Here is a 113,692-nt window from a genome sequence, read left to right as displayed (position 1 = left end):
TCTCGCCGGGCCGCGTGCCCTGAGCGAGCACATCGTTCCGGCTGTCACCGCGGCGGCAGAGGCCGCCGGCCGGCCCGCGCCCCGGATCGTCGCGCTGGTGCACGGAGTGGTCACCGACGACGTCGACTCCGTACGCGAGAAGGCCACCGAACAGCTCTCCTTCTACGAACAGATCCCGTCCTACGCACGTGTCATCGAACTCTCCGGCGCCCTGCGGGCCTCCGACGTCGCGGTGATCGGTGACGAGAAGGCGGTCGCCGCCGAGGTGCGACGGTACCGGGATGCCGGGGCGACGGAGGTGGTGTTCTCGGGCACCGAGATCGCCGGGACCGCCGATCGGCGTCGTACCTGGGATCTCCTTGGAGCGCTGGCCGGTTGAGCGCCGACGGGTGATGGTATGGCGGGTCTTCGAACAAGCACGGGCGAAGGGCAGAACGGTGTTCCGGCTCATCCGCTTGCGCTCCCGGTCAAGGGGCTTCGGACAGGCGCTGGACCGTCCGCCGACGTGGCGCCTCGTCGTCCGGGACGTCCGGGGAAGGGAAGTGGAAGGGCACTCCGAGATGGTGGGCCAAGGCCTTCCCCGCCCTGTCCGCTGCGGTTCCCGGCGCAGGCCCGCCAGTGCGGCGGTAGACGGTCGCCAGATGCGCTTCCCCGGAGGGGTCGTCCATGACCGCTACCAGGAGCACGAACCAGTCGTGAACGGTGTCGCCGTCCCAGAGAGCCTCGACGGCGACCACCCGGCCCGGGTGGGCGACAGCACGGGCCGCGAGCGAGGGGACATCGAGCGGATCGGGCTGTGTGCGCCGCACGCGGTCGCCGAAGACCTCGTAGCGCGCGTGGACCACTTGTTCCGCCTCGCCCAGTCCCAGCCCCAGCGGTCGCAGCGCTTGCCATACGGCCTTGACCGCCATGAACGGGCGGTCGCGCAGCACGTTCTCGTCGACCTCCCGGCGGGTCCGATCCTCCAGGTAGGTCCACCACCCGCTCACCAGGCCACCAGGGATTGCGTGAAGTGCGTCATGGGCCGACCGTACCTCCAACGCGGAACGGCCCCGTCGGCCCGCGAGGGAGGCAGGGTGCTGCCGAATCTCGGGCTCTGGCACACATTCCGTGGTCGGGTATCAGTGGTGGGCAGAACCACCAGCGTTTTCTGCTCAGGTTTCTGCTCAGGCAGGCCGTCGGGCAAGGCGGTCACGCCGTCGCGGCACAGAACCGGTGAGCACCGCGCAGCGTGGTGCTCAGATTCCGCTGGGTCGCCTCGCTGTCGAGGCGTACGTCGAGGGCCCCGGGAAGCGCGCTGTCCGCCCGCAGGCCCGCGGGCAGCCGGGAGGCGTCGAGTCCGTCCCGCCGGGCGATGAGGATGCCGAGTGCGTGACGGCTCATGGCGTCGGAACCGGCGAGATGGTGGATGCCGGCCTTGTCGTGCGACGCCAGTTCCAGAAGGGCGGCGGCCAGGTCGACGACGTGTACCGGGCAGCGTATGTCGTCGGTGAACAGGACGCCGTCGCGCGTTCCGGCGGCGAGTTCGTGCACGGCGCGCTCATGTACGGAACGTCCATACCCGATGATCAGCGATGTGCGGGCAACGACCGCCTCCGGATTCACGAAGAGGACCCCGGTCTCCGCTACCGCCTTCGCCGCTCCGTATGGGGTTACGGGGTCGGGGAGGCACGATTCGTCGTAATGGACCCGGGCGCCGGAAAATACCGCGTCCGAGGAGACGTGGACCAGGCGAGCTCCGTACTTCGCTGCCGCCATCGCCAGCCGGACGGGGCCCTCCGCCGTGACCGCCCAGTCCGCCCCACCGCTCGATGCGTTGACGACAAGATGCGGGCCGACCTCAGCCATGACAGCGTCCACGCGTGCGGCATGCCGCAGATCAAGCTCATGCCACGCAACTTCGGAAGTGCCGCCGGGCCTGGTCGCGTAGGTGGCGGCCGTTGTGTGCCCAGCCGCTACCGCCTGCCGGATCAGCTCGGCCCCCAGGAAGCCGCTCCCGCCGATGATCAGAACTGTCATGGCGCGACATCGTAGGCGTGCCCCGGCCCGCAGCGGCACGGCACCACAGAAGTCAGACGGCCATACACCGGGCGCTGCCCGATCGGCGCTTCGGTGCTGCTTGCGGTGCGGTTGCGGCCGAACTCCCTCCCTCAACTCGCTTACGGATGAGCCCGGTACATTCGACAGTTCGGTGGTCGCCGCTGCCACCGCGGACCGCAGCTCGCCCGACGGAGGCGCGGAACAGGCCGACTACACCGTCACCGCCGAAGGCACGGACACCGCGTTCTGTGTCGAGGTCCACGCCATGAAACGCAGACTGGCCACGGGCTACGAATCCGTCGCCATCTCCGTCGGCGACGGCGCGTGCCTTGACGCAGACACCTGATGTCCGAGCCCGTTGCGAGGCGGTGTCCCGCGTGGTTCACCGGGCGTGCACGGGTGGTCAGCGTCCGTGGGGCGCGATCCAGCCGATGCAGACAGCCGGCGTACTGGCGGGACCGGAGGACCGTTGTACTGCTCACCGGCCGGTGCGATGCGTCCCTTCGACGAGCGACCGGCATCGAGCGCCCTCGCCGTGGTGTCGCACGGCGTGCCGCCGAGGCAGTCCGGGCGACACTGTTCGGGATCGAAGAGATGACCGATCACGAGCCGCCGCGGGCACACCTGGACGGCGGAAGTCACGTCTGGACGGCCACGAAGCGATCGCTCGATTCACCGTGGAGGCGCCCCGGAGGAAGCCTACGACCGTATACGAGCAGAAGCAGGTCCTGTGCGGCGCCGGACAGCGGCGTCCCGGCACCGAAGGACCAGTCGAGGTCGTCGGCGCGGAGTTCGATGCCTTGGAGGTCGGCTCCGAAGAACTTGAGGGTCCTGGCGTCGACGCTCTCCAGAAGGATACGCAGACGGTCTTCGGGAACCCGGCGGCCGAGGCCCAGCGCCACGGTGATGTCCAGGCCGTGGATCACGTCATGGCCCAGGGCCGCCGCGAATCCGCCGACCGGCGGCGTCCAGGGGTGATCCGCGTTGTCCCTGAGCAGTGCGGCAAGTTCACGCGTCGAATGAGTGGCCGCGTCCTTGTGCGCGCATCGATCGGTCATCCGGTGAAGGCTGCCTCGCGCTAGGACGAGTTCCCACGCCGTCCTGGGCAACGAGTACCGAAACCCCAGCGACATATGGGCCGCGACGTCCCGCACCCGCCAACCCGCGCACAGAGTCGGCGCGTCCCATTCCTCCTCCGACAGCCCGTCCAGCACGGCCGCCAACTCCTGGCGCTCAGCGGCAATCGCCGCTCTGATCTCCGCAGTCGGTCGCTGGTATGTCGCTCTCCTCATGGCATCAAGGGTCACGGCAGCCCTGCCACAAGTCCAAGAGTTTGCATGTCTCGCAGCTAGCATCACCAGTTATGGACATTCGGCAGCTGCGGTACTTCGTCACAGTGGTGGAGGAAGCAGGCTTCACCCGCGCCGCCGCCCGCCTGCATCTGGCACAGCCTGGGGTGAGCGCCCAGATCCGGCAACTCGAAAGGGAACTCGGCCAGCCGCTGCTGGACCGCTCCGCCCGGTCGGTGACCCCGACGGAAGTGGGTGAGGCCGTACTCCCGTACGCGCGGGCAGCGCTCACCGCGGTCGAGGCGATACGACAGACCGTGGACGAGTTCACGGGGCTGCTCCGCGGCCACGTCCGCGTCGGCCTCGTCTCGGGTGCCGGCGCGGCCGCCCACGAGTTCGACCTGGCCTCCGTCCTCGCCGGCTTCCACGATGACCACCCACAGGTGGAGATCGTCCTGACCGAGGACACGTCGCAGCGTATGCTCGCCGCCCTGAACCGCGGGCACCTGGACATCGCCGTCATCGGGCTGATGGACGAGGAACCCCCACCGGGCATCTCCCTCCAGGTCGTGGTGGACGAACCCCTGGTCGCCGCCGTTCCCGCGGACGATCCGGCCATCATGCACGAGGGACGCACGAGCATTCCGCTGGCCGAACTCCGGGATCGTCCACTGATCAGCCTGCCGCGCGGCACGGGCGTCCGAGGGGTACTCGACCGGGCATGCACGCAGGCCGGGTTCCAGCCTCGCATCGCCTTCGAGGCGGCTGCCCCACTGTTCCTTGCCGAGCTCGCCGCCCGCGGTCTCGGTGTAGCGGTGGTTCCGGCGCTCCGGTGCGACGCGGCGTCAGCCTTCGGACTACGGACGCTGGAGATCACCGAACCACGACTACGCGGCCGGATCGCCCTGGCCTGGCGGACGGACGGCCCTTCCGGCCCCGCTGCCGCGGCCTTCCTGGACCTGCTGCGTGCGACTCTCGCCCGAGACGACGACGCGGCTGCCGTCGGGGCGGCCGTGCCCCGGCAGGCCGGATCGAGCAGGCCGAACAACCGCCGGAGTCAGGGCGCACACGGGCAACGCCAGGAGAGACGGTAGCGGGAAGCGGCGCCCGCGCCCGGCAGGAGGATCGGGAATGCGGGCGAACTCGGCCAACGGCGCGGCGACTTCCTCGCCGTGGGCTCGGGCCGACTCCACATGCGGGCTGCTGACAGCGCAGCGGCGGGCGTGGGAGGGCCCGGGGAACGGACACGGCATCCTTTCAGATCGTGAAGCTTCGACACCTCCGTGGTCACAAGGGGTCGTGTCCACTTGCTTCCCGCGCTCACGCCCCACTGATCACCGTGAACCGGGGCAACCCGCCTGAGCTTCGGGGTCCCGCTAAAGTCTGTCTCGTAACCCCTGGCGGGCGCACGACGACAGCTGCGGCACCTCGCCCTGCTCCACCAGGGATCACGGGACAGCGCTTAGGCCGTGAATCGAATCTGCTGGTCGCCGGCACGACACCGTCGGCGGACGACCCAAAATCGCATGCGATCTGCGCCCAGTCATGCTGGGATCAATCGCTATGAATGATCATCTCCTCAATGAAGCCGACTTGATGGACAGGATGGAAAGGAACCTGGCGGAACACGCCTGTCACCTGCATCGGAGCATGACTGGTGCGGACGTCACAGAGGCGGGTGACCTCCTGGTCGCCGACAGCGGCCTGGACGACGACACTTTCAACATCGTTGCCGCGGCCCGCTTCACCGTCACCAACGCTACGGCACGTATCGCCGAGACCGCTCGGACGCTGGCCCGCACTGGCCGCCGTTTCTCCTGGTGGGTGGGGCCTGCCTCGACACCACTGGACCTCACCGCCCGCCTGACGGCGGCCGGTCTGTCGGCGTCCGAACGCGAGACGGCGATGTGGGCCGAGCTGGACGACACCCTGCCACTGCCCGTCGTCCAAGGACTGGACATCCAGAGGGTGGCCACGCCCGAACAGCTTGCCGACTACGCCATGGTTCTCGCCGCGAACTGGGACCCGCCTGCTGACACCGTCCGCCGCTTCTTCGCCCAGGCCGCCCCGCAGGCACTGGCAGCGCACTGCCCGGCCCGGTACCTGGTCGGCTACGTGGAGGGCCGTCCGGTCTGTTCGGCTGAAGTGTTTCATCATGCGGGGGTCGCCGGTATCTACAACATCTCCACCCTGGCCGCCCACCGCCGACGTGGCTACGGCGGTGCTGTCACGCTCGCGGCACTCCGCACGGCCCGCGACCGAGATCACCGCATCGCGGTCCTGCAGGCGTCAGCCGACGGCGAGCCCGTCTACCGCCGCCTGGGGTTCCGCTCCTGTGGCCAGTTCACCGAACACAGCATCAACCCCTGAACCGCCGGAACTCCACCGGCCCTCCGCCCGCCTTTCCTGACGGTGCCGGTCACAGCCATTCGTTGATGGCCGCTACGAGGACAGTGACCTCGTAGCGGACCGTGAGCCTGTCGTATCTCGCGGCCACAGCTCGGTGCCTTTTGTGGCGATTTATTCCGCACTCGACCGCATGCCGAGTCTTGTAGTCCTCGGCGTCGGACTTGGGCGGCCGGGCCACCACGCGAGCCGAGCTTCTTGCGGTTGCGGGTCTGGTCGGCCTTGTCCGGGATGGTGCAGCGGATGTCGCGTCGGCGCAGGTAGGCGCGGTTCTTTCGCGACGCATACTTTGTCGGCGCGGACCCGGCCGGGCCGGGTCCGCGGACGCCCCGAACCCAGGCGGGCGCCGCCCCCAGGGCCCGCACCGCTCCGGCACATCCCGCCACCGGACCCCGGTGCGGGTACGAAACCGTATGCCGTCGATCAGCTGTCGCCTGGCCCATATCGGCGGACGACCCGGCTTCCTGCCCCTGGGCAACACCGGGTCCAAGCAGGCCCACTGCGTACCCGTCAGATCTCCACACGCCGCCGGAACGAGGTCATCTCACCTCGAGATCCCTTCCGATACACGCCCTACATTAGGGGCTCGCCTGCCGTTCCACGATGCGGGCTCCCGGCGTCAGGAGCGGCTGAGTTCGTGGCCCATTCGGTGAGGGCGGTGAGGGCGTCCACCGGGTGTCCGGCACGGATGCGGATCCTTCGGTAGCGGTCGCCCTGCACCGGAAACCGCGGGGATCGGTCCCACCTGCGGGCGAAGCGCCAGATCCAGGTGCCGTGGTGAAGCCTTCGGGCCGAGGCGAACCCGTGGTCGCCGCGCAGCCGTACTTCCACGTTCAGCGGCTCGCGGAACGGAGTCAGCTCCGCCGTGTCGTGGCCGATGCGGAAGCTGATCTCGGCGTCCTTCCAGTCCAGCCGACCGACTTCCGCGATTCGCCCGCGCGCGATCCGGGCGCCTTCACGGAGGAACACGGGGTCATGGATGACCAGGGCGTCCGTCTCCAGGGTGAGCCGGGGTCTGGACAGCAGAGCCCTGACGGTCTGCACCTGAGCCGGAACGGTTGCGAAGGACGCCGCACCTGCTGCCACAGCCATCGAGGTGCCCAGCACATCGGGCTGCCCCATGACGGCGTCCCATCCGATGGCGAGGGCCGCCAACGGCAGGCCCAGCCCCCACGGAAGCACGGCGAACATGGCGAGTACGGCCCGCCATCGTGATCGCACAAGCGTGATGTCCATGACCGGTGATGCTAGGGCGTGTTTCGAAAGTAGCGTCGTCCGCCCGCAGGGCGGGCCAGGCGGCGTCTGGTGCGTGCGATCGCAAGGCGGAGGGTCGCCCCGATACTGGGCGTATCGGGGCGGGCCCGACAACGCAGCGAGCGTGCGTGCCAGACGCCGCCTGGCAGGCGGGACTTTCGAAGCACGCCCTAAGGGCTGTCCGTCAAATCCTGAAGCTCTGCAGATTTGGACAACCGGCCAGATCACCAAATCGCCGGGGCCCTGGCCGCTCGATACAGGCGTTCGCGCCCCGGCAATAGAAGACCGAGCCCGCAGGCTGGTCAGGAGAAAGGGCATCAGACCCGTGAAGCCACTGGGTCCGATGCCCTCAAAGGGTCACGGGAAGGAATCCCGGACCTATACCGCCGTGGGGATCAGTCCCCGGTGTTGGTAGCCCAGACCGGGCGCCTGTCCGCGTTGTAGACGACTACGTTGCCGTCGTCCTGGATGGCGAGGTAGGCACCCTTGCGCCAGGTGCCGGAGGCCCACAGCGGCCTGCCTCCGCGGTCGTAGAGGACGAAGTTCCCGTCTTCCTGCATGACCGCGTGGTCGCCGTTGGGATAGGCACCAGGGGCCTGCCACACCGGGCGGCCGTCCTTGTACAGGACGAAGTTCCCGTCCTGCTGCACCCGCAGGATGGCCCGGCCGTTGCCCGAGGTCCAGGCCTGGTTCTTCTGCAGCGTCGCCCTCGGGTAGATCAGCGTGTCGGACGTGGGGCGCGCACCGGAGACCTGGGTGTGGCGGGCGCCGGCCGGTGCGGACACCGAGGCCTGAGCGGTGCCCGCCAGCATTCCGCCGACCGCGAGTACCGCGGTCGCGACGGCAAGGGACGGGAAGGTACGGAGTTTCATCGATGTCCTTTACGGGATCGGGATGCCCTGCTTTCAGGGCCACGCCTTGAAAGCTGCCACAAATCCATCGAAGAAAACCCATTCCGAGAAATCAAGAATTAGTCAGGATTACTGAAATCCACATCAGCACGAGAAGAATCTCGTTTGACGGAAAACCATCTCCCGAACCCATGAAAATATCCACCACAAACGCAATGCGACTGCCGTACGAATCCCGGCACGCCACAGGTTCGCACCGGTGCGACGTCGGCCGATGCTCGAACGATGCGATCGGCAGCCAACCGGCGCGCTGCGCCGGCGCCGCTCCGGAACCCTCGCCATGACACATATCGGATTCGCCTCACAAGCCGAGCACAGTTTCGGTGGCCGCCGGTGCACGGACGTCGTGAGGACGTGCAGCGGACGACGAGCAGCCGTGCCACGCCTCGCCACCCGTGTCCGCCGCGGGTCAGTACGGCTCCGCTGCCGGCCACGCGCGTGGGTGAGGCGCATTCAGCGACTCCGGTGCGACCGGGGCGTGTTCGGCAGCCGCGTGGAGCCGTCCGTCGCGCAGGACGACGGCGCCGCTGCGAAGCATCGTGGTAGTCAGCTCGGCGGCGAGCGCCTGGGGCGTGCGACCCAGGAGCCGTGCCGCGTCGGTCAGCCAGGCCCGCGCGTGCAGGTAGGGCTCTACCTCGTCCACCGGGATGCCGCCGCGGATCATCAGGGCGGACGCGAAGATCCGCCGGGCTCCGTACCAAACCGCTCCCTCCGGGTCGTCCACGAGACGCCGGGCGCGGCGCAGGGCGGTGGCGAACGCCGCACCGGGATCCGCCGGGACGGGCCCGTGCGAGGGGAGCAGCACGCGCGGGGAGAGTTCGGCCATCCGCTTCAAGGAGGCGAGCGCTGTCGTGGCGGCGTCGAGACCGTCGAGGGCGAGGTTCACCCAGCCGACGTCGTAGTCCGACAGCGCGTCCCCGACCACCAGCAGGCGCTCCTCCGGTTGCCACAGCGCCAGATGTCCGGGAGTGTGCCCGGGAGTGCGGATGACCTCCCAGTCGGCTTCTCCGAGCCGGAGGATCTGTCCGTCGTCGAGCGGTACGTCGACCGTGTACGGGGCGACCGGCTGGTCAAGGTACTCGGCCGCGCAACAGCCCGGGTCCCTGCGGGAGATCGCCTCCGCCTCGGGTGCTCCGGCGGCGATGCCGGCGCCCCTCGCCTGGAGAAGGGCGTTGCCGCCGACGTGGTCGGAGTGCCAGTGCGTGTTCACGACCAGGTGGACGTCCCCGGCGTGCGCACGCGCCCAGTCGGCCGTCTCCTCTGCGTGGCCGACGAACCCGCTGTCGACCAGGGCCGGTTGGCGTCCTGGCAACAGAAGTGTGTTGGCGTCGGGGAACGGCCTCTGCCACCAGGTCACCCAGGACGGCAACGACGGCTGCGGGCTCACGGAGCGGCCCTGTTCACGCGAATGAGCGTCTGCTGCCCGTTGGCGACGAGTTTCCGCTGTCCGTCCTGGACTCCGAACACCTCCAGTTGACACACGGTCAGGGTGCGTCCGGACTTCAGGACGGTCCCGACGGCCTCTATGTGTTCGCCGACGGCGGGCGCCAGCAGGTTGATCTTGTACTCGACGGTGAGCACATCGGTGTTCTCGGGGAACAGCGTGAAGGCGGCGTAACCGCCGGCGCTGTCCGCGATGGCGCTGGTGGCACCGGCGTGGAAGTAGCCGTTCTGCTGGGTGACTTCGGGACGGCTCGGGAGCGTGATGTGCACACGTCCGGATCCGATGCGGGTCATCCGCGCACCGAGGTGCCCCATGAGCCCCTGGCGGTCGAAACTGGACCGGATCCGGTCCTGCACCTCGGGGCTCGCCTGTTCCTGCTGCGCCTGGTCTTCCACGTGCTCTCCTTCGACGGACATCACGGTCTGTGAACGCGGTGCGAGGGGCGCGGTCAACCGGCCGAGCGTTCCACCAGCACGGGCCCCACCGGTGACGATCATCATGGCACCGAAGGCCCGGGCGGCCGCCCGGGCCTTCAGGTCCGCGCTCGGAGCCGTCGGACGCGGTGCCGCCGGGAACGCATCGCTTCACCGCGTGACAGGTGGACGATCCGCCCCACGGCCCGGAGCCACCGGGGCCGAAAAGGACGGACCGCTCCGCCACCCCTCGACCGGCCGCGCCTGCGGCCGTCCGCCTTTCGCATCCACGGGTGCTGCCCATGTCGGTGCGCCCACCTATGACCAGCAGGTCGAGGGGTGCAGCGGCGTTATTGACGCAGTGGGCAGGGGTGAGCACCTTTGTTTCCCGACCCGGGACGGGGCGACGCGCCGCTGGTGACGCGTCACTTCCTCCCCGACCGCCTCACACGTCTCGGCGGCGCCGGCGCCCGGCCCCGATCCGAATGGCCGAGCGCCCAGCCGGGCAGGCCACGCGGAGAGCCGGGCGGGGGCGTCATCGCGCCTCAGCCCTCCGCGCACGTGGGCCCGCGCGGCGAGCTCGCAGACCGTACAGGGGAGCTCGCGGCAGCAGGAATCAGCCGATGGCCGCTCTCTCGCCCTCGGCAGTCGGTTCCTTGCCCGCGCGTCGCATCTGCCTAGTGCCGTGACCGGCGATGTTTGCCCCGTAAGGAGTGTCGTCCAGTGCGTGAGATCGCAAGGCGGCCGGAAGTCCTTGTAGCGAAGCTACCAGGACTTTTGGCCAACGCCGCGAGCGTGCGTGCTGGGCGGCACGACGGGGCAAAGCTTGCCGGTCACGGCACTAGTGCAGCCTCCAGTGGAACTTGCCGCCACCCACCCAACGGATCAGGCCCGGGTCGTCGAGGTCATGGACGGTGATGCCTGCGGCCGCAGCGGTGAGCAGCACGTCCGTCACCGATGTGGCCTCGCCGACGACCTCGCCATCGATCTCCACCAGGCGAAAGGGCGGATCGCCGGGCTGCACGCCGAGCACGACGATCCTGGGCGTCGAGATATAAGGGCTCCCACTTTCAGTCATGCATAGATCGGTTCCACGCCGTGGTCGGCGATAAGCCCGCCAGCAGGATGGGTGACGCGGCACCGCTCGGCCTCCCTGCGGCGACCCCGGCGCCGGCCGGGAGCGCCCTCCTGGGTGGGGTTGTCGACACGCTCGCCTGACTGCAGCAGCCCGGCGCGCGCAGCGAACCCGCCACCGCAAAGCTGTGGGCATACGCGCTCCCGCCGTCCTCTCAGCGAGAGAAGAAGAAGGTTTCCCTGTGCGTTTGTATCGAATAGCGCTGTGGGTCGCGACTCCTATGGCGGTTCCTCTGTTGGCCGCGCCCCCAGGGGCGGCGACGGCCGGTGGTGCAGGCAGAACAACGCCGGAGGGCCCGCTCGCCGTGTGGCGGGCCGGGACGTTTCCGGAGGGGGCGACTGGCGGTCCCTCCCGGCCGTTCCCGGCCCTCGGGGCGGCTTCCGTGGCGTTCCCCCGTGCGGCACCGCAGCCCGCCATCGTGTCGCGTACGCGGTGGCGGGCGGACGAGACCAAACGCGACCCCCATGCCCACTATGCGGAAGGGGTGAGGGCGGTCTTCATCCATCACACCGACACCCCCAACGACTACGACTGTGCGGACGTCCCGCGTACGTTGCGCAATCTCTATACGGGCCAGACCCGTGACCGGAGATGGGGAGACCTCGGCTACAACTTCCTCGTCGACAAGTGCGGCACCATCTACGAAGGTCGCGCCGGTGGTGCCGATCGACCCGTCATCGGCTCCCACACCCTCGGGTTCAACCAGGGCACGGCGGGAATCGCCGCGATCGGCACTTTCGGGCCGGGGACGCCGGTGCCGGCGGCCATGGAGCACGCGATCGCCGCCCTCGCCGCCTGGAAGCTCGGTTTGAGCGGCGTCGACCCCACCGGCAAGGTGCGGCTCACATCCACCAATGACGAGAGCCGCTACGCCAGGGGAACTTCAGCGGATTTCGACGCCATCTCAGGACATCGCGACGGCTTTGCCACCAACTGTCCCGGGGAAGCGCTGTTCGCGCGGCTCCCCGCGATCCGGGACATTGCCGCCGGCCTGCAGGGGAGGTCTCTTCGAGCGCGCTCGGGTACCGGCCTGCCCGCGAGCCTACGGAGCGTTCGTCACGACGGGCGCTGACGACCATCACGTCGTGGTGCGGGCCCGAGCGCGGGTCCGAGCCCTGCGCAGCGGCGTGAGAACCGAGGTCCGATTCACAGGAGACGGCGCAGCAGACGCGCGCGGGCCGCGCATTCACTCGGGTGGCGGACGATGACCTCGTACCCACGCCGTTCGTACGCACCGGTCTCCCGCATCCCATCGCATGCCTGCCGGGGAACAGAAAATCCGTGGGGGTGGGGACCGGTGCGTGAACGCCCTCGATGCGGCAGTAGCCGTCGACCACTCCTGCCGCGCTCAGCGCCGCGTGCAGTTCCCGGTGTTCCACGCTGACGCTACGCGCGGACGGGCGTGGGGCAGGAGTGCTCCAGCAACCACTCGACGTTCAGCCGCTGCCCATGGTCCGGATCGAGGAGGGCCGCGTCGAGCTTGATCTGCCGACCGTCTCCCGGCTGCTCGAACCACGGGGCCATACTGCCCGGCCACACCCGGGACGGCTTGGCCGCCTCATAGAAGCGGTAGTCGCAAGTGGCTTCCGCCTCAGGGGCTTTGAGGCTCTGCGGCGGCAGCGCATGCTGTGCGTACGAGTCACCGGCGCGCGCTGGGCAGCCGTCGTACTCAGAACCGAATCGGTCCGGACGCCGGCCCCGGCACAGCTTGGCCGGCTCCTTGTCGATCCGGCCGTTGACCTCACCGAAGCCGTCGTTGGTCGAGTACTTCCGGTTGCCGGAGTCGGCGCGCTTCCCGGTACTTCCTCAGGAACACCTGCGGAACTCCGCTCCGCCGACGGCTCGCGGCCTGCCCCATTCACAGCCCCGGCACGACCTGACGTGGATGAGAAGAAGGGACGGCGTCTGACTTCCGGACGCGCCCGCTCCCACCCGGGCCCGTCGCAGCCTCACGCATGCGCGGCACGTCGCGGCTCATGCCGCCGAAGTCGGCCGTGGATCACCCCCAGGTGATGGCCCGGTATTCGCCCGGCCTGGCGCCTGCGCCGGGGCGGTCAGGGGGGGGGCGAGCCCGCCGAAGCTGCGGTTCATCAGCACCGTTGTTGCAGGTCGGGGGCGGGCGGCGGGCGTTCGGAGTGTTGGCGTGACGCGGTTTCGGCGGGTGTCAAAGACGGACACGCTGGCGTCAGAGTGACCGGGAATCAGGAAGTCGCCCAGACAGACCAACGAATAATCAACTCACCGATTTTTGAGCCAAGTTGGAAATTAATAATATTATCCGGCAATAGCATTTGGCGTATGGGTTGTCCCCCAATAGGAGACCCACCCCCTTTCACCAATGCATCCGATATGACAGGTATGTGGACCGTCAGTACGTTCAATCACGGGTCGACTGATCAGTCGGCCTCTCTGAGACAGGAGAAGTGACATGGTTACCCGTTCCACCGTTGTTACCGCCGCGGTAGCGGCAGCGGCGGCCCTGGCCGCCACCGGCATCACCTACGCGTCGGCCGCCACCTCCGAGCCGGCCCAGGCCGCCCCCGTCGTCCAGCAGGCCGCCGCCCCCGTTTCGGCCCTCACCGGTGGCGACTCCGGCAAGGGCAACGAAGGCAAGGGCAACGAAGGCAGGGGCGAGGAGGGCAGGGGCGAGGGAGGCCGTGGCTTCGAGCGTCGTGGCCACGAGGAGGAGCGCTTCGAGGGCCGGATCCACATCAACGAGCGCACCTACTCCGACGAACGCGGTGGCTGCATCACCGTGGTCAGCGGCCTCGGCTCCAAGAGCCTCAACATCCGCAACGACAGCCGCCGGACCGTCGAGGTCTTCCGCGGGGCCACCTGCGACAACGGTGCCCCCATCGCCACCGTCGGACCTCACAGCTCCAGCGACGGCGTCTTCCCGGGCCGCGTCCGGGGCGGCGTCCACGTCCGCGACGGTGTCGTGGGCAGCTTCCGGGTGATCGACCACCGCCACGGGGGCAAGTGGTAACCGAGTCACTCGCCTGACACGGAACCCCGGCCCGCCGGAATCGGGCCGGGGTTCCCGCCCGGACTCCTCTCTTCGACCCCTCACACCTGACCAGCACCCGAGAGCCCATTCGCCCACCGCTCCGGACCGGACGGCAAGGCATTGCCTGCCAGGCGACATCAGCCGGGCCATACAGGGCCGGCGACCACGAGCCACCGGCTTTCGGCATTCGGCTTTCGGCATTCGGCCTTCGCCTTTCGGCAGGCCCCCTCGGCAGGGCCCGGCCATCGGGGCGGCACGACATGGCACCGGCGCGGCAGACGCCGTCCACGTCCCGGCCGCCCCGGAATCCGGTCACCTCACGACCGGTCACCCCGCGGGCCCTCCCGAGCCGGAGCGCGAACTCGTACCTCGGCACACCCTGTTGACATCCGACGGTCCACGCCCCGGAAGTCCCATCCCGCAAGCAAGCAAGGCCTGTTCATCCCTGCCTGCGGGAGGGCCGCCGCCGATGCGCCCGCCCATGAAACGGTGGAGTGGCCCGACCAGGCGAACAGGGCGGCCGAGAGAAGGTGTGGATGCTGCACCTTCAGGCCCGACCCGCTCCCCGCTCGTTGCCACCTCGCCACGGGCGACCCGGAGCCGACCACCACACCATCCGGGCCGCGGCGTTGCATCCTGACCGAAAGCCCACCGAGCCGGTGCCGGATCCGGCCGGCCTCCCGGAGTCGGCCGCTCTGTGACCGGGCGGACGGACCCCACTCGACCGAGGAACCGGTCACCCCGGAGGTACGCCGTGGTCCGTCGGCGTCGGGAAGATCGACCACCGTAGGGCTGCCGGACCCCCGTCCGCTCCCGCTCCGGCATCGCCAAGCCTTCCAACGCCACTTCGGTGACCGGATTCGTCGCCGGTCGCTGTGATTCGGTTGCTGTGCGGCAGTGGCCCGGTCCGCGGGAGAAATGCCATGCGTGCGGCCCGTCCCCGCTGTCAGGCTGTGCCGGTGAACCGTGAACAGATTTCCGGGCTTGCCCATGCCGACCACCCCATCAAGTCCCCACTCGATGACGACTCCGTGAGGCAACTGCTGGCACACGGCGTCCCGCACGGCGACGCGCGCGTACTCGACCTGGGCTGCGGCAGCGGGGAATGGCTGCTGCGCGCCATGACCACGCACCCGAACCTGACCGCCGAGGGCGTCGACGTCTCCGAGGACGCCCTTCGACAGGCCCACGATTCCGCCGTCCGCCTCGGCGTCCGGGCCCGCCTCACGCTGCATCATCAGGAGGCGGCCGACTTCCGTTCGGCGCACTCGTACGACCTGGTGACCAGCGTAGGGGCCACCCATGCGTTCGGCGGCCTGCTGCCCACCCTCGCGGCCGCTCGCAAGCACCTGGCTCCGGGGGGACGCGTCCTGATCGGTGACGGTTTTTGGGAGCATGAGCCCACACCGGAAGCCGTCGAGATGCTCGGGGACTTCACCGACCTCGCGACCACCGTGGACCGCGTCGTCGCCGACGGGTGGACTCCCGTCCACGGGCATGTCAGCACGCGCCGTGAGCTCGACGACTACGAGTGGGCCTGCTGGGGGTCGCTCGCCTCCTGGGCCCTGGACCATCCGGCCGACCCGGACAGCGCGCAGGTACTGGAGACCGCCTCGGCCCGCCGCACCGAATGGTTGCGCGTCTACCGGAACACATGGGGCTTCGTCAGCCTGGTCCTGCGTCGGACCTCCGACTGATCCTGGACGAGTACGACGGGTCGGCCGCGCTCGAAAGAGACTCGGGCGCGGCTGAAAAGGACACGGCCGGCACGGTCGACCAGCAGTCCCTCGGGCGAGGGGTGGCCACCGCGACGCGCACACCGCACCCGCCGAGAGGCGACGGCACGCAGCGATGTGAGGCGGCTCGGGGAATGGTCCCGTCGATCGGCGCCCGACCGTGGGCGCTGTCGGACGGTTGGCGGACCCGCCCCGCCCCCTCCCCGTCAGCCGGTCGGGGCGAAGCACTCCGCGACACGGCCACGGAAGCGACCTCCCCGGCGGCGTGCGTCCCATCGGGCCGGAGGACGGTACCGGCACCCCTTCCGGGGCACCGGTACCCTCTCGTCGGTCAGCCGATGTTCACGTCGACGCAGGCGTAGAAGGCATTGGCGGTGTCGGCGATGTTCCAGACAGCGAGGACCTTCTGCTTGCCCGTCAGGCCGCCGAAGTTCACCTGGTGGGTGACGGTGGCACCGGGCTGTGCGCCGTTGTCGTTGAACTCGGCGACCTTCCGGCCGCCTGCGTAGTACTGCCACGTGCTCGTGGCGTGCCGGGCGGTCAGGACCCATTGGAAGGACGTGGTCCCGCTCACCGGGGTGACCTTCCATCCCTTGGAGTCGTTGTCGAGTTCGGCGAACCGGCTGTTGCCTCCGCTGCAGCTGGTGAGCCCCTTGGGGCCTTCCACGCTCTGCGGCTCGTACTTGATGTCACCGCAGCTCACGGTCCCGGCGGCACACTGGGCCTGGCGGCTCGGAGGTGACGAGATGTATCCGTGGGCATCGGCGGAACCGGCCGGAAGGCTCAGGGCCAGTACAGGTGCGAGCAAGGCACCGATGGCTGCGGCTGTCTTCCTTTTCGCGTGCATGCTTCTCCTTCACATGAGGCGTCGCTGCGCACGGTCGGGCTGTGGGGGCCCGACCGGTGGCAGGCCGGCCTCTCCGGTGTGGGGCCAAGAGGCGCGAAGGGCTCGGCAAGGTCCACCACCGCGTACGCCGTGAAGCAGCAGGTGCACGGAAGGCGGCCTTGCGCTTGGACCAGACCATAACCACCGACGCGCACACGTCAAGGGCGTCGGCTTGGCGGGCACCGACGGCGACAGCGACTTCCGGACAGCGCACATCGGGCTCACGCCCTAGGGTCGGGACCGACACCGAGATCAGGAATCACAGGAGAGACCATGACGGAACGTCCCCCGGTCCCGCCGTTCACACGTGAGTCTGCCGTCGAGAAGGTCCGGCTGGCGGAGGACGGCTGGAACTCCCGGACGCCGGAGAAGGTGGCACTCGCCTACACCGAGGACTCCCGGTGGAGAAATCGCGCGGAGTGGGTCACCGGACGCGAGGAGATCGTCGCGTTCCTCGCCCGGAAGTGGGCCAGAGAGCTCGACTACCGGCTCATCAAGGAACTCTGGGCGTTCGAGGGCAACCGGATCGCGGTGCGGTTCGCGTACGAATGGCATGACGACTCGGGCAACTGGTACCGCTCGTACGGCAATGAGAACTGGGAGTTCGACGCGAGCGGGCTCATGAGCGTACGGCATGCCTCCATCAACGACGTACCGATCCGGGAAGCCGACCGGAAGTACCACTGGCCACTGGGCCGCCGACCGGACGGTCATCCCGGGCTGGGCGACCTCGGCCTCTGACCGGCCGGAAGGGACGGTCGACCCGGAAGATCGATCCGCCCCGACCGACGGGCCGGCGAGCCGTCGGCCCCCGCACCTTCTCGCCCCTCGCACGCAACGGCTGCCGGAGCCCCACATGGGCCGCACGTGCACGGCTACGGGCTTCGCCGCGCTCGCCGATCCGTCCTGATCCAGGCGGAACGCCCTGGCTCAGTGGCGCATCACGCTCCCGTCACACCGTCGGTGCGCTCGCGCAGAAGATCGGCGTGGCCGATGTGGCGCGCGTACTCCCCGATCATGTGGACGTGGACCAGGCGGAGCGAGTACACCTCGTCGGCGTGGGTGAAGGTGTCGTCCAACGAGGCGTCGGCGACGATCGCGTCCGCCAGCCGGCATTCCTCGACGAGACGCGCGTAGTCCTCGGCGGCGCGTGCCGGGTCCAGGTCCTCGAAGTCCGCGTCCTTGCCCTTCTCCGGGTCGTACATCGGATCGAGCGCCTGACCGGCGAACCGCTGCCGGAACCAGACGCGTTCGACCTTCGCCATGTGGCGGATCAGGCCGAGGAGCGTGAGGTTGGACGGGGGTACCGCCTGTTCGGCCAGCTGTTCCCCGGTCAGGCCGGCGCATTTGTGCAAGAGGCTGCTGCGGAACCACGCAAGGTAGCCCGTGAGCATCTCCCGCTCACCCGCCACGAGTGAACCGGGTGTGCGCTCTACATCAGGTGCTGTCCATGTCATCCCATGATCTTGCCCGGCGCGCGTCGGATCGGGCCAGGCATTTCACATGTCGCCGACCGACTCCGCCGGCCGGGGGCATCACGGATGTGGTGATATCGACGGCCGGTTCGGTGAGCGGGCACGCACGCCGGTCCGCGCGGACGTACATCACCCCCCCGCGGACCGGCGTGCGCCGGTTCAGTCGCTCCCGACCGTCGTGCCGCTCCCGTCCGGCCCTTCGGCGTCGACGGACACGAGGAGGTTTCTGCGCAATGCCGCCACCAGTTCCTCGTCGACACCGAGGAGTTCGGCGGCATAGTCGTGGACGGAGCCGTGGGTCGCGGCGAGATCGGCCAGGAAGAGCCGCATGACATCGGCGGGAGCCCTGCCGAAGCCGGGCCAGCCCGGTTCCTGGCCGGCGTGGTCCGCCCGCCAGTCGGCCAGGAGCCGTTCGGTGGCGAGCTCGGTGAGGGTGAAGTCGGCGACGATGTCGTCCTCGGACACTCCGAGCAGGGACAGAACGAGCGCGGCGAGCAGCCCGGTGCGGTCCTTGCCCGACGCGCAGTGGAAGACGGCGGGCGCGCTGTCCTCTGTGGCGATCACATCCAGGGCGCGGCGGAGCTCGGCGACTCCGTCGGCGGCCACCTCCGCGTACCGATCGGCGAGGAAACGTCCGGTCTCCACCTCCGGCCCCAGGGCCGCCTGGTCGTAGGGCCGGTGCTCGATGCTGAGGTGGTGGTATCGCAGTCCCGGTGCGTCGGGTACGCGCCCCTTGGCGGCGATCTCCCAGTCGTAGCGCAGATCGATGACCGTGCGGACGCCGAGGCCGAGGAAGCGGTCCCAGTCCTCGTCGCGGAGCTTGCCCAGCGAGTCGGAACGGTAGAGCCGCCCCCAGCGGACCTGACGGCCGCCGTCCGCCCGATACCCGCCCATGTCACGGAAGTTGTGCAGTCGCTCGAAGGCTATGTGTCTGTTCACCTTGCAGAACCTACGCCGACGACGACCTGCGCGTCGGTGTGGTGCGGATGATCCGCCGTGCAATTCCACAGGGGTGACGATGCCCGGTCGTGCCTGGCTCGCCGCGCCGGGCGGGCGGTGTGCACCTGCTTCGGCGGGGCCGAGTCGAGAATGCAGACGTGTCTACTCCTGTTCTCCCCGCCACTGGGCGCGACCCGTGGAGCGAATGGGCTCTGCTGCTTCTGTCGGCCGCTTCCGGGGCCGCGGACGCGTTCGTCTTCATCTGTGTCGGCCAGGTCTTCGCCGGGGTGATGACCGGGAACCTGGTGCTGCTGGGCGCTTCTGCCGCCGGTGTCGGGGAGCACGGGGTGGCCCTGCGGGTGATCACCGCGCTCGTCGCCTACGGCATCGGCGTCGCGTGCGGTGCGTGGATGAGCGAGCGATGGCGGTGGCCTCTGCCGTGGATGCTGCTGATCGAGGTGGCACTGCTCACCGCGGGAGCGGTGCTGTGGTGGCTGGGCCTGATCGCCTCCGTAGGGGACCTGCTGGGGCTGCTGGTGCTCATCTCCGTGGCCATGGGCATTCAGGGCCGTATCCGGGCCACGCCCACCAACTACTTCACCGGCACGCTCACGTCCTTCGTCGGTCGCCTGGCGCTGCGATCGTGGGACCGGGAGGACCGCTGGGTGGCCGGCCGGCTGACCGCGGTCGTGGCGGGTGCGGCCGTGACCGCCCTGGCGGTACGGCTCTGGCCGGGCGCCGCGGCCACGGTGGCCGTGCTGCCGGCGGCGGGCGCGTTACTGATCGAGGCGGTGCCCAGGAAGCTCCCGCGAGGCTGACCGCTGTCCGGGCCGGTCCTTCCCTGCGTGGTCACTTGGGCACGTTCCGCGACGCAGTTCCGCACGAGGGCTGCGGTCTCCACCCCCGGCAGCGCTGTCGATTCCGAGTACATGGTTCGAGACCAGCCCATCGGCGTGAGGCCCGGCGTGCTCCGACCACCGTTCATGGGACAAAAGAATGCCCCGGCCGGATCGGGGGAATCCAGCCGGGGCGGTTCGGGTGTGGGCGCGATACGCGACATCCACATATAGGTGAACGATAAACCATCGCATCGCGTTCCCAGGACCTCGCACCCAGCACTGTGACGCAGAGCACGGAATCACTGTGATGCAGAGCGTGGAATCACCACTTCAGGGTGGCGCGGCTCAGCCTGCCGCGGGCGTCCGGCCGCCGTAACGACGGGTGAATCGTTCGATACGGCCGGCCGTGTCCAGCACCTGCTTGGTCCCGGTGCAGAACGGGTGACTCGCCGACGAGGTCTCCACGTCGACGACGGGATAGCTCAGGCCGTCCTCCCACGTCACCCGCGCATCCGAGCTCACGGGCACGGTCGAGCGGAACAGAAAGGCCGCCCCCGCGGCGCGGTCACGGAAGACCACCGGACGGGAGACGGGGTGGATACGGGGCTTCATGGGCGTTCCTTTCCTGGTGTCGCGAGCGGGCCGGACGAGCCGGTGGTCAGCGTTCCTCACGGAAGAGGACGTGCCGCCCCACGGCGGGATCGAACTTGCGCAGGACCAGCCGGTCAGGATTGTTACGGCGACTCTTGCGCGTCGCATAGCTCTGCCCTGTTCCGGCCGTCGACCGGAGTGTCACCACGGGGCGGGCCTCACTGCGGGCCATGTACGCCTCCAGACTCTTGCTCGACCCCGATTCCCCCGATGAGAATGGGTGTCGTTTTCGTTCTGGTGTCGTAACGCGAGAGGGGCGGGCCGCATTCCCTTCCCGCCGGTGCCGACCGAAGACCACACCTCGCGCGTACCTCACGGCGGCGTGGCCCATGCGACCGTCGGGCAGCTCGCACGGATCGGCGCCGGAACAACCCGCGGAGCGTTCGAGGGCGACCCGGCCGGGATCCGCACCCGAGCCCACCGCGCCCGCGCCGCCGCCTACCGACGCATCCGGGCCGGATGTCGCGATCACCACCCCCGAGGGGGCTCCTTCGCATATACCTCCGCCTCGGCCGAACGCGCCCTTCAAGGACTGCGCGCGCGGGCGCGCGACCATCCGCGCGCGCCGGGCTAATTGCATCAACACCCTCCTACAGCAAGGCTGTTCGAAGGATCGAAGGCCCCGCACCGCCTGTGGCATATGCCAGAAGCAACACCGTATCGAGTGTTGCCAAATCCCTTACGAGCCCCCGCGGCCTGTGCCACAGTCGTCTACGGTCCACCTTTCAGACCTGGTCGCGCCGCGCCTGTATCGGAGTACGAGATGCCGTCCCATCTGTCCGCGGACCGCCCCGCCCCCCAGCCGCCCGAGCGACATGCCGTCGACGCGTTGATCAGCCGGACCCGTCGGCTGCGTGGCGACGTGGACGCCGTGCGGCGGGACACGGTCCTGATCGACGAGGAAGACGCGCAGATGCGCTGGCAGCGTGCGCTCTGCGATCTGGCGGTCCATCACCTCGACGATCTCGGCACGCATCTGGGGCAGCTCAGGGAAGGCCTTCCACCGGAACAGCCCGCAGACCCTCCGGCACTCGACACCTCGGACGAGACCCTCGACCGGTCGGAGCGCGGTTCCCTCATCGGCAGGGTGGGGAGCGCCGAGTGGAATCTGCTGACCGACGAGGTCACCTGGTCCGAGGAGCTGTTCCAGATCTTCGGCAGGTCCCCGAAGACGGGGCCGCTCTCGCTGGACGAGCTCCCCTCCCTGCTCCTTCCCGAGGACCAGCCCCTGCTCACCGCCATGGTGACGGACTGCCTGGTCGACGGAAGGCCGATAGACGGTGAATTCCGCATCCTGCGGACCGACGGCCGGATGCGCACGCTCCACATGATGGGTGAGCCCGTCCTCGACGCGGACGGCTGCACAGCCTCCATGTGGGCGGTCCTGCGCGATGTCAGCGATCTGAGGCGCAACCAGCAAGCAGTACGCACGAACCACGACTCGCTACGACGTCGACAGCAAAGGGCACAGACCGAGCACCGGATGGCGGTCGAACTGCAGGAAGCCGTGCTGCCGCCGTGGCGGGACTCGCTGCGGCTCCCTTCGCAGGGGGTGGGCGCGCTGGATGTCGCGGCCCACTACCTCCCTTCCCGGTCGAGCTCGCTGATCGGCGGAGACTGGTACGACGCGCTGGAACTGCCGGACGGCCGGACCGTCCTCACGGTCGGTGATCTGACCGGCCACGGCATCCGGGCCACCTCGGCCATGGCGATGGTGCTGGGTGCGCTGCGCGGGATGGCTGTGGCCGGCATCGAGCCGGGGGCCCTGATGGGACATCTCAATCAGTTACTGGAATCCTCCGTCCAGCCCGCTCTCGGCAGCGCGGTGTGCTGCCGTTTCGAGCCGTCCACCGGCGTCCTGACCTGGGCGCAGGCGGGGCACCCCGCACCGTTGCTGTTCCGCGACGGAAAGGGGCGCCCCCTGCTGCCACCGGACGGGGTCCTGCTCGGCGCGACCTCCGGTGTCGCGTACGAGCAGGACGAAGTGCACCTGCTGCCCGGTGACGTGCTGGTCCTGCACACCGACGGACTGAGCCGCCACAGCGACCGGGGTGGGTGCCCGGACGCCCTGCTCGCACTCGCCCCCCGCTTCGCACAGGCCCGTACGGCACGGGAGTGCGTACGGTCGGTCGTCACGGAGTTCGGTGGCACCGAGCGCCTGGACGACGCGTGTGTGCTGATCGCCCGCATCGGCGCCTAGGGAACAGCCGCACCTGAGCGAGGACAGCGGGCACACGGAACACCCGACACGGCACGGTCCGCGGGAGACGAGCCACGGGTTCCGAACTCGACGATGCGACGGCCGGACTGTGATCGGTCGATCAGTCGGTGGTCGGACGTGATCAGTGCCCCCTCATCGCGGGGCCCGCAGGTTCAGATCTCCGACGAGCGCCTGGGCTGCTTGATGATGGAGCTCTGCGGCAGGGAGAGCTTGATCTCCTCGCGCAGGTCCGCGATCTTGGCGTAGCCCGCGTACTGGCCCGTCAGCCGGTACATCTCGCGCAGCCGGTCCCAGGTGCGGTGCGAGGAGGTCTCCCCCATCGACACCAGGGCGAGCCGCGCATAGCGGTCGGCCTGCTCGGGATCGTCTGCGATGAAGCATGCCGAGGCGAGTGAGATGTAGTCGAAGATCTTGGAGCGCTGTCGTCCGTTGGCCCGGAGCTCCAGAGCCTGCTTGGCATGGCGCTGGGCCACGATCGCCGCCGACGGGTCGTGTTCGGCGAGCGTACGGAACGCCAGGGCCTGCATGCCGTGCAGATCCGCCTCGTCGAACAGCTGCATCCAACTGGGCGGCGGCACATCGCTCTTGTCCGATACGAAGAGCTCCTCGGCCTTGCCCAGTGTGCGGCGCATCGCCTGGCCGCGGCCCATGGACGCCTGCGCCCAGGCCTCGATGGTGTGCAGCATCGCCTGAGTGCGTGGCAGAACCATGTCACCGGAACCGGACTTGGCGAGCTTCATCAGGTCCAGGGCGTCGTCGGGGCGGCCCAGGTGGACCATCTGCCGGGCCGCCCTGGAGAGTGCCTCACCCGCTCGCGGACGGTCGCCGCCCTCGCGCGCCGCGTGTGCGGCGATGACGAAGTACTTCTGGGCGGTGGGTTCGAGGCCGATGTCGTGGGACATCCATCCCGCGAGCACCGCGAGGTTGGCAGCGACGCCCCAGAGGCGGCGCTGAAGGTGGTCGGGGTGACGGTAGGCGAGCATGCCGCCCACCTCGTTGAGCTGGCCCACCACGGCCTTGCGCTGGAGTCCGCCGCCCCGGGACGCGTCCCAGGCGCGGAACACCTCGACAGACCGTTCGAGCGCCTCGATCTCCTCCGACCCGATGGGCGCGGCCTCGTACCGGTCGAAGCCGGCGGGATCCGCGTGCAACGGGTCGTTGGTCCGTGGGGCATCGGCCGCCAGCACAGGGTCGGTGTGCAGCCAGTCGTGCATGGGGCCGGTGATGGTCGATCCTGCGGCGAGCGCGGCGCCCGCGCTCACCAAGCCGCGTCGGTTGAGCATGAGGTCCATTCCCGTGAATTCGGTGAGGACCGCTGCCGTCCGCTCGGGCGCCCACGGCAGTCCGTCGGGATTGTGCTGCGTCCCGACCTCTCGCCGTTTCCCCACTCGCCCGCGTCGGCCGAACCCGAGGTCCTCGATGGTCACGACACGACCGAGCCGCTCGGTGAACAGGGCAGCCAGCACCTTGGGCACAGGATCGCGGGGGGACTCCCCCATGTCGATCCAACGCCTCACCCGCGAGGTGTCGGTGGCCAGTTGCGGGTGGCCCATGGCCGCCGCCTGCCGGTTCACCATTCTCGCGAGTTCGCCCTTGGACCAGCCGGCAAGGCCGAACAGGTCGGACAGGCGGGTGTTGGGTTCTCCGGTCACGTCAAGCCCCCAGGTTCTCGGCTGTGTCGACAGTAACCCCTGTCAGATGCGTTGCGAATATTCGCCAGGGTTCGCCAGGGTCCGCCAGATGGTCTGCCACCCGCGCGCCGGTGTCAGGTAGGAAAGCGCCACCCCGCCCGGCAGCCCTAGGTACTCCCCAGGGTGCCGAACGGCCGCCGGCCGGGGCGGTGCACGCAACTTGTCGGCGTGCGAAGGGATCTGTCTCCCCCATGTACACAGCATCGTCCTCCGTGACCGCCCCGCCCCGGCCGCTTCGTCCCCTGGGGGCCGGCGGCGGACCGTACCTCGCTCCGCATGCCGCTCCCCCGGCACCCGGCACGGTTCGGCCGCGACGGCCGGCGGGGCTGGGCGGCCCGTCGCTCAGCGGCCGGCTGGACCTTTCCGGTCCGCAGGGCGCTCAGCTGAGGATGGTGATCGCCTCGGTGCACCGCATCTGTCCGGAGTTCAACCCGGTGCAGGTGCTGCGCCGCAGCGGCCGTTCGGTGCTCCTCGTCGGGTCCACCGGACGCACGACCGCGGTCGCCAAGTGTTTACTGGACCACTCGCCCGCGTGGTCGGAACGGTTCCAGCACGAAATAGCTGCATATCGGGCGTTCGTCCGACACCGCCCGCCGGTGCGGGTGCCCCGGCTCATCGCGGCCGACCCGGAGAACTGCACCCTGGTGATCGAGCGCATGCCCGGCCGGGTGGCGGCGCTGACCCGGCATCCGTCGGAGGCTCCGCCCCGTGCCGATGTACGGGCCGCGCTCGGTGCGATCAGTCGGATCAACGACTGGCGGCCGGCTCCGGGTCTCTTCGACGCACCGCTGGACTACGCCTCGCGGATCGCCCGCTATCACGAGCTGGGGCTGTTCACCGACCGCGATCTGGGCGACCTGCAGAAGCTGCTGCACGGTCTGGCCCATGCAGGCGGCCGTCAGGGCATGGGGCAGTTCTGCCATGGTGACGCGTTGCTCTCCAACATCCTGCTGTCGCCCACGGGTCCGGTGCTGGTGGACTGGGAGCACGCGGGCTGGTACCTGCCGGGCTACGACCTCGCGACCCTCTGGGCCGTCCTGGGTGACGCACCGGCGGCGCGGCGGCAGATCAGTCAGCTGGCACAGGTCAAGGGGCCTGCGGCGCGGGACGCGTTCCTGGTGAACCTGATGCTGGTGCTGACGCGGGAGATCCGCACGTACGAGACGGCTGTCCAGCGGGCGATGCGGGAACAGGTACCCGCGGGCGCCGGTCAGGACCGGCCGGGTGGCCTCTCGTCGAGCGAGGAGCAGCGGCTGCTGCTGCGCCGTCTGCACGACGACTGCGCGATGGCCCGCCGGGCCGTACGAGCCGCGGTCGGCACTCGCTGACCCTGCCGGAGGGGACACGCGCTACGGGTCCGGTGCCGACACACCGGCCCCGTAGCGCGTCGATGTGGTGTCAGGGACTCTTGAAGTCGACCGCGTCCACGTCGAACGCGTTGTTCTGCGGCGACGTGAAGACGAGATACAGCTTGTGTGTGCCCTTCAGTTCCTGGACGGGCACGGCCGGGGTCTCCTGATAGTTGTCCCATCCTCCGGTGTTGGGGACGGGGGTGGTGGCGAGCAGAGGACCGTCGGGGGCGTCCGCGCGCAGTTCGATCGCGCCCACCCCGTACGGCGAGGACAGCCGATAGCCGACCGAGCCGATGCCTTCGACGCTCATCGGGTCGAAGGCGACCCAGTCGCCGTTCGAGACGTCTCCGATCCGTTTGCCGTTCTCGGCGCCTTCCTGGGCGACGATCCGGGTACCGGACTGGGCGTCGTAGTACTCCGCCTGCTTGTGTTTCGGCTGGAGCACGGAGCGCCCGTAGCCGGTCAGGGCGGAGACGCCGTCGCCGCCCTTGTCGGTGTACTTGGCGTTGAGTACGTAGGTCAGGTCCGCGCCTTCGGGATGGCCGCCCAGATCACCGGTGTCGACGGTGCCCTCGCAGCCGGGGATGTCGGTGGTGGGATGCTCGTGATCGTCGTGTCCCAGTGCCGGGTTGACGGTGACCTTGGAGCAGTCGACCGGTCCGTCCTCCGGGTCGGTGACCGTGACCTTGTACGGGATCTTGTCGCCGAACTCGATGAGCTTGCCGTTGACCGGGAAGTCGATGGTCACCTCGGGTGCGGTGTTCCCGGCGGTGACGGGGATGTTGGCGTAGCCGGACTTGCCGGTGGAGTCGGTGACCTTCAGCTGCGCGGTGAAGTCGCCCTTGACCGTGTAGGTGTGGGTCGGGTTCGCTTCGGTGGAGTCGTACGTACCGTCGCCGTCGAAGTCCCAGGCATAGCTGAGCGTGTCGCCGTCGGGGTCGTTGCTGCCGTCGCTGGAGAAGTCGACCTTCAGCGGGACGGGGCCGTCGGTGGCGGACGCGGCGGCCTTGGCGACCGGTGCGCGTTGTCCTTGGGCGTAGTCGATGCGGTAGAGCCCGGAGTCGTTGTTGCCGCCGCCGAAGGAGCTGCCCCATTCGAGGACGTAGAGCGATCCGTCGGGGCCGAACGTCATGTCCATCGGCTTGTTGAACTTCTGGGAGGAGAGGAAGTCGTTGATCTTGAGGAGCTTCTCGTTCTTGTCGAAACGGATCTCCTTGACGAAGTCGCGCGACCACTCGTAGAAGAAGCTCGCTCCCTCGAAGTACGCGGGGAACTTCGTGGTGGACGGGTTCTTCTTGTCGTAGTGGTAGACAGGACCGCTCATCGGGGCCGAGCCACCGCTGCCGACCTCGGGGAACTCCTCGGACGCGCCGTATCCGTACCAGATCTCCGGCTGCTGGATCGGCGGAAGTGCGGTCAGCCCGGTGTTGTTCGGCGAGGGATTGACGGGATTGGCGCAGTCGAACTTGGGGCCGACTTCCTTGGTGTCCGGGTTGTAGGGGGCGTACGCCTGGTTGTTGCCGTGGCAGAACGGCCAGCCGAAGTTGCCCGCCTTCTTGATGACGTTGTACTCGACCAGCCCCTCGGGGCCCCGGTCGGTGGTGGGCAGCCCGCGGTCGGGGCCGTAGTCGGAGGCGTGGACGTAGCCCGTCTTGGGGTCGACGGTGAAGCGGAACGGGTTGCGGAAGCCCATCGCGTAGATCTCGGGGCGGGTCCTGGCGGTTCCGGGGGCGAACAGGTTGCCCTTGGGAATGGTGTAGCCGCCGGAGTCCTTCGGCTTGATGCGCAGGATCTTGCCGCGCAGGTCGTTGGTGTTGCCCGCGGTACGGGCGGCGTCCAGCATCTGCTTGCCCTCGCGCCAGTCGAGCGGTGCGTAACCCTGCCAGTTCGGGTCGAGGTTGGGCGGGGTGTCGTCGCCGACTCCGAGGTAGAGCGTGCGGTCGGGACCGAACTCGACGGCGCCGCCGGTGTGTCCCGGTTCCGGGAAGGTGCGGTCGCGGTAGGCGGGGACGTCGAGCAGCTTCTTCTCGCCGGCCTTTTCGAGGGTGTTGCCCTTGACCGTGAAGCGGGAGAGCCGGTTGACGTCCTCGGTCGCGCCCGCGGGGGCGTAGTAGAGGTAGATCCAGTGGTTCTTCTTGAAGTCGGGGTCGAGTTCCATGCCGACGAGCCCGTCCTCACCGCCGGTGTAGACGTCGAGCTTGCCCGCGGTGGTGGTGGCGTGGGTCGCGGGGTCGTAGATGTTCACCTCGCCGCTGCGCTGGATGTAGAAGACCCGGCCGTCCTCGGCGACGTCGAGTTCCATCGGGTCGGCGGTGTTGTCGTCGAGGGTGACCTTCTCGTAGCCGCTCCAGACGGTGCCGCCGCAGTCGCCGGGCTTGTTGCCGGCGGCCCACTTGACACCGCCGACGACATGGGCGCGGAAGGCGGCTTCACTGTACGAGGGGGTGTCGTGGCCCATGGCAGTCGCCCAGACCCTGCCGCCCTCGGTGTTGCGGCACCAGGAGATGGGGTGGTCCGCGCCCATGGCGGAACCGCCGGGGTTGTAGGTGGTTTCGTCGGCGGTGACCAGCACGTGGACATCGCCGCGGGGATTCCTGTCGAAGTTGTACCACTCCTCCGGCCGCTCCCAGCGCTCCGGGAGTCCCGCGGTGGAGGGGTGGACGCGGTCGGCGACCTTGGCGGTGCCCTGGAGGACTCCGGGCGAGTGTGCGGGCATGTGGACGCCGCCGTTGATGGCCTCGTCCCACCAGGGGAAGGTGTCCTCGATGCCCATGTCGAGGGTGTTGTGGATGGCGACGACGCCACCGCCGTCGCGCACGTATGCCTGCATCGCTTCGCGCTGGGCTTCGGTGTCCCAGACCATGCCGGAGTTCTGCAGCATGACGATGACGTCGAAGTCCTTGAGCTCGGCTTCGTCGAAGACGGCGGGGTCGGCGGTCTCGACGACTGCGAAGTTGTTGGCGGCCGCCTCCTCCTTGAACATCTGGACACCTGCGGGGATGGAGGCGTGCACATAGCCGACGGCTCGGGTGAACAGCAGGGCCCGGAAGGCGGGCGCCTTTCCGGTGGTGGCCGCGGTCGCGGGCAGCGCGGTCAGTGCGAGCAGCAGTGCGCTCACCAACGCGATGAACGTACTCCGCATGTCACGAGCATGACAGTACCGTCGTTGACGGTTCACGAGCGGTTCCTCTCTGCGGGTCGTGGCCGAGTGGGGTCGGGGGGGTGGTTTGCAGGAGGGTGCTGAGGGGCTCGGACGGCCGGGCCCCTCAGCACCCTCCAAGTGCGCGGTGCAGGAACGCCAGGCCGTCGGTGGCGAGGGCGTCCTGGGTGGCGGCGAGCGGTCGCCAGACCGAGGCGGCAACCGCGATGGCGTCGTTGTGCGCGGTGAACGACTCGATGCAGAGCGGGCCCCGGTAGCCGCTCGTGGTGAGCGCGGCGAGGAATCCGGTCCAGTCGAGGGAGTCGGCACCGGGGGTGCCGCGGTCGTTGGCGCACACCTGGACGTGGAGGATGCGGCCCGCGGCACGCTGTACGGCGTCGGGCAGCGAGCGTTCCTCGATGTTCTGGTGGTACACGTCGAGCGCGAGGCCGATGGTGTCCTCGGGCAGCCCGGCCAGCGCTTCGAGCGCCTGGTCGACGGTGTTGAGCAGACTCGTCTCGTACCGGTTGAGGGGCTCCACGGCGATGCGCACCCCGGCGGCGTGTGCGTGATCGACGACCGGAGCGAGGTTCTGGCGCAACTCCTCGTACGCCGCCACGCGTTCGCCACGGTCCATGCGCCAGGCGCGACCGACCGCCGCGTACACGGGCCCCGCGACGGTGGGGGCGTTCAGGGCCTGGGCGGCGTCGACACAGCGATGCAGATAGTCCTGGGTGATCCGGACGGTTCGGGGATCGGTGCGGATGAGATTGCGGCCGGGCGGCATCACGGCGATCACCGCGGCAGGGGTGAGCCCGGACGCCTTGAGGAGCTTGGAGACGGAATCGGGCGCCCAGTCCCGTTCGTTCTCCAGCGGGATCTCGACGCAGTCGAATCCCCATGCGGACAGGCGGGGCAGAACATCACCGAGTGCCTCGTACGTCACCGGCGAGTGCCAGATCCACGGATTGGCGCCGAGCGGGAACGCGTGCGCGCTCATTTCCTGCCTCCCCACTTCTCCGGGAACCCGGGCAGGTTCTCGCAGCCGCACATCGCGTAGTGCAGCGGCGGCATGCCGGGCTTGAAGTACTGATCGAGGGTGTCCTGGGTGACGGTGGGCTGCGGAAGCTTCCATTCCTTGGGAACCTGCTCCCCCCTCAGGATCCTCAACGCCGCGATGACGGGGGTACGCCATTGGAAGGTGGGGTACGACGGGGCGATCGCGGTGAGCTTCTTCTCCTTCCATACTTGGAGGAAGTCCTGCTGGTCCTCGCCGGTGATGGGCGGTACGTCCTTGCCGGCGTCCTCGAAGGCCTCGACGGCCGCGACGGAGGTCGCGCCGGAGTCCATCCATACGCCGTCGATGTCACCGTTACGGGTGATCGCATCGGTCACGATCGCCTTGGTCCTGGCCGGATCGCCGTCGGTGAACTTCACATCCACCACGTCGAGTCCGCTCCTGTCGAACGCGACCTTCGCGGCCGACCAGCGGGTCTCCAGCACGTCGACGCCGGGAGAGATGCGCAGGGCGAGGATCTTCCCCTTGGGCTTCACCTTCCCGACGAGGAAGTCGGCGGCGACCGCCCCGTATCCGTAGCCGCCGATGGGGTTGATGAAGGTGACGGCGCAGTCGGTCTCGACGCCCCGGTCGAAGACGATCACAGGCACCTTTCCGCAGGCCTTCTCGACGGCGGGGGTGAGCGTGGCCGTGGTGTTCGGGGAGACGATGAGTGCGTCGCAGCCCTGCCCGGTGAGCTCCTGGATGTCGGAGATCTGCTTGTCGTCCTTGCCCTGGGCGTCGAGCACGGTGAAGTCGGTGATCTCCTTGTGGAGTCCGGCCTCCGCCCGCATGTTCTTCAGGCCGACCTGGCGCCAAGGGTTGAAGACTCCGGCGTTGGACAGACAGAGGTGGATCCCGCCGGAACCGCTCTTCCTGTATCGCGTGGTGTCGACCAGCCGCGGCTGGAGCATCTGCTCCCACGGCTTTCCGGCCGGGCCCCGCGGGGTCTCCTTGGCGAGGGCCAGTTGGCGGTCGTACTCGGCGCGGTCGAAGAACTTCGACTGCTTTCCGGTACCCGGGGCGCCCGCTGGGCCGCTCGCCGCTTCGGCCGGGGCGTCGGGCGGTGCGTCGCTCGTGCAGCCGGCGAGCAGGGCCGCGCCGAGCAGGGCGGCGAGGGGCACGAAGGCGTGTCGGATCTTTCGCGTACTCATGAGGTTTTCGCTCCTGGGGGCTCGGTGCCGCGACGGCGCGACCGGGACCAGTCGGCCGCGCCGAGGGCGACGGCGGCGATGACGATGACGCCTTGCACGGTCGATTCCAGGGCGCCCGACACGCCCTGGAGGTTGAGCAGGGTGAACAGCGCCTGGAGCGAGAAGGCTCCGGCCATCGCCGCGACGACGGACCCGCGTCCGCCGCCGAGCACCACGCCGCCCAGCACGACGGCGGTGATCGCCTCGAACTCGTAACCCCGCCCGGCCTGTGCCGATACCCCGGAGAAGCCGCCGACGAGTACGGCGGCGAGTGCGGCCGCGACGCCGGAGAGGATGAAGGCGATGGTGCGGGCGCGCGCGACCCGGACCCCGGCCAGGGCCGCGGCGCGTTCGCTGTCACCGGTGGCGAGGAGGGTACGGCCGAAGTCGGAACGCATCAGCCGGACGGCGAGGAGACCCGCGACGACGCAGACGAGGACGGCCCAGGGCAGCCAGCCGAAGGCCGTGCCGCGCCCGAGCCTGCGAAAGGCCGTGGGCAGCGCGCCGTGCGGGGAACCGCCGGTCCAGAAGAAGACCGCGCCTTCGAGGATCAGCATCATGCCCAGGGTGGTGATGAACGACGGCACGCGCAGCAGGGTGGTGATCAGTCCGCTGACGAGACCGGCGAGGGCTCCGGCGAGCAGCAGCACCGCGGTGACGAGCAGCCAGGGCGCGCCCGGGAACGAACCGTACAGTTCGGCGGCGACGACCACCCCGGCCGTGACGATCGCTCCGACCGACAGGTCGAACTCCCCGCAGATGATGACCAGGTACTGGCCCGCGGCGAGGATGACGAGGGGCGCGGCGCGCTTGATGAAGGCGAGGAAGCGGTCGGGTTCGTAGAAGCCGGGGTCGGTGAGGGCCAGCGCGGCCAGGAGTACGGCGAGCAGGACGTAGACGGGTGTGCCGGTGGTGAGGGCACGCAGGACGCGACGGGCGGCGGGTTCCTGTGCTGCGGTCATGCGGTCCTCTCCCGCGGGGTGCGGCGGCCTCGCGCGTAGAGGGCGACGGCCGCGATGATGACGACGCCGCGGACGACGTTCTTGAAGAACGGGTCGACGGCGAGCTGGTTGAAGACGCTGTCGAGCACGGCGAGGACGAGGACCCCGCCCAGGGTGCCCGCCACCCCGCCGCGGCCCCCGGCGAGCGCGGTGCCGCCGAGGACGACGGCGGCGATGGACTCCAGGTCGTAGCGGGCCTCCGTACCGGCCCAGGGGGCCCCGGCGCCGAGTCGTGCGGCAAGGAAGAGGGCGGCGGCTCCGACACAGAGGGAGCACAGGACGTGGGCGACGACGACGGTGCGCCGGGTGCGGACTCCGGACAGCCGGGAGGCGTGCTCGTCGCCACCGGTCGCGTACATGTGGTGGCCGAGCCGGGTTCGACGGGTGATCAGCCAAAGGGCGGCGGCGACGGCGAGAAGCAGGAACAGGGAGACGGGAACCGGTCCGATCCGGTCGTAGCCGAGGTGCTGGAAGGAGGCGGGGACCTTGCCGGCGGGGCCGGTGTAGTTGTCCTCGATCCAGCCGCGCAGGATGAAGGCGGTGCCGAGGGTCGCGATGAACGCGTTCACCTTGAGTCCGGTGACGATCAGTCCGTTGGCGAGTCCTACGGCGGTGCTGAGCGCCAGGACGGCGAGGACCGCCACGAGGACACCGTCGCTCTGCATCGTCTCCGCTGCGACGAGGGTGCCCAGGCTGATGAGGTAGGCGACGGACAGGTCGAGCGATCCGGTGAGGATGACGGCGGACTGGCCGACCGCGACGAGTCCGAGGGCGACGCAGTTCTGCAGGATCGTCACCACGTTGGTGACGGTCAGGAAGTCTCCGCCTCGGGCCGCGACCGCGATCCAGCCGAGGAGGGTGACGGCGAGGGCTGCGAGCCAGACCCCGGCCACCGGACCGACCGGGCGCGGCCGGGCTGTTCGCCCCGGGCGGCTGCGGGGCCCGGCGGTCGGGGCGGGCCGAAGCGCGGTCATGCGACCCCCTCCCGTGGAAGGTCGCCGCCGGTGGCGAGGTGCATGACGGCTTCCTCCGTGGCGCCGGCGGGAAGTTCGCCCGCGAGACGTCCTTGCGACATGACGAGGATCCGGTCGCTCATACCGATCAGTTCCGGCAGCTCGGAGGAGATGATCAGTACGGCGAGGCCCTCGCGTGCCAGTTCCCGTACGAGGGTGTGGACGGCTGCCTTGGCGCCGACGTCGACGCCGCGGGTCGGTTCGTCGAAGAGCAGCACCCGGGGGCGGGCGGCGAGCCATTTGGCGATGACGACCTTCTGCTGGTTGCCGCCGGACAGGTACTGGACCTGTCGGTCCTCGCCGTGGGTCGGCAGGCGTACGCGTTCCAGCAGCGCAGTCACCTCACGGCTCGCGGGCGGTCGGCCGCGGGCGGGCACCGCCCGGGTCACGAGCAGCGCGTTGTCGGTCACGGACTGGCGCAGGGCGAGGCCCTCGGCCTTGCGGTCCTCGGTGACGAGGGCGATTCCGGCCCGGACGGCGTCCCGGGGGCGGACCGGGCGCAGTGGTCGTCCGTCGACGGTCATGGTGCCCGTGGTGAAGGGGTCCACGCCGAAGAGGGCACGGGCGAGGGTGGTGCGGCCCGAGCCCTGGAGACCGGCGACGCCGACGACCTCGCCGGCCCGCAGGCTCAGTTCGATGCCGGAGAGCCGGGCGTTGCCGCCACCGCTGACGGTGAGCCTCTCCGCGCCCGCCTCGCCCGGTCGGGCCCTGGGCGGGTAGTAGGTGCCGAGCTCCCTTCCGACCATGGCGCGTACGACCGTGTCCGCGTCGGTGTCGCGCGTGGTGAATGTGGCGACGCGGCGGCCGTCCTTGAGGACCGTGATGCGCCGCGAGAGTTCGAAGACTTCGCGGAGCCGGTGCGAGATGTAGAGGATGCCGATCCCACGATCGGTCAGGCGGAGTATGAGCGCGCCGAGTTGCTCGACCTCGTGGTCGGCGAGGGCGGCGGTGGGTTCGTCCATCACCAGGATCCGGACGTCGGATGCGAGAGCCTTGACGATCTCCACGGTCTGCATGCGTGCGACCGACAGCTCATGGACGGGGGTCCGGGGGGTGATGCCGGTCCGGTCCAGTTCCGCGAGAAGTTCGGCGGTGCGCCGTTCCATGGCGCGCCGGTCGACGAGTCCGTACCGGGTCGGTTCACGGCCGAGGAAAACGTTCTCGGCGACGGTGCGGTGCGGGAGCAGCGCGAACTCCTGGTGGATGATGCCGATTCCGGCGGCCTGGGCCTGTGCCGGATGGCTGAAGGAGTATGCGGTTCCGTCGATGGTGAGGGTTCCCTCGTCGGGTAAGTGCTCGCCCGCGAGGATCTTCATCAGGGTCGACTTCCCCGCGCCGTTCTCCCCCACCAGGGCATGCACTTCTCCGGCTTCGAGGTCGAGCCCCACGTCGTGGAGCACACGCACTCCGAGGAAGCTCTTGGACACACCGTGCATCGTCAGCATCGAATGACTCCTCGCTCAGCGGTCTGCAGAGCAGAGTCGTGACGCATCTTATGACTGTCAAGGGCTCAAGCGCCTTTGTTTTCAACCGACTTGGCACGGACTTATGCCGATGACCGAACTCCGGACGCCTTGTGAGCAGCAGAAGTCGTCCTTAGGGTGACTGTCATGTCTTCGCCGTCGGATCGCACGTCCGCTGCCTCCTCGCACTCACCGGGCGAGGTACTCGCGTTGATCAGTTCAGGGACGGTGGCGACCCGTGCCGACATCGCCCGGATCACCGGGATGGCCCGTTCGACGGTCTCCCAACGGGTGGACGCGTTGATCGCGCACGGCCTCGTGGACGAGGACGCCGACGGCGGGTCCACCGGCGGTCGCCCGCCGCGCCGGCTGGCGCTGCGCACCCGTGAGCACGCGGTGGCCGGGGTGGATCTGGGGGCCTCGCACTGCAGGGTGGCGCTGATGGACATCGGTGGCGCGACCCTGGCGGTCCAGGAGGAGCCGATGTCGATCGGTGACGGCCCGGACTCCGTACTGCGGCGCGTGGAGCGAACGGTGCGCACTCTGCTCGAGGAGACGCACCGGGAGCCGGGAACGCTGCGGTCCATCGGTGTCGGAGTGCCGGGGCCGGTGGAGTTCTCCACCGGGCGTCCTGTCGATCCGCCGATCATGCCGGGCTGGCACCAGTACCCGATCCCGGAGTTCTTCGCCGCCCGCTTCGGGGTGCGGGCGCTCGTCGACAACGATGTGAACGTGATGGCGCTGGCCGAGCAGCGCCGTGCCTTCCCGGACTGCCGCTACCTGTTGTACATCAAGGTCGGTACGGGAATCGGCTGCGGGATCGTCGCCGGCGGCGAGCTGCACCGGGGTGCGCAGGGATGTGCCGGCGACATCGGCCACATCCGTGTCGCGGACCTCGACGATCCTTGCCGGTGCGGCAATTCGGGCTGTCTGGAGGCTGTCGCGGGCGGTGCGTCGCTGGCGGCGAAACTGGTCGGCCTGGGGCTCGACGCGACATCGGGCAGCGATGTGGTGCGACTGGTGCGGTCCGGGAACCGGGATGCCGTACGGATGGTGCGGGAGGCGGGGAGAGCGGTCGGCGAGGTCCTCGCCGGACTGGTGAACTTCTTCAACCCGGACACGGTGGTGATGGGGGGCGCACTGGCCGCCGTGCACGATCAACTGCTCGCCGGCGTACGGGAGGCGGTCTACCGGCGCTCGCACCCGCTGGCCACGCAGCTGCTGCGCATCGAGCCGAGCCGTACGGGTGAGAACGCGGCGGCGGTGGGGGCGGGGATCCTCGCGATCGAGCACGCGCTCTCTCCCGCGCAGGTGAACCGCCAGGTCGCGGGGTGACCTCTCGTGTCCTCTTCGTGAACGGATGCCGTTCACGAAGAGGACACGACTCATACGGTCACGCTGCCGGACCGCCCGAGCGGCCTCAGTGCGCGCGTGCGATGTCCACGTCGGAGGCCTTCACGAAGGCGACCCGGTGGCCGATCTGCACAGTCACGTACTTCTCCTTGCCGCGGAAGTACGAGTGGTCGAGCGGGTAGGAGGCATCGATCGTCGGGGCGTAGAAGAAGCCCGTGGGTGCCTCACCGCCACCGGGGTAGGACTGGCCCGCCTTGATGGTGTACTGCAGCGGCGAGCCCACCCGTCGGTCCGTGAAGTCCGCGGGGTACTCGGACCTCTCCGGGTACGCCACCCCGTACACCGGCACCTCGGTACGGCCGGCCTTCGGCTTGACCACGTAGCCGGAGGTGGGCGTGGTGGTCCGGGTGTGCGCCGGGGTCTGGAACCAGGCCTTCTGGCCGTACCACCAGATCGCCGTCCAGCCCGGGGCGTGGTCCGCGACGACGGCCTGTTGGGTTGCGCTGATCTTGCTGCCCCAGTCGGCGGCGCAGTTCGTGCCCGGTGAGCCGTCGGTGTGCAGGCCGGGGTCGGAGAAGAGCGGTGCGTCGGTGGACGGCGCGGTGTGCAGCGGGACGGCGCTGGAGCCCTGGACCGGCAGGTCCACACCCTTCTCGCAGTCCCGGAAGGCCTGCTTGTTCTTCTTGAAGTCAGGGCTGACGGTGATGAGTTCGCTGCTCTTCGGGGCGCTCGGGACGGTGGGCTTGCCGAGCAGCGTCATGAAGTGGTTCCAGTCCCAGTACGTGCCCGGGTCCCAGTGCATGTTCTTGGTGCCGGATGCGCTGGTGGGCGGTACACCGTCGTGGCCGATGATGTGCTGGCGGTCGAGCGGGATGTCGTACTTGGCCGCGAGATAGCGCACCAGCTTGGCGGTCGAACGGTACATCTCCGGGGTGTACCACTTGGCGCCCTCGACGGCGACACCCTCCTGCTCGATGCCGATGGAATGGCTGTTGACGTACCAGTTCCCCGCCTGCCAGGCGACGTCCTTGCCCTTGACCATCTGGGTGACGTGGCCGTCGCCCGAGCGCACCACGTAGTGGGCGGAGGTCTGCTTCAGCGGGTTCTGGAAGATCTTCAGGGTGGTGTCGAAGTCTTCCTCGGTGTCGTGCAGCACGATGAATCTGATCTTGTTGGTGTGCGGCCGGTCCGAGGTGTCGTAGTTCCCGTACGTCTCCTTGTCGGTGGGGTCGCCAGTCTGCTGGTAGGCAGCCGGTACCCAGTCGCATGAGAGGCCGCGTGGGCATTCCGGCCGCACCCCGTCCGCACCGGCCTGCGCCGCGGGACTGAGCAGCGCCATGCTCAGGGCACCGACCGTGGTCAACGCGAGTGCGAGTCCGGTCCTCTGCTTGGACGTCATGACAACCCTTCTTGGAGCCGTGCGTGATGGAGCCGTGCGTGATCCGATCTCACTGTTCCGCTGTGCGCGCACACTCTCCGACCTGAGATGACAGCACGTCAAGGGGCCAGTGAGGGAAGTGGATCGAGCCAGTGGCATAGACCACTGGCGGGGCGCCTGACCTGCGGTCGGAAAGAAGACGGGCACACGCTGACGACCGCACGACCCGGGGTGCACAGGACCGGCGACCGGTCGCAGAGTCTCGCTCACCGGCCACGAACGAGCGCACTGTTTATGCGACTAATCCCGGATGTGCGTGCCCCGAACGGACGAAGGGTAGTGCTCGCGCGGACACCACCGGTCCGTGCGGCGTTCGCCGTGCGGAGATCTCGGAAAGGCCGGACGCACATGGCTCAGCCCTTCACCCTGCCGGACTTCTACGTTCCGTATCCGGCACGGCTCAACACCCATGTCGAGGAGGCGCGAGCGCATACCAAGAAGTGGGCACGCGCCATAGGGATGCTGGAGGGTTCGGGAATCTGGGAGGAGAGGGACCTCGACTCCCACGACTACGCGCTGCTGTGCGCGTACACCCACCCCGACTGCTCGTCCGAGGCACTCTCGCTGGTCACCGACTGGTACGTGTGGGTCTTCTTCTTCGACGACCATTTCCTGGAGCTCTTCAAGCGCACCCGCGACCGTGAGGGCGGCAAGCGGTATCTGGAGCGATTGCCTGCGTTCATGCCGATGGACCGCGATGCTCCGATGCCGGAGCCCACGAATCCGGTCGAGGCGGGACTGGCCGACCTGTGGGCACGGACGGTGCCGGGCATGTCCGACGCCTGGCGGGTCCGGTTCGCCGAGGCGACGAAGAACCTGCTCGACGAGTCGCTGTGGGAGCTCGCCAACATCGACGAGGGGCGTATCGCCAACCCCGTCGAGTACATCGAGATGCGCCGCAAGGTGGGCGGCGCCCCGTGGTCGGCGGGACTCGTGGAATACGCGGCGGGCGCGGAGGTGCCCGAGTCGGTGGCCGGCGAACGCCCGCTACGGGTGTTGCGGGACGCCTTCTCCGACGGCGTGCATCTGCGCAACGACCTCTTCTCGTACCAGCGGGAGGTCGAGGACGAGGGGGAGAACAGCAATGGCGTGCTGGTCCTTGAGCACTTTCTCGGCTGCTCCACCCAGGAGGCAGCCGAGGCGGTGAACGATCTGCTGACGTCACGGCTCCAGCAGTTCGAGAACACCGCGCTCACCGAACTCGGCCCGCTCTGCGCGCAGAAAGGGCTCGACCCGGCGGACACCGCGGCGGTTCTGGCGTACGTCAAGGGGCTGCAGGACTGGCAGTCGGGCGGCCATGAGTGGCACATGCGCTCAAGCCGCTACATGAACGAGGGCGGGGCCGGTCGGGCCGCGTCCGGCTTCGGTATGGCCGCGGCGTCGATCCGGTTCACTCCCCGCTCGGAAAGGGCCCGGCTGCGCAGCCACAGCCATGTGCCCCATCAGCGTGTCGGCCCGTCCCTGCTGCCCGGTTTCGAGCTGCCGTTCGGCACGACACTCAGCCCGCATCTGGACGGGGCGCGGGTACGGATCGTCGACTGGGCGCGTCGCACGGGAATCCTGGAGGCGCAGCCGGGCGTGCCCGGATCGCACATCTGGGACGAGGAGCGGCTCGTCGCGACCGATCTGCCGTTGTGCGCGGCAGGTCTGCACCCGGACGCGACGCCGGAGGAGCTGGATCTGTCCTCCCAGTGGCTGACCTGGGGAACGTACGGGGACGACTGGTTCCCGGTCGTGCACGGGCGGCCCGGCGATCCGGCCGGCGCCCGGCTCGCCATCGAGCGTCTGTCACTGTTCATGCCCCTGGACGGGGCCGCGACGCCCGAGCCGGTCAACGCGCTGGAGCGGGGGCTCGCCGATCTGTGGGCGCGCACCTGCGCGCCGATGGACGCGAGCGGCCGCCGGGCGTTCCGGAAAGCGGTCGAGGACATGACCGCGAGCTGGGTGTGGGAGCTGGCCAACCAGGCGCAGAACCGCATCCCGGACCCGGTGGACTACATCGAGATGCGACGCATGACCTTCGGCTCCGACCTCACGATGAGTCTGTGCCGACTGGGCCATGGCAGGAAGGTGCCGGACGAGATCCACCACAGCGGTCCGCTGCGCTCGCTGGAGAACGCGGCAGCGGACTACGCGTGCTTGATGAACGACCTGTTCTCGTACCAGAAGGAGATCGAGTACGACGGTGAGGTGCACAACGGTGTCCTGGTCGTGCAGAACTTCTTCGGCGTGGACTATCCGACCGGGGTGGCGATCGTGCACGACCTGATGAGGTCGCGGTTGCGTCAGTTCCTGCATGTCGCGGAGCGGGAACTCCCTTTGCTGTACGACGACTTCGGGCTCGACGCGGAAGCGAGGGAGATCCTGGCCGGGTACGTTCGAGAGCTCAAGCACTGGATCGCGGGGATCCTGATCTGGCACCGGGGCTGCCGGCGCTACCGCGAGCAGGATCTGCGGCGGGGCGCCGGCGCCCCGTGGCGACTCGGGGGTCCCACGGGGCTCGGTGTGTCGGCGGCGCGGGTGACCGCGCTGTTCGCTCAGCCCTCGGCCTCCAGCGTGTAGCGCCCGCCCGCACGCGCCTTGAAGACCTTCTCGCCGCTCGCGAACAGCGTGCTGCGGACGGTCGCTTCGCGGCTGCGGCTCGCCGTGATCACCACACGGCGGGCCTGTCCCGCGGCCCATTCGATGTCGACGGTGAAGCCGCCCCGGGCGCGCAGTCCGCGCACCGATCCGTCCGGCCAGCTCGCCGGGAGCGCGGGGAGGATCTCGATGACATCGTGCTGGCTCTGCAGCAGCATCTCGGCGATGCCGGAGGTGGCGCCGAAATTGCCGTCGATCTGGAACGGCGGGTGGGTGTCCCAGAGGTTGGGCAGGGTGGAGTTCTTCAGCTGTTCCGCGAGCATCTTGTGGGCGTGGTCGCCGTCGCGCAGCCGCGCCCAGAAGTTGATCTTCCATGCCTTGGACCAGCCGGTGCCGCCGTCGCCGCGCGCACGGAGGGAGACCTTCGCCGCTTCGGCCCAGTTGGTGCCGGGTTCGATCTGGCGGCCGGGGTGGAGGCCGAAGAGGTGCGAGACATGGCGGTGGGTGTCGGCCGGATCGTCCCGGTCGGTCTTCCATTCCTGGAGCTGGCCCCAGGCCCCGATCCGCAGTCCGGGGTCGAGCCGGTCGAGGGCCGCTTCCAGGCGGCCGCGGAAGGCGGGGGCATCGCCGAGGATCCGGGCGGCCTCCAGGGTGTTGGTGAGGAGGTCGTGGACGATCTGCTGGGACATCGCCGCACCTGCGGTGAAGTCTCCGTGCTCCGGAGAGTAGCTGGGGGTCACGACGAGCAGTCCGTCGCGCGGGTCGGTGCGCAGATTGGCCAGCCAGAACTCGGCGGCCTCCTTCATGGCCGGGTAGGCGGTGGAGCGCAGGTAGTCGGAGGAACCGCTGAACCGGTAGTGCTCGTACATCTGTTGGGTGAGCCAGGCGGCGGCCTCCGGGAACCAGAAGGCGGTGGACCAGTCATGGACGCCGGTGAAGCCGTACGGGTTGGTCTCGTTGTGCACGACCCAGCCGGCCGTCCCGAACATCTCCTTCGCCGTCTTCCGGCCCGGGGCGCGCATCGCTTCGATGTAGCGGTCGTACGGTGCGGTGGTCTCGGCGAGGTTGGTGACCTCGGCGAGCCAGTAGTTCATCTGCAGATTGATGTTGCTGTGGTAGTCGGCGGACCACGGCGGGGTGGTGGAGTTGTTCCAGACGCCCTGGAGGTTGGCGGGCAGCGATCCGGCCCGCGAGGAGGCGATCAGCAGATAGCGGCCGTACTGGAAGAACAGCGCCTCCAGGGCCCGGTCGGCGGGGCTCGTGCCGTCCGTGTACCGGGCGAGCAGCTGGTCGGTGGGCAGGTCGGGCAGTTCCTGGCCGATGTCGAGGGTGACCCGGTCGAAGAGGGCGCGATGGTCGCGCACATGGGCGTCGCGGATCTTCTCGTACGAGGTCCGGACGGCGGAGTCCACTGCGGCGGCGACCGCCCTGTGCGGGTCGTCGCCGCGGTAGGCCGGATAGCGGTCGGCGTAGTCGGTGGCCGCGGCGAGCACGAACCAGGCGCTGTCGGCTCCGGTGACGGTGAGGGTGCCGTCCGGGTCGGCGGTGACGGTACCACCGCTGGTCCGGACACGGACCTGGGCCTCGAAGCGCAGGCCGTTGTCCTTCAGCGCACCACGCACGGTGAGCCGGTCCTTGTCGGCGGTGGCGGTGTAGTCACTGCGCGGCGAGCTGTACCGCAGGGTGAACGACACCTGTCCCGGACGGTCTGCGCCGAGGCGCCCCGCGATGACCCGGCCCGGATGGGAGACGAAGAACTCCCTTGTGTGGGCGGCTCCTTGGTGTGCGTAGGTGACGGCGGCAAGAGCGCTCCGCAGATCGAGGGTGCGCCGGTAGGAGGTGTCGGGGGCGGCCGGGGCGTTGCGCAGATCCAGCCACAGGTCACCGAAGACCTGGTAGGCACCGTAGCCGCGGCGCGCCTGGCCGAGCTCGGCTGCGACGGCGTCCGGGTCGAGAGAGCCCTGACCGTCGAGGCGCTGCTGGACGCCGGTGAGGGCGTCGGGTCTGGGCGTGGTCCAGTTCCCGAAGTCGTAGCCCTCCGCGGAACCGGGGCCGCCGGTCCACAGCGTCTTCTCGTTGAAGGTGAGCCGCTCCGATGCGAGCGTCCCGTACACACTCGCGCCGAGAGCGCCACCGCCGATGGGCAGGGACTCACGCTCCCAGCCGGCGGCCGGGGCGTGGTACCGGAGCGTCGGTTCCACCGATGTCCTCGGGTGAGTGGAACTCTTCGCTCCCTTCGATTCATCGGAGGTACCGGCAGCCACTGCCGTTCCTGAGGCGGCGGGGATTCCCAGCGCCAGAACGCCGGTTGCGCCTATCACTGTCTTCACTGTGGTGCGTCGCGTCATCCCGGATGTCATGCCGCCGACGGTAAAGGTCCGACGATTGCTCCGGCAAGGCACATGACAAAGCGGCCTCATGGACAGAGGCCGCGAACACTTGGACAGATGGACGAGGTGGGTGTTCCGCAGCCGCCCGTCGGGCACGGGCGGCCAAGGCGAAGGGCGGAATCAGCCCTGCTGGAACAGTTCGGCCGGCAGGGGCTTCAGCAGGGTGTACAGATCGTCGGTGATCGGCCGGTCCCAGCTGGCGATGGTGACGAGCACCCCGTCGCTTCGGTCGAACTGTACGCAGGAGATCCGGCTCTCGGAGAGCTTGACGCGGCGGACGATCAAGAGGTTGTCGCCCTGCATCACGGGCATGTCCTCGGTACCGGTGACCTCGACCGGTTCGTCGTTCTCCAGCGCGAGCAGAAGCTGGGCGACCTCGAACGGAACCTGGCCCTCCTCGGTCTCGCGGGCGGGCGAACCCTCCGGGAGATTGCCGATGATCATCGCGGGGCCGCGGCCGCCGAACAGGTCGTAGCGCAGAAAGACGCCCTGACAGCTCCCGTCGGGGGCAGGCAGCAGGCCGGCGCCGAGGTTTCCGGGCCAGTCCCCCGGATCCATGGCCAGGACGTCGAAGTCGGGGCCCGCGGGTGTGGCGGCGCTACGGCGGCGGAGGAAGGACATGCAGACATGTTACGTGTCCGGGCTCACGTTGCGGAGCCGGGTCCGCGCAGGCCGGGGCACGGTCGGGGCCGTAGCCCGGCGCACCGGCCCCGAGGCCTCCGCGGCCCCGCCGTCAGCCGGTCTCCGCGGCCAGTGTCTTCAGCACCCCGACGGCCTCGTCGGCGCGGTCGTACGGAACGAACAGGTGATCGTGATGGAATCCGGCCACCACATTGCAGCTCAGCCCGGCATCGGTGAGTGCCAGGGACACGGCGGCGGTGAGCCCCACCGCGTCCAGCGCCGAGTGGACACGGAGCGTGATCCAACCCGCCACGTAGTCGTAACGCAGACCTGCCGAGACGGCTTGCTCCTCGGGCAGCACCAGGGTGAGCCCTTCGGGCTCGGTGACCGTGACGACCGGGTCGGCGCCCTCGGGCACCGTTTCGCGGGGCGTGGTGGTGAAGACATACCGGCCGGGGTTCAGCTCCGGCCGCATGCCGCTCAGCAGGGTTCGAAGATCGCGCTCGCCTGTCACGCCCACCACGCTACGTGGCGCGGTGACGCTCATGCCGGTGTGCGACGCGGGCGGGGCTGCCGCAGGACGGCCTGCACCGCTCCTGGAGGGATGGTTTCTCGTGAACAACGCACGCGGCGTGAAACGTGGCAGGCGCGCAGCACCACGCGGTCCGGTCCGGCGAGGAATCCGATGGCCGCGCGGGCGAGGCCGGCGGGCAGGGTGTTCCGTCCCGCGATTGCGCCGGTCGGGTGGTCACGGGCGACGGGATCGCGCTCCGGCGCCCGGTCCGGTCGTGGCACGGCCGGCGCCGCGCCGGCGCAGCGCCTCGTCGAGAGGAAGGAGCTGTGCGGCATCGGCGGGGATCGGCGCCGGGACCGAGTCGCTGCTCGGACGGCCGGGCAGCCTCTCACCGGCCTCACGGACGGCGACGCCGGGATGCGCGGGTCGTCGGCGCGCCTGCAGCGGGAGCCGGATCTCGTACCGTCGGGCCGGACGCTCTGCACGGCGCGTTTGCGGGGTGCGGAGTTCCGGCGGGGTGACAAGCGACGCAGGCACGCACGCCTCAACTCACCTGCCGAAAAACGATGGTTGGCTGTGCGAGCTGTTGTGGCACCGAAGCTCGCCGGGCGTCCGGCGCTCAGGTGAGGTCGAATTCGCCGTCGCGGGCGTTCACCACGAAGGCACGCCATTCGGCCGGGGTGAAGATCAGCGACGGGCTGCCGGGCCTGCCGGCGTTGCGCATCGCGATGAACCCCTCGACGAACGCGATCTGGACATCGCCCGCGCCCTGACTGCCCGACCGCCAGTCCGCGTTGCTCAGGTCCAGGTCCGGCTTGTCCCAGCCCGTAAAGGGCTGCTGGGTGGTGGTGCTCTCCGCCACGTCGGCTCCTCCCGCTCAATCGTCCCGGGCCGAAGCCTAGCCATCGTCGGTGGCCCGGAACAGGCCGCCGGGGAGGCTTCCTCCGGTCCGGGGCGGCCTGCGGTCAGCGGGTGGGGGGCTCGGCTCCGACCAGCCACATGGAGAAGAACTGCGCCCCGCCGCCGTAGGCGTGGCCGAGCGCCTTCCGTGCCCCCGCCACCTGGTGCTCGCCCGCCTGACCCCGTACCTGCAGCGCGGCCTCCGCGAAGCGGATCATGCCGGAGGCGCCGATGGGATTGGTGGAGAGCACCCCGCCCGACGGGTTCACCGGGAGGTCGCCGTCGAGCGCGGTGACACCGGACTCGGTGAGCTTCCAGCCCTCCCCCTCGGCGGCGAAGCCGAGGTTCTCCAGCCACATCGGCTCGTACCAGGAGAACGGCACGTACATCTCGACGGCGTCGATCTCCCGTCGCGGGTCGCTGATCCCGGCCTGCCGGTACACATCGGCGGCGCAGTCCTTGCCCGCCTGCGGCGAGACGAAGTCCTTGCCGGCGAAGAGCGTCGGTTCGCTGCGCATCGCGCCGCCGTGCACCCAGGCGGGCGGATACGGCGAACGATCCGCTCCGGCCCGGTCGGTGAGGATCATCGCGCAGGCCCCGTCGGAGGACGGGCACGTCTCCGAGTAGCGGATCGGGTCCCACAGCATCGGTGCGGACCGGATCTTCTCCAGGGTGATGTCCGGGTCGTGGATGTGCGCGTACGGATTCTTCAGCGCGTTGCGGCGGTCCTTGTAGGCGACGAGAGAGCCGACCGTGTCGGGCGCCCCGGTGCGGCGCATGTACGCCCGGACGTGCGGGGCGAAGAAGCCTCCCGCTCCCGCCAACAGCGGCTGCTGGAAGGGGATCGGCAGCGAGAGGCCCCACATGGCGTTGGACTCGGACTGTTTCTCGAAGGCGAGTGTGAGGACCGTGCGGTGCACCCGTGCGGAGATCAGGTTGGCGGCGACCAGTGCGGTGGAGCCGCCGACCGAGCCCGCGGTGTGCACCCGCAGCATCGGCTTGCCGACGGCGCCGAGCGCGTCGGCGAGGTACAGCTCCGGCATCATCAGGCCCTCGAAGAAGTCGGGGGCCTTGCCGATGACGACGGCGTCGATGTCCGCCCAGGTCAGCCCGGCGTCCTCCAAAGCGCGGACGGCGGCCTCACGGACGAGTCCTGCGATGGAGACGTCCCGGCGGGCCGACACATGCTTCGTCTGGCCGATGCCGACGACGGCCACGGGCTCCTTAGGCATGAGCGCTCTCCCCTTCGAGTACGGCGACCAGGTTCTGTTGCAGGCAGGGCCCGGAGGTGGCGTGGGCGAGTGCCCGGTCGGACTCGCCGCGGTGGATGCGGGCCGCCGCCTCGCCGAGGCGGATGAGTCCGGCGGCCATGACGGGGTTGGCGGCGAGCGCGCCGCCGGACGGGTTCACGGTGACGCCGTCGTCCAGTCGGAGCGCCTTGCGCAGCACCACTTCCTGGGAGGTGAAAGGCGCGTGCAGTTCAGCTGTGTCCACGGGCCGTTCGAACACCCCGGCCCGCTCGGCGGCGAGTCGGGTGGAGGGTGATTCGGTCAGTACGCGGACCCCGAGGCTGTGGGCCTCGATACGGTGGTCGATTCCGCGGATCCAGGCGGGGCGGGCGCACAGGGCCCGTGCGGTGTCACCGGCGGCGAGGACGACGGCTGCCGCGCCGTCGCGGACCGGTGGGCAGTCACGCGTCCGCAGCGGCTGCACGACGTACGCGTCGGCCGGGACCGGGCCTGCGATCCGGGCATGCGGATTGCCTGCGGCGGCGGCGCGGCTCCGGGCGGCGATCGCCGCGAGGGCGGCCTCGTCGGTGTCGCCCGCGTCGATCAGCGCCTGTGCCTGGAGCGCGGCGAGCGCAACGGAATCCGGCCAGAGCGGTCCGACGTAGTACGGGTCGAGCTGACGGGTGAGGACGTCGCGCACCTCACCGGGCGAGGACTTGCCGTAGGAGTAGACGAGCGCGGTGTCGGCCTCGCCCGTCCGGATCTTCACCCAGGCCTCGTACAGCGCCCACGCGCCGTCCATCTCCACATGGGACTCGGAGATCGGTGGGTAGGCGCCGACACCGTCGAGCGCCATGGTGAAGGAGAAGGCCCGCCCCGCGAGATAGTCGCTCGACCCGGAGCAGGTGAAACCGATGTCGCTCGCCCTGAGACCGGTCGCGTCCAGGACCTGGTGGAGGACAGGCATCAGCATCTCGACTTCGGAGAGTTCGTCGGTGCGCCTGAGATGGTCCGTCTGCGCGAAGGCGACGATCGCTACGTCTCGCATCTACAGCAGCTCCTTGTACGCGTCGTAGTCGGCGTCCGGCTCTCCGGTCGGCCGGTAGTGATCGGGGTGCCGCCCGCCCTCGGTCCAGACGGGTTCGACCCGCAGGCCCATGCGCACCTGGTCGTACGGGATACCGCCGATCCGTGCGTGCAGTGCGAGGTCGGCCCCGTCGAGGGCGATGTGCGCGTAGACGTAGGGCACTTCGATGTCGAGATTCCTGGCTTTGATGTTGACGATGCAGTACGTGGTCACGGTGCCGCGCGGGCCGACCTCGACCTGTTCCGTGGTGGCGACACCACAGGTGGGGCAGGCACCGCGGGGCGGAACGTACACCTTGGCGCAGGACGGGCAGCGCTCGCCGACGATGCGCCGCTCGGAGAGCGCGCTGATGTAGGCGCCCTGGGCACGGCCCGGTGTGTAGCGGTAGTCGAGACGGGCCGGGGTGACGATGCCGCGGACGGGATCGGTGAACTCCTCGCCGCGCGGTACGGGTTGGCCGGCCTCCCCGTCGTAGGGCTCGAAGCAGGCGATGTCCGTGATGGCACCGGTCCGTTCGGGCGCCCAGCGGATCTTCACCCGCATGCCGGTACGGACGGCTTCGGGGCCGGACGCGGCAAGGGCGTGCAGCAGGGCGCTGTCGGCCCCGTCGAGCCTGACGAGGACCCAGGCGAAGGGGGTGTCGAGGGGCTGACCGCGGCGCGGGGCCGGGTTCCAGGCCCAGGTGGTGACAGTGCCGGTATCGGAGACGTCGGTCAGCTCGCGGATCTCCTCAGCGGTGACGGGGTCGTACTCGACCGGTGGGACGAGGACCTTTCCCCCGCTGGTCCGGACGCCGAGGACGGTGCGTTCGCGCAGTCCGGTGAGAAAGGCGCTCTGGACGGGACCGAGGGATCGGGTGAAGGGGAATTCGAGCACCAGCGGTGCGCTGAGGATCTCGGGCACGGTTGCCTCCTTGGCTCAGGCGCGCCGGTAGACGGGCGGGCGCTTCTCGGCGAAGGCGCGGGCGCCTTCCTTGGCGTCGGCGGTGGCGAAGACCGGCCAGCCGCGCTTCAGTTCGGCGGCGAGTCCCTCGGACTCGGTCATCTCCGCGGTCTCGTACACGGACGCCTTGACGGCTTCGACGGCGAGCGGACCGCAGGCATTGATCCGCTCGGCGACCTCAAGGGCCTGCTCCAGCGCGGCGCCGTCGGGGACGACTCGTCCGATCAGCCCGATGGCGGCCGCCTCCTCGGCGCTGTACGGACGTCCGGTGAGGAGCATTTCGAGGGCGTGGGTCCGGGGGATCTGGCGCGGCAGCCGTACCGTCGACCCTCCGATGGGGAAGAGGGCGCGCCGGACCTCGAAGAGCCCGAAGGTGGCGCTCGCCCCGGCGATGCGGATGTCGGTGCCCTGCAGGATCTCGGTGCCGCCCGCCACGCAGTGGCCCTCGACGGCGGCGATGACCGGCTTGCGCGGTCGGTGGTGGCGCAGCATCGCCTTCCAGTGCAGATCGGGGTCGGCGGTCATCCGGTCGCGGTACTGCTCGCCCTCCATCCCCTTGCCTGCCAGGGCTTTGAGGTCCATGCCCGCGCAGAAGCAGCCGCCTGCGCCGGTGAGGACGACCGAGCGGACCGCGTCGTCCTCGTCGGCCGCCAGCCAGCCGTCGTACAGCCCGACCAGCATCGGCAGCGAGAGGGCGTTCTTCGCCTCCGGCCTGTTCAAGGTGAGCACCAGCGTGGCGCCCTCGCGCCGCACGGTGAGGTGTTCCGTACCACCCATTGCCTGCCTCCCGTCTCAAGACCTGGTGCCGTGACCGGCAATGTTTGCCCCGTGAGGAGTGCCGTCCAGTGCGTGCGATCGCAAGGCGGCCGGAAGTCCTGGTAGCTCCGCTACAAGGACTTTTGGCCAACGCCGCGAGCGTGCGTGCTGGACGGCGCGACGGAGCAAAGCTTGCCGGGAGGGGCACTAGAACAGGTTGCAGTAGGCGGGGGTCCAGTTCAATAGTTAGCTGACAGTCAGTCAGATTTCTTCGGTGGGCCCCTTCCCACTTGTGCCTCCCGGCGCTCTAATGACCGCCGAGCCAGTCAGCTTCCGGGGTCAGGAGGAACGGTGGAGTACAACCTTGCCGACCTGTTCGAGTCGGTCGTCGACGCGGTCCCGGAACGCGAGGCGCTCGTCTACCTCGACCATCCCGGTACGGGGGCGGAGCGCAGGCTGACGTACGCGGAGCTCGACGCGGCCGCCAACCGCCTCGCCCACCATCTGATCGAGGCGGGCGTCACGCCGGGCGAGCATCTGGGGCTTCATCTCTACAACGGAGTCGAGTACCTCCAGACGGTGCTGGCCTGCCTCAAGGCCCGCATCGTGCCGGTCAACGTCAACTACCGCTATGTAGAAGAGGAGTTGGTCTACCTCTACCGTGACGCGGATCTGGCGGCGCTGGTCTTCGACGCCGAGTTCGACGAAAGGGTCTCGGCCGCCGCACCCAAGGCTCCGACCCTCCGTCATCTGGTCCGCGTGGGGGCTCCGGTGGCGGGCGTCACCGGGCCGGACGCGGTGGCGTTCACGGACGCCGAGGCGTCGGGGAGCCCGGAGCGCGGCTTCCCACCACGCTCGGCGGACGACCAGTTCATCATCTACACCGGAGGCACCACAGGAATGCCCAAGGGTGTGATGTGGCGCCAGGAGGACCTCTTCTTCTCCGGCCTCGGCGGCGGCGCGCCGACCGGTGAGCCGGTGAAGTCCCCGCAGGAACTCGCCGAGCGGGTGGCCGCGGGCGGTGACGGGATCACCTTCTTCCCCACTCCCCCGCTGATGCACGGCACCTCGACGCTCACCGCGTTCATCGGATTCAACTTCGGACAACGAGTCGTGATCCACCGCAAGTTCGTCCCGGAAGAGGTGCTCCGCACGATCGAGAAGGAGAAGGTCACCAGCGTGTCCCTGGTGGGCGACGCGATGCTGCGGCCGTTGATCGACGCGCTGAAGGGCCCGCTGAAGGGCACCGACTGTTCGTCGATGTTCTCCATCTCCAGCTCGGGCGCGATCATGTCGGACTCGGTGCGTGCCGAGTTCCAGGCCTTGGTGCCAACGGTGATGCTGCTCAACAACTTCGGCTCGTCGGAGTCCGGGTTCAACGGCACGGCGACGGCCGACTCGGGGCCGCGGAACGGGTTTCGTCTCCAGGTCAACTCCCGTACGGAAGTGGTCGATCCGGTGACGTACGAGCCGGTCGCCCCGGGCGAGCAGGGGAGGATCGCCCAGCGCGGCCATGTGCCGCTCGGCTACTACAACGATCCACGCAAGACCGCGGAGACGTTCTTCCACCGGGGCGACGAGCGGTGGGTCCTGCTCGGCGACATGGCGACCGTCGACGCGGAGGGCATCGTCACGGTTCTCGGCCGGGGCTCGCAGTGCATCAACACAGGCGGCGAGAAGGTGTACCCCGAGGAGGTCGAGCAGGCGCTGAAGGCCCATCCCGATGTGTACGACGCGCTCGTCGCCGGCGTGCCCGACGAGCGGTGGGGGAACCACGTCGCGGCGGTGGTCCAGCTGCGGGAGGGGGCGGACGAGCCTTCGCTCGACGATGTCCAGGCGCACTGCCGGACCCGCCTGGCCGGCTACAAGATCCCTCGCAGGCTGGTGATCGCCCGGCAGATCCAACGCTCCCCGAGCGGCAAGGCCGACTACCGGTGGGCCCGCTCGGTCGTGGCGCCCCGGCGCGGGAACGAGGACTGAGGACCGGGCACGGGGCCACGAGCGGGGCCGCGGCCGGGTCGCGGACGGCGAGCCACCCGAACGGCGGCCGGCCCGGTTCATCCTGCGGCCGGCCACCCGAACGGCGGCCGGCCCGGTTCGTCCTGCGGCCGGCCGCTCGGTTCCGGCCCGGATCACCCGACTGCGCCGCCGCAGGTCCGAACCGGCCGCGGAGCACCGGGCGCCGGGCACCGGGCCCGGCGTGAGCCGTTCGGGCGCGTAGGGTCTCCAACCGCTCACCCTATGTGGCAACAGGGGGAAAACGCCCATAGCTTCGGTTCATGAGGAAACGACACTTCAAGAGCCTCGTCCCGGTCGTGGTCGCCTCGACCGCGGGACTCGGCGCGGCAATTCCGCCCGCCTCAGCCGCCAACGCCCACGTGGTGCGGCCCGGCCAGTCGATCCAGAAGGCGGTGGACGCCGCGAAGCCGGGTGACACCGTCGTCGTCCTGCCCGGCACGTACCGGGAGAGCGTCCTGATCACCAAGTCGGGCCTCACCCTGCGCGGCTCCGGCAACCACACCGTCATCCGGCCCGCCGCGAAGAGCGCACCGTCCGCAGGCGCGTGCGCGAAGACCGGCAGCGGTATCTGCGTCCTGGGCCGATCGGGCCGGACCGTCGACGGCGTGACCATCGATTCGCTCGCCCTCTCCGGATTCAAGAAGAACGGTGTCTGGGCCTCCTGGACGGACCGGCTGTCCGTCCGGCGGGTGACCTCCGAACACAATGGTGTCTGGGGCATCGCCCAGGAGCGCTCCACCCGCGGCGTGTTCACGGGCAACACCGCCCGCGCCAACGGCGACGCGGGCATCTTCGTCGCGAACACCGTCGACGAGGAGGGCGGTGCCACCGACACGCGCGGCACCGAGCTCCAGGACAACACGCTCACGAACAACCGCATCGGCTTCACCGCCAGGCGCGTCAGGAACCTGTCGGTCCACGACAACACCTTCACCGGCAACTGCAGCGGTGTGTTCGTCGTGGGCGACGAGGGCAGACCGCAGGCCGGAGCCATGACGATCCGGGCGAACCAGATCACCGGCAACAACAAGTTCTGCGTCGCCACCAAACGGCTGCCCGCCCTGCAGGGTTCCGGCGTCGTACTCACCGGGGCCGCGGACACCCAGGTCCGTTCGAACACCATCAGCAACAACGTGGGCGCCACGCCGCTCTCCGGCGGCATCGTGCTGTTCAAGAGCTTCGTGGGCACCAAGAACACCGGCAACACCGTCAGCGGCAACGTCGCGCTCGGGAACAAGCCGGCCGACCTGGCCAACAGGGACACCGGCAAGGGCAACACCTTCGTCGCCAACGTCTGCACGAAGTCCACACCGGCCGGGATGTGCTGACCGGCGCACCCCCGTACGAGGAGAAGCGAACCAGCATGACCACTGTGAGTCCCACCCCCGCACCCACTCCCACCTCGACCGCCGTCCACGCCGCCGTGCCGCACCCCGTCACACCGCCTCAGCCGGCCATGCAGTTGCGCGAGATCGTCTTCGGGGCGGCGCGCGCCGCCGCCGTGCGCGCCGCGGCCCGGCTGGGCGTCGCCGACGCGCTGGGCGAGACGCCCGCGTCCGCGCAGGAACTCGCGGCGCTGGTGAAGACCGAGCCGGTGCCGCTGCGCAGGCTGCTCCGCGCCCTGTCCTGCTACGGGATCTTCGCCGAGACCCCGGACGGCGACTTCGTCCACACCGAGATGTCCCGTCTGCTGCGCGAGGACGACCCGAACAGCCTGCGCTACATCTCGCTCTGGTGCACCGAGCCCTGGACCTGGGAGGTCTGGCCGCACCTCGACGACGCGGTGCGCACCGGCAGGAGCGTCTTCTCGGACGTGCACGGCAAGGGGTTCTTCGACTACCTCCATCAGGACGCCCATGAGTCGGCCCAGGTCTTCAACCGGGCCATGACCACCTCCAGCATGCAGTCCGCGCTGGACGTGGCCGAACTCCTGGACCTCACCGGGGTGTCCACGGTCGCCGACATCGGCGGCGGCCAGGGGCACGTACTGGCGAGCCTGCTGGAGAAGCACCCGTCGCTGCACGGCACCCTGATGGACCTGCCGGGTGTGGTGGCGCGCGCCGACGCCCGACTGCGGGACGAGGGGCCGCTCGTCGGCCGGACCCGCATCGTGGCCGGGGACTGCCGCGAGGCCATCCCGGTCGCGGCCGATCTCTACATCATCAAGAACATCCTGGAGTGGGACGACGACAGCACCCGCAGGACACTGCGCAATGTCGTCGCCGCGGCCCGCCCGGGGGCCAGGGTGGTCGTCATCGAGAACCTCGTCGACGACACCCCCTCGATGCGGTTCACCACCGCGATGGACCTGCTGCTGCTCCTCAATGTCGGCGGAGCGAAGCACACCAGGGAGAGTCTGGTCGGCCGGATCTCGGACGCCGGCCTGCTGATCGGCAGGGTCGTTCCGGTCAACCCCTACCTCCACGCCTTCGAATGCGTGGTCCCCGACTGATCGCCCCGTCCGGGTCGTCCATCCCCGGGAACGGCGGAAATCGCCCCGGGTCCGGCCTCTCGGCCGGACCCGGGGCGATTTCCGTCTCCTCAGGCGGTGATACCGCGCTCCCAGTGGTAGAACTCCTGGGCCATGGCGTCCTTGGGCCCGCGCCAGGTCTGCGGATCGTACGCGCTGACGTAGGCGGTGAGCTTCTCGCTGATGTCCTTGAACGCCGGATGCTCGGTCACCTTGGCGATCTCGGGGCCCGGCGGGCGCTCCGATTCGATCAGGTGCAGATAGACGTCACCGAACTGGAACAGCTTGCGCCTGGTGACGCCGACGAGGTGCGGCAGTTCACTGCTGTCGGACTCGGCGAACAGATCGGCGATGTCAGGTGCGGAACCCGGCGCCATCCGGGCGACGATCAGAGCGTGGTGCATCGTGGGATGCCTTTCTGGTTCCGGCCCGGCACCCGGACTGCCGGGTGCCGGGCCGTGAGGCGGACGGCGGGTCAGCTGGCCGAGACCGAGGCGGTACGGCGCTCCCGGGCGCGCTGTTCGATCTTGTCCCTGATGAGTTCCATCTGGACCTTGGAGTTGCGGTTGATGTTGTCGGTCATCCACGCGTCGTCGACGGGTGCGTCGGGCCGCATCGCGAAGTCCTGCGCCCAACGCATCTTCGTGCCGCCGGGGACCTCCGAGTACTCCCACCGGATGTCCATGTGCTGGAACGGGCCCGGCTCGACACGGCGGGCCCGGACCATGAGGCCGGCCCGGTCGACGGTCCGCTCGGAGACCCAGCTCCAGACCTTGTCGTTCTCGTCGGGGTGCATCGTCAGGCGGAACTTCGTCCTGTCGCCGTCCCGTTCGATCACCTCGACCGAGGCGTACTCGCTGAACAGCCGCGGCCAGTTCTCGAGATCGTTCGTCACGTCCCAGACAAGGTCCAGGGGGGCGGCGATGGTGATCTCGTTCTCGGTGTGTCCGGACACGTCAGGCTCCTTGCATGAGGGTGTTGTTGACGAGGTCGAGAAATTCCTGCGGGGTCTTGCAGCGGTCGGCGTCGGTCGGCAACGCCCGGCCGTGCCGGTTCTCCAGCACGCCCACGATGCCGAGGAGACCCAGCGAGTCGAGGCCGAACTCGTCGAAGGCGGACCCGGGGCGCTGCTCCATGTCATGCGGGTCCACGGTGAGTCCGGCGCCCTTCTTCATCAGGACGGCCAGTTCCGTATAGGTCAGTCGTTCGGTCATGAGGACTTCTCCTTCTCACGATTGGGTGTCGGTGGAGCGCCGCAGCACCATCGCCGCGTTCGAGCCCATGAGCCCGCGGCTGAGCACCAGCGCCGTTCGGAGTTCGGCCGGCCGCGCACTGCCGGTGACGACGTCGAGGTCGTGGCATACCTCGAACACGTTCGGCGTGGGCGGTATCAGCGCGTTCTCCATGGAGAGCACGGCGGCGGCCGTGTCCAGCACCGGCGCCCCGCAGTAGGCGCGCCCGATGCCGGCCTTGGGCGCCGTCACCGGTACCCGTCGGCCGTGCGCGCCCAGTGCGTCGGCGATCGCGAGTGCCTCGGCACGGTCGGCCGCCGGCACGCCGAGGGCGTCCGCGAAGACGACATCGATCTCGTCCGGCGCGCAGTCCGCCTCCCGCAGGGCGCCGGTGATCGCCTGGGCGAGCCCCTCCCGGGACTCCTCCCATCGGGACGCTCCGGTGAACGTGGCGGCGTGCCCCGCGAGTTCGGCCCGGACCCGTGCACCGCGTCGGCGCGCCGACTGCTCCTCCTCGACGACCAGCATGGCGCCGCCCTCGGCCGGTACGAAACCACAGGCGTCCGAGGTGAACGGCCGGTACGCGCGGGCGGGGTCGTCGCTGCGGCTCAGGTCCTCGTACCCGAGCTGACAGACGACCGAGTAGGGCGCCAGCGGTGCCTCGGCCGCGCCGACCACCACCGCTTCGGTGCCCCGCCGGATCGACCGGGCGGCATGCGCCAGCGCGTCCAGGCCGCCGGCCTCGTCGCTGGCCACGACCGCGCACGGTCCCTTGAAGCCGCCGCGGATCGAGATCTGGCCGGTGCTGGCGGCATAGAACCAGGCGATGGACTGATAGGGGCCCACGTAGCTGGGCCCCTGCCCCCACAGCCGCTGGAGCTCACGCTGCCCGAACTCACCGCCGCCGGACCCTGCCGCGGTCACCACGCCGACGTCGTACGGTGTCTTCTCGTAGTCGGCACGGCCCAGCCGGGCGTCGTCCAGGGCGATGTCCGCGGCGGCCATCGCGAAATGCGTGAACCGGTCGGTCTGGACGACGAACCGCTCCTCGATCTGCTCGACCGCCTCGAAGCCGCGCACCTCGCCCGCGACCCGCAGCGGCAGATGCTCGCACCCCTCGCGGGTGACCCGGTCGAGAGCGCTGACCCCTTCGTGCGTCCTCTTCCAGAAGGCCTCGGTGTTGATGCCGTTGGGAGCGACGACACCGATGCCGGTGACGACGGTGCGCCGGGCTTTTCGGGTTCTCATGGTGTCCTCCCACCTGTTCGTGTCAGGGCCACCGCGGACTGGAAGCCACCGAAGCCGCTGCCGACCGACAGGACGCTGCGCAGCTTCAGGGGGCGCGCCGTGCGCGGCACGTAGTCGAGGTCGCACTCCGGGTCCGGGTTCTCGTAGTTCGCCGTCGGCGGCACGGTCTGATGGACCAGCGCGAGTACACAGGCGGCGATCTCTATGGCCCCGATCGCCCCCAGCGAGTGACCGACCATGGACTTGATCGAACTCATCGGCACGTCGTGGGCGTGCGCACCCAGCGCCCGCTTCACGGCGGCCGTCTCGTGCCGGTCGTTCTGCTTGGTGCCCGAGCCGTGCGCGTTGACGTAGTCGATCTGCGAGCCGTCCATCCGGGCATGGTCGAGGGCCCGGTTGATCGCCTCGGCCATCTCCAGTCCTTCGGGGGTCAGCCCGGTCATGTGGTAGGCGTTGCCGAAGGTGGCGTAGCCCGAGATCTCGCAGTACACGGTCGCACCGCGGGCGCGCGCGTGCTCCAGTTCCTCCAGGACGAGCACCGCTCCGCCCTCGCCCATGACGAAGCCGTCGCGGCGGGCGTCGAACGGCCGGGAGGCGTGTTCCGGGTCGTCGTTGTTCGGTGAGGTGGCCTTGATCGCGTCGAAGCAGGCCACCGTGATCGGGGTGATGGGTGAGTCGGACGCCCCGGCGACGCAGACGTCGACGCGGCCTTCCTCGATGGAGTGGAAGGCGTAGCCGATCGCGTCGAGGCCGGAGGTGCAGCCCGTGGAGACGGTCTGCACCGGGCCGTGCGCGCCGACCTGTTCGGCCACCGCCGAGGCGAGGGAGCTGGGTGAGAAGGCCCGTTCCAGATGCGCGCCGGCCGGCCGGTGGTCGACGTCCCATCGGGCACCGCTGCCGCTGACGGCGACGTAGTCGTGCTCCAGCCGGGTGGTGCCGCCGACCGCGGTGCCCAGCGACACCCCCATCCGCCAGGGGTCCACCTTCTCCGGGTCGAGGCCCGCGTCGCCGAGGGCCTCCCTGGCGGCCACCATCGCGAACTGGATGTACCGGTCCGACCTGGCGATCTGGTCCGCTTCCAGTCCGTGCGCCGCCGGATCGAAGTCGCACTCGGCGGCGATGCGGGAACGGAAGCCGGCCGGGTCGAAGAGCGTGATGCCCCTGGTCGCGGTGCGTCCGTTGGCGAGGAGGTCCCAGAAGGCCGGTACGCCGATGCCGCCGGGGGCCACGACGCCCACGCCGGTGACCCCCACGCGGCGGGTCATGAGGCGGCCTCCGTTCGTTCCGGCGGCGCGACGCGCTCGGCGGACTCCGTGTGCTCCGTGTCGACGTGGCCGAGCTCGGGACGCGGGGCGAGCGGGCCGAGGTGGAAGACCATGCGTGCCTCGACGTCGCCGACGTTCCGGAACCGGTGGCGTACATGGGGAGGGATCAGCAGGCCCTGGTCGGGCCGCATCCGGTGCGGTTCACCGTCGAGATCCACCTCCAGGAGACCGTTCACGACGTACACGAATTCCTCGGAGTACGGGTGGTAGTGCTCGCCGATTCGGTCACCGGGCTGGACGATGGCCAGCCCCATGAAGCCGCTGGTGGCTCCCACCGCTGTCGGTGTGAGCATGGCGCGAAGGTCGCCCCCGCGCCTGCGGTTGGGCTGCGTCTCACTGAGATCCACGATGCGTGGCCGGTGCGTGGTCATGACTGCTTTCCTCCTGGCACATTGCGCGTTGTATTGACGGGTTGAGCGAGAACCCCCCAGGGCGGATGCGCGGTTCAGGAATCCATGGCCCGCCGATCGGTGATCAGGGTCATCTCGGACTGCGCGAGGAAGTGCGAGATCCCCTGGTCGTCCGCGGGCACGGCGTTCGCATCGCCGTCGAGGAGACGTCCGAGTCTGGCCACCTTGCCGGGGCCGTCGATGCCGGCCGCCTGAGCGGGCTGCGCGCCGATCGGCTCGACCGCTTCGAGGAGGCGGACCACGACGTCGTCGCGCTGGAAGATGGTGCTGCTGTCGATGATGCTCGCCGGGTCGTCGGCCGCCTCCTCGTCGTGGCCGGCGAGGAGCCGGGCGAGTGCCATGCCGCAGCCCTCCTTGGCCTGGTAGAAGAGCGCGTGACGGCTGACGTCCTCGGCCTTGTGGCGGCCCGCGGTCACGTGGTGGACCGTCGGGAGAGCCGCTCGGGTGAAGAACATCCGGGCGGAGTCCGGGTCGCTGAGGTCCCGGTCCTGCTCCAGATACGGGTTGATGGCCTCTTCGACGGCCCTGACCTCGGGCTGCCGGGCGACGTGACGGAGGGCCGCGAGAAGGTCGCCCTCCACCTCGACCGCCCGCACGACGCGGTTTCCGTGCATGAAGAGCGAAGTACGGCGCAAACGGGTGTCTTCGTCGACACGTGCGCTCGGGGACTCGTAGTCGGCCAGGATCTTCGCCACGATGTCCTCGGTGCCGGGCTTGACGGTGAAGGTGAGCGCGTGGCGCACCACCCCGTCGCCCAGTCGGGGTGACGCCTGCAGCCTGCCTTTGATCGCCTCCGGTGCCAGCTCGAACGCCTTCCCGGTCTCCCGCAGGACGCTGAAGCGCAGCGAACGGGTGTCACGCACGCAGCTGTGCAACGGCTGAACCGTCGCGACGTGCTCCTCGCTGTTCACCCAGGCGAGGAACGGGGGTGCGCTCTCCCATTCGCTGGTGATCAGCCATTGGGAGGGGTTCTCGATGGACTGGCACAGCTGGTCGCTGATGTGCCCGGGGACGGATGCCACCTGATTACGCAGGTGCTCATACGCCTCCAGGAACTGCTTCTGGGCTCCGTCGTACAGGTCCAGCAGCAGCACGACCCGCAGCCTGGAACCGTCGAAGGCGGACTGGGAGATCCGTTCCGAGAGGGTGGTGGTCATCTTTCGGTCTCCTTCGAGACGGTGTCGTGGACAGGCCGGATGGCGTGCCGTCAACCGTCGGTTGGCGAGTGGATGCGGAGCGGGGACTCTCCCGACGGATGCGAGCGGCCCGCCCCCGCTCACCGCGCGCATCGTCTCCGTGACCGATCGTGAAACGCTGGTCCGGGTGGCGCGAGATTTATGAACCGTTCAGGTGAGCGACCGTCCGAACCACTCCGAACAAGGGCATGGAACAAAGCATCCGAACGGCGTCCGAGCTGGAGCAACTGATGAACGAGAACGTCGACATCCGCGTGCCGGTCCTCATCGTGGGCGGCTCCCTGGTGGGCCTGTCCGCCTCACTCTTCCTCGGCCGGCTCGGGATCGAGCACCTGCTGGTCGAGAAGCACCGGTCCACCTCGACGCATCCTCGCGGACGCGGCAACAACGTGCGCACGATGGAGTTGTTCCGTACGGCGGGCGCCGAGCCCGGCATCCGGGAGGCGGCCTCGGTCCTTGCCGACAACCACGGCATCCTGCAAGCCGGTTCGCTCACCGGGGACGATCAGGAATGGCTGTTCAAGGAGATCGACCCGGGGGGCGGGCTGGCCCGTTTCAGCCCGGCCGGATGGTGTCTGTGCAGCCAGAACGACCTGGAACCCGTGCTGGTGAGGCTCGCCCGCGAACAGGGTGGTGACCTGCGTTTCTCCACCGAGATGCAGAGCTTCGACCAGGACGGCACGGGGGTGGACGCGGCGCTGAAGAACCGGGAGACCGGAGAGCACATCAGTGTGCGTGCGGACTACCTCATCGCGGCCGACGGGCCCCGCAGCCCCATTCGTGAGCAACTGCGCATCGACCGTACGGGGCCCGGCGATCTGTTCCACAACGTGAGCATCACCTTCCGCTCCCGGCAGCTCGCCGATGTGCTGGGTGACCGGCGCTTCATCGTCTGCTATCTGACCAACCCCGCCGCGGACGGGGCCCTGTTGCCGGTGGACAACAAGAAGGAGTGGGTGTTTCACGCGCCGTGGCAGCCCCAACTGGGAGAGACGCTGGAGGACTTCACCGACGAACGATGCGCCGAGCACATCCGTACGGCGGTCGGCGCACCCGACATCGACGTCGAGATCACCGGCAAGGCCCCGTGGCATGCCGCGGAGCGGGTCGCGAAACGGTACGCGTCCGGCAGGGTCTTCCTCGCCGGGGACTCGGCCCACGAGATGTCCCCGACCGGGGCGTTCGGCTCCAACACCGGCATCCAGGACGCCCACAACCTGGCCTGGAAGCTCGCCGCCGTCCTGAAGGGCGAGGCGGGCCCGGGTCTGCTGGACACCTATGAGGCGGAGCGGCTGCCGGTGGCGCGGGCGACGAGCTCACGGGCCTCGGCGCGCTCCAGCGAGCACAGCCATCCGGGATACGCCGCCGCGCCGGGTGTGGGCGGCGGAAGGCAGGGCGGCATGCTCACCGTGGCCCTGGGCTACCGCTATGTCCGCGGCGCCGTGATCGGAGCCGACCCGGAACAGCCGGTGGTGCCGCAAGGAATGCAGCTGAACGGCGAACCCGGCAGCCGTGCACCGCATCTGTGGGTCCGTCAGGAAGGTGTGCGCAAGTCCACTCTCGATCTGTACGAACAGACCCTCGTGCTGCTCACCGACGGCGCGGACGTGGCGTGGCGACAGGCGGCGGCCCGGGTCGCCGACCGGCTGTCGGTGCGGCTCAGGACGTACGGCATCGGCTCGGGCGCCGATCTGGAGCCGGAGAACGGGGCCGACTGGGCGGAGCTCCACGGAACGACGTCCGAAGGCGCCGTCCTGGTGCGCCCCGACGGCTTCGTGGCCTGGCGCTCGACGGGTGCGGTGGCCGATGCCGAGGCCACGCTCCAGGAGGTCCTGGCCTCGCTGCTGCACCGCCCCTGACGACCGTGGCGGACGACCGCGAAGCGCCGGGCACCGGCCAGGCACGCCTGATTCCCTGCGGGATCCGATCGGCCGGACGGTGCGTGCGAAGTGCCCGGCGCCGACGACGACGCACGAACGGTGTACCCGCCCGCCCGTGCCGGCCGACCGGTCCCGAGCCTTCCGACGGGCAAACCCGTCGGCGCGGGGTGGCTCCCCCTCGTCCCACCCCGCGAGAACGAGGGCGCGGTCGTGTTCGGCACGGCCGATCGGTACCGCCGGACGTCGCTTGATCGAATGGGGTGCGTCCTCCCTCTTGCCATCGGGCGGGACATCCTGAATTACTGCTTCCGAACGATCGACCGAATGATCGGTCGCCTGCTCGGAAGAAGGAGATCCGGATGACGGCTCTGCTGGACGAGGCGGAAAGAATGGGCCGGGACGAGCTGGAGGCACTCCAGCTGGAGCGGTTGCGGGCGACCTTGCGCCATGCGTACGAGAACGTCGGCCACTACCGGGCCGCGTACGACCGGGCCGGGGTGGGCCCGGACGACTGCCGTACGCTCGCCGACCTGGCCCGTTTCCCCTTCACGACCAAGGCGGATCTGCGGGACAACTACCCCTTCGGCATGTTCGCCGTCCCCGAGGAACGCATCCGGCGGATCCATGCGTCCAGTGGGACGACGGGCCGTCCCACCGTCGTCGGATACACCCAGCGTGATCTCGACACCTGGGCGGACGTGGTCGCCCGCTCGATCCGGGCCGCCGGCGGCCGTCCCGGGCAGAAGGTCCACGTGGCGTACGGGTACGGCCTGTTCACCGGCGGCCTCGGAGCCCACTACGGAGCGGAACGGCTCGGCTGCACGGTCATCCCCGCCTCCGGCGGCATGACGGCCCGCCAGATCCAGCTGATCCAGGACTTCCGGCCCGAGATCATCATGGTGACGCCGTCCTACATGCTGACGCTCCTCGACGAGTTCGAGCGGCAGGGCGTCGATCCTCGGACGACCTCCCTGAAAGTCGGGATCTTCGGTGCCGAGCCGTGGACGGAGGAGATGCGGCGCGAGATCGAGGAGCGGTTCGCGATCGACGCGGTCGACATCTACGGTCTGTCGGAGGTGATGGGGCCCGGGGTGGCCCAGGAGTGCGTGGAGACGAAGGACGGGCTGCACATCTGGGAGGACCACTTCTATCCGGAGATCGTCGACCCGTTCACCGGCGAGGTGCTGCCCGAGGGTGAGGAGGGCGAGCTGGTCTTCACCTCGCTCACCAAGGAGGCCATGCCGGTGATCCGTTACCGGACGAGGGACCTGACCCGGCTGCTGCCCGGTACGGCACGGGTGTTCCGGCGGATGGAGAAGGTCACCGGACGCAGCGACGACCTGGTGATCCTGCGCGGGGTGAACCTCTTCCCGACCCAGATCGAGGAGATCGTGCTGCGCACACCGGGCGTGGCACCGCACTTCCAGCTGCGGCTGACCCGCGAGGGCCGCCTCGACGCGCTGACGGTACGGGCCGAGGCCCGCGCGGGGGCCACGCCCGAGCAGCGCACGGCCGCCGCCGAATCGATCACGTCGGCCGTCAAGGACGGGATCGGGGTGTCCGTCGGTGTCGAGATCGTCGATCCCGGGACGCTGGAGAGGTCGGTGGGCAAGTTCAAGCGGATCGTGGACGAGCGCGGCCGGAAATAGGGTCCTCCTTCCGGGGCCGCTCGCTCCCATCGTGTGCTCGCCGCACGCCCCGGGCTGCGGCCCACCGGTTCCTGTGCGTGCGGGGGTGCGGGGAATCCTGGGCCCTCCGCACCCCGCCGGACAGCCGCCGGTTCTCCTATGCGAAGCGGTCGCGCAGTTCCCGCTTGAGGATCTTGCCGCTCGCGTTGCGCGGCAGCTCGTCCACGAAGAAGACCCTTTTCGGGGCCTTGAAATGGGCGAGCCGCTCGCGCGCGTGGCCGATGAGTTCGGCCTCCGTCGCCTCCCCGCGCAGGACGACCACGGCGGTGACGGCCTCGATCCAGCGCTCGTCGGGCAGCCCGACGACGGCGGCCTCGGCGACGGCGGGATGGGTGTAGAGGGCGTCCTCGACCTGCCGGGAAGCGACCAGGACACCGCCGGAGTTGATGACGTCCTTGACCCGGTCGACCACGGTGAAGAAACCCTCCGTATCGCGTACGGCGAGGTCGCCGGAGTGGAACCAGCCGTCACGGAAGGCTTCCGCGGTCTCCTCGGGCCTGTCCCAGTATCCGGTGCACAACTGGGGCGAGCGGTAGACCACTTCACCCGCCGTGCCGTCGGGGACCTCCTTGCCGTCCTCGTCGACGACCCTGGCCTCGACAAAGAGGACGGGCCGGCCGCAGGAGTCCATCCGGCCCTCGTGCTCGTCCGGTCCGAGGACGGTGGCGAGCGGGCCGATCTCGCTCTGCCCGAAGCAGTTGTAGAAGGCGAGCGCGGGCAGTCGTTCACGGAGCCGCTCCAGTACGGGCACCGGCATGATGGACGCGCCGTAGTACGCCTTGCGCAGGCCGCCGAGTTCCCGCGTGGTGAAGCCGGGGTGCCGGGAGATGCCGATCCAGACGGTCGGCGGGGCGAAGACACTGTCGGCCTGCCCCGTCTCGACGAGGTCGAAGATCCGGTCCACATCGGGGGTGTCGAGGATGATGTTCGTCGCCCCGACCGCCAGATAGGGCAGCAGGAAGACATGCATCTGCGCGGAGTGGTAGAGCGGCAGTGAGTGCACCGGCCGGTCGGTGGCGCGCAGATCGAGCGCGGTGATGGCGCTGACGTACTCGTGGACGAGTGCCCCGTGGGTCATCATCGCGCCCTTGGGCAGTGCGGTGGTGCCCGAGGTGTAGAGCAGTTGGACGAGGTCGTCCGCGGCCGGTGCGCGTTCCGGGGCGAAGGGGCGCGGGGCGGCGACGGCATCGAGGAGGGAGTCCGGTGCGTCGCGCAGCGGGCGTACGGGGAACGCGCCCGGAATCCGGCCGGCGAGGTCCGGGTCGGTGAGGACGAGGGCGCTGCCGGACTGTTCGAGGATGTATGCGAGGTCGTCGCCGGTCAGGTTCTGGTTCACCGGCACATGGACCAGTCCCGCACGGGCACAGGCGAGGTAACCGATCAGATACGCGTCGGAGTTGTGCGCGTAGGAGGCGACCCGGTCGCCGAAGCGCAGCCCGTGCTCGCCGGTGAGGACCGCCGCCGCGGTGCTGACGGCCGTGTCCAGCTCCGCGTACGTCCAGGACCTCTCCGTGTACCGCAGGGCGGTGCGCTCGGGGGTGCGGCGGGCGCTGCGGGCCACGACGCCGTCGACTGTGCTGCTCCGTACACCTGTCATGGCGCGATCCTGTGCGGCCTGAACCCGGCGGTCAAGGGGTCGGATGCCGGCCGGGATGTTGACAGGGGTGCGGGCGTGCTGGCTGAGTGACGCGTGGTGACTCGAACCCTCGGGCAACCCCCTTTCTCACGCGCACAGTTGGGAGGACCGTTGCACCTCCGTAACCGTCTCGGACTTCTTGCGATATCCGGACTCGCGCTGTTCACCGTGTCCGCTTCGCTGCCGCCCGCCCCGGCCGACGGCTCGCGCACGCACCGTCCGTCGGGCGGTGGGCTGTCCGCGGTGATCCGGTACACCGAGTACGGCATCCCGCACGTCGTGGCGAAGGACTACGCGAACCTGGGCTTCGGCAACGGCTGGGCCCAGGCGGCGGACCAGGTGTGCACGCTCGCCGACGGCTCCGTAACCCTGCGCGGTGAGCGGTCCCGGTACTTCGGTCCGCAGGGGGCACCGGGCGGTTCGCTCTCGTCCGCAACGAAGAACCTCTCCAGCGACCTCTACTTCCGATCGATCGCGGCGCCCCGGTCGATGCGGACCCGGGGCGCGATCGAGGACGTTTCGGCGATGGCGGCGAGGGGCCGGCTCACCGTGGCCGATCTGCAGGAACAGCAGTTCGCGAACCGTGCCCCGGCCGGAGACCTGAGCGCCGCGGACCTCGCGCGGGCCTGCGCCGCGCTGCCCGGCGGCGGCGCGTTGGGCACCGACGGCAAGGCCGTCGACGTGTCGGCGGCCTGCGACGTACTGCGGCGCTGGGACCGGAAGCTCGACACGGGGAGCCGCGGCGCGCTGCTCTTCGACCGGTTCTGGCGCAGGGCGGCGACGGTCTCACCGGCCGAGCTGTGGAAGGTGCCCTTCTCCCTGGCCGATCCGGTCGGTACGCCGAACACGCTGAACACCTCGGCGCCCGGCGTCACCAGGGCACTGGCCGACGCGGTGGCCGAGCTGCGGGCGGCCGGGATCGCCCTGGACGCGCCGCTGGGCCGCCACCAGACGGTCGTGCGCAACGGGAAGCGCATCCCGCTCGGCGGCGGTACGGAATCCCTCGGGGTCTGGAACAAGACCGAGCCGGTGTGGGACGCGGCGGCCGGGGGCTACGCGGACGTCTCGGCCGGCTCCAGCTACATCCAGGCGGTCGGCTGGAACGGGACCGGGTGCCCGGTGGCACGCACCCTGCTCACCTACTCCCAGTCCTCGAACCCGAGGTCGCCCCACTACAGCGACCAGACCGAGTTGTACTCCGGTGAGCGGTGGGTGACGTCCCGGTTCCGCGAGAAGGACATCCTGCGCTCGCCCGTGCTGCGCGTGGTGCGGGCGAGCGAGCGTCGGTAGTCCGGTGCGGTGCGGTGCGTCCGGCCCCTGTCCTCCACCGAGGCGGCCGGGGGCCGGGCGCGGGCCGCCTCGGAGCGGGCGCCCGGTGGGACGGGGCGGCAGGGCACGGTGCGCTCAAGCGCCGTCGGCGCGGGTACGGATGGCGAGCAGCGCGGCCAGGAGACACGGCCCGAGCAGCAGTCCGAAGGCGGCGCCGTAGCCGGCGGAATCGGTCGTGCCGGCGCCCAGACAGGCGTTGAACAGGCCGGAGGAGACGCCCAGAACCGTGATCTGGCCCAGGTTCTGGTTGGTCTGCATCGCACCGCTCGCAGAGCCCTGCCGACCGGGCGGCGCGTGGGAGAGCGACAGCAGGGTGAGGGCGGGCGCCAGCAGTCCCATGCCCACGGCCGCGACGACCATGGACGACGCGGCGGCGAACGGGGGCAGCGCGGGCAGCGTGCCCACGACGGCGACCACGACCGCTGCCGCCAGCACCACCGCACCGATCACGACCAGACGGTGGCGGGGACAGCGCTCCAGCAGGCGGCCCTGCACCCAGGAAGAGCCGGCCCAGGCCACGGCTGCCCCCGTGAAGAGCAGACCGACCGACACGGGAGACACGCCCCGGTCGGTGACGAGCAGCAGTGGCACCAGCGCCTCCAGCGTGAAGAAGACCCCCGAACTCATGCCGCGCAGCAGCACCGTGGCGGGCAGGCCGCGCGCGGCACGCCAGGTGCCCGGCGGCAGCAGCCGGGGGGGCGAACACCACCATCAGGGCGAGCCCGCCGACCGCGAACAGCAGATGGCGCATGCTCCAGCCCGAGACGCCGTACTGCCCCGACGCCGCGCCCAGGCTCACCGCCGTCGCGACCATCAGTGCGGGACGTGGCGGCTTCTCTCCCGACGGCGCGGGCGCGGCCGACCAGGAACGGCTTCGCAGCACGGCCACCACGGCCAGTGTCGGCAGCACGGTCAGGGCGGCAAGTCCGTAGAAGACCACGCGCCAGGACCACCACTCGGCCACCAGCCCCGCCAGCGGTGGGCCGACCAGTGACGGAATGATCCAACAGGTGCTCATCAGGGCCAGCACGCGTGGGCGCAGGCGGTCGGGGTAGGCCTGTCCGACGGCCGTGTTGATCGACACGGCGACCATTCCGCCCGCCAGCCCGTCCAGGAAGCGCCCGGCCGCCAGTTGCCAGATCGATGTGCTGGCGGCCGAGACGAGCAGGGTGACCACCGCGAGCGCCGTGCCCGCCGCCAACGGGCGTTGCGCCCCGGCACGGTCCGCCCAATGACCGCCCATCACTCCGCCCAGCAGGCTCGCGGCCACGAAGCACCCTGCCACCAGTGGGAAGAGGGACACCCCGTCCAGGTCCCGCGCGGCCATCGGCAGGGTGGGCACCACGGCGAGCGCGGCGAACCCGGTCAGGAACATCACCGCGGCGAAGCTGGTGGTGGCGGCGGCGTACGTGCCGGAGAACAGTCCCTCGCCGGAAACGGACCGCACCGGCAGGCGATCGGCCGTCGCCGACTGTCCGGACGCGGACGCGTGCGGTTGCGTGGGGGTCGCGGGCGAACCGCTCGATGGGTGCTCAGAGGCATCGGTCACGAGCGCACAACATAAGTGGATCGGACGAGCGCTTGCCACCGGATTTCGAGCCGCCGCGTCGCTGACCGCACGTCAGAACTGCGCGGACGCGCTTCGGAACGTGTCCGCGCCCCGAACGGAGAAGCAGGGGTCCGCGCCGGCCGGGATGCCGAGGCTGCCGAGAGGGCGGTCCGGATGCGCGACCAGGGTGGTCAGGGTGTCGGCCCACAGGGCGACGAGCAGATCCAGGCGGGACTGTCGCACCAGGTGCCGTGGTGCCACGGCACGCAGTCGGTGGCGTCCCTCGGCGCCGCTGGACGAGCAGTGGACGGCGTCCGCGGCCAGGCAGGTCCACGATCCGAGGAGCCAGCCGTCGGGCACCGCGGGCCGACCCGTGCAGTCGAACACGAACGCCGGGCGGGACGACGCGGGGCCGTCGAGGGACCGGCGACGGGCCGGGGCCTCGGCTGCCGTGACGGACGGGCCGATGTCGAGCGAGTCCTCGACGAGACGTGGCCGCGGCCGGGCCGCGGTGGTGCCCGCTCCCGCGTCGTCGTGGTCGATCAGCACCGCGAGGTCGGCACGCGGGCCCATGTCCGGGGCACGGAGCAGGACATGGAGGGCGAGGTGGGCTGCCGCGGCGGGAGAGCGCATGAGCTCATGCGTGCGCAGACCGGACGGGAGACGGTGCACGGCCGACACCGTGGGCACGGGTGGTGGTATGCGGGGAAGCAGGGCGTTGCCGCCGTCCGGCCCGGCCGAGGACTTGGGCGGGGTGTGCCGGGTCCGGTGCTGTGGACCGCCCGGCAGTCTTCGGGCGATGTCCGCCAGCAGGTGGGCGATCGCCGTCGGACCGACCGCGTCGACGCCGCCCACGATGCGCAGTTCCGGGCCGTCCCAGGAAACGCTGAGCTCGGCCCGCAGGCCGCCCGCCGCCAGACCCCAGTCCCCGGAGGCGGTCCGCTGCCACTGCGCCGTTGCCGGACCCGGGGGCGCGGGTGGGGTGTGCGTGGCTGCCAGGGCCTCGCGGACGGCGTCGCGCAGGTCGGCTGGGCTCGCGGCGGGTATCCGTACCCGGACTTCGGAGTAACGGGGGTTTCCGGGCGGTGTACCGGTACCGGTCATGGGCGGCGCTCCTCGGTGCGGGGCGGTCGTCCCGGCGCCACGGCAGGGTTCGCCGGCGGCCGGGCAGTGAGGTCGCGTTCGTGGCCCACCGGGTCCCCGACGTGGATCGGGCCGCCATGGACGACTTCGGCGCGCAGCCCGCCCCGGTGCAGGAGACCACGGACCAGGCCGGGACGGGTCAGCTGTTCGAGACGGGCACAGGGTTCACTCAGCCGAAGCCCGCGAAGCGTCACCCCGCCGACCCGGAATTCCGTACCCACCAGCGGATTGAGCCGTATGCCCCGGCACACGACGTTGCGCCTGCACTGCGCGGGGGACAGCTCGATGCCGGTTTCCCGGGCCAGGGCCTCCAGGGCTTCGAGCTCGATCAGGGTGACGTCGCAGACGCCGGAGGCACGGCCGACACCGCGACGCCCGGGGCGCGGCCCGTCCCCCGCCCAGTAGTTGCGGTCGCCCTCCAGACCGCGTCCCGCGACGGCGCGGGCCCGCGCGACGGAGTAGGTCGGTGCACCGGCCACGGCGGCCAGATGCACGGAGACGACCCGTCCGTACGCCATGATCCGGGCTCCCCCGGTCGGCCCCGCCGCGCTACGAGCCATGCTTCGCCACACTCGTGGCCTGCGGGGAGAGGAAGTTGTCGTGGATGGCCCGAAGCGAGCGGAAGCGGTCCACATCCAGTTCCTGCAGAGGGAGTTCGCGGCCGACGAGGTCTTCCAGCAGCAGGATGAACTCCATGAAACCGAGGGAGTCGATGAGCCGGTTCTCGATCAGGTCGAGATCGGCCGGGATCTCCCCGGCCTCCGGGTTCCTGGCCAGCAGCCATGCGGTCACCGGCTTGAGTGCTTCTTCCATGGCCCACCTTCCGTGGATGTGACGTGGGTTCGGCCGGCCGCCTCATGGGGACGGCGGAATCCTTCGACGAGGACGGCGGCCGGGTGCTGCCCGGCGACCCGGGCACAGGACCGGCCGCAGTACATGGCCATCTCCTCGATCCGGCCCACCGTCTCCGCCACCGGGACCGCCGCGCTGTACCGGGGAACGGGCCACCGGCGGCCCCCCGCTCGGGTCGTCGCGATGAAGGTCGCCGGGTGTCGGGGCGCCTTCCCCGTCAGGGAGTTCCGTAGTACGCGGTGCGGCCGGGCGGGCCAGCCGATGTCGAAGCGCGTGGTGACCACGGTGTCGTCCGCCGACGCGTCGACCACGCGCTGTTTGTAGTACGGGTGGGCGGCGGACTCCGCCGCGGGAACGAAGAGGGTTCCGGCCATGGCCCCGTCGGCGCCCTGCCCCAGGACCCGTGTCAGGTCGGAACCGGTCGCGACGCCGCCCGCCACCGCCAGCACGGCGTCGGGGTGCCGGGCGCGCGTCTCATGCAGCAGGCGCGCCGCGGGCAGTTCGCCGAGAAGGTGCCCGCCAGCCTCGGTGCCCTGGAGGACGAGGACACCCGCACCCAGCCGGAGGGCCGCGTCCGCGTCGTGGAGCGTACCGACCTGGATCACCAGGACGCGGCCCGCGCGTACGACGTCGTGTGCGGTGTCGGTGTCCGGCAGGCCGAAGCTGGTCACGAAGGCGTTCGGGGGCAGTTCGTCCAGGGCGGCGCGGAGCTGGGCCCGGCAGCCGGCCGGGCCCGTCACCTCGGGGATGACGTTCACGCCGAAGGGGCGGGAGGTCGAGGCGACGACGGCACGCACCAGTTCCCGTACCCGTTGCGGAGGTTCCTTGTAGAGCGCCAGGGCTCCCCCGGCCCCTGCCCCGGAGACCGCGGCGCACAGCTCGGGTCCCGCGATGCCTCCCATACCCGCCTGGAGCAGCGGCAGGTCGAGGCCGAGGGCGGACGTGAGCTGGTTCACTCCTCCTCGCCGGCCCTGCGGACAGCCGCGGTCGCGGCGCGGAGGTCGCCCTCGAAGTGTTCGTTCAGCACGTGCACCCAGCGTTCCAGCCCGAACGCGACGCAGCCGGTGAACGCGGGCTTGTCGGCGTGGCTGATGGAGCGGCGTTCTCCGAAGAAGTTGCGGTGGTTGTTCATGGAGGCCACGGCGGTGCCGTCGGTGTACAGGTACTCGTCCTTGACCGGCGCGAGCAGTTGCATGACGTTGCGCGCGCCGTCCTTCTCGAAGAAGGGATCGGTCGCCGGCTGCCGGGAGAGGGAGAGGCCGAGACCGGCGGCGAAGCCGGCCAGCCGCGCATGGTGGTGTTCGAGGTGGTCGCGAACCTGCTCGGCGGATCCGATGCAGATGATCTCCCGCATGGTGAAGCCCCACAGCCTGCGCAGTCCGTCGTGGTGGTCTTCGTGGCGGAAGCACTGTGCGGCCGTGCTCACACGCAGGGGGCCTTCCGTCGCGATTCCGGAGAAGTGCAGGAAGCAGCCGTAGCAGGCGGCGGAGGGCAGCAGGTGGCCCGCGTCGGCGAGGTCGTGCGCGGGCACGGGGCCGTCGGCGGTCCCCCGGCTGTGGGCGTCGAGGCGGTCGGGCCGGATACGGGAGACAGGGCTGCCCAGGTGCGGGAAGTTGCGGAAGTAGTCGAGGGTGCGCAGGTCGTCGGCGGCGAGCAGTGGCGGGAAGGTCATCCGCACGGCTCCCGCGCGGGTTCCCCAGTGGGTGAATACGTCGTCCAGGGCGCGCAGCAGTACGGTCGCCGGCTCCCCCAAGGAGGCGAGTCCGTCGCGTACGGTCCAGTGGCCGGTGCGGGACGCGGCGTCAGTTCCCGGCATCGAGCACTCCGATCCGGGAGAGGAAGTCGGTGGTCTTGTGCAGCACCCGGGCATGCGCGGCCTGCCGGGCGGGGTGCGCGAGCAGCCGCTGCCGGAGCGCGTACCCGTCCGCGATCCCCGCGTCGCGGTACACGGCCGGGTTGTAGAACGACTCCATGCTCGTGGTGATGTAGCGGCCGACGTAGCTGCCGGTCTCGCGCCGGGTCCGTTCGTCGATGCCGCTCGCCACGAGCCGGTCCCACAGCAACTGCACCAGCCGTCGTCCGAAGGCGATGTGGCGGGATTCGTCCTGGTGGTGGAGGCGGTTGAGGTGGCGGATGGTGGGGTGCAGCCGTTCGTCGGCCGCGATCCGGACGTTGTAGTGGTCGACTATCTGCTCGAAGACCAGGATGCGGACGAAGACCAGGAAGTTCTCGATCGCCGCGTCCTGCGGGGTTTCGGGCAGTCTGAGTTTCTTGTCGGGGTAGATCTTGTCGGCGTACTTGAGGCAGAACGTGGCGAAGAACCACATGTGGTCGTTCTCCTCGCCGACGAAATGGTGGAAGAACTCCGAGGGGGTCTCGAAGCCGGGTGTGTGGATCCGCCGCATGACCTCGATGAGCAGTTCCCTGATGCCGTGCACGTTCAGGCTGTAGAAGTGGACGCTCTCCCAGCGGCTGAGGGCGTGCAGTTGCCGCGCGGTGAGGGCCTCCATCGTCTCGGTGCCGTGGACCGTCAGCAGTTCCGGGGACATCCAGAAGCCGTCGGTGGGAATCGACTCGGGCCAGTCGAATGTGGTGTACGGGTTGTAGTAGTCCGCCGTCGCCTTGTCGGAGAGCCGTTCCAGCAGCGCACGGAACTCGGCGGTGCCGTCGGGGGCGGGCGGGCGCGCTGCGGGTTCCTGTCGGGTCAGGCCCTCCATCGGATGCCCTCCAGCAGCGCCTTGTGGAGCTCCGGGGTGGAAGCGGCCACGCAGGAGCGCTGGTTGCCGACGCTCAGGTCGGTGAGCGCGGTGTCGCCGAGCGGTTCGCCGTAGCCGTCGGTGATGACGGCGCCGGCCTTCTCGGCGAGGAAGACGGCCGCCGCGATGTCGTAGGGGAACAGGTGGAGCACACGTCCGTTGCCGACCCGCTCGAACTCGGGGAGGAGGCCGGGGTCGTCCCGCAGCAGCCGGTTGCCGATGTCGACGTAGGCGTCGAGCTGGCCGGTGAGCAGCCGGGAGATGGAGTACGTGGCACTGTTGAAGACGAACACGCCCCCGGTGTTCGCGGAGCGGTCGATGAGGTGGCCGTAGGCGTCGGTCATCAACCCTGCGGGATGGCCGTTGAATTCGAGGGACCAGAACATCCGGGAGAGGTCGGTCGTCGTGGTCAGGGACGGTACGGGGTGGTCGTAGCCGTGGGCACTCACCCCGTCCGCGCCGCGCTCCCCGTAGAGGTAGGCCCCTGTCCTCATCTCCATCAGCAGCGCGTGTTCCACGTCCGCGATGCGGGGGCGCTCGGACATCCGGGCGACGGCCACGGAGACGGTGGCCGATTCGAGTCCGGCGACGGCGGGCCTGGTGCCGTCGATGGGGTCGACGACGAGCAGGTACTCGGGCGCGCTGCCGTGGAATTGCAGTCCCCGGTCCTCGGAGTAGACGGCGACCGGCACGCCGCCGTCGACGACGTGCTTCCAGACGGCGGCCTCCGCCACGTCGTCGAGGCCGAACTGCGCGTCGCCACCGGGTGAATGTCCTCGTACCAGCCGGCTGTCGAGCCGGTTCTGCGCGGCCAGTACCGCGTCGCGCACCGATGAGGCGAGCCGTACGACGTAGTCCTTCATGCCGCCTCCGTGGCGAAGAGTGCGTCCAGCCGGTCGCAGAGCAGGTCGGCTTCGGCCCGGGTGATGACGAGCGGCGGCCGGATCTTGATGACGTTGCCGCGGCCGTAACGGGAGGTCCGCAGGATCAGGCCGTGTTCCATCCCGCGCCGGGCCAGGGTCTGGGCCCGCTCGCTGTGGGGACGTCCGTCCTCGTCGCCGATCTCGATGCCGATCATCAGTCCGAGCCCGCGCACGTCCACGATGGACGGATGAACCGCGGCAAGCCCCCGCAGCCGTTCCATGATGTGGGCGCCCACCTCTCGGACGTTCTCCAGGAAGCCGGGGCGGCCGATGACGTCGAGGGTCGTCGCGGCGGCGGCCGCCGCCAGGATGTTGCCGCCGTAGGTGAACGAGTGGTGGTCGCTGCTGAGTCCGGACATCCGCTCGTCGGCGACGATGGCGGCGACCTGGGCTCCGGAGCCGCCCAGCCCCTTGCCGGTGGTCAGGATGTCGGGACGCACGCCGTAGTGCTCGGCGGCGAACATCCGGCCGACGCGGCCGATGCCCGTCTGTATCTCGTCGAAGATCAGCGCGATGCCCCGCTCGTCGCAGAGGGTGCGCAGCGCGGCGAGGTATCCCTCGGGCGGCACGATGTTGCCGCCGCTGCCCGAGACGGGTTCCACGACGATGCAGGCGACACTGCCCGAACTGGCGTGGTCGAGGAAGTCGTTGATCCGCTCGACGCAGAGCAGCCCGCAGGTGTCGGGGGTCTGCCGGTAGAAACAGCGCAGGCAGTAGGGGTCAGGGACCTGCAGCACGCCCGGCATCAGATGCGGAAAGGGCGCCTTGCGAAAGGATTCGCCCGACATGGTGGTCGTCATCATCGTCTGGCCGTGATGGCTGCGGAAGAGGGTGATGACATCGCGCCGCCCGGTACTGATCTGGGCCATCTTGACCGCGCCCTCGTTGGCGGTGGATCCGCCCGAGACCTTGAGGTGCACCTTGGTGAGGTTGTCGGGCGTGATCTCGACCAGACGTCGCACCAGGTCGTTGACCGGCTTGGTCTGGAATGTCGATGTCGCGTGCACCAGTCGCTCGATCTGGTCGCGCATCGCCTTGACCACTTCGGGATGGCTGTAGCCGAGGCTGAGATTGAAGGTGCCGGACGCGCAGTCGATGTATTGGTTCCCGTCCGCGTCGTACAGATGGATCCCTTCTCCGTGATCCATCAGATAGTCGCTGACCGGGTAGTAGATCAGCTCTTGGGCGTGCGTCAAGTCGACCATGTGTCTCCTGATGCTCACGACGTGGTATTTCGACGTGCCCGGCAAGTACCCTTCGACGGGGCCGTTCCGATCGGAACGGCCACCGCCCATCAGGACTTCCCTTGGGGACCGGGAAATCCCGGTGCTGGAATCTCAGATGTCCAGCACGAAGGTGAACGCTGCGTCCCAGCCGTCCTCGGTCCGATGGACATCCATCAGACACTCCGGCCGGAAATACTTGTCCAGATGATTGCGCCGTTCGTCGGGGAAGTACAGCATCGTGGTCAGCACCTCGCCGCCCGGCGGCTGCACCTTGACGTGCACGTGGCGCGTACGGCCCGGGTACACGGCGGGCAGCACCGTCTCCAGTCTCCAGTTCCCGTCGCCGTCGGCGAACAGGTGGCCCCGGAGCCGGAACCCCTCCTCGTCGTAGACGCCTTCGTCCCCGACCTGCCAGAAGTCGAGGAGTGCGCCGCCGATGGGCTTGCCCTCGGGGGTGACGATGCCGCCGTGGAGCAGAAGCGGCGTGCCGCCCTCCACATCGCCCCTGAAGTCGGGCTTGTGCGGGGTGTCGGGCTTGTAGAAGGGCCCCTCCTTCTGCTCGGGAGTGGGCGGGGTTCCGTTGCACCTGACCGTCGGTGTCGGCGTCAGGTTCCCGTCGGATCCTCCCGAAACCCCTTCCCCGGAAGTGGATTGCAGGACGCTTTCCGGCCTCGTGTTCTCCACTGCGAAATTCTCCCTTGTTCAAGGATCTTTCGACTCATGGCAGCTTAACGGCCCAACTTTCCACTGACCAGAACGAATCAGCCTGCCGGGGAGTGGATATCGGCCAAGAACATCAAAGGATTCATTTCACGATCTTCGCATTCTCACCGAACGAATTACTCAGGCATATGGGGAAGGCACTTTCGCCCCGGAGAAAGCCGCGATGCGACTGGAGACGGAAAGCGATTCGGGAGAGACGTGTGAGAAAACTGTGGACGGCGTCCGGTGGCGCGCGTGGGGTGTTCCCTGTCCGGTGTTTCCGTGTGCGGGTGTTCCGCATTCCCGCGGCGGCCGCGGGTTCCACGCAACGCGTACGGGCACCTTCTGGGAGCCACGCGTTCTTCGAGCCCCGTGTTCCGGGTCCTGTGTTCCGAGCCCGGCGCTCCGAGCCCGGAAGCGTGGAACTCAGCGGGTACGGTCCGACGCCGGTCCCTGTTCGTGTGCCAGGTGGCGGAGCAGCACCGTCCGTGCTCCGGCGAGGCATTCGGCGTCGGGCGGCGCGGTGAGAATGTCCGCGAGGGTGAACAGGTCCAGGGTTCGGCTGAGTTCACGCCAGTCGCGCGGCAGGGGACCGCCGGCGTCACGGTAGCCGGACACGAATCCGTCCACGAAGGAGGGCGGATACAGATGGGCGAAGCGCAGCATGTTGCCGACGTCGTAGAGGGGCGAGCCGCTGAACGCCTGCTCCCAGTCCAGCACGGCCGCCACGTCCCATCGGCCGCCCTGCCGCGAGACCAGCAGGTTCTTGGGGTTGAAATCGCAGTGGACCAGCCGGCTGTGCCCGCTCACGTCCGCGACCCGGTGACCGGTCCTCGCGGCGAGCCCGCGCAACGCGTCGGTCTCGTCGGGCGTCAAGGCATCGCCGTTGCCGGTGGCCAGGCAACGCTCGACGAAACCGGGCAGGTCGGCGGCCTCCCCATCACCCTCGGCCGGCACGAGGCTGACATCGTGGAAGGGGCCCGGCCGGGGAAGCCGGACCGCTGCGATGCCTGCGAGGACCGCACCCACCGCGACACCGAGCCCGGCCGCCTCGGCCGCGGCCGGATTCCCGGCGAGCACCTGGCCGAGGGGGACACCGTGGACGAAGCGGTAGACCAGCGTGGGCCTGCCCGTGGCGTCCCCGTGCGGATCGGACGCGACCACGTGGACCACCGGGACCGTCGGCGCCGCCCGCTCCAGTACGGCCGTCTCCACGGCACAGGTGTTCCGGCGCATCCGCGTCCCGCTGGAGCGGTATCGGCGCAGGACGTACCGCTCCCCCTGGCGCGTCGTCACCAGACGCATGTCGTTGGTGAATCCGCCCGGCAGCGGGCTCACGGCCGACAGGTCGAGGCCGGGCAGCGCCCGTTCCATCAGCCACGCACGGGTCCGGGTGTCGAGGCCGTCGTGATCACCGGTCGTCATGCCGGCCAGCCTTCCCGTTCGTGGCCCCGCTCACGCGGTCCCTGCCTCCAACGGCGGGACTTTTGTGCCCCGGCCCTCCGGGAGGATCACGCGGTCGTGTCGCGTGCCCCACGCCGCGCTTCCTCGGCGGCCCGCTCGGCCAGTACCAGTCCTCCGGCCGGTCCGGCGAGCCGGCCGAGTGCCGCGGGGACGACGAAGTCGTCGGCGGCGTGCTCCGGCAGCCCCGGATAACCGGCCAGTGTCCGGGCGAGTTCCGCCCGCAGCAGAGGGAACAGGCCGGGAAGCACGGCCATCCCGCCCCCGATCACGATGCGTTCGGGCGCGGTGGTGTAGATGATGTCGCGCAGCCCGGCGGCGAGGTAGACGGCCTCCATCCGCAGGGCCCGTCGAAGCACGTCGCCGCTCAGTTCCTCCGCCGGTCGTCCCCAGCGGGCGGCGACCGCCTCGCCGCCCGCCATGCCCTCCCAGCAGTCCGCGTGGAAGGGGCACGACCCCGGGAAGTCGTCCCCGGGAATCCGGGGGACGCTCAGATGCCCCATCTCCGTGTGGACCAGGCCGTTGATGACACGTCCGTCGATCACCGCGCCACCGCCGATGCCGGTGCCGACCGTCAGATATACGTAGGTGTCCCGGTCACGCGCGGCGCCCCAGCGTCCCTCGCCGAGCGCCGCACCGTTGACGTCGGTGTCGATGCCGACCGGCACGCCGAGCGCCGCCCCGATCGTCCCCGCCACGTCCACTCCGGACCACCCGGGCTTCGGCGTCGCCGTGAGACGTCCGTACCCGGGATGCGAGCGACGCAGTTCGAGGGGGCCGAACGACGCGATGCCCACGGCGTCCAACGGCCCCTTCGCCGAGGCGTCCTCGAAGAAGGCGACCGCCCTGGCCAGCGTCGGTCCGGGCTCACCCGTGGGAAAGCGGATCTCGTCCTCGATCCGGTCGGGCGCCGATCCGACGAGACAGACGAACTTCGTCCCGCCGGACTCGATCGAGCCCAGCCTCGGCCCGTTCACGCGCCCACCGGCCAGCCGTCGGCGCCGGCCGGGCCGGTGTCGGACCGGATGACGACCTTCATGGCGTCGTACCGCCTGTCCGTGCCGCCTCCGCCGACCCCGCCGAGCGTGCCGAGCGCGTCCTCGTACGCCTCCAGCGGGAACTCGTGCGTCACCAGGCGTTCCAGTCCCAGACCGCCCGCCAGGTCGACGGCCACGGGGAAGGTGTCCCCGCGGAAGTCACCGGCCCCGATCAGCCGGATCCCGCGATTGGTCAGGCGGAGGGGGCGCAGCGGCACGTCGTAGCTGTCGTCGAAGCCCATCAGGACGACCCGCCCGCCGTCGTCGATCAGCCGCAGGGCGTCCTCCAGTCCGCTTCCCGTGGTGTCGAACACCACGCCGGGGCGATCGCCTCCCAAGGCCTTCACGAGGGCCTCGGCCGGATCCGTCCGCGACACGTCCACCACGTATTCGAACGCGTCGCGCGCCGCGGTCAGCCGGTAGTCGTCCGTCTCGGCCACGACCACGCACCGTGCGGTGCGGGCGGCGACCTGGGCGACGAGCATCCCGATGGGCCCCGCGCCCAGGACCGCCACGGTGTCGTCGACCGTCAGACCGGCCGCCTGGACGTTGTTGAGGACGCAGGCGAGCGGCTCGATGAGTACCGCGCCACGAAACGGCATCCCGTCCGGAACGCGTTGCACGAACCGCTCCGGCAGCACCACACCGTCGGCGTACGTCCCGTCACGGTCCACGCCGACTTCCGTCCCGGTCTTGTTGCGGCAGAAGTTCGTCGCGCCTCGCACGCACGGCGGACACCAGCCGCAGTACAGCGTCGGGTTGACCACCACCCGGTCCCCGACGGCGAGCGACCGCACCCCGGCACCCACCTCCTGGACGAGGCCGACCGACTCGTGGCCGAGCACCACACCCGGCCTGGCCGGGAAGCGCCCGTGCAGGATCTTGCGGTCGGTCCCGCAGATCCCGGTGCCGACGACCTTCACCACCACGTCGTCATCGGCGCCGACACGCGGCGCCGGGCGCTCCTGAAGCTCGACGGAACCGGGGCCCAGATAGACAAGTGCGCGCACAGGTACCTCCCGATCGGTGTGCGGCAGCGAGCGCTGCCGGCGCCGTGCAAGGCGAAGCTGTGTTCGACCATCGACGTTAGCGCAGGGGTACCTGCCGAGAAACAGCGCTTCTGAGCCGTTGGGGGCCATGGCCCCGTCGCTGTCGGACGACGTCGGCCCGTCCGGCGCGGCCCACCCGGGGCGTGCGCGGCCGGCGCGGAGGCGGACCGTGGTTCACAGTGCCCGGCTGCGCCCTTCCCAGTACGGGTCGCGCAAGCGCCTCTTGTACAGCTTGCCGTTGGGGTCGCGGGGCATCGCCTCGATGAAGTCGATGCTCCTGGGACGCTTGTACCCGGCGAGCCGGTGTGCGCAGTGACTCAGGATCTCGGCGGCGAGCGTGTCCCCCGCCCCGTGTCCCTCGGCCGGTTCGACCACCGCTTTGACCTCCTCGCCCCAGTCGGGGTGGGGAATGCCGAAGACGGCGGCGTCGGCGACCGCGGGATGGCTGAGGAGCACGCCCTCGATCTCGGCGGGGTAGATGTTGACACCACCGGAGATGATCATGTCGATCTTGCGGTCGCGGAGGAAGAGGTAGCCGTCCTCGTCGAGGATGCCCAGGTCCCCGACGGTGAAGAAGTCGCCGATGCGGTTCTTCCGCGTCTTCGCCTCGTCCTTGTGGTAGCTGAAGCCGCCGGTGTTCATCTTCATGTAGACGGTGCCGAGTTCGCCCGGCGGCAGGCGGTTGCCGTCGTCGTCGAAGACGGCCAGCTCACTGATCGGCCAGGCTCTGCCCACCGTGCCCGGCTTCTTCAGCCAGTCCTCGGCGGTGGCGAAGGCGCCGCCGCCCTCGCTGGCCGCGTAGTACTCCTCGACGCATCCCCCCCACCAGTCGATCATGGCGCGTTTGACGTGGTCGGGGCAGGGCGCTGCGCCGTGGATGGCGTGGCGCATGGCCGTCACGTCGTAGGTCCGCTTCACCTCGTCGGGAAGGGCGAGGAGGCGGTGGAACTGGGTCGGGACCATGTGTGTGTGGGTGCAGCGGTGGGTGTGGATGAGCCGCAGCATCTCCTCGGGGGTCCATTTGTCCATCAGGACCAGTGGGTGCCCGATGTGCAGGGACGCGCTCGCGAACTGGAGGACGGCCGTGTGGTAGAGCGGCGAGCAGACCAGGTGGACGTTGTCGTCGAAGGGTTTGATGCCGAAGATGCCGAGGAATCCACCGAGATGGCTCTCCTCGGGTAGCTTGCCGGAGAGCGGACGCCGGATGCCGCGCGGTCGGCCGGTGGTGCCCGAGGTGTAGTTCATGACCCAGCCGAGGGTGCGGGCCTCGGGCGGCGCGTCGGACCGGCCTTCGAGCAGTTCGGCGTACGGGCGGAAGCCGTCGATGCCACCCACGGCATAGCGATGGCTCGCCGGGAGTCCCGCCTCGTCGGCGGCGGCGCCGGCCGCCTGCGCGAACCGCTCGTGGGCGATGAGCACCTTGGCGCCGGAGTCGGAGACGATCCAGGCGATCTCGGGGCCGACGAAGTGGTGGTTGACGGGTACGAGATAGAAGCCGGCCTGGGCGGCGGCGAGGTGGGCGGTGAAGAACTCGACCCCGTTGGGCAGGACGACCGCGAAGGCGTCGCCCCGTCGGAGGCCGGCCGCCCGCAGTCCGTGGACCAGGCGGTTGGCCGCGGCGTGCAGCCTGCCCGCCGTCCAGTTCTCGCCGTCGGGCGCGATCAGGACCGTGCGGCCGGGATCGGCGGTGGCCTGGGCCCAGAAGCCGTTGGGCGGCCGGTTCATGAGGCGCTCCGTCCGGCGATGAGGTTGATCCGGTCCACGGCACGTTCGAAGCCGCGGGTCAGGTCGTCGAACACGGCCTGGACGCTGCGTTCGCTGTTCATCCTGCCGACGATCTGGCCGACGGGGGTGCCGAGCAGGGCTCCGGTCTCGTACTTCTGGATGCGCGAGACGGCCTCGGCCACCAGCAGCCCTTGGAGCGGCATGGGCAGCGTGCCCGGACCCGACGGATCGTCCCACGCGTCCGTCCACTCGGTACGGAGCTGGCGTGCGGGCTTGCCGGTCAGCGCGCGGGAACGGACGGTGTCACCGGAGCCAGCGGCGAGAAGCTTGCGCGTCAGCGCGCGGGAGTGGAGGTCGGCCTCCTCCGTGGTCAGCCAGAGCGAACCCAGCCAGACGCCCTGGGCCCCGAGGGCGAGTCCGGCGGCGATCTGTTCGCCGCTGCCGATACCGCCGGCGGCCAGGACGGGGAGCGGTCCCACTGCATCGACCACGTCCGGCACCAGGACCATGGAGGCGATCTCACCGGTGTGGCCGCCCGCCTCGTATCCCTGGGCGACGACGATGTCGATGCCCGCGTCCGCGTGGTGGCGGGCGTGCTTGGCGCTTCCGGCGAGCGCGGCGACGAGCACGCCCTGGTCGTGGGCGCGCCGCACGACATCGGCCGGTGGCGATCCGAGGGCGTTGGCGAGGAGTCTGATGGGGTGGTCGAAGGCGACGTCGAGCTGGTTGCGCGCGACCTCCTCCATCCACCCCGTGATGCGCCAGCCCGACTCGTCGCCCTCGGCGAGCTCGGGTACGCCGTGCTTGGCCAGGGTGTCCTGGACGAACCGGCGGTGCCCGGCCGGGATCATCGCCTCGACATCGGCCTCGGTCACCCCCTCCACCTTCTTCGCGGGCATGACGACGTCGAGGCCGTACGGCCTGCCGCCGGCGTGCTTCTGCATCCAGTCGAGATCGCGGGCCAGGTCGTCGGGGGCGGTGTAGCGGACCGCGCCGAGCACGCCGAATCCGCCGGCCCGGCTGATGGCCGCGGCCACGGCGGGGAACGGCGTGAAGCCGAAGATGGCGTGCTCGACTCCCAGTTTCTTGCTCAGCTCCGTCTCCATGGGCCGCAGGATGCCGCAGTCGGACATTCGAGGGAAGACATTTTCTGATGCAGTGTCAGATTCTTTGTGACGTCGGGGTGCTCCGTGACGGCGGTGGTGACAGTAGTGTCTGCGGCGGAAGGAAGTTTCACCACCGGACGAAGTTTCGAAAATTATTTTCAGGCAGCGGGAAGGGGTTCCGGATGAGTCAGGACGCGGCCGGCAGAGGGATCAGCCGACGCAGGCTGGGCGGTGGGATGCTGGCTCTGGGCGGGGCACTCGCCCTGGCGCCGATCCCCTTCGCGGAGCGGGCGGCGGCCATGGAGCCGGAGGCGGAGTCGTCGGGCATGCGCACAGGGGCCGGAACGAACGCGGCGTCGAAGCAAGGACAGCCGACGTTGCGGCGCGGATCGGCCGCTCGTGCCGGGTTGTTGCAGGGCCCCCTGGACCAATTGGTCGCCGATGCGGAGAAATTCCTCTCCGACTCCCCCAAGCACCCTTGGTACGCGGGTGCGGTGCTGCTCGCCGGGCGGGGCGGCACGGTGGCACTGCACCGCCCGATCGGCAAGGCCGTGCGCTACGCGGCTTATGACGAGAAGACCGACACGGGGGTGGAGTTCCCGCCCGACCAGCAGATCGCGATGGCCGAGGACACGATCTTCGACCTGGCCTCGGTGTCCAAGCTGTTCACCTCGATCCTGGCCGTGCAGCAGATCGAGCTCGGGACGCTGGAGCTGGAGGCGAAGGTCGCCTCGTACCTTCCCGAATTCGCCGGTGGCGGCAAGCAGGACATCACGGTCCGTCAGCTCCTCACGCATACCTCGGGTTTCCGTTCCTGGATTCCGCTGTACAAGGTGCCGACGCGGGAGGGAAAGCTGGAGCTGCTGTGGAACGAGGTGCCGGCCAACCCTCCCGGCACGGTGTACCTCTACTCCGACCTCAATCTGATCTCGTTGCAACTGGTCCTGGAGAAGATCACCGGCCGCACGCAGGACGTACTGCTCCGTGAGCGGATCACCGCTCCGCTCGGGATGCAGCGCACCCGGTACAACCCGCCGGCCGCCTGGAAGCCGAAGATCGCCGCGACCGAGGACGCGCGGCTCCCCTGGTCCGGCCTCGACCGCGGACTGGTCTGGGGCGAGGTGCACGACGAGAACGCCTACAGTCTGGACGGCGTGGCGGGCCACGCCGGGGTCTTCTCCTGCGCCTGGGACCTGGCGATCCTCGCCCGTACGCTGCTCAACGGCGGGGTGTACGGCCGCGCGAGGATTCTCTCCGCGGAATCGGTCGATCTGCTGTTCACCGACTTCAACACCGCGTTCCCCGGTGATGCGCACGGTCTCGGTTTCGAGCTGTACCAGCACTGGTACATGGGGGCGATGGCGACTCCTCGTACGGCGGGCCACACCGGTTTCACCGGCACCAGTCTGGTCCTGGACCCCACGACCGACTCGTTCTTGATCGTCCTCGGCAACTCGGTCCACCCGGTGCGTGGTTGGCGCTCCGGGAGCGCGCCGCGCGTCGCCGCCGCCAATCAGATGGCGCGCGCCGTGGCGGTCCGTCCCACGCGGGGACGCACGGCGTGGTTCTCCGGACTGGCGAGCGCCACGACGGCCACGCTCACACTGCCCGCGCTGCGACTCGCGTCGTCACGGGCGACGCTGAGTTCGGCCCTGTGGTGGGACACCGAGCCGGGGTCCGACTTCCTCTTCCTGGAGGCGTCGGCGGACGCGGGGGCGAGCTGGCAGCCGGTGCCGTTCACCACCGTGCCGATGGACGGTCATCACCGGAGTGAGCCCGATCCCCATCCGACGGGTTCGGTCTCCGGCTGGTCCGGCCGGGTCTGGCACCGTCTGGACGCGGATCTCGCCGCATGGCGCGGCAAGGAGGTGCGACTGCGGTGGCGTTACGCCACGGACCAGCTGTACGTGGGACGCGGGGTGTACGTGGACGCCGTCCGGGTCGAGGACGGCAACCGGACGGTGTTCGACGAGGCCCGGTCCGGTGATGCCGCACGCATCGAGGCGCTGGGATGGACCGCTTCGGCCGACTGAGGCGAACTGCACGGGGCGTGGCGGACGGGGCGGGCCGCGAGGACCGGGGTGGATGGAACGGGCCCCCGGGTCCGCCACGGCTCACGGCGGCGGACGACGGTGGCCGGGTCCGCCACGGCCGTCCCGAACAGCACCGGAGGCGACCGTGCCCGGTCGGCCGGCCGGTTCCGTCCCGTTCCGGGCCGCCGTGCGCCGCGGCCGGTGACGTGTGATCGCCCCGGTGCCGCCGTGGATCGCCGACGCGATCGGTCCGCTTCCGACGGCGCGGCATCGGCGCCCGCTTCGACGGGGACGGGCCCGGGGACGGATGATGCTCCCATGACCCCATCCCCGTCGCCGCAGGACTGGACACGTGCCGAACGACTGGACGCCGACCGGCTGACAGAGGCGCTGTATGCCGAGGCCGGTGTCCGGTTGGTGGTCGAGGGGCCGTGTCCGGGGGGCGAGATCGGTGCCGCCTACGTCCGATGGCCGGACGGTCACCGGTCCGTGCTGAAGTGGCGGCCGAACACGCGGATCGAGGATCTGGGAGCGGGGCCGCTGGCAGTGTGCGAAGTCCTGCTCGCACAGGGGTATCCCTGCCCGTCGACGGAGTTGGCGGTCCAGGTGGACGACGCGGTCGTGCTGGTCCAGACATTGCTGGCGGGCACACCGGTGCGGTGTCTGGACCACCGTGGGCTGGACCGGGCCCTCGCCCTCAACGAGGCGCAGGCAGGACTGCTGGCCGGGCGTACGGATGTCCCGTCGATGAACCTGTACCTGCTCGACGACGGCCCCGGTTACTGTCTTCACGAGCCGCTGCGTCGGCACAGTCGGCGCGGCGGTGATCTGGAGCGCCGGATCAGGTCGGTCGGCCTCGACCACCCTCATCGGCTCCCCGGCCACGACGTCGTGCACCAGGACTTTCACCAGGGCAACCTGCTCGCCGTCGACGGCTCGGTCGCCGGTGTCATCGACTGGGACGGCTCCGGCCGGGGCGACCGCCGTTTCGACCTGGTCACCCTGCGCTTCGGCTTGCACGCGAGCGAGCAGGCGCCCGGAGTCACGAGCCGCCTCGACGACATCCTGGACGGCCTGCCCGACGACATCCTGCGGCCCTCCTGGGCACATATGAGCCTGCGGATGGCCGACTGGGCCATCCGGCACTTCGCTCCCGGGGACGTCGAGCACTGGCTCGATCTGGCCGAGCAGCGCGTGTGACCTTCCCATGAGCGCGGATGGACCCGGGGGCGGGTCCTGCGGCACGGCTCGCCGGGTCGCCGCAGCTTCGCACGGCACACACGGCACACCACACCTCGTATTGCCCCCCGCGCAGTGACGAGGGACGCACCGGCGGCCTCGGGAGCGTTTCGGTTCGACTGCCCCGCCCTCCCAGGGTGGTCGTTCGCGCACCGCGTCGACCGCTCCCGCCCCCGCGGACAGGTAGGGTGCCCCGCTGGACCAACCTCGGGAGGATCATGAAGGCCGCTGCCACGCACCCGGCAACATCCTTGACACCACTGAGGGTTGCGGCCTTCCGGCGATTCGTGCTCGCCAATCTCGTCTCGACCACCGGCTCCGCGATGGCGCCCCTCGCACTCGCCTATGCGGTGATCGGGCAGGGCGGCGGAGCCGGCTCGCTCGGCGTCGTACTGGCCACGAACTCCGTCCCGACGATCGTCTTCACCGTCGCGGGCGGCGTCCTCGCGGACCGACTGTCACGCAGCCGGATCCTGTTTCTGGGCAACCTCCTGTCCGCCGCGGCCCAGGCGACGCTCGCCGTGCTGGTGGCCACGCATCACGCGACGACCGTGTCGATCGCCGCGTGCGGATTCGTGTCGGGGATCGCCGTGGCCTTCACCGCGCCGGCCGCGACGGGTGTCGTGGGGCAGCTCGTCGCGGCGGAGCATCTGCAACAGGCCAATGCGCTGGTCCGGCTGCCGAACAACGCCGTGAAGGTTCTCGGGCCCGTCGTCGGAGGGGTGATCGTCGCGGTCGGCGGTCCGGCATGGGCCCTGTCGTGGGATGCGTTCACCTTCCTCGTCGCCGCGCTCCTGCTGCTCGGGCTGCGCCTGGACGCACCGGTCACGACCGCGAGCGCCCTGGCCGATCTGCGGGCGGGCTGGGCCGGATTCCGCGCGCGCACCTGGCTGTGGACGTACACCGCCGCCGGAACGGTCGTGGTCGCCGCCTGGCTGGCGGGCTTTCAGCTCCTCGGCCCGGTCGTCGCCACGGAGCACTACTCGGGGGCGCGTTCCTGGGGGCTCGTACAGGGCGCTTTCGCGTTCGGCCTGCTGGCGGGCACGGTGGTGTGTCTGCGGTGGAGGCCGCACCGCCTGCTGACCGTTGCCGTCATCACCGGCTCCGGGCTCTGCCTGCCACCGGCGGCGTTGGGAACAGGGCTGGACCTGCCCTGGGTGCTGCTCGGTGCCGTGCTCGCGGGCATCGGTCTGGATGTCGCCATCGTGGCATGGAACACCGCACTCCAACAGCACGTGCCGCAGGCGGAGTTGGGCCGTCTGAGCTCGTTCAACGGTGTCGGGGAGCGCGTCGCCATCCCGCTCGGCTACCTCGTCACCGCGCTCGCCGCACATGCCTGGGACGATCGGACCGTGCTCCTGGTCTGTGCCGGTGCCATCGCGGCCACCACGATCCTCAATCTCTGTGTGCGGGACGTGTACCGCGTCAATCGCGTCCGAGCGTGCAGGGATGCACTCGACGGCGCACCCGGTGGGTAACGGCCTGGTGCACGACGGAGAGTGGATCAGGCCGTAACCGTCTCAGACCGGCCCGGAGTCGTCCGGCTGGATGCCCGCACGGCGGGACCGATCGAATCCACTTTCAGTTCGGTGAAGCTCCGGACCAAGGTCACCCGGGGTGCGGGCAGCCCGACCGCGGCCCTGACGATGGTGGCCCTGGTCCGCCGTCGCGGCCGCTACGCCACGGTCTGAATCATCCACTCGCCGGCTCCGGTGCCGATTGACATCCTTGGCTAATGACAATAGCCTCTGGGCTATGGTTAATAAGAGGTCGCTGACGCCGGCCGCCGTGGTCGATGTGGCGCTCGGCATCGTGGACGAGCACGGGCCGGACGGCCTCACGCTCGCCGCCGTGGCGCACGGCTGCGGGGTCGCCACGCCGTCGCTCTACAAGCACGTGGCGAGCCTCGGCGAACTGAAGAGGCTCGTCGGAGTGCGGGTGCTGGAGGATATGACCGACCGGCTCACGACGACCGTCCTGGGCACCGCCGGCAACGAGGCGGTCACCGGGTTGATGCACGCCTACCGTGCGTACGTCGCCGCGCACCCGAAGCGGTACGCCGCGCTGCCGATGGACCCGCTGCACGACCCGATCCAGGAGGCGGCCGGCGCGAAGCTCGTCGGCGTCATGTACGCCACGCTGCGCGGCTACGGACTCGAGGGCTCGGCGGCCGTGCACGCGACCCGGCGCCTGCGGGTGCTCGTGCACGGCTTCGCGTCCATCGAATCCGCGGGCGGCTTCGGCCTGCCGGAAGACCTCGACGACACCTACGACCAGCTCATCCAGATGTATCTCGCCGGCCTGAGGAGCGAATCATGAGGATCCCGCTGTCCGTCGCAGGCGTACTGTTCCTGCTCTACCCCGCCCTCCGTCCATGGGAGGACGAGTCCACCACCTCGGGTGCCGCCGCCGCGATGGGCTCCACCGCGTGGATCGTCGCGCACCTGTGCGCGATGATCGGGTTCATCCTGGTCGCGATTGCACTGCTGCCGATCAACCGCGTGGCGGCGATCGTGTTCTGGATCGGCGCCGGCCTGACGCTGCCGTACTACGGCGCCGAGGACTTCGGCCTGCATGCTATGGCCAACCAGTCGAACGTCCTCGACCTGGCCGAGGACGTGCGCTACAACCCGTTCGCGATGACGATGTTCGGGCTCGGGCTGCTGACCATGGCGGCGGCCGCGATCCTCGTCGCAGCCCGGATGCGCACGGTGCCGGCGATCCTGTTCGCGGTCGGGTTCGCACTGTTCCTGCCGCAGTTCTTCGGTCCGCCCGCGCTGCGGATCGCGCACGGCGCACTGCTCGCGGCCGCCTGCGTGTGGCTGGCCTGGGACGCGAAGCGGATCCAGCCCGCGCCGGTGCCGGCCTGACGTGAGGTCGTTGCCTCCTGCATCTGTGGCTCCGACCTGTGGCGCGCCGTTCGTGCGTCGGTACCGGACAGTCGATGATCACCGCGGTCAAGGTGTTGTTCAGGCCCTGATTCTGCGCACGGCGAGTACGCGCGGAGGCCGTTCGGGCACCCGCTCCTGTAGTCCAAGTCGCGCTGAAGAGCGGTGTCATCTACCTCGAAAGGTCGCAGGAGCGTGAAGTTCGCGCCCCTGCTGGAGGATGTCGGTGCTCGCTCGTACGGTGAACGCTTGATCCCTGGCTTTCATCGTCCGAAGGGTGGCGGCCCGATGGTCGGCATCCGTCCCGGCGACGACGTCGCGGGCCCATTCGGGCCGTACGACGTGAACGAGAGCGTGTAGTTGGTGAACGGCCTGGAAGACCAGACCGCGCAGCTGAAGGCTTCCGTTCTGGCTGCGACGTGCGCCGGGCCGCCTTGATCCTCACGCTTACGCCACCAGTCGTGTTGGCTCCGTAAGAACTCGTTAGCGGCGCTGGTGAGGGCAAGAACGGCGCTGCGGCGTTCACTGCGGTCCGCGACTCGCTTCTGGAACTGGTACCCCAGCAGTGATCCGATGAGAGTTCCTGCCACTGCGATGAGTGTCGTAAGTACCTGATTCGCCCCAGTAGTTGACCACCCTCAATCTGGCTATGGCGAGTCAGCCGAAGGCCCTCGCACTCACTTGCGGTGACGGGTTCGGCCCGTTGCTCATGGAATAGGCGATACCTCAAGATGCGAGCCCACCAGTGAAGCGCCGCCACGACATGTCCGGTCGTTGATGCCCGCCCGGGTCTCAATGACGAATCGGAGCTATAAGACCGACCGGCACATGGGGGGTGGAAGAAGGAGCGGGGCTGGGTGCGTGCGGCTGCAAGGCGGAGGAGGGAGGCAACGCGGAGCATTGTCGACCGACGACAACGCCGCAGATGTGCGTGCCCAGCCCCGCGACGCCGCCCCCCATTTGCCGGTCGGTCTAAGCCCCCTGACACACGACCCATGCCTCACGGCTCCGCGCCGGCCGCCGCCGCGTGATACGGGCTGACTCAGCCGCAAGGCCGGCATCGTCCTCAATTTCTGCTTGGGCACGACGCGCAGCCGGATTTCAGACGACCAGGACCCGGCGCCCGCGCGTGTGACCGGCCTGACTGTCGATGTGCGCCGCCGCGGCCTCGGCGAGCGTGTACGACTTCTCGACCGGGATGCGGAGCCTTCCCCGTGAGATGAGGCCGACGGCCTCGGCGAGCGCTTCCGGCACACTCCCGGCCACACCGGAGAATCGGACACCGAACTCCGGCGCGGCGAGGTCGGCGATGGAGACCACCTGCTGCGGATCCCCGGTCAGCTCGACGAGCTCGCGGATCACGCCCGAGCCGGCCAGATCGAGAGCTGCGTCGACATGGCCGAGCCGCCGCACCCGCTCGACCCAGCCTTCGCCGTACGTCGTGGCGAGGGCACCCAGGCCGCGCAGGTAGTCCTGGTTCGCGGCCCCAGCCGTGCCGATCACCCTGATGCCGCGGTCGCGGGCGATCTGCAGCACCGCCGATCCGACTCCCCCGGACGCACCGCTGACCAGCAGCGTCTGCCCGGCCTCCACGCTGACCTCGCGGATGATCCGCAGCGCGGTCTCCACCACGGAGGGGTACCCGGCCGCCTCTTCGAAGGTCAGTCCCTCGGGCATCCGGGCCCAGGCCGACAGCACGGCGAACTCGGCATAGGTGTTCGAGCCCTCACCGAACACGTGGTCGCCGACCTCGACCCCTTCGACGCCCTGACCGACCTCGTCCACCACCCCAGAGGCGTCCAGCCCGACCCCGGAGGGCAACTCGATCGGATGGGCCTTGAGGATCTGGCCTTCACGGATCCTCCAGTCGACGGGGTTCACGCCCGCCGCCCGCACGGCGATGCGTATCTGACCGGGTCCCGCGTGGGGCTCGTCGGCGTCGACGAGTCGCAGGACGTCCGGACCGCCGAACTCAGCAAAGCTCACTCTCTTCATGCCGTCGACCATAACCCTAACGGTTAGCATTTAACAACAGTTCCAGTCTTGCATCTGATAGCGTTATGGCATGACCGAGCCGCACGGGCGACGCGAACGCAAGAAGGCCGCGACCCGTCAGAAGATCGCCGATACCGCCCTGCGGCTCTTCCTGGAACGCGGGTACGACACGGTGGGCATCCGCGACGTGGCCGCCGAGGCCGACGTCGCCGTCACCACGGTCTTCTCCCACTTCGCCTCGAAAGAGGCCCTGGTGTTCGAGCAGGACCAAGACTTCGAGCAACGCCTCACGCAGGCGGTCACCATCCGGGCACCGCACGAGCCGCTCATCCCCGCGCTGCGCCGGGAGATCCAGGCCCTGGTGCGACATTGCACGGCGGACAGCGCCGCCCCGATCTGGCACATGATCAACGAATCACCCGCCCTGCGCGAGTACGAGGAGTCGATGAGGCTGCGCCATGCAGAGTCGCTGGCGACGGCCATCGCCGCCGATCCCGACCTGTCACAGACCACAACGGCCTGCCGGACGATCGCGAGGTTCGTGATCGACGCCTACTCCCTGGCCCGTGACGCGGCCGATCCGCAGACCGCGGTGGACGAGATCTTCCGGATGATCGAGGCCGCCTGGGACGTCACCTGCCCCTCCAAAAACCCCACCTGCACGGCCTGACCCTGGCCAGAACTCGGCCCCGCCCGGCGCCGTCCCGCCGAACCCCAACGGCAGAGCGATGGAATCTGGAGCCGGTACGCCACCGACGATCACCATCCGGCCGGACACCGGGACGAACTGACGAAAGTTGGACAGGAGAGCCCGTCAGTAAACCGAGTCCGGAAGAGGGCATGAGCTCCGCGCTCGTCCTGGCCGCCCTGTGATCGATGGGCAACCATTCCTGCGACCTGATGGTCATGCCTGTGCCACCCGCGTACTGGGTGGGCATCGTCAGCTCCGCCTCGGGACGTTCCTGAGGCGCTGGAACATGGGGGAAACGCCTTCATGTATCACCGCACCACCGTGGCAGGCTTCGCCGGGGCTCTCGCCCTGTCCGCGCTCACGATTCCGGTGGCCGCCCAGGCGGATGACTTCTCGGGCGACATCAGGATCACGAAGGTGGTCGTCAACGGAGGGAAGGACATCGTCCTGGGGACCACGGCCGTGAAGTCGTTCACCATCGCGGTGACCGCCACGGACGACTCGGGCATCGAGGTCGGAAATACCTTCCCGGTCATGTGGCACACGTCCCTCCCGAACGGGGAGTATTACGGTCTCGTGGTGCCCGACAACATCGCGGGCAAGTGTGTGCGCCAGAGCTTCACCACGACCACCTGCACCTACACACTGGAGATCAACCCGCGCATCCACACCCACGACAACACCACGGCCGGGACCTGGACCGTGAGGGCACACGCCCTGGCCAACGACGGTGACTACATCACCAAGGCTTCCGCCGCGAAGGCGAAGGTCCTGCGCAACTCCAGGCTGACGGTCAACGCCTCGCCGGAACCGGTGAAGAAGAACAAGACGATCACCGTCACGGGCGCCCTGACCCGCGCCAACTGGGAGACCTACAAGTACGGGGGCTACACCAAGCAGCCGGTGAAGCTCCAGTTCAAGAAGAAGGGCACCAGCACCTACAAGACCCTCAAGACCGTCACGACGGACAGCAAGGGCAACCTGAGGACGACGACGACGGCCACGGCGGACGGCTACTTCCGCTACTCCTTCGCAGGCACGTCCACCACCCCGGCGGTCGCCTCCACGGCGGACTACGTCGACGTGAAGTAACTCTCGGGAGGGTCATCCAACCTCCAGCAAGCGCAGAAGGCTCAGGCCGAAGACCCTTCGGTCTGAGCCTTCTTGAGCCCTGACTGTTTCCCGGCCGGCGGGCCGGTCAGCCGCTGCATCCCTTCGCGCTCTCCAAGCTGATCGACCATCGCGGCGTCCCCCAAGAACTGCCGGCCGCACCGCAGCAATCCGAAAGCAGACCCCGGGACGTCCGCCTCCGTCGCCACCCCTGTCTGCCACCGCGCCCTCACATCCCGTTTCGCATCCGAGCTCGGTGGTCCCCGGAACCAGCATGCCTCCGGGGACCACACACGGTCATTAACAGGGTGGATTCCATGGTGAATTGACGACAGTTGAATACGCGAGCCCACCAGTACCGAGGCCGGGGAGGCTCGCGGAGTTCATGGAAACTGAAGGTTCTTCAGCCCGAACCCGAAGGTGGATTTCCCTGATCCTGATGGGTGGTCCCATGGGTCCGCGGTCAACTCACGGGACGTCTCGGTGGCCCGCTCCAGCAGGGCTCGTGCGGAGTCGGCGTAGCGCAGCGCGGTCTTCTCGTCGAGCCCGAACACCTGGGCGAGGCGGACGGGAACGCGTGGCCCGGCGCCGGGCCGGTGGCCGCATAGCATGGGGCCATGGACGAGATCGGCGGTGTCGAGGTCGTGGCCTTCGCGGACGGCGAGGCGTTCGACGGCTGGTTGGCGGCTCACCACGCACGGCACGACGGCGTGTGGGTCAAGGTCGCCAAGAAGGGCTCCGGGATCGCGTCCGTGACAGCCGACGAACTGGTCGACGCGGGGCTGTGCTGGGGCTGGATCTCGGGTCAGCGCCGGTCGCTCGACGCTTCGTACTACCTGCAGAAGTATGTGCCGCGGCGCCCCAAGAGCCTGTGGTCGCAAGTCAACGTCGACAAGGTCGCCGCGCTGGCGGCCGCGGGCCGGATGCGCGAGCCGGGCTTGGCGGAGGTACGCAAGGCGCAGGCGGACGGACGTTGGGCCGCCGCATACGCGCCGCAGTCGACGGCCACGGTGCCCGACGAACTGGCGGCGGATACCCGGGCGACAAGAGCTTTCGGGGCACTCGACAAGACCGCGAAGTACTTGGTGCTGCTGCCCCTGCTCCAAGCCCGAACTCCCGAGGGGCGCCAAGCCGCAGTGGAGCGCGCGGTGCGAGCGTTGGCCGCCGACGGGTAGGCGCGGCGTCAAAGGATCAGGCCGCTCAGTCGGTTCCGCCAGCGACGTCGAGGGGAACCCACGGCGTCTTCGGCAGGCAGGCAGGCAGGCATGAAAGTGCGGTGGGTCCGTTGCCGCTGAATCGGCAGGTCCTTTACCACTGGGCTCACTCGGCGCGCTGTCCGACACGGAGGACGCTCAGATAACGGCGTGATGCCCGGTCGCCCATCCGCGTGCGGATGCGCTCGGCGACGGCGTCGAGCAGGGGCTCGCGGACGTCGCGGTCGAGCCTCCGGTACAGCGACAACGAGCGAAGGTGATCGGCAAAGCCGTCCCCGTGGAACCACTGAACGGTCGGGCACCAGCGAACGATCGTTGGGCCGAACAATCCTCCGGGACCGCCGACCGGGCCCCAGCCCTCGTCGGTGGTACGCACGTGGTCCTCCAGGGGAGGATGACCCCAGTCGGGGTTCCCGGGGCAGAACCGCTCGTGGAGATCGGCGGTCTCGGCGTACACCTCCGGCTCTCCCGGTCGGCGGACAACGACGTTGTCGAGCAGCGCCATCCATCCTCCGGGACACAGCACGTCGTACGCTCGTTGCCGGCCGATCGACGGGTCGACCCAGTGCCACGACGACGCAGCCACGAGGACATCGAAGCGTCCACCGCGGTCGTCCCACTCCTCGAACGTCGACGTCTCGACTTCGACGTTGCCGAAGCCGGCCATCCGTTGGCGAGCGAGGACGGCCATTTCTTCGCCCGGCTCGATGGCGGTCACTGAGCATCCGAGCGCTGCCAGCGAGCGCGTGGCCTGGCCGGTACCGCAGCCCACCTCCAGCACCGACGACCTTTCGTCCATGCCGGTGACGGTGACAAGGTCCGCGAACAGCTTGTCGGGGTATCCCGGCCGGACCCGGTCGTAGAGTTCCGGCACCTCGTTGAACACCCGACCGAGGTCATGGCGATTCGGGCGCGTCTTCGGGTGATCTGTCACGAGCGCACAAACTATGAGGCTCGTCCACGGGGACGCCACTGGTTTGACGGCAGCTCCTCGACAGCAGCCGTGTCGCTCTTCTCTGTCTGCTCCGCCGGCATCGTTCGGTCGGGATCCCCTCACGGGCAGCCGTCAAGAGCGCCCGCTCTCCATTCCGACCGCATCTCGGCGGACTCCGCTGTGGTCGTCGAGCAGGTTCTGGACGGTGGTCGCGTAGCGGCTCGCGGCGGTGCGGGACCAGCCCCGACATCTCCCCGCGCTGATCACCACGCCACGTTCGGCGAGCATCCGCTGGAGTTCGCCGGCCTTCCGGATGTCGCGGTTGGCGGCCGCCGGACGAAGGTTCCACTTCACTGGGCCGGTCCGTGCCATCGGTCGGTGGCGCGCTGCCGTCCGGCGGCCCAGGTGTCTTCGACATGGGTGCCGCGGACGTGCAAAGGCGGAGTCGGGTATTGGGACTGGCTGAACGACTGCGGCCCGGAGTGCATATGGCTGAGCCTGACGTCAGTGCCGCTTCTGCGAGGGCCAGTCAGACCTGTTCGAAGTGGAATTCCTTGATGAAGCAGTCGCGGGGCTGGGCGACTGCGAAGAGGATGCAGTCCACGAGCGACTGCGCGGTGAGCGGGTCCTTGGAGTCGCGCGGGGTGGTCTCCCACTCCGCGGAGAGCGGGTCGGCGTTGTCGAAGTCGGGCGGGTAGAGCGATATCACTCGGACTCCTTGGGGCCGCAGGCGCTTGGAGAGGATCTCGGTGAATCCGGCCTGGGCGCTCTTGGCCGCGTAGAAGGCATCGTGCGCGTCCGAGCGATGATGGCCGGCGGTTCCGCAGGCGGAGACCATCGTCACCACATCCGGCTTGTCCGAGTTGAGAAGGAGAGGGAGGAAGTGCTTCACGGTCAGGACAGTGCCGGTGGCACCGGACGCGATGGTGTCGATGATGTCGGTGTCGGAGGCTGACTGGAGATCCGGGCCATGGAGGTAGCGGGAACCGTTGTTGATCAGGATGTCGACGCGGTCGGTGTGATGGGCAACGCTGGACGCAAAGTCGCTGATCGAGGCGGGGTCCGTCAGATCGCAGACAAAGGCGTGGACCCGCTCATGACCGCGATCGCGAATCTCGTCACGGACGCGTTCGGCGGCAGCGAGACTGCGTGCGGAGAGGAAGACTTCGGCACCGAGGTCCGCGAGCCGGATCGCCAGAGTCCGCCCGAAGTCGCGGCCGGCAGCGGTAATGACAACGCGGTGGTTGTCGAATTTCACTGTTGCACTCCTCATTTGCGGGCCGATTGTGGGGGGTTCGCCGGGGTAAGCCGAGAAGCCGCCAGTAGTTGATCTCGGGGTTCGACGATCGTCGGCCGTCACCCGTTCAACCCAGTGTCGTTGGTGGCGATGTTAACTGTCGTCTCGCCCGGAGTGGGTTGTGACCTCGATCGAGCGGACCACGTATCCGCGGTTCGAGCGGCTGATCACCGCGCATGAGCATGAGCTGCATCCGTTCTCCGCGCCGCCCCGGGAGGAGGCGGCGTGGGCGCAGTTCGTCCGCAAGCACTTCGAGGCGATGGTCTTCACCTGTCTCGCCTTCTTACGCGGCCAGTTGGAGGACCGACTGCGGGCCGCCGCCGGCGGCGGACGCCGGTTGCAGCGCCTTCCAACTGTTGAGGCCGTCCGTGTGGAACGGTGTGCCCCGGAGCGGGCATCGGCCCCGGGGACACCATGAGGAGGGACCGGTCACGCCTTGGACTTCTCCGGGTCGGCCGAGGCCGACGCCGCCAGAATGGGGGCGAGCCGGGCGGGGCGACGCGTGGTTCCCAGGTGCCAGAGGAGGGTGAGGGCGGTGATACCGGCGGCCACCGGCCCGAGTTCGGCCGGGGCAAGTCCGAACCATTCTTGTGCCAGCCCACCGAGGCCGCCGCCGAGGGCGACGCCGATGTAGAGCGCGGAGGCGTTGAGGCCGAGCAGGACTGGTGCGGCGGCAGGGCTGAGGGCGATGAGCCGGTGCTGCTGGGGGACGACGATGACGCCGCCGGTCACACCCCAGACTGCCGCCCAGACCAGGGTGGGGACGAGGGCGCGAGTCGCCAGCGGGGTCAGGGCCAGTGCGAGAGTCGCGAGGACGAGGGTGCCGGCGAGGACGCGTGTGGAGTCGTGACGGTCGACCAGGCGTCCGGCGATGATGTTCCCGGCCAGGGTGCCGACGCCCCAGACCAGCAGGATCAGGGTCAGGAGCGACTCGTTGCCGCCGGTGGCCTCCCGCAGAGCCGGGGCGATGTAGGTGTAGAGGGTGTAGACGCCGAGGAAGGCGAGGGAGGTGACCGCCAGCAGGGCCAGTATGCGGCCTTGCTTGAGTGGACGAAGGCGGTCGGACAGCGCGGCGGCGGGGAGCATCACCCTGGGGAGGCCCACGGCGATGCCGACGGCCGCCAGCAGGCCGATCCCGGCGACGGCCCACAGGGTGATGTGCCAGTCGGTACGGCCGATCAGCGTGCCGAGAGGCAGACCCAGCGCGGTCGCCGACGTCAGGCCGCCCAATACGAAGGCCAGGGCCCGGCCGCGGCGTTCCGGCGGAGCGATGGCCGCCGCGGTGCTGGAGGCGGCGGAGGTGATGATGCCCGCTCCCGCGGCGGTGACGATGCGGGCGGCCATCACCACCTCGTAGCTGGTACCCAACGCGGTGACGGCATTGCCGATCACGAACACACTGAAGGCGATCAGCAACGCCGACCGTCGATCCAGGCCGCCGGTGAGGGCCCCCATCACCGGCGCCGACAACGCCATCGTCAGGGCGAAGACCGTCACCAACTGACCGGCCGCCGGGGTGGACACTCCCAGGTCGGCAGCGATGGAGGGGAGAAGGCCCGCGATGACATAGCCGTCGGTGCCGACGGCGAACGTCGCCAGGGCCAGGGGAAGGAGTCGTTTCAACAAGGATCGTTCCGCCTTTCCGGAGTGCCGCGTGGGTAGGTGATCGGCACTGTAAGCAATACATGGATACTTGTCCATGAATCAATGAATGGGTAGGCTCCGGTCTTGACACAGATGGAGGGAAGCGATGCGTGAGGTTTCTCAACCGGCGACCGAGGCGATCCGGATGGTGGAGGTGCTACGTGCGCTGGCCGATCCGGTGCGACTGGAGATCATCCAACGGCTCGCCATGACCGGCGAGGAGAGCTGCAACGCCATCGGCGGCGACTTGGACGTTCACCAGACGACGCTGTCCCACCACTACCGGGTGCTGCGCGAAGCGGGAATCACCTGGACCACCGTCAAGGGCCGATCCCGGCTGGTGCGGCTTCGCCGCGACGACCTGGACACGTTGTTCCCCGGCCTGCTCGACTCCGTACTGAACGGAGCTCGCAACACGCACCCAGCCGTAGAAGACTGAAACCAGCCCCGACGTCGCGGCGGCTCGACGAACTCTTCCACTCGACCCGCGAGGGAAAAGGGGAGTGGCGCCATCAGGCAGCCGGATCCGCTCTGTTGCTCGTCATAAGCCGTCACCCCCGACAAGCAGTTGTCGGTAATCACCGCTGCAATCTGTGACGTCCCCCTTTCCGATCGCAGCAGATGCCGGATCTACCGCCTCTGTCCGCCCCTCCCTCGCCGTACACCGTGGCAGCCGAGCGGTACCTCGCCGACGCGGGCGTCGCGAAGCCCTCCGCACGGATCCACCGGATCTCACTGACGACGTGGGGGATGCTCGTCGGCGAACCGGCGCCGACCGGACCCACCCGCCGGGGCGCGAAGCCGCCCGTCTCCCCCGTCACCGCGATCGACGACCCGGCACTGCCGGAGGTCCTGGCCGAACTGGCGGCAGGGCAGGCAGACGAGATGGACGCCGACACCGCCTCGTGCACGCGGGCGCCCGCTTCGAGAACGGCGTCCTGGACGAGCGCGCCGACATGACGGCATGACCGCACCGCCCCACCGAGCGCGCCGACATGCCGACCTGACCACATCGTCCGGCCGAGCTCAGCCTGGCACGGCTGGAGATCCGCCCCTCCGGCCCGCGGCCCCCTCGCGCCTGCCGATCAAACGGCTCACCGATCACTTATCAACGTGACGAATCGGCCAAAAGTCTCGTCCCCTGCGCGACTGTCGCCGAGCTCCGCGCACAGCGCAGGGAACTCGGCCCACGCCTCCCCCGCGACAGCCCACCGCGTAAAGCTGCTCCGCCCGTCGTGGATGCGCACCTCGTCAACCCACTGGTCGAGGCCGTCACCCATCGAGTAGACGAAGAAGTGCGCGTCCTCCATGGCCGGTGCCAGGAGGTCGATGAGCTGGTGCAGGTTGCGTATGTCGATGTAGCAGACGTCCGACAGCATCTCCAGGCAGAGGTAGTCAGCCTCCGGTGGGCCCAGGTCGAAGTTCCATCCTCTCCCATGGGCCTTCTGGTTGAGCAGATGGACCGGCCAGGTCTGCCTGGGCATCTCGGCCGTCACCAGTGCCAGCGTTTCCTCGGCCAAAGACCGCCACCCCGGACGTATTCGAACAAAGGCCGTGGACAGGTCGGGCCACGGCGACACTTGAGGGAAACGCAACCGGAACCGCCCGTACCAACGGTCATCGCGCCTGGTGACGAACGTCCCGGACGGCTCGACCGGATGAGGCTCTCTCATGGGCTGAGCATAGGAGACACCGCCGTCGGACCCCTGAAGTCCCGCGTCCCGTCGGCAAGCCCTTCCGAGCCGGCAGGCCAGGCTCGGCACAAGGCTTTCATCAGGACTCAGCGAGACACCGCCACCTCACACATCACCTGACCCACAGCGCTTGACAATTGTTCCCGCTCTTCCCTTCTCATCGAAGACCGGCCAGAGCGCTGCTCCTGCCCCTTCAGGCACTCGCCCCCAGCGCGGCAGCCTGATCGACTGGACGTCCCGAGATGCTCCGTCCAACTCCGTTGCGCTCCTTCGTCATGCGGATGCGCAATGAGCAACGGTCGGGCCGGGCAGGTGATGTGTACAGCAGCGGCGTGCCGCACCGCAGTCCGGCCAACGCCTCTATGCCGTCCGGTCCGCCACCTGCCGCCCGGGTCCACTCGGCCCGGGGATCGCGGCGGCCACGCCGGCCGGGGCCGTCGACTCCCGTACGACCAGTCTCGGCCGGATGAGCAGCGACCGCCCCGCCACCGGTGCCGAGTCGATCCGCGCCCGCAACTGCTGGAACGTCTCGGCGGCCATCTCCGGCAGCGGCTGGCGGACCGTCGTCAGCGGAGGCTCGAAGAGGTCGGCGAGGAGGATGTCGTCGAAGCCGACCACGGAGACGTCCTGCCCCGCGCTGCGTCCGGCGTCCTTGGCGCCCCGGCAGATCCCGATCGCGCACATGTCGTTGATGGCGACGAACGCGGTGGGCGGGCGCGGTCCGCCGAGGAGTTCCCTGGCCGCGTTCCGCCCGAGTTCGGCAGCGTCCTTGTCACCGAACTCGGCGGTGTCGGCGCCGGGCCAGACGATCGCGTCGGCCGGGTCGAGACCGGCCGACTCCAGAGCGGCCCGGAAGCCGCGCAGGCGCTCGCGCCGGTTCACGCTGTTGACCGAGCCGGAGACGAACGCCAGTCGGCGGTGCCCGAGTTCGATCAGGTGACGGGTGGCGAGTTCGGCCCCCATCGCGTTGTCGACGCTGATGGAGGCCAGTGACGGCGGATCGCCCGCCTGCGCGGTGCGGTCGAAGGCGACCATCTTCAGACCGCGGCTGAGCAGCGGTGTCACATGGTCGAGCGACGGGAGCGAGGAGCAGAGCACCACTCCGCTGACCCCGTCGGCGAGCAGTTCCTCCCCGTACTTGAGCTCGCGGGCCGGATCGCGCTCACTGTTGCAGAGCAGTACGTGATAGCCCTCGGCGAGCGCGATGGCCTCCAGCTCGCGGGCGAGCGCCCCCCAGAAGGGGTTGGCGACGGACGGCACGATGAGACCGATGACCTTGATACGGCCGGTGCGCAGCATCCGGGCCGCGCGGTTGGGCCGGTAGCCGAGCTGCTCGATCACCTGCTCCACGCGGGCCAGCGTGGCCGCCTGCATACGGTCCGTACGCCCGTTGAGGACGTTGGAGACCGTGCTCGCGGAGACCCCTGCGGCCTCCGCGACCTGATGGATCGTTACCCCGCTCATGCCACCTCCGGTTCGGAACGCAACTGACCCTATCAGTGTATCGATTTACTGAACTCTGTTCACCGGTACACCCGTTAACATCCCTGAAAATTCATGTGCATCAGCTGTTGACGTCCCTCTCGTGGCGTTCCTAGCATCACTGCATCGATTTACCAGCGCTTCCCAGCCATGGCCGGGTTGCCATCGCTGGATCGATCCACAGCCTCCACCTCAAAAGGGGTGTCCCATGGAACTCAAAAGACGGTCGTTGCTCGCTGCCATCGGTGCCGGCACCGCTGTCGCCGCTCTCGGCGGATGCGGCACCGGCACTTCGGCGGCCGGCTCCGCAGACGGTCCCGCCGAAGGTGAGATCACACTGCTCACCCCGATCTACGAAGGCGCCGACGGCAAGACGCTGTTGGAGAAGGAGATACTCGGCGGCTTCCGGAAGAAGTATCCGGACGTCAAGGTCAACGTGGACTACACCACGTACGCGCAGCTCAACGAGAAGATCACCACCGGGCTGGCCGGTGGTCTGCTGCCCGACGTGCTGATGATGGGTGTGGGCTGGATCCCGCCGTTCGCGGCGAAGAAGGCCATCGCCGAGCTGCCCGAGAAGTTCGCCACCGCGCACGACTACGAGAAGCGGGTCCTGGAGCCGTCCCGGTACGACGGCAAGCTGTACGCGCTGCCGGTCGTCCTCGACACCCGCATCGTCGTCTACCGCAAGGACCACTTCGCCGAGGCCGGCATCAAGAAGACGCCCGCGAACTGGGCCGAACTGCGCGCCGTGGCGAAGCAGCTGACCAAGGACGGCCGGATCGGGTTCGACCCGTTCTCCATAGATCTGCGCCAGTGCTGGGAGACCTTCCTCTTCGCCAACGGCGGCCAGCTGTTCAGCTCGGACGGCAGGAAGGTGCTGTTCACCGATGCCCGCGGCGTCGAGGCGCTGCAGTTCTTCAAGGATCTGATCAAGGACGGCTCCGCCGACTACACGAAGAAGACGGACGCCGGTGCGCCGTCCAATGTGCAGACCGGCAGAGCGTCGATGATGATGACCACCAGCGCCCTGTGGAAGCAGGTCGGGGACCAGTCCCCGGATCTGCTGAAGGACGACAGGCTCGGTGCGTTCATCCTCGCCAACCGCAAGCCCGCGATGCTTCAGGGCGGCACCCTCGTCACCCAGTCCGCCAGTACCAAGCACCCGGCGGCGGCGCGTGCGCTCGTCGAGTACCTCGCGACGCCCGAGTCCATCCTCGGTGCGGCCAAGCAGCGTGGTTCGGTGCCCGGACTGAAGGATCTGAGCGACACCAGCTATGTGAAGGAGAACAAGTTCGTCGATCTCTCCCTGCAGAGCATGGGCGATGCCTGTTCCGAGGGCGGCACCGCCGCCTGGATGGAGATCCGCGAGAAGATCAAGCCCACTCTGGAGCCCGCGATCGTCGGCAGCCAGTCCGCGAAGGACGCCATCGCGGAACTCGGCCGGCTCGCCGAGGCCGCCATCGGCCGGATGTAAGGACCCGTCACTGTGGGAGCGACATCCGTACTGAAGGCGCGGCCCGCGCGGCCCCCTTCCCCGACCGCGCACCACACGGTCGCGAAGAAGCACTCCGGCCGGGCGCCCGCCGGTCCAGGCCGTCGCAGGCAACGCGCCGGCATGCTGATGGTGGCGCCCGCGCTGCTGCACGCCTCGCTCTGGATCGGACTGCCGGTCGTCGCGTCGGTCGTCCTGGCCTTCACGAAGTACGACGTGCTGACGGCGCCGCAGTTCGTGGGCCTGGACAACTTCCGGGACATGATGGACGACGCGGTCTTCCGCAAGTCCGTCGTCAACACCGTCATCTACACCTTCTTCACCGTGCCGTTCGGCATGATGCTGGGGCTGCTCGTGGCCCTGGCCCTGCACACCGGCCTGAAAGCGCGTGGGATCTTCCGTACCGCGGTCTTCCTGCCGCAGGTGACGGCGACCGTCGCGATCGCACTGGTCTGGCTGTGGATATACAACCCGGGCAACGGGCTGCTGAACACACTGCTGTCGTTCCTCGGGATCGACGGACCGGCCTGGCTGTCGTCGACCTCGTGGGCGATGCCGTCGGTGATCCTGGTCGGTGTCTGGCAGGGCATCGGCATGAAGATGCTCATCTACCTGGCCGCGCTCCAGTCCCTGCCGAAGGAGCTGTACGAGGCCGCTTCGGTGGACGGAGCGTCCAAGGTGCGGCAGTTCTTCTCGATCACCCTGCCGTTGCTGAAGCCCGCGACGTTCTTCGTGCTCATCACATCGATGATCAGCGCGTTCCAGTCCTTCGACCAGATCTACATCCTGACCGACGGCGGCCCGGCCAACAGCACCACGATGATGACGTACGAGATCTACAAGTCCGCCTTCCGGGAGTTCCGTGTCGGCTACGCCTGCGCGCAGTCACTGGTGCTGTTCGTGCTGCTGATGGGCTTCACCCTGGTGAACCGGCGGATCATGGGAGGCACCCGTGGCCACAACTGAGCTGCACGCACCGGGGGCCGTGAAGAAGTCCCGGCCGGGGAGGAACGGCAAGCCGCTCACCGTCGGCCGGATCGGGCTCTACGCGACCCTCACCGTCGTCTCGCTGCTGATGGTGGTGCCGTTCGTCTGGATGGTGCTCACCTCGCTCAAGACACCGGTGGAGATCGCCTCCCAGGACGCCGGACTACTGCCGGAACACTGGGAGTTCGGGAACTACATCGACGCGCTGAAGGCGGCCCCGTTCGCGACGTACGCGCGCAACAGTTTCATCATCGCCTTCAGTCACACCCTCATCAACGTGGTCGTGGCGTCGATGGCCGGGTACGCGCTGGCGCGGATCAGGTTCAGGGGCAGCGAGGTCATCTTCTACCTCTTCATCGCCGCGCTGATGATCCCCACGTACACCAAGGTGCTGCCGGAGTTCCTGATCGTCCGCTTCATGCCGCTGGCCGGCGGGAACGACCTCTTCGGCCAGGGCGGCAGCGGCTGGCTGGACTCCTGGTGGGCGCTCATCGTTCCCGGCGCCGTCACCCCGTTCGCGGTCTTCCTCTTCCGCCAGTTCTATCTGGACCTCCCGGTGGAACTGGAGGAGGCGGCCAGGCTCGACGGTCTGGGCGAGTTCCGGATCTACGCCCGGATCATGACGCCGCAGGTCAAGCCCGCGCTCACCACCGTGGCGCTGCTGACCTTCGAGTCGTCGTGGAACAACTTCCTCTGGCCGCTGCTGGTGACCCGCACGGACAGCCTGCGGGTGATCCAGGTGGGACTCTCCGTCTTCAAGACGGAGAACGGCCCCCAGTGGCACTTCCTGATGGCCGGCACCACGCTGGCCACCCTGCCCATGGTCATTCTCTTCCTCATCGGCCAGCGCTACTTCGTGCAGGGCTTCGCGACCGCCGGTCTCAAGTGACCTGCTCCGTCCTCACGTGACCGCTCCGATCTCAAGGGACCGTTCCGGCCTCAAGTGACCTGCTCCGGTCCCCGTCGACCGGAGCGGGCCCACAGCCACCGGTTCTCGCCCGAACGACTGTTCTTCGAAAGGTACTCACTTCATGTCTGCTGATCTCAACGGCTCCCGCGCGCTGGTGACCGGGGCCGGTCACGGAATCGGCCGCGCCATCGCCGTCGCCCTCGCCGAGGCCGGTGCCGATGTCGCCGTCCACTACCACTCCTCCGCCGACGAGGCCGGGCAGACGGTCTCCGCCATCGAGGCGCTGGGCCGCCGGGCGAAGGCGTTCAGGGCCGATGTCACCGTGACCGGCGATGTGGACCGGCTCGTCGAGGAGGCGACCGGCTTCCTCGGCGGTCTGGACGTCCTGGTCTGCAACGCGGGACATCTGATCGGGCGGGCGACGATCGCCGAGATGTCCGACGACCACTTCGAGCAGGTGCTCTCCACCAATCTGACGTCGGCCTTCCGTACCGTACGGGCCGCTCTGCCGCATCTGACGAAGTCGTCGGCCGGGCGCATCATCACCATGTCCTCGCTGGCCGCGCACAACGGCGGCGGCCCCGGTTCGGTCGCCTACGCGGCTGCCAAGGCGGGTGTCCGCGGCTTCACCAAGGGCCTGGCCAAGGAGCTCGGCCCCACCGGCATCACGGTCAACACCGTGGCGCCCGGCTTCATCAAGGGCACCGCGTTCCACGACACGTTCACGGCGCCCGAGGCGCAGCAGGCGATGGAGGCGGGCATCCCGGTCGGCCGTGCCGGCACACCCGAGGACGTCGCCGCGGCGGTCGTGCATCTGGCCTCGCCGTCGTCCGGCTTCCTCACCGCCACCACGGTGGACATCGACGGTGGCGTGTGGCCGCGTTGAGGCGGATCCCCCGGGAGCGGGGCGGCTGGTGGCACGCGTTCGTCTGCCCGGCGCACGGTGTGGAGCTCGACCACGGTGATCTGCTCGCCGGGGTGTTCCCGGCCGGCGGTGCGCGCTGCGCGTACGGCTGCCGGGTGGACGACGAGGCGGTGCGCGGTGCCTGGCTGGTGCTGTCGCACCAGGCGTGGGCGCGGCACCTGAGGGTCCTCGCCCACCGGGGCGAGCGCGCCCAGGCGGTGGAGCGGCTCGTCGAGTACGCCGGTCTGTACGCGGAGCTGGCCACGGAACGGCATGGCGAGGCGCAGTCCTGGATGCTGCGCGGCCGCCTCTTCCACCAGGCGCTGACCGACGCCATCTGGGCCGTCACCATCGGGCACACCGTGATCACACTCGCCGAGGAGCCCACGGAGCACCTCTCAGCGGTGCTGCCGCTCCTGGACGACCTGGAGCGGGCGGCGCTCGACGCCCGGGACGTACTGACCGGTCAGGGGCATCTCGCGTCCAACTACACCGCGTGGCTCAACGCCGCCGGAGTGGCGGCGAGCCGGGGCGCCGCCGCGGTCCGCGGCCTGGAGTGGGACGGCGCCGAGCGCTGGCTGGACGGCGGGCACGGGCTGTACGCGCATCTGCGGGTGGCCGTCGCCGACGACGGCTGGGAGTGGGAGGGCAGCACCTATTACCACGGGTTCGTGCTGCGCGCCGCCCTGCTCGCGCTGCGCGGCACGGACCCCGCGGCCGTGCCGTCCGATGTGGTGGACGTACTGGCCGGGATGACCGACGTACTGGCCGCGATCGCGACGCCGGGCGGCATTCTGCCCGCGCTGCACGACGGCCCGTATCTGCGCGCTCCGCTCGCTCTGGAGTGGCTGGAACTGGTGGCACTGGCGCAGCAGTTGGTGCCTTCTCCGGCCCTGGACGCGGTGGCCGGGCGGGCTCGCGACGAGCTCGGCGCGCACGACGACGGGCTCGACCGCGAACTGGGCGGCTGGTTCGCCGGCCCACCGCTGCCGAGGCGTCCGGCACCCGGCCCGGTCACCGTTTTCCCCACGGCCGGATACGCGGTGCTGCGCCACGCGGGCGTCCACGCACTGCTGGACTTCGGTCCGCACGGCGGGTCGCACGGGCACCGCGACAAACTGTCGCTGTATCTGTACGGGGACACGACCCCGTGGCAGCCCGACCCCGGTCAAGTTCCCTACGCGCACGCCGAGTTCCGTGATCTGTACGCGTCGACCGAGGCGCACCCCGCCTTCCAGGTGGACGGCGCCGAACAGGCCGAGTGCACCGGTCAGTTGCTCGGATCGGACGGTTCGTCCGTCACCGCCGGGGTGACCACGGCGTACGAGGGTGTGCGTGCGGTACGGCGGGTCGCGCTCGGCGACGGCTATCTGGTCGATCTGCTGACCGTGACGGCCGAGGACGAACGGCACGTCACCGCGCAGTTGCGTCCCGGCGTCGCGCTGGACATCCAGCTCCAGGGCACGGGCCCGGTGCGCACCACCTGGTACGGCGACGAGACCCTGCACGGCTGGCACACCCACACGCCGGGGCGGACCGTGCGCCCGGTCGCCCGGCCCGGCCCCGGTCCGGCCGACGATCCGCAGCGCGTGCGCACCCGGGTCGACTTCACCGCGCAGTCGGACCGGATCACCTTCGCCTCGGTGTACCAGGCGGCCTCGGCGGGCCCCGCCGTGACCGACGTACAGCTGGACGGTGACGGAGTACTGACGGTCACGCTGGCCGACGGCGGCGCCGCACGATTCCGGACGGAGGACTGACCCTTGTTGCTCTCGGCGACCCCGCCGCCCGGGCCGCGCCCCGCACAGCAGGCGCGGCTGTACGAGGAGGCCGCCCGCCACCGCGGGCTGACCCCGCCCCGCACGCACCCCCTGGCCAGCATCACCTGGCTGGGCCCCGCCGCCTCCAACCCGGCGCTGGCCCACCGGGTCGGCGGGGACCCGGCCCATCTGGCGGAGAGCCGGCGCTGGATCGAGGCCGCGGTGCGGCTGCCGCACTGGGGCAAGGCCCATATGCCGGACCACGACCTGGACGCGGGCTGGCTGCTGCACCATCTGTCGCTCGCCTACCGGTGGATCGGCGACGCCCTCCCGGACGGGGCGCGGGCGCTGCTGCGGTACAAGCTGCTGCTCCAGGGGCGGCGGATGTACGAGTACGCGGTGGCGAGCGAGGGCGGCTGGTGGTCGTCCTCGTACTGGCAGAACCACAACTGGATCTGTTACGCGGGCCTGGCCACGGCCGGCTACGTGCTGGACAAGGAGGAGTGGACCGAGCGCGCCAAGGACAACCTCGGCACGGTCCTCGACCTGATGCCCGAGGACGGTTCGCACGCCGAGGGTGTCGTGTACTGGCGCTACGGAGTGCCCTTCCTCGCCATCCATCTGGATCTCCTCCAGGAGGCGGAGGGCATCGACTGGTGGGGGCGGGGCGGCTTCCTCTCCCGCACGTTCCGCTACCGGTTGCACCAGATGGCGCCCGGCTTCGCGTTCAACGTCGACCACGGCGACTGCCACGACCGGCGCAGCGGGCACAGTGCCGCCCTGTACTACCGTCTCGCCTCCCAGTACGGCATCCCGGAAGCCCAGTGGATGGGTGATCTCGCCTCGGGTGAACTGCTGTGGCAGGAGGCCGCGGAGAGCGGGGTGCGGCCGGGGATCCTGCCGGAGGCGTATCTCGAACACCTCTGGTACGACCCGTCCGTGCCGCGTGCCCGCCCCACGGAGACCAGGGCGTTCTTCCCGGATCTCGGACTGCTGGCGGCCCGTACCGGATGGGACGACGACGCCACGCTCGTCTCGTTCAAGGCGAGCCCCGGCGGCGGTCACAAGGCGTGGGAGACATCGGCGAAGCATCGGGCCGAGCGCGGCTGGGAAACCCTCGACCAGGGGCATCATCACCCCGATTCGGGCTCGTTCGTCCTCGTCTCGCAGGGTGCTTTCCTCGCGGTCGACGAGGGCTACAGCAACCGCAAGCGCGCCGCGCATCACAATCTGCTGCTGGTGGACGGACAGGGGTACGCGGACGAGGACCGCTACCACGTCTACAAGGACATCCCGTACGAGCGGCAGGCCCGGCAGCGAGATGTGCTCGCCGCCCCCGACTGCGGCTGGGCGCATGCCACGGCGGAGATCGCCGCGATGTACGACCCCGGGCTCGGGGTGCGGCGGCTGGACCGGACGCTGGTGTTCACGCCGTCGGGTCGGCTCGTCCTGCTGGACCTGGCGGAGGCGGACACGGAACGGGAGTGGACGTTTCTGCTCCAGACCGACCGGCCGACCGAGCCGCAGCCGGACGGCAGCCGGCTGATCCGGTCCGGGGCGGCCTCGGCTCTGGTGCGGCGGTTCGCGCCGCTCGACGCCTCGGTCGTCTCCGAGGTCACGGAGGTCGAGGCCAATCCGACGTCCAGCACGCCGGAGCTGCGCCTCACCCGCACGCTGCACACACTGCGTGCGACGACCGCGCGGTCCGCGCACGGTCTCTTCCTCACGGCGATCGTCCCGGGCGCCGAACCCGCCCTGGCGGAACGGATCGTGTGTGCGCAGGGCCAGGGCGTGGCCTTCGACGAGGAGACCGTGCTCCTCTCCCCCGTCGCCCGTCGCATCCGCACCGCCGCCGTCTCGGCCGACGCGGCGGCGGTGCTGCTCGGCGGCGACGGCCCGTATGTGGTGGCGGCCACCCGGCTGGAGCTGGGCGGCCGCGTGCTGCTCGATGTCCCGGAGCCGTACACAGGAAAGGTCGGCCGATGATGCAGGCAACCCTCTCGTCCGGTTGGCCGACGCTGCTGCGACGCCTGGAGTTCGTGGCCTACCCGGCCGCCGCCGGGGCCGCGTTCACCGTGCTGTCGCTCGGTGTCGTGACCTGGCTGCCCGCGCTCGCCGCGATGGGGCACGCCCTGCAGCGGTGGCGGGCGGAGGGTGACAGCCGTTGCTTCACCAACGCGTTCGGCGCCTTCCCGCAGTACTGGCGGGCCCTGTGGCGGCACTGCCTGGCGTCCACCGCGGCGGGGGTCGTCCTGATCGCCAATATCGTCCATCTGCTGGGCCGTTCGGAGCCGTGGACGTTCGTGCTGCTCGCCGCACAGGTGGGTATCGCGGCCGCTCTGGTCATCCATCATGTGGCGCTCGCGGCCGAGGCGGGCCGGTCGCCGCACGGGACGGCGCGCACCTGGTCGCGCGGCGCGCTGGCCCTCGGCTTCGGGTCCGCGGCCCGTGGCACCGCACTGCTCGGCGCGGTGGTCTCCGCCGCGCTGCTCTCTCTCGTCGTGCCGCTGGGTCCCGTGCTCCTCGGTCCCAGCGTCCCCGTACTGCTCGCTCTGTCCTTCGCAGACCCCAGGAGGCACACCCCATGAGCCGTGTACTGCGCACCACTCTCGTCGCCGCGCTCGCCGTCGGCGCCCCACTGGCCTTCCCCCCGGTGTCCGGGGCCGCCGAGGCCGCCACCGCGTACTACGTGTCGCCGTCCGGCAGCGACTCCAACGCCGGTACGTCGGCGAGCGCGCCGCTCGCCACGATCCAGAAAGCGGTCGACCTGGCTCCGGCGGGCTCGGTCGTGAACCTCGCCGCCGGCACGTACAAGCAGGATGTCGTGACCAAGCGCGCCGGAGTCACCGTCACCGGACCGTCGAACGCCGTGGTCAAGGGGGCCGGCGACGCCCGGATCATTCAGGTGCGGCACGACTCGACGACGCTCAGCGGTTTCACCGTGGACGGGCTGCACGGGTCGTCCACCGATGTGTCGGGGTACCGCCTCAAGCTCATCTATGTCATGAGCACAACTCCCGGCAATGGTGTGGGCGGTCTGCGGATCACCGGAATGACGCTGAAGAACGCCGCCGACGAATGCCTGCGGGTGCGCTATCTGGTGACCGGCGCCGACATCTCCGACAACACGATCACCGACTGCGGGGTCAACGACTTCAAGTTCGGCGGCGGCGGCAAGAACGGCGAGGGCATCTACCTCGGCACGGCCCCCGAGCAGCAGGGGGCGAACGGCGCCCCGGACGCGGCCCCCGACATCAGCAAGAACAACCGCATCCACCACAACACCATCGCCACCCAGGGCAATGAGTGCGTCGATGTGAAGGAGAACTCGACCAACAACTACATCGAGTACAACGACTGCAGCGGTCAGAAGGACTCCAGCTCCGGTGGGCTGGACGCACGCGGCAGCGGCAACATCTTCCGCTACAACACCGTTCACGACAACGTCGGCGCGGGCATCAGGCTCGGCGGCGACACCGCGACCGACGGCATCGACACCAGTGTCTACGGCAACACCATCACCGGTAACGGGGGCGGCGGCATCAAGTTCATGCGCACCCCGCAGGGTCCGGTGTGCACCAACACGATGAGCGGCAACACCGGTGGCGACGCGGTCGGCACCTACGGCAGCGAGTACACGCCGACCGGTGCGTGCCCCGAGTGAGCGGCCGGGGACCCGCGAGACGCGGGGTACTGACAGCGGCGGCCGGGCTGGCGGCGGTCGCCGCGACGGCGCCGGGGGCGCAGGCCGCCGAGGCGTCGAACAGTGGCACGCGCCGGCCGCGCTGGACGACGTCCTGGGCGACCGCGCAGACCGCGCCGACCGCCACCGACACGGTGGCGAGCGCCGGTCTGACCGACGGCACGTTCACCGCCGGCGTACGGCTGTCGGCGGGCGGCGCGGTCCGGCTGCGCTACGGGCACGCCTTCGGTACGGTTCCGGTCCTGATCGGCCCTGTGACGGCGGGCGGCCGGCCGGTGACGTTCGGCGGGCGAGCGCACGCGTGGATCGCCGCGGGCGCCTCGCTGACCAGCGACCCGGTGGCCGGCCTGCGCGCCTTCGAGGCGGCACGGCTGACGGTGGAGACGCGGCTCCCCGGCCCCACCGGGCCGCTGTCCTTCCACCGCAACACCCACGCCTCGCACACCGTCGACGGCGTGCGCACCACCTCGGTGTTCCTGCTGACGGGAGTCGAGGTGACGGGCGCGTACGGGCCGGTGGTCGCGGTGCTGGGCGACTCCATAACGGAGGGCGTCGGCACACCGGACGACGCCGATCTGCGCTGGCCCGACCAACTGGCCAGGCGCCTTCCCGGTTCGGCCGTCGCCAATCTCGGCATCAGCGGCAATCGGATCCTGCTGGACGACGCCCGGTTCGGGCCCAGCGGGCAGGCGCGCTTCGACCGCGACGTGCTGTCCCTTCCCGGGCTGCGGACCGTACTCGTCCATCTCGGCGTCAACGACCTCCAGCAGCCGCCGAGCCAGACCGACCCGGCGCGCGTGCTGGCCGGATACCGGCAACTGGTGCTGCGCGCCCGCAACGCCGGACTGCGGGCGGTCGGCGCGACCGTCACGCCGTTCGAGGGCTGGACCCGCTGGACACCGGAACTGGAAGCGGTACGACAGCAGATCAACGCGGCGCTGCGGACCGGGCGGGTCTTCGACGCCGTGGCCGACTTCGACGCGGCACTGCGCGACCCGGACCGTCCGTCCCGGATGCTGCCGTCGTACGACAGCGGCGACGGACTGCATCCCAACCCCGCCGGTCATGCCGCGTTGGCCGCGGCCGTGGACCATCGACACCTTCTGTGAGGGCCGCATCATGAACCCAGGCACCGACACTCCGGGAACCACCCGGCGCACCGTTCTCGCCGGGGCGGCGGCGCTCGGCGCTTCCGCCGCCCTGCCGTTCACACTCGCCGCGGCCACCGCGCACGCGGCTGCCGGCGACACCGCCGTCGATGACGCCGCCGCCCTGCGCACCCGCTGGCACACCCTGCTCACCGGCGGCCCCGGGCTCGACCTGACGGACCCACGGATCGCCGCGGCCGTGGCCAGGATCGGCAAGGCCGCCACCACCTCGGCGAAGGGCCTCGACCCGACGCGTACCGACGGGCTGTTCCCCGATCTGACCAGCACCACGCTCTCGAACCACGTCACGACATCGTTCAAGCGGCTCGCCACCGTCGCGACCGCGTGGGCCGTGCCCGGCACGCCTCAGTACGGGGACACCACACTGCGCGATCTGCTGTCGGCCGGCCTCGACTGGATGCTGACGAATCGCTACGGTCCCGGCCACACCCGGTTCGACAACGACTGGGACTGGGAGATCGGCTCCGCGCTCGCCCTCAACGACGCAGCCGTGCTGCTGTACGACGTGCTCGGGCCGGAGCGGCTGGGCCGGATCACCACGGCCGTACGGCACTACACGCCCGACCCGAACCTCTGGCGGGCCGACCGGCAGATCGCCACCGGCGCCAACCGGGTGTGGATCTCCACCGTCGTCGCCGTCAACGCCGTCCTCACCGGCAACGGCGACGATCTGGCACGCGTCCGTGACGCTCTTTCGGACGTCGAGGGTTCGGGTGCCAACAGCGTCCTCGCCTTCAACGACGTCAGTACGGCGGCGGAGGGCACCGGCGAGGGCTTCTACTCCGACGGATCGTTCCTCCAGCACTACCAGCACCCGTACAACGGCGGATACGGCAAGGAGCTGCTGAACAACCTGTCCCGGCTGCTGAACCTCCTCGCCGGTACGGCATGGACGGTCACCGACCCCGATCTCGACAACGTCCGTTCCTGGGTCGACGACGGTTTCGACCCGCTGCTGGCCCGCGGCGACGTGATGGCGTCGGTGTGCGGGCGCGAGATAGCCCGCCCCAGCAAACAGGGGCACGTCTCGGCGCAGACCGTCATCGAGGCGGTGGTACGGCTGATCCCGAGCTTCCCCGGCGAGACGGCCGACCGGTTCACCGCCCTGGTCAAACAGTGGATCGCCGAGGACACCTACCGGGACTTCCTCGCCGTCACCGACCTCGCCTCGCTCGTCGCCGCCCAGCGGGTCATCGCCTCCCCCGTCCCGGCACGCGGCCCGCTGGTGACGCACAAGCAGCATCCCCGGATGGACAAGGCCGCCCACCACCGGCCGTCCTTCGCACTCGGCATCTCCGCGTACTCGTCCCGGATCTACAACTACGAGTCGATCCAGAACGAGAACCTGCATGCCTGGCACCTCTCCGACGGCATGGTCCTCCTCTACACCGACGACCTCGGGCACTACAGCGAGGACTACTGGCCGACCGTCGACCCGACCCGGCTGCCCGGCACCACCGTCATCGCCGGACGGCCCGCGGACGCGGCGGGTCAGCGCACCACCAGCACGGCCGACTGGGCCGGCGGCACCACGCTGCCGGGCACGACGCTCGGGGCGTACGGCATGGAACTGCGCGCGTACGGCAGTACGCTGCACGGGCTGAAGAGCTGGTTCTGCCTGGACGACGTGATCGCGTGCGTCGGCTCGGGCATCACCTCGGACGCGGGCACGGCAGAGACGGTCGTGGAGAACCGCAAGCTCCGCGACCCGAGGGCGGCCCTCCTCGTCAACGGCACGGCCGCGCCCACGGACACCGGCTGGTCGGACCGGCTCGACCAGGTGCGGTGGCTGCATGTCGCCGGCACCGGCGGCTACGTCTTCCCCGAGCCCGCCACGCTGCACGGTCTGCGCGAGGACCGCACCGCCACCTGGCGCGAGATCAACCTCAAGTACGGCACGGACACCCCGGTCACCCGGCCTTATCTGACGCTGTGGCAGGACCACGGCGCCGCACCGAGCGGGGCCGGCTACTTCTGGCTGCAGGCCCCGGCGGCCTCCGCCGAGCGTACGAAGCAGTGGTCGTCCGCGCCCCCGGTCAAGCCGATCGCACGCTCCACCGCCGTGCATGCGGTACGCCGCTGCGCGGACGGACTGGTCGCCGCGAACTTCTGGACCGCGGGCACGGCGCAGGACCTGACGTCGGACGGCCCCGCCTCGGTGCTCGTACGACCGGACGGAAAGACGGTGGAGGTGTCGCTGTCGGACCCGACGCAACTGCGCTCATCGGTGGTCCTGGACCTGGCACAGCGCGGTCTGACCGTCGTCCGGGCCGACCCGGGCGTGCGCGTCGCCCCCACCACCGACGGCATCAGGATCACCGCCGACACCGCCGGAAGCCACGGCGCCACCCGCAACCTCACCCTGAAGAGGAGCTAGACCCTTGCTGTTCGACATGGATCTGGACCGGCTGCGCGCGTACCGGCCGGAACCGGAGGAGCCGGCCGACTTCGACGCCTTCTGGGAGAAGACCCTCACCGAGACGGCCCGCCACCCGCTGGACGCCGAGTTCGCCCCGTACGACGCCGGATTCGCGACGGTCGATGTGTTCGACGTGACCTTCCGGGGCTGGGGAGGACAGCCGGTGAAGGCCTGGCTGCTGCTGCCCGAGGCGCGCTCGGGCCCGCTGCCCGCCGTGGTGCAGTACATCGGGTACAACGGCGGCCGGGGCATCCCGTACTCCTGGCTGACCTGGAGCGCACTGGGGTACGCGCACCTGGTGATGGACAACCGGGGCCAGGGCGGCGGTGGCAAGAACACCGCGGACACCCCGGACATCGACCCGGACGGGCACGGCTCGTCCTCCCCCGGCTTCCTGACCCGCGGCATCGAGGACCCGTACCGCCACTACTACCGGCGGCTGATCACGGACGCCGTGCGGGCGGTGGACGCCGTGAAGGCTCACGAGGCGGTGGACGCGTCCCGGGTCGCGGTGCTCGGGGGCAGCCAGGGCGGCGGGCTGGCGCTGGCAGTCGCCGGGCTGCGGGACGACATCGCGGCGGCGCTCGCCGATGTGCCGTTCCTCTGCCACTACCGGCGTGCCTCGCGGATCACCGATGCCGGACCGTATGCGGAGATCGCCCGCTGGCTGTCCGGGCACCGCTTCCGGATCGACGAGGCGATGGAGACCCTGTCCTACTTCGACGGGGTCAACTTCGCGGCACGGGCGACCGCCCCGGCGTGGTTCTCGGTCGGTCTGATGGACCGGATCTGCCCCTCGTCCACGGTGTTCGCCGCGTATCACCGCTACGCGGGTCCGGCCGAGATCGAGGTGTTCACGTACAACGGGCACGAGGGCGGCGCGGAGTACGACCTGCCGCGCAAGCGCGACGCATTGAGAGGCGTCTTCGGCCTGTAGTGCTGTGGCCGGAAAGGCTTGCCGCGAAGCAGCCCTTCCGGCCACCGCACCAGCGATGAAGGTCACCGGCCCAGCGCCGCCATCGCGGCGTTGTGGCCGGGGACCCCGCTGACCCCGCCGCCGCGGACCGCACCCGCCCCGCAGAGCAACACGTTGGCGTGCGCGGTCTCCACCCCCCACCGCCCGGTGGATCCGGTGGCGTACGGGAACGCGAGGTCCCGGTGGAAGATGTGGCCGCCGGGCAGCCGCAGGTCGTGTTCGAGGTCGAGCGGCGTCTTCGCCTCGATGCAGGGCCCACCGTTCTCGTCGCGTGCCAGGCAGTCGGTGACCGGCTCGTCCAGATGCGCGTCGAGTTCGGCGAGCGTGGCCGTCAGCAGCTCGGCGCGTGTCGCCGCGTTGTCGGCGGCGAAGAGCCGGGCAGGGGTGTGCAGACCGAAGAGGGTGAGGGTCTGGTAGCCGCGCGCGGCGAGGTCGGGTCCGAGGATCGACGGGTCGGTCAGTGAGTGGCAGTAGATCTCGGACGGCGGGGCGGCCGGCAGCCGGCCCGCCGACGCGTCCCGGTAGGCGTCGGCGAGCTGCCCGTACCCCTCGGCGATGTGGAACGTCCCGGCGAAGGCCTCGCGCGGGTCGACGGAGCGGTCACGCAGTCTGGGCAGCCGGGTGAGCAGCATGTTCACCTTCAGCTGCGCGCCCTCGGCCGGGGTGGGCGGCTCGTCGCCGAGGAGAGCGGCGAGCGCTTGCGGGGAGGCGTTGACGAGGACCCGGCGTGCCGCGACGACATGTTCCGCCCCGGGTGAGCGGACGGTGATCTCGGCCCGTGTTCCGTCGGTTTCGATACGGGTCGCCTCGTGCCGTACGCG

General features: G+C 69.7%; 101 protein-coding genes and 3 pseudogenes (2 of these 104 running past the window's edge). 41 read left to right on the top strand and 63 right to left on the bottom strand.

Features of this window, described 5'->3' with window-relative positions; translation table 11 throughout:
• A protein-coding gene (locus tag ACIQCZ_RS13320; protein ID WP_402282043.1) for an LLM class F420-dependent oxidoreductase crosses the window boundary here: on the top strand, window positions 1-379 show its end. 545 nt of this gene lie to the left of the window's left edge; the window shows 379 of its 924 coding nt (coding positions 546-924); the start codon falls outside the window, past its left edge; its stop codon occupies window positions 377-379.
• An 88-nt stretch (window positions 380-467) separates the two neighbouring features.
• Here ACIQCZ_RS13320 and ACIQCZ_RS13315 read toward each other — a convergent pair whose 3' ends face one another.
• A complete protein-coding gene (locus ACIQCZ_RS13315; protein WP_402282041.1) occupies window positions 468-989 on the bottom strand; it encodes a hypothetical protein in 522 nt (173 codons plus the stop codon).
• Window positions 990-1,191: 202 nt separating this feature from the next.
• On the bottom strand, window positions 1,192-2,019 hold the full coding sequence (locus ACIQCZ_RS13310; RefSeq protein WP_402282040.1) for an SDR family oxidoreductase: 828 nt from the start codon (window positions 2,017-2,019) through the stop codon (window positions 1,192-1,194).
• 172 nt (window positions 2,020-2,191) lie between these two features.
• On the opposite strand from ACIQCZ_RS13310, the gene ACIQCZ_RS13305 reads away from it, so the two are divergent.
• Window positions 2,192-2,386, top strand: a complete 195-nt coding sequence (locus ACIQCZ_RS13305; RefSeq protein ID WP_402282038.1) for a hypothetical protein — start codon at window positions 2,192-2,194, stop codon at window positions 2,384-2,386.
• A 292-nt stretch (window positions 2,387-2,678) separates the two neighbouring features.
• Here ACIQCZ_RS13305 and ACIQCZ_RS13300 read toward each other — a convergent pair whose 3' ends face one another.
• Window positions 2,679-3,332 (bottom strand): maleylpyruvate isomerase family mycothiol-dependent enzyme, encoded by a 654-nt coding sequence (locus ACIQCZ_RS13300; protein ID WP_402282036.1) that lies wholly within the window; start codon window positions 3,330-3,332, stop codon window positions 2,679-2,681.
• Between the two features lie 71 nt (window positions 3,333-3,403).
• Between ACIQCZ_RS13300 and ACIQCZ_RS13295 the strand changes: the two genes are divergently transcribed.
• Both ACIQCZ_RS13295 and ACIQCZ_RS13290 read left to right on the top strand, forming a co-directional pair.
• Window positions 3,404-4,423 carry a LysR family transcriptional regulator gene (locus tag ACIQCZ_RS13295; protein ID WP_402282034.1) on the top strand — a complete coding sequence of 340 codons (1,020 nt, stop codon included), beginning with the start codon at window positions 3,404-3,406 and terminating at the stop codon, window positions 4,421-4,423.
• A gap of 511 nt (window positions 4,424-4,934) precedes the next feature.
• Window positions 4,935-5,699: a GNAT family N-acetyltransferase gene (locus ACIQCZ_RS13290; RefSeq protein ID WP_402282033.1), complete on the top strand. Its 765-nt coding sequence runs from the start codon at window positions 4,935-4,937 to the stop codon at window positions 5,697-5,699.
• Between the two features lie 49 nt (window positions 5,700-5,748).
• On the opposite strand, the gene ACIQCZ_RS13285 is transcribed toward ACIQCZ_RS13290, so the two are convergent.
• From ACIQCZ_RS13285 to ACIQCZ_RS13260, 6 genes are all read right to left on the bottom strand, one after another.
• Window positions 5,749-6,249, bottom strand: a complete 501-nt coding sequence (locus ACIQCZ_RS13285; RefSeq protein ID WP_402282174.1) for a transposase — start codon at window positions 6,247-6,249, stop codon at window positions 5,749-5,751.
• A gap of 59 nt (window positions 6,250-6,308) precedes the next feature.
• Complete coding sequence (locus ACIQCZ_RS13280) at window positions 6,309-6,971, bottom strand: hypothetical protein (RefSeq protein WP_402282032.1); 663 nt, start codon at window positions 6,969-6,971, stop codon at window positions 6,309-6,311.
• A gap of 413 nt (window positions 6,972-7,384) precedes the next feature.
• Window positions 7,385-7,861: a hypothetical protein gene (locus ACIQCZ_RS13275; protein WP_402282030.1), complete on the bottom strand. Its 477-nt coding sequence runs from the start codon at window positions 7,859-7,861 to the stop codon at window positions 7,385-7,387.
• A 448-nt stretch (window positions 7,862-8,309) separates the two neighbouring features.
• Complete coding sequence (locus ACIQCZ_RS13270; RefSeq protein WP_402282028.1) at window positions 8,310-9,287, bottom strand: MBL fold metallo-hydrolase; 978 nt, start codon at window positions 9,285-9,287, stop codon at window positions 8,310-8,312.
• Window positions 9,284-9,739 (bottom strand): PaaI family thioesterase, encoded by a 456-nt coding sequence (locus tag ACIQCZ_RS13265; protein ID WP_402282027.1) that lies wholly within the window; start codon window positions 9,737-9,739, stop codon window positions 9,284-9,286. The genes ACIQCZ_RS13270 and ACIQCZ_RS13265 overlap by 4 nt, the downstream gene beginning before the upstream one ends.
• A gap of 859 nt (window positions 9,740-10,598) precedes the next feature.
• Window positions 10,599-10,835 carry a hypothetical protein gene (locus ACIQCZ_RS13260; protein WP_402282025.1) on the bottom strand — a complete coding sequence of 79 codons (237 nt, stop codon included), beginning with the start codon at window positions 10,833-10,835 and terminating at the stop codon, window positions 10,599-10,601.
• Between the two features lie 439 nt (window positions 10,836-11,274).
• Here ACIQCZ_RS13260 and ACIQCZ_RS13255 point away from each other — a divergent pair, with 439 nt between their 5' ends.
• Complete coding sequence (locus ACIQCZ_RS13255) at window positions 11,275-11,964, top strand: peptidoglycan recognition protein (protein WP_402282024.1); 690 nt, start codon at window positions 11,275-11,277, stop codon at window positions 11,962-11,964.
• Between the two features lie 314 nt (window positions 11,965-12,278).
• On the opposite strand, the pseudogene ACIQCZ_RS13250 reads toward ACIQCZ_RS13255, so the two are convergent.
• Window positions 12,279-12,714: pseudogene (locus ACIQCZ_RS13250) on the bottom strand (TNT domain-containing protein); the annotation flags it as partial.
• Between the two features lie 606 nt (window positions 12,715-13,320).
• On the opposite strand from ACIQCZ_RS13250, the gene ACIQCZ_RS13245 reads away from it, so the two are divergent.
• Window positions 13,321-13,878 (top strand): hypothetical protein, encoded by a 558-nt coding sequence (locus tag ACIQCZ_RS13245; protein ID WP_402282023.1) that lies wholly within the window; start codon window positions 13,321-13,323, stop codon window positions 13,876-13,878.
• Between the two features lie 980 nt (window positions 13,879-14,858).
• The gene (locus ACIQCZ_RS13240; RefSeq protein WP_402282021.1) at window positions 14,859-15,596 is read left to right on the top strand and encodes an SAM-dependent methyltransferase; all 738 of its coding nucleotides are present in this window, start codon (window positions 14,859-14,861) and stop codon (window positions 15,594-15,596) included.
• 370 nt (window positions 15,597-15,966) lie between these two features.
• Here the strand turns inward: ACIQCZ_RS13240 and ACIQCZ_RS13235 are convergent, their stop codons facing one another.
• A complete protein-coding gene (locus ACIQCZ_RS13235; protein WP_402282019.1) occupies window positions 15,967-16,482 on the bottom strand; it encodes a lytic polysaccharide monooxygenase auxiliary activity family 9 protein in 516 nt (171 codons plus the stop codon).
• A gap of 312 nt (window positions 16,483-16,794) precedes the next feature.
• Between ACIQCZ_RS13235 and ACIQCZ_RS13230 the strand changes: the two genes are divergently transcribed.
• Entirely contained in the window at window positions 16,795-17,262 is a 468-nt protein-coding gene (locus ACIQCZ_RS13230) for a DUF1348 family protein (RefSeq protein WP_402282017.1), read from the top strand.
• 200 nt (window positions 17,263-17,462) lie between these two features.
• On the opposite strand, the gene ACIQCZ_RS13225 is transcribed toward ACIQCZ_RS13230, so the two are convergent.
• Complete coding sequence (locus ACIQCZ_RS13225) at window positions 17,463-17,978, bottom strand: DinB family protein (protein WP_351087263.1); 516 nt, start codon at window positions 17,976-17,978, stop codon at window positions 17,463-17,465.
• 177 nt (window positions 17,979-18,155) lie between these two features.
• Window positions 18,156-18,935, bottom strand: coding sequence for a tyrosine-protein phosphatase (locus tag ACIQCZ_RS13220; RefSeq protein WP_402282015.1), 780 nt, complete (start codon window positions 18,933-18,935; stop codon window positions 18,156-18,158).
• Between the two features lie 215 nt (window positions 18,936-19,150).
• Between ACIQCZ_RS13220 and ACIQCZ_RS13215 the strand changes: the two genes are divergently transcribed.
• Complete coding sequence (locus ACIQCZ_RS13215; protein WP_402282173.1) at window positions 19,151-19,753, top strand: YoaK family protein; 603 nt, start codon at window positions 19,151-19,153, stop codon at window positions 19,751-19,753.
• A 366-nt stretch (window positions 19,754-20,119) separates the two neighbouring features.
• On the opposite strand, the gene ACIQCZ_RS13210 is transcribed toward ACIQCZ_RS13215, so the two are convergent.
• Together ACIQCZ_RS13210 and rpmG are read right to left on the bottom strand one after the other, a co-directional pair.
• Entirely contained in the window at window positions 20,120-20,386 is a 267-nt protein-coding gene (locus ACIQCZ_RS13210) for a type B 50S ribosomal protein L31 (RefSeq protein WP_402282013.1), read from the bottom strand.
• Between the two features lie 46 nt (window positions 20,387-20,432).
• A complete protein-coding gene (gene rpmG / locus ACIQCZ_RS13205; RefSeq protein ID WP_402282012.1) occupies window positions 20,433-20,597 on the bottom strand; it encodes a 50S ribosomal protein L33 in 165 nt (54 codons plus the stop codon).
• A gap of 591 nt (window positions 20,598-21,188) precedes the next feature.
• Here rpmG and ACIQCZ_RS13200 point away from each other — a divergent pair.
• Window positions 21,189-22,625, top strand: coding sequence for a PP2C family protein-serine/threonine phosphatase (locus ACIQCZ_RS13200; RefSeq protein WP_402282010.1), 1,437 nt, complete (start codon window positions 21,189-21,191; stop codon window positions 22,623-22,625).
• A gap of 173 nt (window positions 22,626-22,798) precedes the next feature.
• Here ACIQCZ_RS13200 and ACIQCZ_RS13195 read toward each other — a convergent pair whose 3' ends face one another.
• A complete protein-coding gene (locus ACIQCZ_RS13195; protein ID WP_402282008.1) occupies window positions 22,799-24,298 on the bottom strand; it encodes a hypothetical protein in 1,500 nt (499 codons plus the stop codon).
• A gap of 230 nt (window positions 24,299-24,528) precedes the next feature.
• On the opposite strand from ACIQCZ_RS13195, the gene ACIQCZ_RS13190 reads away from it, so the two are divergent.
• Window positions 24,529-25,665: an aminoglycoside phosphotransferase family protein gene (locus ACIQCZ_RS13190; protein ID WP_402282007.1), complete on the top strand. Its 1,137-nt coding sequence runs from the start codon at window positions 24,529-24,531 to the stop codon at window positions 25,663-25,665.
• Between the two features lie 70 nt (window positions 25,666-25,735).
• Here ACIQCZ_RS13190 and ACIQCZ_RS13185 read toward each other — a convergent pair whose 3' ends face one another.
• From ACIQCZ_RS13185 to ACIQCZ_RS13160, 6 genes are all read right to left on the bottom strand, one after another.
• Entirely contained in the window at window positions 25,736-28,831 is a 3,096-nt protein-coding gene (locus ACIQCZ_RS13185) for a ThuA domain-containing protein (protein ID WP_402282005.1), read from the bottom strand.
• A gap of 124 nt (window positions 28,832-28,955) precedes the next feature.
• Entirely contained in the window at window positions 28,956-29,828 is an 873-nt protein-coding gene (locus ACIQCZ_RS13180; RefSeq protein ID WP_402282004.1) for a sugar phosphate isomerase/epimerase family protein, read from the bottom strand.
• On the bottom strand, window positions 29,825-31,039 hold the full coding sequence (locus ACIQCZ_RS13175) for an ABC transporter substrate-binding protein (RefSeq protein ID WP_402282002.1): 1,215 nt from the start codon (window positions 31,037-31,039) through the stop codon (window positions 29,825-29,827). Before ACIQCZ_RS13175 ends, ACIQCZ_RS13180 begins: the two co-directional genes overlap by 4 nt.
• Window positions 31,036-32,040 (bottom strand): ABC transporter permease, encoded by a 1,005-nt coding sequence (locus ACIQCZ_RS13170; RefSeq protein ID WP_402282000.1) that lies wholly within the window; start codon window positions 32,038-32,040, stop codon window positions 31,036-31,038. The genes ACIQCZ_RS13175 and ACIQCZ_RS13170 overlap by 4 nt, the downstream gene beginning before the upstream one ends.
• Window positions 32,037-33,053: an ABC transporter permease gene (locus tag ACIQCZ_RS13165; RefSeq protein WP_402281998.1), complete on the bottom strand. Its 1,017-nt coding sequence runs from the start codon at window positions 33,051-33,053 to the stop codon at window positions 32,037-32,039. Before ACIQCZ_RS13165 ends, ACIQCZ_RS13170 begins: the two co-directional genes overlap by 4 nt.
• Window positions 33,050-34,537 carry a sugar ABC transporter ATP-binding protein gene (locus ACIQCZ_RS13160; RefSeq protein WP_402281997.1) on the bottom strand — a complete coding sequence of 496 codons (1,488 nt, stop codon included), beginning with the start codon at window positions 34,535-34,537 and terminating at the stop codon, window positions 33,050-33,052. Before ACIQCZ_RS13160 ends, ACIQCZ_RS13165 begins: the two co-directional genes overlap by 4 nt.
• Before the next feature lie 165 nt (window positions 34,538-34,702).
• Between ACIQCZ_RS13160 and ACIQCZ_RS13155 the strand changes: the two genes are divergently transcribed.
• Entirely contained in the window at window positions 34,703-35,890 is a 1,188-nt protein-coding gene (locus tag ACIQCZ_RS13155; protein ID WP_402281995.1) for an ROK family protein, read from the top strand.
• 85 nt (window positions 35,891-35,975) lie between these two features.
• Here ACIQCZ_RS13155 and ACIQCZ_RS13150 read toward each other — a convergent pair whose 3' ends face one another.
• Window positions 35,976-37,307, bottom strand: coding sequence for an N-acetylmuramoyl-L-alanine amidase (locus ACIQCZ_RS13150; protein WP_402281994.1), 1,332 nt, complete (start codon window positions 37,305-37,307; stop codon window positions 35,976-35,978).
• 387 nt (window positions 37,308-37,694) lie between these two features.
• On the opposite strand from ACIQCZ_RS13150, the gene ACIQCZ_RS13145 reads away from it, so the two are divergent.
• Window positions 37,695-39,908 (top strand): germacradienol/geosmin synthase, encoded by a 2,214-nt coding sequence (locus tag ACIQCZ_RS13145; protein ID WP_402281992.1) that lies wholly within the window; start codon window positions 37,695-37,697, stop codon window positions 39,906-39,908.
• Here the strand turns inward: ACIQCZ_RS13145 and ACIQCZ_RS13140 are convergent.
• The 8 genes from ACIQCZ_RS13140 to ACIQCZ_RS13105 form a co-directional block, all read right to left on the bottom strand.
• Window positions 39,884-42,286, bottom strand: coding sequence for a glycosyl hydrolase family 95 catalytic domain-containing protein (locus tag ACIQCZ_RS13140; RefSeq protein ID WP_402281991.1), 2,403 nt, complete (start codon window positions 42,284-42,286; stop codon window positions 39,884-39,886). The two genes, ACIQCZ_RS13145 and ACIQCZ_RS13140, sit on opposite strands and share 25 nt — an antisense overlap.
• 150 nt (window positions 42,287-42,436) lie before the next feature.
• Entirely contained in the window at window positions 42,437-42,937 is a 501-nt protein-coding gene (locus ACIQCZ_RS13135) for a hypothetical protein (RefSeq protein ID WP_018550733.1), read from the bottom strand.
• 112 nt (window positions 42,938-43,049) lie between these two features.
• Window positions 43,050-43,451, bottom strand: a complete 402-nt coding sequence (locus tag ACIQCZ_RS13130) for an ACT domain-containing protein (protein ID WP_402281990.1) — start codon at window positions 43,449-43,451, stop codon at window positions 43,050-43,052.
• A 619-nt stretch (window positions 43,452-44,070) separates the two neighbouring features.
• Window positions 44,071-44,313, bottom strand: a complete 243-nt coding sequence (locus ACIQCZ_RS13125) for a DUF397 domain-containing protein (protein WP_402281989.1) — start codon at window positions 44,311-44,313, stop codon at window positions 44,071-44,073.
• Window positions 44,314-44,416: 103 nt separating this feature from the next.
• Window positions 44,417-45,583 carry a thiolase domain-containing protein gene (locus tag ACIQCZ_RS13120; RefSeq protein WP_402281987.1) on the bottom strand — a complete coding sequence of 389 codons (1,167 nt, stop codon included), beginning with the start codon at window positions 45,581-45,583 and terminating at the stop codon, window positions 44,417-44,419.
• The gene (locus ACIQCZ_RS13115; RefSeq protein WP_402281986.1) at window positions 45,576-46,628 is read right to left on the bottom strand and encodes a thiolase domain-containing protein; all 1,053 of its coding nucleotides are present in this window, start codon (window positions 46,626-46,628) and stop codon (window positions 45,576-45,578) included. The genes ACIQCZ_RS13120 and ACIQCZ_RS13115 overlap by 8 nt, the downstream gene beginning before the upstream one ends.
• Window positions 46,629-47,570: a Zn-ribbon domain-containing OB-fold protein gene (locus ACIQCZ_RS13110; protein WP_402281984.1), complete on the bottom strand. Its 942-nt coding sequence runs from the start codon at window positions 47,568-47,570 to the stop codon at window positions 46,629-46,631. It lies immediately after the preceding gene.
• Between the two features lie 15 nt (window positions 47,571-47,585).
• Window positions 47,586-48,386: a crotonase/enoyl-CoA hydratase family protein gene (locus ACIQCZ_RS13105; RefSeq protein ID WP_402281983.1), complete on the bottom strand. Its 801-nt coding sequence runs from the start codon at window positions 48,384-48,386 to the stop codon at window positions 47,586-47,588.
• Between the two features lie 330 nt (window positions 48,387-48,716).
• Here ACIQCZ_RS13105 and ACIQCZ_RS13100 point away from each other — a divergent pair, with 330 nt between their 5' ends.
• The 3 genes from ACIQCZ_RS13100 (at window position 48,717) to ACIQCZ_RS13090 (ending at window position 52,836) form a co-directional block, all read left to right on the top strand.
• Entirely contained in the window at window positions 48,717-50,345 is a 1,629-nt protein-coding gene (locus tag ACIQCZ_RS13100) for an acyl-CoA synthetase (protein ID WP_402281981.1), read from the top strand.
• A 299-nt stretch (window positions 50,346-50,644) separates the two neighbouring features.
• On the top strand, window positions 50,645-51,712 hold the full coding sequence (locus ACIQCZ_RS13095; RefSeq protein WP_402281979.1) for a nitrous oxide reductase family maturation protein NosD: 1,068 nt from the start codon (window positions 50,645-50,647) through the stop codon (window positions 51,710-51,712).
• 35 nt (window positions 51,713-51,747) lie between these two features.
• Window positions 51,748-52,836: a methyltransferase gene (locus ACIQCZ_RS13090; protein WP_376467769.1), complete on the top strand. Its 1,089-nt coding sequence runs from the start codon at window positions 51,748-51,750 to the stop codon at window positions 52,834-52,836.
• A gap of 89 nt (window positions 52,837-52,925) precedes the next feature.
• Here the strand turns inward: ACIQCZ_RS13090 and ACIQCZ_RS13085 are convergent, their stop codons facing one another.
• The 7 genes from ACIQCZ_RS13085 to ACIQCZ_RS13055 form a co-directional block, all read right to left on the bottom strand.
• Entirely contained in the window at window positions 52,926-53,258 is a 333-nt protein-coding gene (locus ACIQCZ_RS13085) for a TcmI family type II polyketide cyclase (protein WP_402281977.1), read from the bottom strand.
• 71 nt (window positions 53,259-53,329) lie between these two features.
• Window positions 53,330-53,809: an SRPBCC family protein gene (locus tag ACIQCZ_RS13080; RefSeq protein WP_402281975.1), complete on the bottom strand. Its 480-nt coding sequence runs from the start codon at window positions 53,807-53,809 to the stop codon at window positions 53,330-53,332.
• 1 nt (window position 53,810) lies between these two features.
• Window positions 53,811-54,068, bottom strand: a complete 258-nt coding sequence (locus ACIQCZ_RS13075) for a phosphopantetheine-binding protein (RefSeq protein WP_402281974.1) — start codon at window positions 54,066-54,068, stop codon at window positions 53,811-53,813.
• Between the two features lie 15 nt (window positions 54,069-54,083).
• Entirely contained in the window at window positions 54,084-55,334 is a 1,251-nt protein-coding gene (locus ACIQCZ_RS13070) for a ketosynthase chain-length factor (RefSeq protein WP_402281972.1), read from the bottom strand.
• Window positions 55,331-56,599, bottom strand: a complete 1,269-nt coding sequence (locus ACIQCZ_RS13065) for a beta-ketoacyl-[acyl-carrier-protein] synthase family protein (RefSeq protein WP_402281970.1) — start codon at window positions 56,597-56,599, stop codon at window positions 55,331-55,333. Before ACIQCZ_RS13065 ends, ACIQCZ_RS13070 begins: the two co-directional genes overlap by 4 nt.
• Complete coding sequence (locus ACIQCZ_RS13060) at window positions 56,596-57,030, bottom strand: cupin domain-containing protein (RefSeq protein WP_351085870.1); 435 nt, start codon at window positions 57,028-57,030, stop codon at window positions 56,596-56,598. Before ACIQCZ_RS13060 ends, ACIQCZ_RS13065 begins: the two co-directional genes overlap by 4 nt.
• Before the next feature lie 74 nt (window positions 57,031-57,104).
• Window positions 57,105-58,226 (bottom strand): SchA/CurD-like domain-containing protein, encoded by a 1,122-nt coding sequence (locus ACIQCZ_RS13055; RefSeq protein WP_402281968.1) that lies wholly within the window; start codon window positions 58,224-58,226, stop codon window positions 57,105-57,107.
• A 269-nt stretch (window positions 58,227-58,495) separates the two neighbouring features.
• Here ACIQCZ_RS13055 and ACIQCZ_RS13050 point away from each other — a divergent pair, with 269 nt between their 5' ends.
• Window positions 58,496-60,124 carry an FAD-dependent oxidoreductase gene (locus tag ACIQCZ_RS13050; RefSeq protein WP_402282172.1) on the top strand — a complete coding sequence of 543 codons (1,629 nt, stop codon included), beginning with the start codon at window positions 58,496-58,498 and terminating at the stop codon, window positions 60,122-60,124.
• Window positions 60,125-60,504: 380 nt separating this feature from the next.
• Window positions 60,505-61,794 carry a phenylacetate--CoA ligase PaaK gene (paaK, locus tag ACIQCZ_RS13045; RefSeq protein ID WP_402281966.1) on the top strand — a complete coding sequence of 430 codons (1,290 nt, stop codon included), beginning with the start codon at window positions 60,505-60,507 and terminating at the stop codon, window positions 61,792-61,794.
• A gap of 136 nt (window positions 61,795-61,930) precedes the next feature.
• On the opposite strand, the gene ACIQCZ_RS13040 is transcribed toward paaK, so the two are convergent.
• Window positions 61,931-63,430, bottom strand: coding sequence for an acyl-CoA synthetase (locus ACIQCZ_RS13040; protein WP_402281964.1), 1,500 nt, complete (start codon window positions 63,428-63,430; stop codon window positions 61,931-61,933).
• Window positions 63,431-63,523: 93 nt separating this feature from the next.
• On the opposite strand from ACIQCZ_RS13040, the gene ACIQCZ_RS13035 reads away from it, so the two are divergent.
• Window positions 63,524-64,759 (top strand): penicillin acylase family protein, encoded by a 1,236-nt coding sequence (locus ACIQCZ_RS13035; RefSeq protein ID WP_402281963.1) that lies wholly within the window; start codon window positions 63,524-63,526, stop codon window positions 64,757-64,759.
• A gap of 114 nt (window positions 64,760-64,873) precedes the next feature.
• Here ACIQCZ_RS13035 and ACIQCZ_RS13030 read toward each other — a convergent pair.
• The 15 genes and pseudogenes from ACIQCZ_RS13030 to ACIQCZ_RS12960 all read right to left on the bottom strand — a co-directional run bounded on the left by ACIQCZ_RS13030 (window position 64,874) and on the right by ACIQCZ_RS12960 (window position 80,327).
• Window positions 64,874-66,251 (bottom strand): annotated as a pseudogene (locus tag ACIQCZ_RS13030) (MFS transporter).
• Window positions 66,252-66,419: 168 nt separating this feature from the next.
• On the bottom strand, window positions 66,420-67,451 hold the full coding sequence (locus ACIQCZ_RS13025; protein WP_402281961.1) for a hypothetical protein: 1,032 nt from the start codon (window positions 67,449-67,451) through the stop codon (window positions 66,420-66,422).
• Window positions 67,448-68,008, bottom strand: a complete 561-nt coding sequence (locus ACIQCZ_RS13020; RefSeq protein ID WP_402281959.1) for an MOSC domain-containing protein — start codon at window positions 68,006-68,008, stop codon at window positions 67,448-67,450. The genes ACIQCZ_RS13025 and ACIQCZ_RS13020 overlap by 4 nt, the downstream gene beginning before the upstream one ends.
• Window positions 68,009-68,039: 31 nt before the next feature.
• Entirely contained in the window at window positions 68,040-68,303 is a 264-nt protein-coding gene (locus tag ACIQCZ_RS13015; protein WP_402281958.1) for an acyl carrier protein, read from the bottom strand.
• On the bottom strand, window positions 68,279-69,298 hold the full coding sequence (locus ACIQCZ_RS13010) for an NAD(P)H-dependent flavin oxidoreductase (RefSeq protein ID WP_402281956.1): 1,020 nt from the start codon (window positions 69,296-69,298) through the stop codon (window positions 68,279-68,281). The genes ACIQCZ_RS13015 and ACIQCZ_RS13010 overlap by 25 nt, the downstream gene beginning before the upstream one ends.
• The gene (locus tag ACIQCZ_RS13005; RefSeq protein WP_402281955.1) at window positions 69,295-70,158 is read right to left on the bottom strand and encodes a hypothetical protein; all 864 of its coding nucleotides are present in this window, start codon (window positions 70,156-70,158) and stop codon (window positions 69,295-69,297) included. The genes ACIQCZ_RS13010 and ACIQCZ_RS13005 overlap by 4 nt, the downstream gene beginning before the upstream one ends.
• Window positions 70,145-71,059, bottom strand: a complete 915-nt coding sequence (locus ACIQCZ_RS13000) for a diiron oxygenase (protein WP_402281953.1) — start codon at window positions 71,057-71,059, stop codon at window positions 70,145-70,147. The genes ACIQCZ_RS13005 and ACIQCZ_RS13000 overlap by 14 nt, the downstream gene beginning before the upstream one ends.
• Window positions 71,047-71,961 (bottom strand): inositol monophosphatase family protein, encoded by a 915-nt coding sequence (locus ACIQCZ_RS12995; protein ID WP_402281952.1) that lies wholly within the window; start codon window positions 71,959-71,961, stop codon window positions 71,047-71,049. Before ACIQCZ_RS12995 ends, ACIQCZ_RS13000 begins: the two co-directional genes overlap by 13 nt.
• On the bottom strand, window positions 71,958-73,226 hold the full coding sequence (locus tag ACIQCZ_RS12990) for an aspartate aminotransferase family protein (protein WP_402281950.1): 1,269 nt from the start codon (window positions 73,224-73,226) through the stop codon (window positions 71,958-71,960). The genes ACIQCZ_RS12995 and ACIQCZ_RS12990 overlap by 4 nt, the downstream gene beginning before the upstream one ends.
• A 132-nt stretch (window positions 73,227-73,358) precedes the next feature.
• Complete coding sequence (locus ACIQCZ_RS12985; RefSeq protein ID WP_402281949.1) at window positions 73,359-73,931, bottom strand: hypothetical protein; 573 nt, start codon at window positions 73,929-73,931, stop codon at window positions 73,359-73,361.
• Between the two features lie 444 nt (window positions 73,932-74,375).
• Window positions 74,376-75,374: a phosphotransferase family protein gene (locus tag ACIQCZ_RS12980; protein WP_402281947.1), complete on the bottom strand. Its 999-nt coding sequence runs from the start codon at window positions 75,372-75,374 to the stop codon at window positions 74,376-74,378.
• Between the two features lie 86 nt (window positions 75,375-75,460).
• Window positions 75,461-76,387, bottom strand: a complete 927-nt coding sequence (locus ACIQCZ_RS12975; RefSeq protein ID WP_402281946.1) for an ROK family protein — start codon at window positions 76,385-76,387, stop codon at window positions 75,461-75,463.
• Window positions 76,384-77,457, bottom strand: a complete 1,074-nt coding sequence (locus ACIQCZ_RS12970) for a zinc-binding dehydrogenase (protein ID WP_402281945.1) — start codon at window positions 77,455-77,457, stop codon at window positions 76,384-76,386. Before ACIQCZ_RS12970 ends, ACIQCZ_RS12975 begins: the two co-directional genes overlap by 4 nt.
• Before the next feature lie 213 nt (window positions 77,458-77,670).
• Window positions 77,671-79,221 (bottom strand): acyl-CoA synthetase, encoded by a 1,551-nt coding sequence (locus tag ACIQCZ_RS12965; protein ID WP_402281944.1) that lies wholly within the window; start codon window positions 79,219-79,221, stop codon window positions 77,671-77,673.
• Window positions 79,218-80,327, bottom strand: a complete 1,110-nt coding sequence (locus tag ACIQCZ_RS12960) for an NAD(P)H-dependent flavin oxidoreductase (RefSeq protein WP_402281942.1) — start codon at window positions 80,325-80,327, stop codon at window positions 79,218-79,220. The genes ACIQCZ_RS12965 and ACIQCZ_RS12960 overlap by 4 nt, the downstream gene beginning before the upstream one ends.
• 182 nt (window positions 80,328-80,509) lie before the next feature.
• On the opposite strand from ACIQCZ_RS12960, the gene ACIQCZ_RS12955 reads away from it, so the two are divergent.
• The 5 genes from ACIQCZ_RS12955 (at window position 80,510) to ACIQCZ_RS12935 (ending at window position 86,469) form a co-directional block, all read left to right on the top strand.
• Window positions 80,510-82,360, top strand: a complete 1,851-nt coding sequence (locus ACIQCZ_RS12955; RefSeq protein WP_402281940.1) for a serine hydrolase — start codon at window positions 80,510-80,512, stop codon at window positions 82,358-82,360.
• A gap of 318 nt (window positions 82,361-82,678) precedes the next feature.
• Window positions 82,679-83,560, top strand: a complete 882-nt coding sequence (locus ACIQCZ_RS12950) for a phosphotransferase (RefSeq protein ID WP_402281938.1) — start codon at window positions 82,679-82,681, stop codon at window positions 83,558-83,560.
• Between the two features lie 257 nt (window positions 83,561-83,817).
• On the top strand, window positions 83,818-85,077 hold the full coding sequence (locus tag ACIQCZ_RS12945) for an MFS transporter (protein WP_402281936.1): 1,260 nt from the start codon (window positions 83,818-83,820) through the stop codon (window positions 85,075-85,077).
• Between the two features lie 277 nt (window positions 85,078-85,354).
• Window positions 85,355-85,918 carry a TetR/AcrR family transcriptional regulator gene (locus tag ACIQCZ_RS12940; protein WP_402281935.1) on the top strand — a complete coding sequence of 188 codons (564 nt, stop codon included), beginning with the start codon at window positions 85,355-85,357 and terminating at the stop codon, window positions 85,916-85,918.
• Window positions 85,915-86,469: a hypothetical protein gene (locus tag ACIQCZ_RS12935; RefSeq protein WP_402281933.1), complete on the top strand. Its 555-nt coding sequence runs from the start codon at window positions 85,915-85,917 to the stop codon at window positions 86,467-86,469. Before ACIQCZ_RS12940 ends, ACIQCZ_RS12935 begins: the two co-directional genes overlap by 4 nt.
• A gap of 1,119 nt (window positions 86,470-87,588) precedes the next feature.
• Here the strand turns inward: ACIQCZ_RS12935 and ACIQCZ_RS12930 are convergent.
• Window positions 87,589-88,482, bottom strand: coding sequence for an NADP-dependent oxidoreductase (locus tag ACIQCZ_RS12930; RefSeq protein ID WP_402281931.1), 894 nt, complete (start codon window positions 88,480-88,482; stop codon window positions 87,589-87,591).
• Window positions 88,483-88,552: 70 nt separating this feature from the next.
• On the opposite strand from ACIQCZ_RS12930, the gene ACIQCZ_RS12925 reads away from it, so the two are divergent.
• Window positions 88,553-89,152, top strand: coding sequence for a TetR/AcrR family transcriptional regulator (locus tag ACIQCZ_RS12925; RefSeq protein WP_402281930.1), 600 nt, complete (start codon window positions 88,553-88,555; stop codon window positions 89,150-89,152).
• Between the two features lie 324 nt (window positions 89,153-89,476).
• The gene (locus tag ACIQCZ_RS12920; RefSeq protein WP_402281928.1) at window positions 89,477-90,265 is read left to right on the top strand and encodes a DUF5707 domain-containing protein; all 789 of its coding nucleotides are present in this window, start codon (window positions 89,477-89,479) and stop codon (window positions 90,263-90,265) included.
• Between the two features lie 401 nt (window positions 90,266-90,666).
• Here ACIQCZ_RS12920 and ACIQCZ_RS12915 read toward each other — a convergent pair whose 3' ends face one another.
• Window positions 90,667-90,894 (bottom strand): hypothetical protein, encoded by a 228-nt coding sequence (locus tag ACIQCZ_RS12915; protein WP_402281926.1) that lies wholly within the window; start codon window positions 90,892-90,894, stop codon window positions 90,667-90,669.
• A 6-nt stretch (window positions 90,895-90,900) separates the two neighbouring features.
• Here ACIQCZ_RS12915 and ACIQCZ_RS12910 point away from each other — a divergent pair, with 6 nt between their 5' ends.
• The gene (locus tag ACIQCZ_RS12910; RefSeq protein ID WP_402281925.1) at window positions 90,901-91,458 is read left to right on the top strand and encodes a YdeI family protein; all 558 of its coding nucleotides are present in this window, start codon (window positions 90,901-90,903) and stop codon (window positions 91,456-91,458) included.
• A 145-nt stretch (window positions 91,459-91,603) separates the two neighbouring features.
• Here ACIQCZ_RS12910 and ACIQCZ_RS12905 read toward each other — a convergent pair whose 3' ends face one another.
• The 3 genes from ACIQCZ_RS12905 to ACIQCZ_RS12895 all read right to left on the bottom strand — a co-directional run bounded on the left by ACIQCZ_RS12905 (window position 91,604) and on the right by ACIQCZ_RS12895 (window position 93,689).
• Window positions 91,604-92,554 (bottom strand): class I SAM-dependent methyltransferase, encoded by a 951-nt coding sequence (locus ACIQCZ_RS12905; protein WP_402281923.1) that lies wholly within the window; start codon window positions 92,552-92,554, stop codon window positions 91,604-91,606.
• A gap of 9 nt (window positions 92,555-92,563) precedes the next feature.
• Window positions 92,564-92,785 carry a hypothetical protein gene (locus ACIQCZ_RS12900; protein WP_402281921.1) on the bottom strand — a complete coding sequence of 74 codons (222 nt, stop codon included), beginning with the start codon at window positions 92,783-92,785 and terminating at the stop codon, window positions 92,564-92,566.
• 175 nt (window positions 92,786-92,960) lie between these two features.
• Window positions 92,961-93,689 (bottom strand): SDR family oxidoreductase, encoded by a 729-nt coding sequence (locus ACIQCZ_RS12895; protein WP_402281919.1) that lies wholly within the window; start codon window positions 93,687-93,689, stop codon window positions 92,961-92,963.
• A 160-nt stretch (window positions 93,690-93,849) separates the two neighbouring features.
• On the opposite strand from ACIQCZ_RS12895, the gene ACIQCZ_RS12890 reads away from it, so the two are divergent.
• Complete coding sequence (locus tag ACIQCZ_RS12890; RefSeq protein ID WP_402281918.1) at window positions 93,850-94,146, top strand: hypothetical protein; 297 nt, start codon at window positions 93,850-93,852, stop codon at window positions 94,144-94,146.
• Between the two features lie 11 nt (window positions 94,147-94,157).
• On the opposite strand, the gene ACIQCZ_RS12885 is transcribed toward ACIQCZ_RS12890, so the two are convergent.
• Window positions 94,158-95,354: an MFS transporter gene (locus ACIQCZ_RS12885; RefSeq protein ID WP_402281917.1), complete on the bottom strand. Its 1,197-nt coding sequence runs from the start codon at window positions 95,352-95,354 to the stop codon at window positions 94,158-94,160.
• Window positions 95,355-95,478: 124 nt separating this feature from the next.
• Between ACIQCZ_RS12885 and ACIQCZ_RS12880 the strand changes: the two genes are divergently transcribed.
• Window positions 95,479-95,811: an ArsR/SmtB family transcription factor gene (locus tag ACIQCZ_RS12880; RefSeq protein ID WP_402281916.1), complete on the top strand. Its 333-nt coding sequence runs from the start codon at window positions 95,479-95,481 to the stop codon at window positions 95,809-95,811.
• A 182-nt stretch (window positions 95,812-95,993) separates the two neighbouring features.
• Window positions 95,994-96,332, top strand: a complete 339-nt coding sequence (locus tag ACIQCZ_RS12875) for a hypothetical protein (protein ID WP_402281915.1) — start codon at window positions 95,994-95,996, stop codon at window positions 96,330-96,332.
• A gap of 134 nt (window positions 96,333-96,466) precedes the next feature.
• On the opposite strand, the gene ACIQCZ_RS12870 is transcribed toward ACIQCZ_RS12875, so the two are convergent.
• Window positions 96,467-96,892, bottom strand: coding sequence for a hypothetical protein (locus ACIQCZ_RS12870; protein WP_402281913.1), 426 nt, complete (start codon window positions 96,890-96,892; stop codon window positions 96,467-96,469).
• A gap of 534 nt (window positions 96,893-97,426) precedes the next feature.
• Window positions 97,427-98,530, bottom strand: coding sequence for a LacI family DNA-binding transcriptional regulator (locus ACIQCZ_RS12865; protein WP_402281911.1), 1,104 nt, complete (start codon window positions 98,528-98,530; stop codon window positions 97,427-97,429).
• Between the two features lie 226 nt (window positions 98,531-98,756).
• On the opposite strand from ACIQCZ_RS12865, the gene ACIQCZ_RS12860 reads away from it, so the two are divergent.
• The 11 genes from ACIQCZ_RS12860 (at window position 98,757) to ACIQCZ_RS12810 (ending at window position 112,832) form a co-directional block, all read left to right on the top strand.
• Entirely contained in the window at window positions 98,757-100,025 is a 1,269-nt protein-coding gene (locus tag ACIQCZ_RS12860; protein WP_402281909.1) for an ABC transporter substrate-binding protein, read from the top strand.
• A 12-nt stretch (window positions 100,026-100,037) separates the two neighbouring features.
• Window positions 100,038-101,009, top strand: a complete 972-nt coding sequence (locus tag ACIQCZ_RS12855; protein WP_402281907.1) for a carbohydrate ABC transporter permease — start codon at window positions 100,038-100,040, stop codon at window positions 101,007-101,009.
• Complete coding sequence (locus tag ACIQCZ_RS12850) at window positions 100,996-101,919, top strand: carbohydrate ABC transporter permease (RefSeq protein WP_402281905.1); 924 nt, start codon at window positions 100,996-100,998, stop codon at window positions 101,917-101,919. The genes ACIQCZ_RS12855 and ACIQCZ_RS12850 overlap by 14 nt, the downstream gene beginning before the upstream one ends.
• A 142-nt stretch (window positions 101,920-102,061) precedes the next feature.
• A complete protein-coding gene (locus ACIQCZ_RS12845) occupies window positions 102,062-102,826 on the top strand; it encodes an SDR family NAD(P)-dependent oxidoreductase (RefSeq protein ID WP_402281904.1) in 765 nt (254 codons plus the stop codon).
• Entirely contained in the window at window positions 102,814-104,604 is a 1,791-nt protein-coding gene (locus tag ACIQCZ_RS12840) for a heparinase II/III family protein (protein WP_402281902.1), read from the top strand. Before ACIQCZ_RS12845 ends, ACIQCZ_RS12840 begins: the two co-directional genes overlap by 13 nt.
• 3 nt (window positions 104,605-104,607) lie before the next feature.
• A complete protein-coding gene (locus ACIQCZ_RS12835) occupies window positions 104,608-106,590 on the top strand; it encodes a hypothetical protein (protein WP_402281901.1) in 1,983 nt (660 codons plus the stop codon).
• A complete protein-coding gene (locus ACIQCZ_RS12830) occupies window positions 106,587-107,192 on the top strand; it encodes a DUF624 domain-containing protein (protein ID WP_402281899.1) in 606 nt (201 codons plus the stop codon). The genes ACIQCZ_RS12835 and ACIQCZ_RS12830 overlap by 4 nt, the downstream gene beginning before the upstream one ends.
• Window positions 107,189-108,268, top strand: a complete 1,080-nt coding sequence (locus tag ACIQCZ_RS12825; RefSeq protein WP_402281897.1) for a DUF1565 domain-containing protein — start codon at window positions 107,189-107,191, stop codon at window positions 108,266-108,268. Before ACIQCZ_RS12830 ends, ACIQCZ_RS12825 begins: the two co-directional genes overlap by 4 nt.
• The gene (locus ACIQCZ_RS12820) at window positions 108,265-109,416 is read left to right on the top strand and encodes an SGNH/GDSL hydrolase family protein (protein WP_402281895.1); all 1,152 of its coding nucleotides are present in this window, start codon (window positions 108,265-108,267) and stop codon (window positions 109,414-109,416) included. Before ACIQCZ_RS12825 ends, ACIQCZ_RS12820 begins: the two co-directional genes overlap by 4 nt.
• A 10-nt stretch (window positions 109,417-109,426) precedes the next feature.
• A complete protein-coding gene (locus tag ACIQCZ_RS12815; protein ID WP_402281894.1) occupies window positions 109,427-111,853 on the top strand; it encodes a polysaccharide lyase 8 family protein in 2,427 nt (808 codons plus the stop codon).
• Between the two features lie 4 nt (window positions 111,854-111,857).
• The gene (locus tag ACIQCZ_RS12810; protein ID WP_402281893.1) at window positions 111,858-112,832 is read left to right on the top strand and encodes an acetylxylan esterase; all 975 of its coding nucleotides are present in this window, start codon (window positions 111,858-111,860) and stop codon (window positions 112,830-112,832) included.
• Between the two features lie 62 nt (window positions 112,833-112,894).
• On the opposite strand, the pseudogene ACIQCZ_RS12805 reads toward ACIQCZ_RS12810, so the two are convergent.
• Window positions 112,895-113,692: pseudogene (locus ACIQCZ_RS12805) on the bottom strand (phytoene desaturase family protein) (it continues 747 nt past the right edge of the window).

Source organism: Streptomyces sp. NPDC093149, from assembly GCF_044754145.1.
GTDB lineage: Bacteria > Actinomycetota > Actinomycetes > Streptomycetales > Streptomycetaceae > Streptomyces.
This window is presented reverse-complemented; position numbering and strand designations above follow the sequence as displayed.

Coding starts and splice junctions, on each gene's coding strand:
- ACIQCZ_RS12845 (WP_402281904.1), top strand. CDS start 102,062: ATGTCTGCTGATCTCAACGGCTCCCGCGCGCTGGTGACCGGGGCCGGT.
- ACIQCZ_RS13090 (WP_376467769.1), top strand. CDS start 51,748: ATGACCACTGTGAGTCCCACCCCCGCACCCACTCCCACCTCGACCGCC.
- ACIQCZ_RS13135 (WP_018550733.1), bottom strand. CDS start 42,937: ATGTCCTTCCTCCGCCGCCGTAGCGCCGCCACACCCGCGGGCCCCGAC.
- ACIQCZ_RS12930 (WP_402281931.1), bottom strand. CDS start 88,482: ATGAAGAGAGTGAGCTTTGCTGAGTTCGGCGGTCCGGACGTCCTGCGA.
- ACIQCZ_RS13175 (WP_402282002.1), bottom strand. CDS start 31,039: ATGAGTACGCGAAAGATCCGACACGCCTTCGTGCCCCTCGCCGCCCTG.
- ACIQCZ_RS13055 (WP_402281968.1), bottom strand. CDS start 58,226: ATGACCACCACCCTCTCGGAACGGATCTCCCAGTCCGCCTTCGACGGT.
- ACIQCZ_RS13085 (WP_402281977.1), bottom strand. CDS start 53,258: ATGCACCACGCTCTGATCGTCGCCCGGATGGCGCCGGGTTCCGCACCT.
- ACIQCZ_RS12965 (WP_402281944.1), bottom strand. CDS start 79,221: ATGAACCGGCCGCCCAACGGCTTCTGGGCCCAGGCCACCGCCGATCCC.
- ACIQCZ_RS13300 (WP_402282036.1), bottom strand. CDS start 3,332: ATGAGGAGAGCGACATACCAGCGACCGACTGCGGAGATCAGAGCGGCG.
- ACIQCZ_RS13185 (WP_402282005.1), bottom strand. CDS start 28,831: ATGCGGAGTACGTTCATCGCGTTGGTGAGCGCACTGCTGCTCGCACTG.
- ACIQCZ_RS12925 (WP_402281930.1), top strand. CDS start 88,553: ATGACCGAGCCGCACGGGCGACGCGAACGCAAGAAGGCCGCGACCCGT.
- ACIQCZ_RS13040 (WP_402281964.1), bottom strand. CDS start 63,430: ATGACAGGTGTACGGAGCAGCACAGTCGACGGCGTCGTGGCCCGCAGC.
- ACIQCZ_RS13210 (WP_402282013.1), bottom strand. CDS start 20,386: ATGAAGCCCCGTATCCACCCCGTCTCCCGTCCGGTGGTCTTCCGTGAC.
- ACIQCZ_RS12815 (WP_402281894.1), top strand. CDS start 109,427: ATGAACCCAGGCACCGACACTCCGGGAACCACCCGGCGCACCGTTCTC.
- ACIQCZ_RS13230 (WP_402282017.1), top strand. CDS start 16,795: ATGACGGAACGTCCCCCGGTCCCGCCGTTCACACGTGAGTCTGCCGTC.
- ACIQCZ_RS13235 (WP_402282019.1), bottom strand. CDS start 16,482: ATGCACGCGAAAAGGAAGACAGCCGCAGCCATCGGTGCCTTGCTCGCA.
- ACIQCZ_RS12915 (WP_402281926.1), bottom strand. CDS start 90,894: ATGCTATGCGGCCACCGGCCCGGCGCCGGGCCACGCGTTCCCGTCCGC.
- ACIQCZ_RS13155 (WP_402281995.1), top strand. CDS start 34,703: ATGTCTTCGCCGTCGGATCGCACGTCCGCTGCCTCCTCGCACTCACCG.
- ACIQCZ_RS13060 (WP_351085870.1), bottom strand. CDS start 57,030: ATGACCACGCACCGGCCACGCATCGTGGATCTCAGTGAGACGCAGCCC.
- ACIQCZ_RS13160 (WP_402281997.1), bottom strand. CDS start 34,537: ATGCTGACGATGCACGGTGTGTCCAAGAGCTTCCTCGGAGTGCGTGTG.
- ACIQCZ_RS13275 (WP_402282030.1), bottom strand. CDS start 7,861: ATGAAACTCCGTACCTTCCCGTCCCTTGCCGTCGCGACCGCGGTACTC.
- ACIQCZ_RS12825 (WP_402281897.1), top strand. CDS start 107,189: ATGAGCCGTGTACTGCGCACCACTCTCGTCGCCGCGCTCGCCGTCGGC.
- ACIQCZ_RS13245 (WP_402282023.1), top strand. CDS start 13,321: ATGGTTACCCGTTCCACCGTTGTTACCGCCGCGGTAGCGGCAGCGGCG.
- ACIQCZ_RS13015 (WP_402281958.1), bottom strand. CDS start 68,303: ATGGAAGAAGCACTCAAGCCGGTGACCGCATGGCTGCTGGCCAGGAAC.
- rpmG (WP_402282012.1), bottom strand. CDS start 20,597: ATGGCCCGCAGTGAGGCCCGCCCCGTGGTGACACTCCGGTCGACGGCC.
- ACIQCZ_RS13095 (WP_402281979.1), top strand. CDS start 50,645: ATGAGGAAACGACACTTCAAGAGCCTCGTCCCGGTCGTGGTCGCCTCG.
- ACIQCZ_RS13025 (WP_402281961.1), bottom strand. CDS start 67,451: ATGACCGGTACCGGTACACCGCCCGGAAACCCCCGTTACTCCGAAGTC.
- ACIQCZ_RS12995 (WP_402281952.1), bottom strand. CDS start 71,961: ATGAAGGACTACGTCGTACGGCTCGCCTCATCGGTGCGCGACGCGGTA.
- ACIQCZ_RS13020 (WP_402281959.1), bottom strand. CDS start 68,008: ATGGCGTACGGACGGGTCGTCTCCGTGCATCTGGCCGCCGTGGCCGGT.
- ACIQCZ_RS13145 (WP_402281992.1), top strand. CDS start 37,695: ATGGCTCAGCCCTTCACCCTGCCGGACTTCTACGTTCCGTATCCGGCA.
- ACIQCZ_RS13150 (WP_402281994.1), bottom strand. CDS start 37,307: ATGACGTCCAAGCAGAGGACCGGACTCGCACTCGCGTTGACCACGGTC.
- ACIQCZ_RS12940 (WP_402281935.1), top strand. CDS start 85,355: ATGGTTAATAAGAGGTCGCTGACGCCGGCCGCCGTGGTCGATGTGGCG.
- ACIQCZ_RS12980 (WP_402281947.1), bottom strand. CDS start 75,374: ATGACGACCGGTGATCACGACGGCCTCGACACCCGGACCCGTGCGTGG.
- ACIQCZ_RS12960 (WP_402281942.1), bottom strand. CDS start 80,327: ATGGAGACGGAGCTGAGCAAGAAACTGGGAGTCGAGCACGCCATCTTC.
- ACIQCZ_RS12830 (WP_402281899.1), top strand. CDS start 106,587: ATGATGCAGGCAACCCTCTCGTCCGGTTGGCCGACGCTGCTGCGACGC.
- ACIQCZ_RS12910 (WP_402281925.1), top strand. CDS start 90,901: ATGGACGAGATCGGCGGTGTCGAGGTCGTGGCCTTCGCGGACGGCGAG.
- paaK (WP_402281966.1), top strand. CDS start 60,505: ATGACGGCTCTGCTGGACGAGGCGGAAAGAATGGGCCGGGACGAGCTG.
- ACIQCZ_RS13070 (WP_402281972.1), bottom strand. CDS start 55,334: ATGAGAACCCGAAAAGCCCGGCGCACCGTCGTCACCGGCATCGGTGTC.
- ACIQCZ_RS13295 (WP_402282034.1), top strand. CDS start 3,404: ATGGACATTCGGCAGCTGCGGTACTTCGTCACAGTGGTGGAGGAAGCA.
- ACIQCZ_RS12920 (WP_402281928.1), top strand. CDS start 89,477: ATGTATCACCGCACCACCGTGGCAGGCTTCGCCGGGGCTCTCGCCCTG.
- ACIQCZ_RS13290 (WP_402282033.1), top strand. CDS start 4,935: ATGGAAAGGAACCTGGCGGAACACGCCTGTCACCTGCATCGGAGCATG.
- ACIQCZ_RS13005 (WP_402281955.1), bottom strand. CDS start 70,158: ATGCCGGGAACTGACGCCGCGTCCCGCACCGGCCACTGGACCGTACGC.
- ACIQCZ_RS12880 (WP_402281916.1), top strand. CDS start 95,479: ATGCGTGAGGTTTCTCAACCGGCGACCGAGGCGATCCGGATGGTGGAG.
- ACIQCZ_RS13075 (WP_402281974.1), bottom strand. CDS start 54,068: ATGACCGAACGACTGACCTATACGGAACTGGCCGTCCTGATGAAGAAG.
- ACIQCZ_RS13050 (WP_402282172.1), top strand. CDS start 58,496: ATGAACGAGAACGTCGACATCCGCGTGCCGGTCCTCATCGTGGGCGGC.
- ACIQCZ_RS13260 (WP_402282025.1), bottom strand. CDS start 10,835: ATGACTGAAAGTGGGAGCCCTTATATCTCGACGCCCAGGATCGTCGTG.
- ACIQCZ_RS13115 (WP_402281986.1), bottom strand. CDS start 46,628: ATGCGAGACGTAGCGATCGTCGCCTTCGCGCAGACGGACCATCTCAGG.
- ACIQCZ_RS12865 (WP_402281911.1), bottom strand. CDS start 98,530: ATGAGCGGGGTAACGATCCATCAGGTCGCGGAGGCCGCAGGGGTCTCC.
- ACIQCZ_RS12990 (WP_402281950.1), bottom strand. CDS start 73,226: ATGGTCGACTTGACGCACGCCCAAGAGCTGATCTACTACCCGGTCAGC.
- ACIQCZ_RS13180 (WP_402282004.1), bottom strand. CDS start 29,828: ATGAGCGCGCACGCGTTCCCGCTCGGCGCCAATCCGTGGATCTGGCAC.
- ACIQCZ_RS13310 (WP_402282040.1), bottom strand. CDS start 2,019: ATGACAGTTCTGATCATCGGCGGGAGCGGCTTCCTGGGGGCCGAGCTG.
- ACIQCZ_RS13120 (WP_402281987.1), bottom strand. CDS start 45,583: ATGCCTAAGGAGCCCGTGGCCGTCGTCGGCATCGGCCAGACGAAGCAT.
- ACIQCZ_RS13225 (WP_351087263.1), bottom strand. CDS start 17,978: ATGACATGGACAGCACCTGATGTAGAGCGCACACCCGGTTCACTCGTG.
- ACIQCZ_RS13165 (WP_402281998.1), bottom strand. CDS start 33,053: ATGACCGCGCTTCGGCCCGCCCCGACCGCCGGGCCCCGCAGCCGCCCG.
- ACIQCZ_RS13105 (WP_402281983.1), bottom strand. CDS start 48,386: ATGGGTGGTACGGAACACCTCACCGTGCGGCGCGAGGGCGCCACGCTG.
- ACIQCZ_RS13190 (WP_402282007.1), top strand. CDS start 24,529: ATGTACACAGCATCGTCCTCCGTGACCGCCCCGCCCCGGCCGCTTCGT.
- ACIQCZ_RS13280 (WP_402282032.1), bottom strand. CDS start 6,971: ATGGACATCACGCTTGTGCGATCACGATGGCGGGCCGTACTCGCCATG.
- ACIQCZ_RS13170 (WP_402282000.1), bottom strand. CDS start 32,040: ATGACCGCAGCACAGGAACCCGCCGCCCGTCGCGTCCTGCGTGCCCTC.
- ACIQCZ_RS12860 (WP_402281909.1), top strand. CDS start 98,757: ATGGAACTCAAAAGACGGTCGTTGCTCGCTGCCATCGGTGCCGGCACC.
- ACIQCZ_RS12935 (WP_402281933.1), top strand. CDS start 85,915: ATGAGGATCCCGCTGTCCGTCGCAGGCGTACTGTTCCTGCTCTACCCC.
- ACIQCZ_RS12945 (WP_402281936.1), top strand. CDS start 83,818: ATGAAGGCCGCTGCCACGCACCCGGCAACATCCTTGACACCACTGAGG.
- ACIQCZ_RS13065 (WP_402281970.1), bottom strand. CDS start 56,599: ATGACCCGCCGCGTGGGGGTCACCGGCGTGGGCGTCGTGGCCCCCGGC.
- ACIQCZ_RS13200 (WP_402282010.1), top strand. CDS start 21,189: ATGCCGTCCCATCTGTCCGCGGACCGCCCCGCCCCCCAGCCGCCCGAG.
- ACIQCZ_RS12875 (WP_402281915.1), top strand. CDS start 95,994: ATGCCGGATCTACCGCCTCTGTCCGCCCCTCCCTCGCCGTACACCGTG.
- ACIQCZ_RS13000 (WP_402281953.1), bottom strand. CDS start 71,059: ATGGAGGGCCTGACCCGACAGGAACCCGCAGCGCGCCCGCCCGCCCCC.
- ACIQCZ_RS12955 (WP_402281940.1), top strand. CDS start 80,510: ATGAGTCAGGACGCGGCCGGCAGAGGGATCAGCCGACGCAGGCTGGGC.
- ACIQCZ_RS12950 (WP_402281938.1), top strand. CDS start 82,679: ATGACCCCATCCCCGTCGCCGCAGGACTGGACACGTGCCGAACGACTG.
- ACIQCZ_RS13140 (WP_402281991.1), bottom strand. CDS start 42,286: ATGACATCCGGGATGACGCGACGCACCACAGTGAAGACAGTGATAGGC.